The 113,316-nt window shown below is 63.3% G+C and carries 108 protein-coding genes, 2 other RNA genes and 3 pseudogenes (2 of these 113 cut by a window edge); 35 read left to right on the top strand and 78 right to left on the bottom strand.

Annotated features, from left to right (window positions below; all coding sequences use genetic code 11):
* Positions 1-545 carry the 5' portion of a pyridoxine 5'-phosphate synthase gene (locus tag X771_RS151670; protein ID WP_023668363.1) on the bottom strand. 196 nt of this gene lie to the left of the window's left edge, so only the first 545 of its 741 coding nucleotides appear in the window; the start codon lies at positions 543-545; its stop codon lies off the left edge, out of view.
* A 112-nt stretch (positions 546-657) separates the two neighbouring features.
* On the opposite strand from X771_RS151670, the gene X771_RS151675 reads away from it, so the two are divergent.
* Positions 658-1,077 carry an STAS/SEC14 domain-containing protein gene (locus X771_RS151675; RefSeq protein ID WP_023668362.1) on the top strand — a complete coding sequence of 140 codons (420 nt, stop codon included), beginning with the start codon at positions 658-660 and terminating at the stop codon, positions 1,075-1,077.
* A 19-nt stretch (positions 1,078-1,096) separates the two neighbouring features.
* Here the strand turns inward: X771_RS151675 and X771_RS151680 are convergent, their stop codons facing one another.
* Entirely contained in the window at positions 1,097-2,224 is a 1,128-nt protein-coding gene (locus X771_RS151680; RefSeq protein WP_023668361.1) for an ATP-dependent RecD-like DNA helicase, read from the bottom strand.
* 242 nt (positions 2,225-2,466) lie between these two features.
* Here X771_RS151680 and X771_RS151685 point away from each other — a divergent pair, with 242 nt between their 5' ends.
* On the top strand, positions 2,467-2,769 hold the full coding sequence (locus X771_RS151685; RefSeq protein WP_023668360.1) for a hypothetical protein: 303 nt from the start codon (positions 2,467-2,469) through the stop codon (positions 2,767-2,769).
* Between the two features lie 41 nt (positions 2,770-2,810).
* Here X771_RS151685 and X771_RS151690 read toward each other — a convergent pair whose 3' ends face one another.
* The 9 genes from X771_RS151690 to X771_RS1000000169190 all read right to left on the bottom strand — a co-directional run bounded on the left by X771_RS151690 (position 2,811) and on the right by X771_RS1000000169190 (position 12,867).
* Positions 2,811-3,185: a nitrile hydratase accessory protein gene (locus X771_RS151690; protein WP_023688080.1), complete on the bottom strand. Its 375-nt coding sequence runs from the start codon at positions 3,183-3,185 to the stop codon at positions 2,811-2,813.
* The gene (gene nthB / locus X771_RS151695; protein ID WP_023688079.1) at positions 3,172-3,831 is read right to left on the bottom strand and encodes a nitrile hydratase subunit beta; all 660 of its coding nucleotides are present in this window, start codon (positions 3,829-3,831) and stop codon (positions 3,172-3,174) included. The genes X771_RS151690 and nthB overlap by 14 nt, the downstream gene beginning before the upstream one ends.
* Positions 3,828-4,451: a nitrile hydratase subunit alpha gene (gene nthA, locus X771_RS151700; protein WP_023688078.1), complete on the bottom strand. Its 624-nt coding sequence runs from the start codon at positions 4,449-4,451 to the stop codon at positions 3,828-3,830. The genes nthB and nthA overlap by 4 nt, the downstream gene beginning before the upstream one ends.
* 64 nt (positions 4,452-4,515) lie before the next feature.
* On the bottom strand, positions 4,516-7,686 hold the full coding sequence (locus X771_RS151705) for an efflux RND transporter permease subunit (RefSeq protein WP_023688077.1): 3,171 nt from the start codon (positions 7,684-7,686) through the stop codon (positions 4,516-4,518).
* Positions 7,683-8,972, bottom strand: a complete 1,290-nt coding sequence (locus X771_RS151710) for an efflux RND transporter periplasmic adaptor subunit (protein ID WP_023688076.1) — start codon at positions 8,970-8,972, stop codon at positions 7,683-7,685. Before X771_RS151710 ends, X771_RS151705 begins: the two co-directional genes overlap by 4 nt.
* Positions 8,973-9,197: 225 nt before the next feature.
* Positions 9,198-9,794 carry a LysE family translocator gene (locus X771_RS151715; RefSeq protein WP_023688075.1) on the bottom strand — a complete coding sequence of 199 codons (597 nt, stop codon included), beginning with the start codon at positions 9,792-9,794 and terminating at the stop codon, positions 9,198-9,200.
* Between the two features lie 99 nt (positions 9,795-9,893).
* Positions 9,894-10,466, bottom strand: coding sequence for an acetolactate synthase small subunit (gene ilvN / locus X771_RS151720; protein ID WP_023668352.1), 573 nt, complete (start codon positions 10,464-10,466; stop codon positions 9,894-9,896).
* Positions 10,467-10,547: 81 nt separating this feature from the next.
* Complete coding sequence (locus X771_RS151725) at positions 10,548-12,344, bottom strand: acetolactate synthase 3 large subunit (RefSeq protein ID WP_023668351.1); 1,797 nt, start codon at positions 12,342-12,344, stop codon at positions 10,548-10,550.
* A gap of 331 nt (positions 12,345-12,675) precedes the next feature.
* Positions 12,676-12,867, bottom strand: a complete 192-nt coding sequence (locus X771_RS1000000169190) for a DUF1236 domain-containing protein (protein ID WP_023688074.1) — start codon at positions 12,865-12,867, stop codon at positions 12,676-12,678.
* 689 nt (positions 12,868-13,556) lie between these two features.
* On the opposite strand from X771_RS1000000169190, the gene X771_RS1000000169185 reads away from it, so the two are divergent.
* The 4 genes from X771_RS1000000169185 (at position 13,557) to X771_RS151740 (ending at position 16,805) form a co-directional block, all read left to right on the top strand.
* Positions 13,557-13,727 carry a hypothetical protein gene (locus tag X771_RS1000000169185; protein WP_023688072.1) on the top strand — a complete coding sequence of 57 codons (171 nt, stop codon included), beginning with the start codon at positions 13,557-13,559 and terminating at the stop codon, positions 13,725-13,727.
* 584 nt (positions 13,728-14,311) lie between these two features.
* Positions 14,312-14,605, top strand: coding sequence for a DUF1236 domain-containing protein (locus X771_RS151730; RefSeq protein WP_023668349.1), 294 nt, complete (start codon positions 14,312-14,314; stop codon positions 14,603-14,605).
* A gap of 164 nt (positions 14,606-14,769) precedes the next feature.
* Positions 14,770-16,161, top strand: coding sequence for a sensor histidine kinase (locus X771_RS151735; RefSeq protein ID WP_023668348.1), 1,392 nt, complete (start codon positions 14,770-14,772; stop codon positions 16,159-16,161).
* Positions 16,158-16,805, top strand: a complete 648-nt coding sequence (locus X771_RS151740) for a response regulator transcription factor (RefSeq protein ID WP_023668347.1) — start codon at positions 16,158-16,160, stop codon at positions 16,803-16,805. Before X771_RS151735 ends, X771_RS151740 begins: the two co-directional genes overlap by 4 nt.
* Before the next feature lie 49 nt (positions 16,806-16,854).
* Here the strand turns inward: X771_RS151740 and X771_RS151745 are convergent, their stop codons facing one another.
* The 3 genes from X771_RS151745 to X771_RS151755 all read right to left on the bottom strand — a co-directional run bounded on the left by X771_RS151745 (position 16,855) and on the right by X771_RS151755 (position 19,409).
* The gene (locus tag X771_RS151745; RefSeq protein WP_050485889.1) at positions 16,855-17,283 is read right to left on the bottom strand and encodes a hypothetical protein; all 429 of its coding nucleotides are present in this window, start codon (positions 17,281-17,283) and stop codon (positions 16,855-16,857) included.
* A 393-nt stretch (positions 17,284-17,676) separates the two neighbouring features.
* Positions 17,677-18,261, bottom strand: a complete 585-nt coding sequence (locus tag X771_RS151750) for an HD domain-containing protein (protein ID WP_023688071.1) — start codon at positions 18,259-18,261, stop codon at positions 17,677-17,679.
* The gene (locus X771_RS151755; RefSeq protein ID WP_023688070.1) at positions 18,258-19,409 is read right to left on the bottom strand and encodes a gamma-butyrobetaine dioxygenase; all 1,152 of its coding nucleotides are present in this window, start codon (positions 19,407-19,409) and stop codon (positions 18,258-18,260) included. The genes X771_RS151750 and X771_RS151755 overlap by 4 nt, the downstream gene beginning before the upstream one ends.
* 121 nt (positions 19,410-19,530) lie before the next feature.
* Here X771_RS151755 and X771_RS151760 point away from each other — a divergent pair, with 121 nt between their 5' ends.
* Positions 19,531-20,421, top strand: a complete 891-nt coding sequence (locus X771_RS151760; RefSeq protein WP_023682083.1) for a LysR family transcriptional regulator — start codon at positions 19,531-19,533, stop codon at positions 20,419-20,421.
* Between the two features lie 138 nt (positions 20,422-20,559).
* Positions 20,560-22,362 carry an NAD(P)/FAD-dependent oxidoreductase gene (locus X771_RS151765; protein ID WP_023688069.1) on the top strand — a complete coding sequence of 601 codons (1,803 nt, stop codon included), beginning with the start codon at positions 20,560-20,562 and terminating at the stop codon, positions 22,360-22,362.
* On the opposite strand, the pseudogene X771_RS01000000164980 reads toward X771_RS151765, so the two are convergent.
* The 3 genes and pseudogenes from X771_RS01000000164980 to X771_RS151775 form a co-directional block, all read right to left on the bottom strand.
* A pseudogene (locus tag X771_RS01000000164980) lies at positions 22,359-22,956 on the bottom strand (GNAT family N-acetyltransferase). The gene X771_RS151765 and the pseudogene X771_RS01000000164980 overlap by 4 nt on opposite strands.
* A 15-nt stretch (positions 22,957-22,971) precedes the next feature.
* On the bottom strand, positions 22,972-23,280 hold the full coding sequence (locus X771_RS151770) for a hypothetical protein (RefSeq protein WP_023682084.1): 309 nt from the start codon (positions 23,278-23,280) through the stop codon (positions 22,972-22,974).
* 4 nt (positions 23,281-23,284) lie between these two features.
* Entirely contained in the window at positions 23,285-23,851 is a 567-nt protein-coding gene (locus tag X771_RS151775; RefSeq protein WP_023688068.1) for an XRE family transcriptional regulator, read from the bottom strand.
* Positions 23,852-24,003: 152 nt separating this feature from the next.
* Between X771_RS151775 and X771_RS151780 the strand changes: the two genes are divergently transcribed.
* The gene (locus tag X771_RS151780) at positions 24,004-25,836 is read left to right on the top strand and encodes an ATP-binding protein (protein WP_023668338.1); all 1,833 of its coding nucleotides are present in this window, start codon (positions 24,004-24,006) and stop codon (positions 25,834-25,836) included.
* 288 nt (positions 25,837-26,124) lie between these two features.
* Here X771_RS151780 and X771_RS151785 read toward each other — a convergent pair whose 3' ends face one another.
* Positions 26,125-26,916, bottom strand: a complete 792-nt coding sequence (locus X771_RS151785; RefSeq protein WP_023668337.1) for a GGDEF domain-containing protein — start codon at positions 26,914-26,916, stop codon at positions 26,125-26,127.
* A gap of 130 nt (positions 26,917-27,046) precedes the next feature.
* Positions 27,047-28,030: a tRNA (adenosine(37)-N6)-dimethylallyltransferase MiaA gene (gene miaA, locus X771_RS151790; RefSeq protein WP_023668336.1), complete on the bottom strand. Its 984-nt coding sequence runs from the start codon at positions 28,028-28,030 to the stop codon at positions 27,047-27,049.
* Between miaA and serB the strand changes: the two genes are divergently transcribed.
* Positions 28,020-28,907: a phosphoserine phosphatase SerB gene (gene serB, locus X771_RS151795; protein WP_023668386.1), complete on the top strand. Its 888-nt coding sequence runs from the start codon at positions 28,020-28,022 to the stop codon at positions 28,905-28,907. The genes miaA and serB overlap by 11 nt on opposite strands.
* On the top strand, positions 28,904-29,476 hold the full coding sequence (locus X771_RS151800) for a GNAT family N-acetyltransferase (RefSeq protein WP_023668335.1): 573 nt from the start codon (positions 28,904-28,906) through the stop codon (positions 29,474-29,476). The genes serB and X771_RS151800 overlap by 4 nt, the downstream gene beginning before the upstream one ends.
* A 46-nt stretch (positions 29,477-29,522) precedes the next feature.
* On the opposite strand, the gene X771_RS151805 is transcribed toward X771_RS151800, so the two are convergent.
* The 6 genes from X771_RS151805 to X771_RS151830 form a co-directional block, all read right to left on the bottom strand.
* Positions 29,523-31,040, bottom strand: a complete 1,518-nt coding sequence (locus tag X771_RS151805; RefSeq protein ID WP_023668334.1) for a DegQ family serine endoprotease — start codon at positions 31,038-31,040, stop codon at positions 29,523-29,525.
* A 238-nt stretch (positions 31,041-31,278) separates the two neighbouring features.
* Positions 31,279-31,464, bottom strand: a complete 186-nt coding sequence (locus X771_RS151810; protein WP_023668333.1) for a DUF2065 family protein — start codon at positions 31,462-31,464, stop codon at positions 31,279-31,281.
* Positions 31,465-31,468: 4 nt separating this feature from the next.
* Positions 31,469-32,446, bottom strand: coding sequence for a protease modulator HflC (locus X771_RS151815; protein ID WP_023668332.1), 978 nt, complete (start codon positions 32,444-32,446; stop codon positions 31,469-31,471).
* The gene (hflK, locus tag X771_RS151820; RefSeq protein ID WP_023668331.1) at positions 32,446-33,555 is read right to left on the bottom strand and encodes an FtsH protease activity modulator HflK; all 1,110 of its coding nucleotides are present in this window, start codon (positions 33,553-33,555) and stop codon (positions 32,446-32,448) included. Before hflK ends, X771_RS151815 begins: the two co-directional genes overlap by 1 nt.
* Positions 33,556-33,699: 144 nt before the next feature.
* Positions 33,700-34,218, bottom strand: coding sequence for a dihydrofolate reductase (locus tag X771_RS151825; RefSeq protein ID WP_023667408.1), 519 nt, complete (start codon positions 34,216-34,218; stop codon positions 33,700-33,702).
* On the bottom strand, positions 34,218-35,234 hold the full coding sequence (locus tag X771_RS151830; RefSeq protein WP_023688067.1) for a DUF4424 domain-containing protein: 1,017 nt from the start codon (positions 35,232-35,234) through the stop codon (positions 34,218-34,220). Before X771_RS151830 ends, X771_RS151825 begins: the two co-directional genes overlap by 1 nt.
* 147 nt (positions 35,235-35,381) lie before the next feature.
* Here X771_RS151830 and cobF point away from each other — a divergent pair, with 147 nt between their 5' ends.
* On the top strand, positions 35,382-36,155 hold the full coding sequence (gene cobF, locus X771_RS151835) for a precorrin-6A synthase (deacetylating) (RefSeq protein WP_023682093.1): 774 nt from the start codon (positions 35,382-35,384) through the stop codon (positions 36,153-36,155).
* Positions 36,156-36,358: 203 nt separating this feature from the next.
* On the opposite strand, the gene X771_RS151840 is transcribed toward cobF, so the two are convergent.
* From X771_RS151840 to modA, 4 genes are all read right to left on the bottom strand, one after another.
* Positions 36,359-36,700: a winged helix-turn-helix domain-containing protein gene (locus tag X771_RS151840; RefSeq protein WP_023667411.1), complete on the bottom strand. Its 342-nt coding sequence runs from the start codon at positions 36,698-36,700 to the stop codon at positions 36,359-36,361.
* A 69-nt stretch (positions 36,701-36,769) separates the two neighbouring features.
* On the bottom strand, positions 36,770-37,882 hold the full coding sequence (gene modC / locus X771_RS151845; protein WP_023688066.1) for a molybdenum ABC transporter ATP-binding protein: 1,113 nt from the start codon (positions 37,880-37,882) through the stop codon (positions 36,770-36,772).
* The gene (modB, locus tag X771_RS151850; RefSeq protein ID WP_023682096.1) at positions 37,879-38,583 is read right to left on the bottom strand and encodes a molybdate ABC transporter permease subunit; all 705 of its coding nucleotides are present in this window, start codon (positions 38,581-38,583) and stop codon (positions 37,879-37,881) included. Before modB ends, modC begins: the two co-directional genes overlap by 4 nt.
* Positions 38,584-38,598: 15 nt before the next feature.
* Entirely contained in the window at positions 38,599-39,393 is a 795-nt protein-coding gene (gene modA, locus X771_RS151855; protein WP_156935988.1) for a molybdate ABC transporter substrate-binding protein, read from the bottom strand.
* Positions 39,394-39,552: 159 nt separating this feature from the next.
* On the opposite strand from modA, the pseudogene X771_RS0133940 reads away from it, so the two are divergent.
* Positions 39,553-39,750, top strand: a pseudogene (locus tag X771_RS0133940) (TOBE domain-containing protein).
* Positions 39,751-39,778: 28 nt separating this feature from the next.
* On the opposite strand, the gene X771_RS151860 reads toward X771_RS0133940, so the two are convergent.
* Positions 39,779-40,573, bottom strand: a complete 795-nt coding sequence (locus X771_RS151860; RefSeq protein WP_023688064.1) for a thymidylate synthase — start codon at positions 40,571-40,573, stop codon at positions 39,779-39,781.
* Between the two features lie 373 nt (positions 40,574-40,946).
* On the bottom strand, positions 40,947-41,258 hold the full coding sequence (locus X771_RS151865) for a DUF2853 family protein (protein WP_023668323.1): 312 nt from the start codon (positions 41,256-41,258) through the stop codon (positions 40,947-40,949).
* Positions 41,259-41,426: 168 nt separating this feature from the next.
* On the opposite strand from X771_RS151865, the gene ssrA reads away from it, so the two are divergent.
* Positions 41,427-41,785, top strand: a transfer-messenger RNA (tmRNA) gene (gene ssrA, locus X771_RS1000000166765).
* A gap of 212 nt (positions 41,786-41,997) precedes the next feature.
* On the opposite strand, the gene X771_RS151870 is transcribed toward ssrA, so the two are convergent.
* Positions 41,998-43,203 (bottom strand): multidrug effflux MFS transporter, encoded by a 1,206-nt coding sequence (locus X771_RS151870; RefSeq protein WP_023667417.1) that lies wholly within the window; start codon positions 43,201-43,203, stop codon positions 41,998-42,000.
* 188 nt (positions 43,204-43,391) lie between these two features.
* Here X771_RS151870 and X771_RS151875 point away from each other — a divergent pair, with 188 nt between their 5' ends.
* The 4 genes from X771_RS151875 (at position 43,392) to X771_RS151890 (ending at position 45,205) form a co-directional block, all read left to right on the top strand.
* On the top strand, positions 43,392-44,075 hold the full coding sequence (locus X771_RS151875; protein ID WP_023688063.1) for a TetR/AcrR family transcriptional regulator: 684 nt from the start codon (positions 43,392-43,394) through the stop codon (positions 44,073-44,075).
* A gap of 130 nt (positions 44,076-44,205) precedes the next feature.
* Complete coding sequence (locus tag X771_RS151880) at positions 44,206-44,751, top strand: SspB family protein (RefSeq protein WP_023688062.1); 546 nt, start codon at positions 44,206-44,208, stop codon at positions 44,749-44,751.
* A gap of 18 nt (positions 44,752-44,769) precedes the next feature.
* Positions 44,770-44,964, top strand: a complete 195-nt coding sequence (locus X771_RS151885) for a DUF4169 family protein (RefSeq protein WP_023688061.1) — start codon at positions 44,770-44,772, stop codon at positions 44,962-44,964.
* 13 nt (positions 44,965-44,977) lie between these two features.
* Positions 44,978-45,205, top strand: a complete 228-nt coding sequence (locus tag X771_RS151890) for a ribbon-helix-helix domain-containing protein (RefSeq protein WP_023688060.1) — start codon at positions 44,978-44,980, stop codon at positions 45,203-45,205.
* Here the strand turns inward: X771_RS151890 and X771_RS151895 are convergent.
* From X771_RS151895 to X771_RS151905, 4 genes and pseudogenes are all read right to left on the bottom strand, one after another.
* A pseudogene (locus X771_RS151895) lies at positions 45,202-45,837 on the bottom strand (CBS domain-containing protein); the annotation flags it as partial. The gene X771_RS151890 and the pseudogene X771_RS151895 overlap by 4 nt on opposite strands.
* Positions 45,838-45,998: 161 nt before the next feature.
* Positions 45,999-49,952, bottom strand: a complete 3,954-nt coding sequence (locus X771_RS151900; RefSeq protein WP_023688058.1) for an AsmA family protein — start codon at positions 49,950-49,952, stop codon at positions 45,999-46,001.
* A gap of 157 nt (positions 49,953-50,109) precedes the next feature.
* Entirely contained in the window at positions 50,110-50,589 is a 480-nt protein-coding gene (locus X771_RS16335; protein WP_023667425.1) for a hypothetical protein, read from the bottom strand.
* 20 nt (positions 50,590-50,609) lie between these two features.
* On the bottom strand, positions 50,610-52,019 hold the full coding sequence (locus X771_RS151905) for an FAD-linked oxidase C-terminal domain-containing protein (RefSeq protein ID WP_023667426.1): 1,410 nt from the start codon (positions 52,017-52,019) through the stop codon (positions 50,610-50,612).
* Between the two features lie 102 nt (positions 52,020-52,121).
* Here X771_RS151905 and X771_RS151910 point away from each other — a divergent pair, with 102 nt between their 5' ends.
* The 5 genes from X771_RS151910 (at position 52,122) to X771_RS151925 (ending at position 54,806) form a co-directional block, all read left to right on the top strand.
* Complete coding sequence (locus X771_RS151910) at positions 52,122-52,607, top strand: thioesterase family protein (RefSeq protein WP_023688057.1); 486 nt, start codon at positions 52,122-52,124, stop codon at positions 52,605-52,607.
* Between the two features lie 146 nt (positions 52,608-52,753).
* A complete protein-coding gene (locus X771_RS151915) occupies positions 52,754-52,951 on the top strand; it encodes a hypothetical protein (protein ID WP_013531006.1) in 198 nt (65 codons plus the stop codon).
* Positions 52,938-53,156 carry a hypothetical protein gene (locus X771_RS1000000168110; protein ID WP_155929625.1) on the top strand — a complete coding sequence of 73 codons (219 nt, stop codon included), beginning with the start codon at positions 52,938-52,940 and terminating at the stop codon, positions 53,154-53,156. Before X771_RS151915 ends, X771_RS1000000168110 begins: the two co-directional genes overlap by 14 nt.
* Before the next feature lie 55 nt (positions 53,157-53,211).
* A complete protein-coding gene (locus tag X771_RS151920; protein ID WP_023682107.1) occupies positions 53,212-54,360 on the top strand; it encodes a histidine kinase dimerization/phosphoacceptor domain -containing protein in 1,149 nt (382 codons plus the stop codon).
* A complete protein-coding gene (locus X771_RS151925) occupies positions 54,357-54,806 on the top strand; it encodes a response regulator (protein ID WP_023668313.1) in 450 nt (149 codons plus the stop codon). The genes X771_RS151920 and X771_RS151925 overlap by 4 nt, the downstream gene beginning before the upstream one ends.
* Before the next feature lie 3 nt (positions 54,807-54,809).
* Here X771_RS151925 and X771_RS151930 read toward each other — a convergent pair whose 3' ends face one another.
* On the bottom strand, positions 54,810-55,715 hold the full coding sequence (locus X771_RS151930) for a dienelactone hydrolase family protein (RefSeq protein ID WP_023682108.1): 906 nt from the start codon (positions 55,713-55,715) through the stop codon (positions 54,810-54,812).
* 135 nt (positions 55,716-55,850) lie between these two features.
* Between X771_RS151930 and X771_RS1000000168105 the strand changes: the two genes are divergently transcribed.
* Positions 55,851-56,351 (top strand): hypothetical protein, encoded by a 501-nt coding sequence (locus tag X771_RS1000000168105; RefSeq protein ID WP_155923825.1) that lies wholly within the window; start codon positions 55,851-55,853, stop codon positions 56,349-56,351.
* Between the two features lie 12 nt (positions 56,352-56,363).
* Here X771_RS1000000168105 and X771_RS151935 read toward each other — a convergent pair whose 3' ends face one another.
* Positions 56,364-58,676, bottom strand: a complete 2,313-nt coding sequence (locus tag X771_RS151935; protein ID WP_023682110.1) for a glucose/quinate/shikimate family membrane-bound PQQ-dependent dehydrogenase — start codon at positions 58,674-58,676, stop codon at positions 56,364-56,366.
* 284 nt (positions 58,677-58,960) lie between these two features.
* On the opposite strand from X771_RS151935, the gene X771_RS151940 reads away from it, so the two are divergent.
* Positions 58,961-61,693, top strand: a complete 2,733-nt coding sequence (locus X771_RS151940) for a UvrD-helicase domain-containing protein (RefSeq protein WP_023688055.1) — start codon at positions 58,961-58,963, stop codon at positions 61,691-61,693.
* A gap of 317 nt (positions 61,694-62,010) precedes the next feature.
* Here X771_RS151940 and X771_RS151945 read toward each other — a convergent pair whose 3' ends face one another.
* From X771_RS151945 to X771_RS151965, 5 genes are all read right to left on the bottom strand, one after another.
* Positions 62,011-63,051, bottom strand: a complete 1,041-nt coding sequence (locus tag X771_RS151945; RefSeq protein WP_023682111.1) for an ABC transporter permease — start codon at positions 63,049-63,051, stop codon at positions 62,011-62,013.
* Complete coding sequence (locus X771_RS151950; RefSeq protein WP_023688054.1) at positions 63,048-63,845, bottom strand: ATP-binding cassette domain-containing protein; 798 nt, start codon at positions 63,843-63,845, stop codon at positions 63,048-63,050. The genes X771_RS151945 and X771_RS151950 overlap by 4 nt, the downstream gene beginning before the upstream one ends.
* Before the next feature lie 85 nt (positions 63,846-63,930).
* Positions 63,931-64,944 carry a substrate-binding domain-containing protein gene (locus X771_RS151955; RefSeq protein WP_023682113.1) on the bottom strand — a complete coding sequence of 338 codons (1,014 nt, stop codon included), beginning with the start codon at positions 64,942-64,944 and terminating at the stop codon, positions 63,931-63,933.
* A 116-nt stretch (positions 64,945-65,060) separates the two neighbouring features.
* A complete protein-coding gene (locus X771_RS151960; RefSeq protein WP_023682114.1) occupies positions 65,061-65,966 on the bottom strand; it encodes a sugar phosphate isomerase/epimerase in 906 nt (301 codons plus the stop codon).
* Complete coding sequence (locus X771_RS151965) at positions 65,966-66,997, bottom strand: Gfo/Idh/MocA family oxidoreductase (RefSeq protein WP_023688053.1); 1,032 nt, start codon at positions 66,995-66,997, stop codon at positions 65,966-65,968. The genes X771_RS151960 and X771_RS151965 overlap by 1 nt, the downstream gene beginning before the upstream one ends.
* Positions 66,998-67,191: 194 nt before the next feature.
* On the opposite strand from X771_RS151965, the gene X771_RS151970 reads away from it, so the two are divergent.
* The gene (locus X771_RS151970; RefSeq protein WP_023688052.1) at positions 67,192-68,217 is read left to right on the top strand and encodes a LacI family DNA-binding transcriptional regulator; all 1,026 of its coding nucleotides are present in this window, start codon (positions 67,192-67,194) and stop codon (positions 68,215-68,217) included.
* 161 nt (positions 68,218-68,378) lie between these two features.
* Positions 68,379-69,854, top strand: a complete 1,476-nt coding sequence (locus tag X771_RS151975) for an esterase-like activity of phytase family protein (RefSeq protein WP_023688051.1) — start codon at positions 68,379-68,381, stop codon at positions 69,852-69,854.
* Between the two features lie 78 nt (positions 69,855-69,932).
* Here X771_RS151975 and X771_RS151980 read toward each other — a convergent pair whose 3' ends face one another.
* On the bottom strand, positions 69,933-70,721 hold the full coding sequence (locus X771_RS151980; RefSeq protein WP_023688050.1) for a L,D-transpeptidase: 789 nt from the start codon (positions 70,719-70,721) through the stop codon (positions 69,933-69,935).
* Between the two features lie 198 nt (positions 70,722-70,919).
* Between X771_RS151980 and X771_RS151985 the strand changes: the two genes are divergently transcribed.
* Positions 70,920-72,392 (top strand): MATE family efflux transporter, encoded by a 1,473-nt coding sequence (locus X771_RS151985; protein WP_023688049.1) that lies wholly within the window; start codon positions 70,920-70,922, stop codon positions 72,390-72,392.
* 3 nt (positions 72,393-72,395) lie between these two features.
* Here X771_RS151985 and X771_RS151990 read toward each other — a convergent pair whose 3' ends face one another.
* Positions 72,396-73,604 (bottom strand): MFS transporter, encoded by a 1,209-nt coding sequence (locus tag X771_RS151990; RefSeq protein WP_023688048.1) that lies wholly within the window; start codon positions 73,602-73,604, stop codon positions 72,396-72,398.
* Positions 73,605-73,757: 153 nt separating this feature from the next.
* Here X771_RS151990 and X771_RS151995 point away from each other — a divergent pair, with 153 nt between their 5' ends.
* On the top strand, positions 73,758-74,333 hold the full coding sequence (locus X771_RS151995) for a TMEM175 family protein (RefSeq protein WP_023682120.1): 576 nt from the start codon (positions 73,758-73,760) through the stop codon (positions 74,331-74,333).
* Between the two features lie 12 nt (positions 74,334-74,345).
* Here X771_RS151995 and X771_RS152000 read toward each other — a convergent pair whose 3' ends face one another.
* Complete coding sequence (locus X771_RS152000; protein WP_023668298.1) at positions 74,346-74,627, bottom strand: hypothetical protein; 282 nt, start codon at positions 74,625-74,627, stop codon at positions 74,346-74,348.
* 130 nt (positions 74,628-74,757) lie between these two features.
* Here X771_RS152000 and X771_RS152005 point away from each other — a divergent pair, with 130 nt between their 5' ends.
* The gene (locus X771_RS152005) at positions 74,758-75,624 is read left to right on the top strand and encodes an SDR family NAD(P)-dependent oxidoreductase (RefSeq protein ID WP_023688047.1); all 867 of its coding nucleotides are present in this window, start codon (positions 74,758-74,760) and stop codon (positions 75,622-75,624) included.
* A gap of 26 nt (positions 75,625-75,650) precedes the next feature.
* Here the strand turns inward: X771_RS152005 and X771_RS152010 are convergent, their stop codons facing one another.
* The 4 genes from X771_RS152010 to X771_RS152025 all read right to left on the bottom strand — a co-directional run bounded on the left by X771_RS152010 (position 75,651) and on the right by X771_RS152025 (position 77,713).
* Positions 75,651-76,082 carry a low affinity iron permease family protein gene (locus X771_RS152010; RefSeq protein WP_027050613.1) on the bottom strand — a complete coding sequence of 144 codons (432 nt, stop codon included), beginning with the start codon at positions 76,080-76,082 and terminating at the stop codon, positions 75,651-75,653.
* Positions 76,083-76,128: 46 nt separating this feature from the next.
* Positions 76,129-76,311, bottom strand: a complete 183-nt coding sequence (locus X771_RS152015) for a hypothetical protein (RefSeq protein ID WP_023688045.1) — start codon at positions 76,309-76,311, stop codon at positions 76,129-76,131.
* Between the two features lie 150 nt (positions 76,312-76,461).
* The gene (locus tag X771_RS152020) at positions 76,462-77,103 is read right to left on the bottom strand and encodes a DapH/DapD/GlmU-related protein (protein WP_023688044.1); all 642 of its coding nucleotides are present in this window, start codon (positions 77,101-77,103) and stop codon (positions 76,462-76,464) included.
* A gap of 91 nt (positions 77,104-77,194) precedes the next feature.
* Positions 77,195-77,713: a CreA family protein gene (locus tag X771_RS152025; protein ID WP_023753104.1), complete on the bottom strand. Its 519-nt coding sequence runs from the start codon at positions 77,711-77,713 to the stop codon at positions 77,195-77,197.
* Between the two features lie 181 nt (positions 77,714-77,894).
* Between X771_RS152025 and X771_RS152030 the strand changes: the two genes are divergently transcribed.
* From X771_RS152030 to X771_RS152040, 3 genes are all read left to right on the top strand, one after another.
* Positions 77,895-78,470 (top strand): SCO family protein, encoded by a 576-nt coding sequence (locus tag X771_RS152030; protein WP_023682124.1) that lies wholly within the window; start codon positions 77,895-77,897, stop codon positions 78,468-78,470.
* Between the two features lie 82 nt (positions 78,471-78,552).
* Positions 78,553-79,425, top strand: coding sequence for a 50S ribosomal protein L11 methyltransferase (locus X771_RS152035; RefSeq protein WP_023682125.1), 873 nt, complete (start codon positions 78,553-78,555; stop codon positions 79,423-79,425).
* Positions 79,426-79,529: 104 nt separating this feature from the next.
* The gene (locus X771_RS152040; protein ID WP_023688043.1) at positions 79,530-81,374 is read left to right on the top strand and encodes an aminopeptidase P family protein; all 1,845 of its coding nucleotides are present in this window, start codon (positions 79,530-79,532) and stop codon (positions 81,372-81,374) included.
* A gap of 155 nt (positions 81,375-81,529) precedes the next feature.
* Here X771_RS152040 and X771_RS152045 read toward each other — a convergent pair whose 3' ends face one another.
* Positions 81,530-81,826, bottom strand: coding sequence for an AzlD family protein (locus tag X771_RS152045; protein ID WP_023688042.1), 297 nt, complete (start codon positions 81,824-81,826; stop codon positions 81,530-81,532).
* On the bottom strand, positions 81,823-82,551 hold the full coding sequence (locus tag X771_RS152050; RefSeq protein WP_023688041.1) for an AzlC family ABC transporter permease: 729 nt from the start codon (positions 82,549-82,551) through the stop codon (positions 81,823-81,825). Before X771_RS152050 ends, X771_RS152045 begins: the two co-directional genes overlap by 4 nt.
* A gap of 115 nt (positions 82,552-82,666) precedes the next feature.
* On the opposite strand from X771_RS152050, the gene X771_RS152055 reads away from it, so the two are divergent.
* Positions 82,667-83,425 carry an SDR family oxidoreductase gene (locus tag X771_RS152055; RefSeq protein ID WP_023688040.1) on the top strand — a complete coding sequence of 253 codons (759 nt, stop codon included), beginning with the start codon at positions 82,667-82,669 and terminating at the stop codon, positions 83,423-83,425.
* A gap of 22 nt (positions 83,426-83,447) precedes the next feature.
* Here the strand turns inward: X771_RS152055 and X771_RS152060 are convergent, their stop codons facing one another.
* From X771_RS152060 to mraZ, 21 genes are all read right to left on the bottom strand, one after another.
* The gene (locus X771_RS152060; RefSeq protein WP_023688039.1) at positions 83,448-84,140 is read right to left on the bottom strand and encodes a TIGR02453 family protein; all 693 of its coding nucleotides are present in this window, start codon (positions 84,138-84,140) and stop codon (positions 83,448-83,450) included.
* Positions 84,140-86,275, bottom strand: a complete 2,136-nt coding sequence (ligA, locus tag X771_RS152065; RefSeq protein ID WP_023688038.1) for an NAD-dependent DNA ligase LigA — start codon at positions 86,273-86,275, stop codon at positions 84,140-84,142. Before ligA ends, X771_RS152060 begins: the two co-directional genes overlap by 1 nt.
* A 111-nt stretch (positions 86,276-86,386) precedes the next feature.
* Positions 86,387-88,060 (bottom strand): DNA repair protein RecN, encoded by a 1,674-nt coding sequence (recN, locus tag X771_RS152070; protein WP_023688037.1) that lies wholly within the window; start codon positions 88,058-88,060, stop codon positions 86,387-86,389.
* Between the two features lie 219 nt (positions 88,061-88,279).
* Positions 88,280-89,149, bottom strand: coding sequence for an outer membrane protein assembly factor BamD (locus tag X771_RS152075; protein WP_023668284.1), 870 nt, complete (start codon positions 89,147-89,149; stop codon positions 88,280-88,282).
* Between the two features lie 263 nt (positions 89,150-89,412).
* Positions 89,413-90,360, bottom strand: a complete 948-nt coding sequence (lpxC, locus tag X771_RS152080; protein ID WP_023688036.1) for a UDP-3-O-acyl-N-acetylglucosamine deacetylase — start codon at positions 90,358-90,360, stop codon at positions 89,413-89,415.
* A 270-nt stretch (positions 90,361-90,630) separates the two neighbouring features.
* Positions 90,631-92,364: a hypothetical protein gene (locus X771_RS152085; protein ID WP_023688035.1), complete on the bottom strand. Its 1,734-nt coding sequence runs from the start codon at positions 92,362-92,364 to the stop codon at positions 90,631-90,633.
* Between the two features lie 66 nt (positions 92,365-92,430).
* Positions 92,431-93,738 (bottom strand): cell division protein FtsA, encoded by a 1,308-nt coding sequence (gene ftsA, locus X771_RS152090; RefSeq protein WP_023688034.1) that lies wholly within the window; start codon positions 93,736-93,738, stop codon positions 92,431-92,433.
* Complete coding sequence (locus X771_RS152095; protein ID WP_023688033.1) at positions 93,735-94,676, bottom strand: cell division protein FtsQ/DivIB; 942 nt, start codon at positions 94,674-94,676, stop codon at positions 93,735-93,737. Before X771_RS152095 ends, ftsA begins: the two co-directional genes overlap by 4 nt.
* On the bottom strand, positions 94,664-95,590 hold the full coding sequence (locus tag X771_RS152100) for a D-alanine--D-alanine ligase (RefSeq protein WP_023668279.1): 927 nt from the start codon (positions 95,588-95,590) through the stop codon (positions 94,664-94,666). Before X771_RS152100 ends, X771_RS152095 begins: the two co-directional genes overlap by 13 nt.
* A gap of 302 nt (positions 95,591-95,892) precedes the next feature.
* Positions 95,893-96,858, bottom strand: a complete 966-nt coding sequence (gene murB, locus X771_RS152105; protein ID WP_031202641.1) for a UDP-N-acetylmuramate dehydrogenase — start codon at positions 96,856-96,858, stop codon at positions 95,893-95,895.
* The gene (gene murC / locus X771_RS152110) at positions 96,855-98,261 is read right to left on the bottom strand and encodes a UDP-N-acetylmuramate--L-alanine ligase (RefSeq protein WP_023668277.1); all 1,407 of its coding nucleotides are present in this window, start codon (positions 98,259-98,261) and stop codon (positions 96,855-96,857) included. Before murC ends, murB begins: the two co-directional genes overlap by 4 nt.
* Positions 98,261-99,385 (bottom strand): undecaprenyldiphospho-muramoylpentapeptide beta-N-acetylglucosaminyltransferase, encoded by a 1,125-nt coding sequence (gene murG / locus X771_RS152115; RefSeq protein ID WP_023688031.1) that lies wholly within the window; start codon positions 99,383-99,385, stop codon positions 98,261-98,263. Before murG ends, murC begins: the two co-directional genes overlap by 1 nt.
* Position 99,386: 1 nt before the next feature.
* A complete protein-coding gene (gene ftsW, locus X771_RS152120) occupies positions 99,387-100,538 on the bottom strand; it encodes a putative lipid II flippase FtsW (protein WP_023668275.1) in 1,152 nt (383 codons plus the stop codon).
* Positions 100,538-101,938 carry a UDP-N-acetylmuramoyl-L-alanine--D-glutamate ligase gene (gene murD, locus X771_RS152125; protein WP_023688030.1) on the bottom strand — a complete coding sequence of 467 codons (1,401 nt, stop codon included), beginning with the start codon at positions 101,936-101,938 and terminating at the stop codon, positions 100,538-100,540. The genes ftsW and murD overlap by 1 nt, the downstream gene beginning before the upstream one ends.
* 8 nt (positions 101,939-101,946) lie before the next feature.
* Positions 101,947-103,029, bottom strand: a complete 1,083-nt coding sequence (gene mraY, locus X771_RS152130) for a phospho-N-acetylmuramoyl-pentapeptide-transferase (RefSeq protein ID WP_023668273.1) — start codon at positions 103,027-103,029, stop codon at positions 101,947-101,949.
* Positions 103,030-103,047: 18 nt separating this feature from the next.
* Positions 103,048-104,481: a UDP-N-acetylmuramoylalanyl-D-glutamyl-2,6-diaminopimelate--D-alanyl-D-alanine ligase gene (locus X771_RS152135; protein WP_023688029.1), complete on the bottom strand. Its 1,434-nt coding sequence runs from the start codon at positions 104,479-104,481 to the stop codon at positions 103,048-103,050.
* Positions 104,478-105,932, bottom strand: a complete 1,455-nt coding sequence (locus X771_RS152140; protein ID WP_023688028.1) for a UDP-N-acetylmuramoyl-L-alanyl-D-glutamate--2,6-diaminopimelate ligase — start codon at positions 105,930-105,932, stop codon at positions 104,478-104,480. Before X771_RS152140 ends, X771_RS152135 begins: the two co-directional genes overlap by 4 nt.
* A gap of 54 nt (positions 105,933-105,986) precedes the next feature.
* Positions 105,987-107,711, bottom strand: a complete 1,725-nt coding sequence (locus tag X771_RS152145; RefSeq protein WP_023682141.1) for a penicillin-binding protein 2 — start codon at positions 107,709-107,711, stop codon at positions 105,987-105,989.
* 14 nt (positions 107,712-107,725) lie between these two features.
* Positions 107,726-108,118 (bottom strand): hypothetical protein, encoded by a 393-nt coding sequence (locus tag X771_RS152150; RefSeq protein WP_023682142.1) that lies wholly within the window; start codon positions 108,116-108,118, stop codon positions 107,726-107,728.
* 4 nt (positions 108,119-108,122) lie between these two features.
* Positions 108,123-109,139: a 16S rRNA (cytosine(1402)-N(4))-methyltransferase RsmH gene (gene rsmH, locus X771_RS152155; protein ID WP_023682143.1), complete on the bottom strand. Its 1,017-nt coding sequence runs from the start codon at positions 109,137-109,139 to the stop codon at positions 108,123-108,125.
* Entirely contained in the window at positions 109,136-109,609 is a 474-nt protein-coding gene (gene mraZ / locus X771_RS152160; RefSeq protein ID WP_023682144.1) for a division/cell wall cluster transcriptional repressor MraZ, read from the bottom strand. The genes rsmH and mraZ overlap by 4 nt, the downstream gene beginning before the upstream one ends.
* Positions 109,610-110,011: 402 nt before the next feature.
* Between mraZ and X771_RS152165 the strand changes: the two genes are divergently transcribed.
* Positions 110,012-111,127 carry a cystathionine gamma-lyase gene (locus X771_RS152165; protein ID WP_023688027.1) on the top strand — a complete coding sequence of 372 codons (1,116 nt, stop codon included), beginning with the start codon at positions 110,012-110,014 and terminating at the stop codon, positions 111,125-111,127.
* Between the two features lie 8 nt (positions 111,128-111,135).
* Here the strand turns inward: X771_RS152165 and X771_RS152170 are convergent, their stop codons facing one another.
* The 5 genes from X771_RS152170 to X771_RS152185 all read right to left on the bottom strand — a co-directional run.
* The gene (locus tag X771_RS152170; protein WP_023668265.1) at positions 111,136-111,429 is read right to left on the bottom strand and encodes a type II toxin-antitoxin system RelE/ParE family toxin; all 294 of its coding nucleotides are present in this window, start codon (positions 111,427-111,429) and stop codon (positions 111,136-111,138) included.
* Complete coding sequence (locus tag X771_RS152175) at positions 111,426-111,710, bottom strand: type II toxin-antitoxin system ParD family antitoxin (RefSeq protein ID WP_023688026.1); 285 nt, start codon at positions 111,708-111,710, stop codon at positions 111,426-111,428. Before X771_RS152175 ends, X771_RS152170 begins: the two co-directional genes overlap by 4 nt.
* A gap of 178 nt (positions 111,711-111,888) precedes the next feature.
* Positions 111,889-112,286: RNase P RNA component class A (gene rnpB / locus X771_RS1000000165900), an RNA gene on the bottom strand.
* 50 nt (positions 112,287-112,336) lie between these two features.
* The gene (locus X771_RS152180) at positions 112,337-113,041 is read right to left on the bottom strand and encodes a transglycosylase SLT domain-containing protein (protein WP_023682146.1); all 705 of its coding nucleotides are present in this window, start codon (positions 113,039-113,041) and stop codon (positions 112,337-112,339) included.
* A gap of 184 nt (positions 113,042-113,225) precedes the next feature.
* Positions 113,226-113,316, bottom strand: the 3' end of a protein-coding gene (locus X771_RS152185; protein ID WP_023682147.1) for an N-acetylmuramoyl-L-alanine amidase. It continues 677 nt past the right edge of the window; only the last 91 of its 768 coding nucleotides appear in the window; its start codon lies beyond the right edge, outside the window; the stop codon is at positions 113,226-113,228.

Genomic DNA, 113,316 nt, shown 5'->3' with positions numbered 1-113,316 from the left:
TTTCCCAATCTTTCCAGTTCCTTCCGCGCCTTGGCGGAATCGGAATGGTAGCTGCCGTAGGGCCCGGTATAGAGCTCGATGCGGTCGGCGCCGGTGTCGCGCGCGGCATTGACGCCGGTGGGATCCGGATCGGAAAACAGCGACACGCGGAAGCCCCCTTTTTTCAGACGCTTGACGATCGGGTTAAGGAACGCCGCCTCGGCGGCAAAGTTCCAGCCATGGTCTGATGTCGCCTGCGCCGGATCGTCGGGCACCAGCGTCACCTGCTCCGGCTGGTGCCTTTCCACAAGCGCCAGAAAATCCTCGGTCGGGTAGCCCTCGATGTTGAATTCCGCCTTGGGAAACTCGTCGTCGATAAGCGCCCGGATCTCGGGCAGGTCGGAATGCCTGGTGTGGCGCTCGTCGGGCCGCGGATGAACCGTCAGCCCGTGCGCGCCGGCCGCCAACGCCAGGCGGCCGAGCCCGGTGACGCTGGGCCACGGCAGGTTGCGGCGGTTGCGCAGCATGGCGATGGCGTTGAGATTGACCGAGAGTTTCGCGGGCATGGCGTGAGGTCCGGCTGTTTGTGCAGCGCATCTATACTGCCTTTGATGGGAACAGACAGGGGCTTTCGGGTGTTCCAGTGACGACATCTGCTCGCAAGGGGGAACCCAGCCAATGAATTTTCTCCAGTCCGTGCCCGCGATCCGCCGCCTCGAAACCGACCGTGAGGACCTTTTCGCCATCGACGTCGTCGGCCATGTCTCTGCCGCCGACGGCGAAAATCTGTTCGGATTGCTGGAGGCTGCCTACGCGCTGCACCCGAGGATCGACGTCTTGGTGCGGCTGGTCGATCATGAGGGCGTCGACTGGATCGATATGGACGACGAGACGCTGAAACAGGGCACGGTGCATGCGCTAGAGCATATCGCCCGGTGCGCGACGATCGGTGAGCCCGACTGGATAGCGGATGCGCGGAACTTCCTTCCGGCTTCGCCACCGATCGAGTTCAGGCATTTCAATGCCGAGGACGAAGCAGACGCCTGGGCATGGCTGGGCGCGACGCCACTCAGCCCTGCTGCGCCGGCTGCTACCTGACGCCGCTATCTAACGCCAGCTATCTAACAATCGTCAGCCGCTCTGCCGCCCGGGTTATGGCAGTATAGAGCCAGCGCTGGCGGGTTTCCTTGAACGCCCAGCTCTCGTCGAACAGCACGACATCGTTCCACTGCGAACCCTGCGCCTTGTGCACGGTCAGCGCGTAGCCATAGTCGAAATCGTCAAAGCGCTTCTTCTGCTGCCAGGGGATATCGGCGTCCGGATCCTCGAAAGCCGACTTGAGCAGCTTGATCTTGGCGACGCCGCGGTCGGGATCGTCCTCCTCGGGCGAGACCAGAAGGTTGATGCCCGGCTTCACCGTCTCGCGCGACGAGGTCATCACCTTCCACAGCGAACCGTTGAGCAGGCCCTTGGCGGGGTCGTTGCGCAGGCAGACCAGCTTGTCGCCGGCCTGCGGATAATCGGCATTGAAACCCTTCAGTTCGCGCAGGCGCTGATTGTAGCGGCGGCGTGTGCGGTTGGTGCCGACCAACACCTGGTCCGCCTTCAGCACCAGCTCCTGGGTGACGTCCTCCTTGCCGATGACCTGCGCGGTGCCGTAGTCGCCACGCATGAACTCGCGGCCCTCGCGCACGTCGAGCGCCAGCTGGATGATCGGATTGTCGCGCGCCTGGCGGTGGATTTCGGTCAAGAGCACATCCGGCTCATGCTCGGTGAAAAAGCCGCCGCCCGAGATCGGCGGTAGCTGCGCCGGATCGCCAAGCACCAGGATCGGCGTGCCAAAACTCAGAAGGTCGCGGCCAAGCTGCTCGTCGACCATCGAGCATTCGTCGATGACCACCAGCTTCGCCCGTGAAATAGGGCTTTGGCGATTGAGCGAGAAGGTCGGCGACATCGAGGTCTTGCCGGTCACCTCGTCCGACACCGATTCCTCGCCCTTCGGCCGGTAGATCAACGAATGGATGGTGCGGGCATTGACCGCGCCCTTGGAACGCAGCACCTGCGCCGCCTTGCCGGTGAAGGCGGCGAACTGCACCTGCCCGTCGACATGCTCGGCAAAATAGCGCGCCAGCGTGGTCTTGCCGGTGCCGGCATAGCCGAACAGCCGGAAGACCTGCGGCCGGCCCTCTTTCAGCCAGCGCGCCACCGCCTTCAACGCCTCATCCTGTTGGGGAGAGAATTCCATCGATTCGACAGACCGGATTCGCGAGAGAAAGACAAGCTTGGTGCCAACCACCGTTTAAAACGATGGGATTGCCTCACCTTCAACGGGACAAACTAGCAGGCGCAAATGCGAACGTAAAGTGAACATGCAAGCGGATAACGAACGATTTGAATTCAGGCATTTGAACCTAGATCGGGCAATGCCACTATCACGGACATGATCGAGATGCAGATCGGCGCAGACACCTATAAGCGAGGATATTGATGAGGTCGTTCGCAGACAGGCTGATCGGAAAGTCGATAAAGAAGATCGAAATCGGCGAACCTGGTTATGGCATCGTTGTCTCCTTGTCGGATGACGCAGGGTTCGCGATATATACCGAGGTCACGGCCTGTCTGAGTGACGAAAATGCCAGAACCATAGAACGTGTTACCATCAGCGACGAGCAAGTGATCCTCCACTTGGGTGACAACGACTTCGTCGCCATTTCCAAAAACCGTGGCCGCTTCGCCGTCGTTGAGGCGTTTGTCTATGGGGACGACGAAGGCATGGTCGTCGAAAATTAGTTGTATCGGCCGCCAGATTTCAAACACCAACCACAGGCGGACTATATGTTCGCGCCGCCGCCGCTACGTCTGGTCGGCCCGGGATCGTTCTCCAACAAAATCGGCTTGCCGTGCGGAGTTGCATGCGCGGCGCGTTCCCAGGCGGCGGCGAGCGTGTCGACATCGTTTTTGCCGGCGACGCCCTTGGCCGCCAGCAGCGTTTCCAGCGCCGCCAGCCAATGCTCGTAATAATCGTGGCCATCGCTTGCGGCGCCCGGCTTCTTCACTTGCGCCGACAGCGCATCGGCCCATTCGCTCCACGAAAACAGGCCCTTGTCATGCAGCGCCACCGTCATGGCGAAGGCTTCGGCCTGCCAGGGTTCGGCGAATACCGGTTCGTCCAGACCCGCCGGCAGTGCACCTTCAGGCCGGCTCAAGATAGCTCTCCCAGGCGTCGATGGAGACGGTCAGCGTCGGGTCGGCGCCCTCGCCCCAGATTTCCGAGCCATCGAAGACCAGGGTATAGACCCATTGCGGGTTTTCACCGTTGCCATGCGCGTTGCTGTCGGGGAACACAAAACCGTCACGCACGGCCTCGATAACTCCGTGCTTGCCGCGCGCATAACGCGGCAGCCTCGTGTGGGCGGTGGGATTGAAATTCCTTGTCTGCACCGGGTCGCCGGCCTTGAAGCGCGGCGCCGTCTCGACCGGCCGGTCGCAAGGTCCTCCCTTGGCCAGTACCGCCGGCACGTTTTCGGCCTTCAACACCCTTTTGGGCGTCGCCGCCGGATCGACCGCCCGACCCTCCGTCAGATCGCGCTCGCTGACGAAGCCATGGCGCTTCAGCAGCACCTCGAGCGCTTTGATCCAGATCTGGTAGTAGCTCGACGAATAATACACGGCCGGATGCAGCGATTCCCTGGCGTGTCGGCTCTCGTCGATGTTCCACGCGCCCATGGCGCCGGCAGTCAGCGTGACGCCGAGCGCCCGCCTCTCCCAATCCGCATGAAAATACGGTTCGTCCTTTTCGGGCGCGACCGGCCCGAAACCCATCTGCCCACCGAGATCCTGCGGCCCGTTCATGCCGGTACCTTCTTTGTCCCGGGTTCTTTGGCCACCGCCGTGCCGATCATGGCATCGCGGCTGACCAGTTCGGCGAGTTGGTCCTCGCTCCAGCCTTCGGTACCGTCAGGCCGCATCGGCACCACGAGATAGCGCAGTTCGGCGGTGGAATCCCAGACGCGGATCTTTTTCTCCGCCGGCAAGGTCAGCCCGAACTCCTCCAGCACGCCGCGCGGATCGATAACCGCCCGCGAGCGATAGGGCGGCGCCTTGTACCAGACCGGCGGCAGGCCGAGCACCGACCACGGATAGCAGGAGCACAGCGTGCAGACGACGAGGTTGTGCGTCTCGTCCGTGTTGAACACCGCCTGCATGTGCTCGCCCTGGCGGCCGGTGTAGCCCAGCGAGGTGATCGCCGCAGTCGCGTCGCGCTTCAGCCACTCGGCAAAGGCCGGATCGCTCCAGGCTTTCGCCACCACCCTGGCGCCGTTGCGCGGTCCGATCTTGGTCTCATAGGTGTCGACGATGACGTCGATTGCGGCCGGATCGATCAGGCCTTTTTCGGTGAGGATGGTCTCCAGCGCGCGCACGCGCGCCGCAAACGGGTCGAGCTCATTGTCGTGGTCATGATCATGGGACATGATCTCAGATTAGGATCGGCGGCCCATGGCCGCAAGCATGACAGCTTGGGCCACGGGCTATCCCCTATTCGGCGGCGGCCTTCTGGGGTTCGATGAGCCGGTCCTCGGGGCCGAACAGCGACGCCTGCTCGCCGCTCTCGACCGCATGCAGCGCCGGCTTGTTCTTCTTCGAAGAGAAGAAGCTCACCAGCCACCCGGAGAAATTCTCGAAATAGACATAGATGACAGGGGTGACGAACAGCGTCAGCGCCTGGGAAGCGAGCAGCCCGCCGACGACCGCGACACCGAGCGGCTGGCGCAGCTCAGCACTGGCGCCGGTGCCGAGCGCGATCGGGAACGTGCCCATCAGCGCCGCCAACGTCGTCATCATGATCGGCCTGAAACGCATCAGGCACGCCTTGTGTATGGACTCCTTGGCCGACATGCCTTCTCGTCGCAGCTCCAGCGCGACGTCGACCATCATGATGCCGTTCTTCTTGACGATGCCGATCAGCATCAGGATGCCGATCACCGCGATCACCGACAGGTCCATGCCGGCAAAGCGCAGCGCGACCACGGCGCCCAGCACCGCCGAAGGCAGGCCGGTCAGAATGGTCAGCGGATGGATGAAGCTCTCATAGAGGATGCCGAGTACGATATAGATGGTCAGAATGGCGCCGCCGATCAGCAGGCCCTGATTGGCCAGCGAGTCCTGGAAGGTCTTGGCGGTGCCGGCAAAGCTGGTCGAAATCGCCGGCGGCATGCCGATCTGCTCCTTCAGCGCGGCGATGCGGGCCGTGCTGTCGCCCAGCGCCACGCCTTGCGGCAGGTTGTAGGAGATGGTCACCGCGGGCAGCTGGCCGAGCTGGTTGACCGTCAGCGCGCCGGCGGTGCGGTCGACGCGGGCAAAGGCGCCGAGCGGCACCAGGCTGCCGCTTGCCGTCCTGACCTGGATGGCCAGCATGCGCTCGGGCGACCATTCGATGTTGGGATCGAGCTCCATGATGACTTCGTAGCTGTCGGCCGAGCCGAAGATCGTCGAGACCTGCTCCGTGCCGAAGCCGCCATAGAGACTGGAGCGCAGCGTGTCGGTGTCGATGCCGAGCGACGCCGCCTTGTCGCGATCGACCACCAGCGTCGCCTGCAATGAATTGTTCTGCAGATCGCTGGTGACGTCGGTGAAATTCGCATGATCGGCCGCCATCGCATCGTTGAGCTTTTGCGCCCATGTGTCGGTCAGGCCGGTATCGAGGCCCTGAACGACGAGCTGGTAGGCGCTGGCGGAAGAACGCGCGCCAAGTCGCAGGTTCTGCACCGGCTGCATATAGGCATCGATCCCCGGCACGACGGCCAGCTGCCGCCGCAGATCCGACAGCACCTTATCGATGTCGGGGCGCTGGCTCTTGTCCTTCAGCTGCACATAGAGCTGGCCCTGGTTCAGCGCATTGTTGCCGCCGCCGGCTGACCAGGCCACATGCGAGACATAGGGCGAACGCGAGAAGACACTTGCCGCCTGGTTCTGCAGCTTGACCATGGCGTCGTAGGAGATGTCCTGCCTGGCGATCGTCGTCACCGAGATCTGGCCGATATCCTCTTGCGGGAAAAAGCCTTTCGGCGAGACCTCGATCAGCCAGACCGACCCTGCCGCCGTGCCGACGAAGACGAGGAACACCAGAAAAGTGTGGCGCAGGCAGAAGGTCAAAAGCCGGTCATAGCCGCGGGTGACGATATCGTGCTTGTGGCCGGGGGCATGCTTGTCGCGATCGGCCTTGGTCACCGACAGCAAGCGCGAACACAGCATCGGCGTCAGTGTCAGCGACACGAACATCGAAGCCAGGATGGCGACCGTCACCACGACGGCGAATTCGTTGAAGATGCGGCCTATGACGCCGCCCATCAAAAGCACGGGGATGAACACCGCCACCAGCGAGATCGAGATCGAGATGATGGTGAAGCCGATNCAGACGTGTGCTCTTCCGATCTGCGAGGCATCGAAGGCCGAGAGACCGTCCTCCTCCATGTGGCGAAAGATGTTTTCCAGCATGACGATGGCGTCGTCGACGACGAGGCCGACTGCGAGCGTCAGGCCCATCAGCGAGATGTTGTCGATGGAAAAGCCGAACAGGAACATGGCGCCGAGCGTCGCGATCAGCGAGATCGGCACCGCCACGGCCGGAATGATGGTTGCGGTCACCCGGCGCAGGAAGACGAAGATCACCGTCACCACCAAAGCGATCGTCAGAAGCAGCGTGAACTGGACGTCGTCGACGGCCTGGCGGATCGAGGTCGAACGGTCGTTGAGCAGCTTGATGTCGGCGGCGGCCGGCATTTGGTCCTTGAACGACGGCAGCATCGCCTTGACCTTGTCGACGACGTCGACCGTGTTGGCGTCGGGCTGGCGCTGCACCGCCAGGATGATGGCGCGCGTGCCGTCGTACCAGCTTGCGGTCGTCGTGGTCTCGACCGAGTCGATGACGCGCGTCACCTCGCCCAGCCGCACCGGATGGCCGTTCTTGGTGGCGATGATGAGGTTGGAGAACCCGGCGGCATTGGTGAGCTGCGTGTTGGCCGTGATGGTCAGCTGCTGCTTGTCGTTCTGCAAGACCCCGAGCGGCGTGTTGGAATTGGCCGAGGCGATCGCCGTCTGCAGCTGGTCGATCGAAATGCCGCGCGCCGCCAGCGCCGTCGGGTCGATCTGCACGCGCACCGCATATTTCTGCTGGCCGAAGATCGACACCTGCGCCACGCCGTCGATGGTCGACAGCGAGGGCGAGATGACGTTTTCGGCGAAGGCGTCGAGGTCGGTGAGCGGAACCGTGTCGCTGACCAGCGACATCAGAAGGATCGGCGCGTCGGCCGGATTGACCTTGCGATAGCTCGGCGGCGACGTCATCTCCGGCGGCAACTGCCGCTGCGTGCGCGCGATCGCCGCCTGCACGTCGGCGGCCGCCGCGTCGATATCCCGGTTGAGCACGAACTGGATGGCAATGGACGTGCGTCCCAGCGAATTGCTGGTCGAGATCGAATCGATGCCGGCGATGGTGGCGAACTGCTTGATCAGCGGCGTCGCCACCGAAGTGGCCATGGTTTCGGGCGAAGCGCCGGCCAGGGTGGCCGAGACGTTGACGACCGGGAATTCGGCGCTCGGCAGCGCCGCCACCGGCAGGAACTTGTAGGCGAACAGCCCGCCCAGCACGAGGGCGAACGACATCAGCAGCGTGGCGACAGGCCTGCGTATGCAGAATTCGGAAATCATTGGGCAGCCGCCTTGCCGGCCTCGGCGACCTTGGGAGCAGCTTGATCACCGCCGGCCGCCTTGCCTTCGTGAATGGCGGCGCCGTCCTTCAGCCTGGTCTGGCCCTCGACCACCACCTTCTCGCCTGATTTGACGCCCTCGCTGATGGCGCTGTTTTCGCCTTCGGTCAGCGCCACCTGCACCGGTCGCATCTCGACCGTGTTGTCGGGCTTGACGACATAGACGAACGGTCCCTTTTGGCTGGGCTGCACGGCAACGGTCGGGATGGATGTCATCTGCGGCATGATGCCAGCGTCGAGCACGACATTCACATATTGGCCGGGCCACAGTGAAAGATCGGCGTTGGGAATGCTCGCCCGTGTCGCGATGGTGCCGGACGCGGTGTCGACGCTGGAATCGACGAAGTCGAGCGTGCCGTTGCCGATCGGCGTCGGATCGCCATCCTTGGTCAGCGTCACCGCGCCTTGCTGCGGGTTGGCCAGCGCCTTGTGCAGCAGCGCCAGGTTGCTCTCCGGCAGGTTGAAGTTGACTTGCAGCGGATCCATCTCGGTGATCGTCACCAGCGGCGTGGCCGTGCTCGAGTTGCCGTTGCTCAAGGTGACGAGGTCACCGACCGAAACGTTGACCGCGCCCAGCCGGCCGGCAATCGGCGCCTTGATGCTGGCAAAGCCGAGCTGGACATTGTCGGCGTCGATCGTCGCCTTGTCGGCATCGACCGTCGCCGCGGCAGCCTTTTGCGCCGCCACCGCCTGATCGTAAGTCTGCTGCGTGCCGGCCTGCTTGGCGACGAGATCCTTGGCGCGCTGAAGGTCGGAGCCCGAACTGGTTAGCAGCGCCTGGTCCTTGGCGAGCGTCGCCTGATCCTTGGCAAGCTGCGCCTTGAGCGCCCTGTCGTCGAGCGAGAACAGCAGGTCGCCGGCCTTCACCATCTGGCCGTCCTTGACGTCGATCGATACGATCTGGCTGGACACGCGGGCGTTGATGTTGACCACGGCCGGCGACGACACGAAGCCGATGGCGTAACGGCGGATCGGAAAATCGGCCGTTGTCGCGGTGGCCGAGACGATCGAGGCCGAACGGGCGGCATTGCCGCCGGCGCCGGATTTGCCCCCTGCCTTGTCGGCCGAAGCCTTGTCCGATCCAGCCGGCTTGTCCGCCGCTGCCGTCTGCCTGGCGCCCGGCAGCATCTGCTGCAGACTGCTCATCGCCGCCGGCGAAAAATAGACCCATGCCGCGGCGACACAGGCCGCTGCCACCACCACCGCCAGAACGACTTTACCGCGCATCGACTAAAAGCCCTATGATCCGACACGCCGAACCCGGTGGTCTCATTCTACGCAATCACGGCGCCTTGCCGCGATCTCGCCGAAGTAGATAGGACGCACATTTGTCGGAAAAGGGCCAAAACACGGCATTACGAAGATTTAATGTGCACTGCACAATGACTATGCAGCCGGCTCAGCAGTCGGAAAACCAGCCAGGATGCGGTTGAGATCTCAGGCGGGATGCGTCTATTTCAGCATCGGCCAGAGCGTCGCCGCCAAGAGCACGCCCATGGCGATGTTGAACCATTTCAGCCGCACCGGATCCGACAGGAACCCGCGCAGCGCTGTGCCGAAACCGGCCCACATCGAGACGCTCGGCAGGTTGACGACGGTGAAGGCGATCGCGATCAGCGCCACCGACAGGAACGGGTGGTCCGGATTGGAGTAGACGGCCATGGCGGTGATCGCCATCACCCAGGCTTTCGCATTGACCCACTGGAATGCGGCTGCCTCGATGAACCGCATCGGCCGTGCCTCCGTCTCACCCTTGCTGGACAGCGAGCGCGACATGGCGATCTTCCAGGCGAGATAGAGCAGATAGGCAGCGCCGGCGATCTTCAATCCGGTGTGCAAGGCCGGAAACGCCGTAAGCACCGCGCCCAGGCCAAAGCCGACAGCAAGCAACAGCACCAGGAAACCCATGCTGATGCCCAGCATATGCGGGATGGTTCTGACCAGGCCGAAATTCACGCCCGACGCCAAGAGCATGAGGTTGTTCGGCCCCGGCGTGATCGAGGTCACGAAGGCGTAGACCAAAAGGGCAAGGAAAGCGTCGAGGGTCATGACGGCTCACAAAGGTCAGCAATGCTGACTTAAATCGACAGAGCGCTGGACGCAACCTCATTCCATTGGTCCAAAGCGCCGCGCCGCGCGCATGAAGGCCTACATCCCCTGCGGGCCGCGGTTCATCGCCGCCACGCCGGTGCGGCAGATCTCGACCAGGCCGAGCGGCTTCATGATGGCGATGAACTGGTCGAGTTTCGAGCCCTTGCCGGTAATCTCGAAGATGAAGTGCTCGGTGTTGGCGTCGATGACCGAAGCGCGAAAAGCGTCCGCCAGACGCAGCGCCTCGACGCGGGCTTCGCCGGTGCCGGCGACCTTGACCAGCGCCAACTCGCGTTCCAGCGGCCGCTCCTGGCCGAACTCGTGCGAGCGCACGGTGAGATCGACGACGCGATGCACCGGTACGATGCGTTCGAGCTGGTGCTTGATCTGCTCCAGCACATGCGGCGTGCCGCGCGTCACGATGGTGATGCGCGACAGGTGCTTCTCGTGTTCGGTCTCGGAGACGGTGAGGCTCTCGATGTTATAACCGCGGCCGGAAAAGAGGCCGATGACCCGGGCAAGCACACCGGGCTCATTGTCGACCAGCACGGAGAGCGTGTGGTTCTCCGGCTTTTCCGTTTCCTTGGCGATGAAATAGGCGGAGCCGGTCGGTTGAAGCTGTGCGTTCATGACATGAATCTCGATTTCAGACTTTGAGCTAATTCTCTGTTTGCGCACGGCTTCTCGCGACAGCCCTGCCCCGGCTTGGACCTAGACCAGTTCCCTGCCCTTGGCGTCGATGGCGTTGGCCACGGCTTCGTCGGTCGCCTCGTCGGGCAGGAGCATTTCATTATGCGCCTTGCCCGACGGGATCATCGGGAAGCAGTTGGCGAGCGTCGCCACCCGGCAATCGAACAGCACCGGCTTCTTCACCGCGATCATCTCCTTGATCGCATCGTCCAGCTCGTCCGGCTTCTCGCAGCGAATGCCATGGCCGCCATATGCGTCGGCCAGCTTGACGAAGTCGGGCATCGCTTCGGTGTAGGAATGCGACAGACGGTTGCCGTGCAGCAGCTGCTGCCACTGGCGCACCATGCCCATATACTGGTTGTTGAGGATGAAGATCTTGATCGGCGCATTGTGCTGCACCGCCGCGCTCATCTCCTGCATCGTCATCTGCACCGAGGCATCGCCTGCGATGTCGATGACCAGCGCATCCGGGTGCGCGATCTGCACGCCGAGCGCAGCCGGCAGACCGTAGCCCATCGTGCCCAACCCGCCCGACGTCATCCAGCGGTTCGGCTTCTCGAAATGATAGTGCTGCGCCGCCCACATCTGGTGCTGGCCGACCTCGGTGGTGATGTAGGTGTCCATGTCCTTGGTCAGTTCGTAGAGCCGCTGGATGGCATATTGCGGCATGATCACATCGTGGTTCATCTTGAACGCGAGCGAGTCACGCGCGCGCCATTTGGCGATCTGCTCCCACCAGGGATGGAGCGCCTTCTTGTCGGCCTTGGCGCTCGCCCGCCACAGCCGCACCATGTCCTCCAGCACCCGGCCGACATCGCCGATGATGGGCACTTCCGTGTGCACGTTCTTGTTGATCGACGATGGATCGATGTCGATGTGGATCTTCTTCGAGTTGGGCGAGAAGGCGGTCAGCCGTCCGGTGATGCGGTCGTCGAAGCGCGCGCCGATGCAGATCATCACGTCGCAATCATGCATCGCCATATTGGCTTCATAAGTGCCGTGCATGCCCAGCATGCCCATCCAGTTCTTGCCCGATGCCGGATACGCGCCGAGGCCCATCAGCGTCGAGGTGATCGGGAAGCCGGTGAGGTCGACCAGTTCGCGCAGAAGATGGCTGGCCTCCGGACCGGAGTTGATGACGCCGCCGCCCGAATAGATGATCGGCTTCTTGGCGCTGGCCATCAGTTCGACGGCGGCCTTGATCTTTTCCAGGTCGCCCTGGACCTTCGGCTGGTAGCTGGTGCGCGGCGCCGCCTGCGGCGGCACATAGATGCCTTTGGCGAACTGCACATCCTTCGGAATGTCGACCACCACCGGGCCGGGGCGGCCGGTCGTCGCGACATGGAAGGCCTCATGGATGGTGGCGGCCAATTCGTTGACGTCCTTCACCAGCCAGTTGTGCTTGGTGCAGGGGCGCGTGATGCCGACCGTGTCGCACTCCTGGAACGCGTCGGAGCCGATCAGCGAAGTCGGCACCTGCCCGGTCAGGCAGACCAGCGGGATCGAATCCATCAGCGCATCCTGCAGCGGCGTCACCGCATTGGTGGCGCCCGGGCCGGAGGTCACCAGCATGACGCCGGCCTTGCCGGTCGAGCGGGCATAGCCTTCGGCCGCATGCCCTGCGCCTTGCTCGTGGCGGACGAGGATGTGCTCGACCTCGTCCTGCTGGAAGATTTCGTCATAGATCGGAAGCACCGCGCCGCCGGGATAGCCGAAGACATGCTTGACGCCATTGTCCTTCAGCGCCTGCACCACCATTTCGGCGCCAGTCATTTCCCTGTTTGGCATTTCGCGCCGTTCGTTCTGTCCGTTGCTCATCGGTCTGGTCCCGTACTTCTAGCCATGAGGCGATTGCTGGTCGTTTAGTCGTGTTTCGGGCAATAAAAAAGGCCCCCGATGGGAGCCTGTGTGTTGCGCATGGGAGGTTTTCGCCCGGCGGTTACACCGCCTTGCCCACGCGCTTTCCTACGAGAATGAGTGCCTTTTTCATCGTGGCGGACACTACGAGGGTGAAAGGCAAGGTGTCAACGGGAAAAACGCGCGATGCGAAAGACAAAGCAAGTGGCCCGCCGCCTCTGGTCGGCGGGCCACCGCGGCGCATACGATACCCCTCAATCGCACCGCGCCGGGAACAAGAGCCACTGCCGTGTCACGTCAGGATCAGCACGATCTTGTACGTATCCGGGTCGACGATGACGATGCGCCCGTCGGCCAGCACGAAGTACTCATAGGATTCGTAAGCCGGGACGATCTTGACAATGCGCGCCGGCAGACGGTGCAGGCGCACTTTGTGCCGCGGCACCTCGATGCCGACCGAAATGTCGAAGTCGACGTTCTTCACCGGCTCAACCCTGGTCTCGTGGATGATCTGCGTGACCTGCGTCTTCTGCTCGACTGTCACGTTGTTGATCGAGGCCGTATTGCCCTGGTCGGTCTGGACGTTTGTGTTGCCCTGAGCGTTCTGCTCGGTGGTGGTCCCAGCCTTGCCCTGGGCCTGCTGGTCCGTGCTGGTGCCGGTCTGGCCCTGAGCGTTCTGCTCGGTGCTGGTCCCGGCTTTGCCCTGAGCCTGCTTCTCGGTGCTGGTGCCGGTCTGGCCCTGAGCGTTCTGCTCGGTGCTGGTCCCGGCCTTGCCTTGGGCCTGTTCATCCGTCTTGAGCTTGGCCTTGCCCTGAGCCTGCTTCTCGGTGCTGGTGCCGGTCTGGCCCTGAGCATTCTGCTCGGTGCTGGTCCCGGCCTTGCCCTGGGCCTGTTCATCCGTCTTGAGCTTGGCCTTGCCCTGAGCCTGCTGATCGGTCGTGGCGCCGGCCTGACCCTNTGGGCCTGTTCATCCGTCTTGAGCTTGGCCTTGCCCTGAGCCTGCTGATCGGTCGTGGCGCCGGCCTGACCCTGAGCATTCTGCTCGGTACTGGTCCCGGCCTTGCCCTGTGCCTGTTCATCCGTCTTGAGCTTGGCTTTGCCCTGAGCCTGCTGATCGGTCGTGGCGCCAGCCTGGCCCTGTGCATTCTGATCGGTCTGTGACTTCATCTTGCCTTGCGCCTGTTCGCCGGCCTTGCCGCCCTTCTGGCAATCGGCCGCGCCAGCGGCGCAGTTGTCGCCGCCGCTCGGCTGCACAGCCTGGGTCTGGGCGATCGCGGCGCCGCACCCGACGCCAAGCGCAATCATGCTCGTGATCAACACATGTTTCATCTGCTTTCTCCTTAAAGAGTCGGTCCCTCAGCCTAGCCAACTCTGTCAAAAATACTTTGTTCCGCATTTTGCGAATAAAATCGGGCTTCTAAGAAGACCAATAAATGTAGGCAGTAGTTTTGCTAACAATCAGCTACAAATTGCATCAAAAAATTAATGCAACGCAAGATTTTTGCTTTTTTCTGAGCTTGTGATCCCATAGCGATGACACCAGCCTCACAAGCTTAGAAGTACTCCCGTCGTCATGACCAGGATGGCTACCCCGAAAACAGGCAAGAGCAACCATCGTGCCTGATGGACGCTGTTGTCCATTAACGCCTCNTAACGCCTCCCACAAGTGCTGATCTCAACGATGCCGAGAACCCTGTGTTCCGCCCTGAGGAGGCTCTAGGACCTCTACAGCCTGGCACCAGACTTTGGTCCCTCTCCCTATAGTCCATTGGCCCGATGACGCCCGGACCGAAGCCCCACGCGGGAACGCAGCCGCGAAAAGCCCGTTCGGCTTGCGGTGTGCATCAACCCTCACCAACAACCACCGTATCGGAATCGAGCTCGCGCAAGATGCATGAGCGTTGATGAAGGAGAGAATCATGACGACCATGTACCAGTCGACCGCAATTGCCGGATTCTTGCTGCTCGCGAGCGCGGGCGTAGTTGCCGCTCAAGACGTCATCATCGCGCCGGAGCAGGAAACGGTTGTGCGCGAATACGTGAAAAAGCAGCCCCTTGCGTCGGTGAAGATTCCAGGTGTCGAATTGAACGTGGGGACCGCCATTCCCGACACGGTGGAACTGCATGAAGTGCCGAGCGTCAAGTATCGCTACGTTGTGGTCGACGGGCGAACCGTGCTGGTCGACCCCGGCACGCGGAAGATCGTCAAGATCATACAGTAACGCTGATCCCACCGCCGTTCCCCGCGGGTGGCGGTGGGATCATGCCCTGAAATTGCGGTTTCCCCGGCAATTCAACCTAGCGCTTGCTCGCACCATCGACCGTTCTAGATGTAGGATGGCTTAGGCATTTTGGCACGGCCAAAGCTCGCGGGGTCGGTTGAGACGTGCGCTACATTGATAGTCTCTATCAAAACTGGAACAGGCTATCGTTGGCTTGGCAGTTCATCATAGTCGGAAGCATTGGGCTACTGTCGCTGATGCTGGTCGTCGGCCTATGGGTCACCTCCCAAATACGAGATGGAGTGATCCGCAACTCTGCAAGCACGACCGCGCTTTACGTCGACAGTGTCATCGCGCCAATCCTGCCCGATATGCGCAAAAGCCAGCAGCTCAGCGACACCGTTAAACGGGCACTCGATGAAACCCTGGACCAGGGTGCTCTCGGAAAAAAACTGGCGTCGTTCGTGCTTTGGCGGCGTGACGGCAAGGTGCTGTACGCCAAAGACGCGGCTCTTATCGGCCAGACCTTCGAGCCAAATGCGAACTTGCTGCATGCGTTCGGCGGAAACGTGGTGGCGCAATTCAATGATCTGGACGAAAATGAAAGGAAGGAACGGAAGAGCCCCACCGCCTCGCTGCTCGAGATCTACAATCCGGTTCGAGAGCCGTGGTCGGGCGATGTTGTGGCCGTTTCCGAGTTCTACGAGATAGCCGACGATCTTCAGGGCACTTTAAACTCGGCACTATGGTCGAGCTGGCTGCTCGTGGCTGGCGCGACTGCGGTCGCCTTGGCGATGCTCTCGGGAATCGTGCTTCGCGGCAGCAGCACTATCGAAACGCAGCGTTCAGCGCTTGAGACACAAGTGGCGGAGCTTCAGTTGCTTTTGGAGCAGAATTCCGCTTTGCGGGAGCGCGTCCAGCAGGCGTCGCGCCGCGCAACGGCAATCAACGAACGTTACTTGCGTCGCATCGGGTCTGATTTGCATGACGGTCCAGCTCAGCTCGTCGCACTGGCTGCGCTGCGCATGGACAGCCCTCTGCTGCTCGATCCCGCCGCATCCCCAAGCCACCGCAAGACCGAGATCGCCGATATCCATCATACGTTGGATGAGGCGATGCGGGAGATCCGCGCCATCTGCACCGGCCTCGTACTGCCACAGATCGAAGCTTCGACAGTCGCGGAGATATTGCGGCTTGCGGTTGCCGAACATGAACGCCGGACGGCCTCTTCCGTATCGCTTTCACTGCCATCTCGCCTGCCCGACCTGGGGACGTCCGAGAAAATAAGCATCTTTCGCTTCGCGCAGGAGGGGCTGAACAATGCCTGGCGACACGGTCTGGGCAAGGGGCAGGCTGTCAAGGCGCGAGTGACGCAGGGCAAGCTCCTCATTCAAGTGCTTGATCGCGGCCCTGGATTCCAGTCGGGATCGTGTGAAGGACTTGGACTCGCCGGTATGAGGGAACGTATCGAGAGTATCGGAGGTCACTTCGAGACCTTTTCGAGCCCCAGGGGGACCCGGCTGACGATAACGCTCAACATCGAGGACCAGAAATGACCGCTCCCATAAGGATTGCCATTGTTGATGATCATCCGCTGTTTCGCGAGGGTGTGGCTCGCAGCCTCGCCGAAATCGGCGGCTTCGAAGTCGTTGGTGCGGGCGAAACCGCGACGGATGCCGAACAGCTTGCGGCCTTGGCAAATCCCGACATATTGCTGCTCGACATCAGTTTGCCGGGAGGGGGTCTGGCGGCAGCGGAAAATATTCTTGCAACTCAGCCTGACTGCAAGATCGTCATGCTCACCGTCTCGGAGGCGAACGCCGATTTGGCGACGGCGCTCAGGCTGGGCGTACGCGGATATGTGCTGAAAGGGATTGGGGCGGCATCGCTGGCCGAGGTGCTGACTTATATAGCCGCAGGAAAAAAATATGTTTCGCCGACCCTGTCAGCGCAGCTTTTGAATGAACTGATACGGCCGGAAAAGCGCACCACCGATCTCGTTGCCAATCTCTCGGGACGCGAGCTTGGGATAATCTCCTTGGTAGGCGAAGGACTGAGCAATAAAGAAGTCGCCAAACGTCTCAACCTGCAGGAGAAAACGGTAAAACACCACATGACTCGGATATTTCAAAAGCTAAAGGTGCGAAACCGCACCGAAGCAGCCATTCTTATGCACGCGCCCAAAACGGGTCTTGTATAGGGAGATCGGGGCTTGTCTGAAGGTCGGATGCTGGTTGGCGAACCAGCAGTCACAGCCCTTTCAGACGAGCAATGTCGGAGGCCCTTACGGCGCGTTCGACAATTGTCCTTCCAAGCGGATCCTTCATAGTGAAGCGGCCGGCCTCGATGCTTTCGCTGAATCCATCGCGATGCACGACCTGGATTTTGGAGCCCTGTACCGTCACCGTGTCGCCAGCGGCATTGACTTGGCTACTCGGAGCTTGGCTACCGGGGGCGTTGTCGCCGGCACCATTTTTTCCCTTTCCGTTGGCGTTGCCATTCCCGGCGTTGCCGCCTGAGCCATTACCATTACCACTACCGTTACCACCACCGTTACCATTGCCATTGTTTCCGCTCTTGGCGCTGGCAGCGGCGAATTCGATCTTGTAGCCGTCGACATGGCTCAACCGCAGACCAAGCACCGGCATCGCCACCGCAACCGCCGCGAATACGCGCAAGCTAAAGTACGCCCGGCGACGCACGGATGAAAACAGGGGCTGCCTTTCTCCATTCATGCCACCATCACATCATGATGTGTCACGGTATTCAAGAATGAACAGCCCAAAATTGCGGCTCACAAACGCTGAGGAAACTCTCCTTTCGTGCTTGCAGCTCGATTCTCAGACCTTCGTCTGAGTCAAATATACACCGAAGTCTGACCTACTGATCTTGGGCCGCGCCGACGGATGTCGCAACAAAATCCGCGGTGACAAGGCTCGTCACCGGTAGGGATCGGCAGCGAGGCGCGAGCGCCTGCGGCACGCAGACGCTTGCGGCAGGTCTCCGGCATACGGTTTGCGCATGCTCGCCGTCGAAGCGGTAGCACATGCCGTTCCTTCCCCGGATTATGATCAGGCGCGATTGGCGAAGTCGCGGACAACCCGTTGCAGCAGCGGCATGTAGTCGCGAAATGCCCGGGTCTTCATGTTGGCGATCTTGCCGGCCTCGTCCCAGATGCGGACCCGCACCGCTTCCTCGTGGAACGGGTTCTTGCGGAACTCGGCCACCTCTTCGGCATTCATCGGCCCGCCTTGCAGCGACAGCGTGTGGACCGAGGCCTGCGACAGCCTGCCGAAATAGCTCGGGTCGGTGGCGCAAAGGTAGCGCTTGGCCGCGACATGCAGCCTGACGCATTCGACGATCACGGGTGGAAAGAACGGCGCCAGCACTTCGCCGCCGGCTTCGTCATGATGCTTGTCCTCGACATCGTCGGGCGAATAGGTGCCGAACTCGCTGGTGTAGTGGCCGATATCGTGCAGCAGTGCTGCCGCCACCAGCACATCGGGCGCGCCGTCCTTTTCGGCGAACCAGGCGCCCTGCAACATGTGCTCCGACATGGTGACGGGTTCGCCGAGATAGGATTCCGCCCCTCGGCGTTCGAAAATATCGGCGATGAATTCGACGATGTTGCCCGCGTTCAAATCCTGGCTGCTCATTCCGCTGCTTCCTTGAACTCGTGTTCGATCGCCGACAGCGTCGACAAAAGGCCATCCTTGTCGGCGTAGCAGCCCTGCAGCCAGCGCTTGCCGGTGCCGGAGAACGCCTTGCGGGCATGCATGACGCGGGTGTTGTCGACGATGAAGGCCTGGCCCGCCTCGAGCTTGAAGGTGACTTCGAAGGACGGATCCTCGATCAGTTCGGCAAACCGGCGATAGGCGGCGTAGTAGGCCTCCATCTCCGCGAACGGCACATCGACGGTCGGCGCCAGCGAGCGGTTGTTGAAGCGGATGGCGATGAGTTCGCCATCCGGCCCGAGCTCGATCATCGGCCGTTTGGCCTGCAATCGCACGCCCGACGACCCCGCATATTCGAAACGCGCCGGGTATGAACTCAACAGCCGGAAGCGTTCGGGGTTTTCTGCCTGCAGCGCGGCCGCCACGGCAAAACCATCGACGACGCTGGATTCGCCGCCCTCCACGGTGTTTTCGATGCAGGACAGGATCTGCAAGGTCGGCACCGGATCGCGATAGGGATTGTCGGTATGCGCCTGCAGGCCAAGATTGGTGTAGGCCAGATTGGTTGGATTGACCTCGGCGCGCACCTCGAACCATCGGCCGTAGTTGGTCTCCCTAATATAGCCGAACAGATCGGACACTTTGCACAGCGCCCCGGATTCGGGCGGCAAATCGTCCATCACCGCGAAGCCGTAGGTCTTCACCGCCGACAGCCATTGCCGCAAGACGGCGCGGTCGCGGCTGGCAGCGAGATAGCCGGCGCGCGGCACCGAATTCTGCATAGAGGCCCTGGTCCATCGCACGGTGCCCTCGCCTGTCCAGCCGGGCTGTCGGGCGGCATCGCGGTCATAGGCATTGGCGCTCAGCCATGCCGCAGGAAAGCGCACCGTCTTTCCCTCCGGTTCGAAACTGACTTCAAGCGCATCGCCCTTGATCGCGGCTGCGCCGATCCATGTCTGCGCGGGAATGTCGAGAATGGTGATCAGCCGCTGGCCGTTGCCGGCGCTGCGCGTCTTGTCGTCGAGCGCATTGTCGCGCAACCACACTGCGTGAAAGCGAGTGCGCGCGCCGTCCTTCCACCCGAGGTCGATCGATCTTCCTTCGTCGCCGATCTGCACCTGGGTAAGCATGGAGATCCGTTCCTGTCCGCTGCGCCCCGCAGCCAACTCCGCAGGGTTTCCGGTTGCATCGTGATGATGTCGGAGGCATAACTCAAATTATCATTTTGCGGCCAAAGGCCATAACCTGTTTATGCCTCAAACAACCCTGCCCTTGCCCCCGCTTGACTGGCTGCGGAGTTTCGAGGCCGCCGCGCGGCTGTCGAATTTCACCGCCGCCGCGGCCGAGCTTGGCCTGACCCAGGCTGCGGTCAGCCAGCACATCCGTTCTCTCGAAGAGCGGTTGAAGCAGCCGCTGTTCATCCGCCTGGCGCGCGGCGTCGAATTGACGCCGGAGGGTGCCGCCTACCTGCCGCATCTGCAATCGGCCTTCGCCGTGATCGCCAACAGCACGCGCGAGCTGTTTGAACCCAAGACCGTCCAGAGCGTGACGATCCGCTCGCCGATTTCCTTCGCCGTGCTGATGATCGCGCCGAAGCTGCCGCAAATGGCCAAGGACCTGCCCTTCGTCCAGCTGCAGATCGAGACCATCCACACACCGGCCGATTACGGCGAGCGCTTTGTGGGTCTCGACATCCGTTTCGGCATTGGCTCCGGCTCCTTTGCCGGACGGCAGGCCGACCGCCTCACCCGCGAAACCTTGACGCCGATGGCGTCGCCAAATGTCGCCAAGGCCAAGGATTGGACAGGATTGCCGAGACTTACAGTGGTCGGCGCGCGGGAAATGTGGGGCGAGTGGTTCGCCGTCGCCCGGATGAAGCCGGCGCTGGGGCCGACGCACAAATTCGACAGTTTCGTTACCGCGTTGGAGGCGGCGAAGCACGGCGCCGGCATGGTGCTGGGATCGCGACCGTTGGCCGACGCGGCACTGCGCGAAGGATCTCTCGTCACCCTGTCCGGCTTTACGCTGTCGAGCGGTGCCGGCCACTATCTGACCGCACCTTCGGGCGCGCATCTGAGCCCGGCCGAAGAAGCGGTCCGCCGCTGGTTCGCAACGGTCTTCGGCGTCCCGATTTCCCGATAAGCCCCTGAATACGCGGCAAACTATTGGACGACGTGACGCGGCGCATAATTTGTCGCGATACTGCGCCAGGCCGGACGTCAAGCTTCGGCAGGGTTCCGCTCGCTACAGGCGGCCAAGAAAAATCGCGGAGGAAATTCAATGCTCGACAAGGCCCCCAACAAGAAGCTTTCCGACCTGCTCGATCGCTTCGGCGCGGCACTCGCCGCCGGTGACATCGACAAGGCGGTCGCCTGCTTTCAGGAGGATTGTTTTTGGCGCGATCTCGTCAGCTTCACCTGGAACATCAAGACCATGGAAGGCCGTGACCAGGTGCGCGACATGCTGGTGAGCCAGCTGGCCAAAACCAACCCATCGAACTGGGCGATCGCCAGGGGCGAGGACGCCACTGAAAACGATGGCCTGCTCGACGGCTGGATCAGTTTCGAAACGTCTGTGGCGCGCGGCTTCGGCCACATCCGGCTGAAGGACGGCAAGATCTGGACGTTGCTCACCACCATGGTCGAGCTGAAGGGCCATGAGGAGCCGGCCGGTTTCGACCGCCCGCTCGGCGCCAAGCACGGCCATGGCAAGAACCGCCCGACCTGGAAGGAGGAGCGCGAGAAGGAGGCCGCCGAGCTCGGGTTCAAGACGCAGCCCTATACGCTCATCATTGGCGGCGGCCAGGGCGGCATCGCGCTCGGCGCGCGGCTGCGGCAGCTCGGCGTGCCGACCATCATCGTCGAGAAGAACGAACGGGCCGGCGACAGCTGGCGCAAGCGCTACAAATCGCTCTGCCTGCACGATCCGGTCTGGTACGACCATCTGCCCTATATCGACTTTCCCAGGAACTGGCCGGTCTTCGCGCCCAAGGACAAGATCGGCGACTGGCTGGAAATGTACGCCAAGGTAATGGAGCTGAACTACTGGTCGTCGACCGAGGCCATGAGCGCTGTCTATGACGACAGCAAGAAGGAATGGACGGTGGTGGTGCGCCGCGACGGCAAGGACATCACGCTGAAGCCGAAACAATTGGTGCTGGCCACGGGGCAATCCGGCAAGGCCAACATGCCGAACTTCAAGGGCATGGACACATTCAAGGGCGACCAGCATCACTCCTCGAAGCATCCGGGACCCGATGCCTATGTCGGCAGACAAGCTGTCGTCATCGGCTCGAACAACTCCGCCCACGACATTGCAGCAGCCCTTTGGGAGGCCGGCGCCGACGTCACCATGGTGCAGCGCTCGACCACGCACATCGTCAAGTCGGACACGCTGATGGAGATCGGCCTGGGCTCGCTCTATTCGGAAAAGGCGGTTGCGAGCGGCATGACCACAGCCAAGGCCGACCTCGTCTTCGCCTCCCTGCCCTACAAGATCCTGCACGAATTCCAGATTCCGGCCTATGCCGAGATGAAGAAGCGCGACGCCAACTTCTACAAGGGCCTGGAGAAGGCCGGCTTCATGCTCGACTGGGGCGACGACGGCTCCGGCCTTTTCATGAAATATCTGCGACGCGGCTCGGGCTATTACATCGATGTCGGCGCCTCCGACCTGATCATCGACGGGTCGATCAAGCTGAAAAGCGGTGTCGACGTGAAGGAGATCAAGGAGCATTCGGTCCAGCTCAGCGATGGATCGGAACTGCCGGCCGATCTCATCGTCTACGCCACCGGCTATGGTTCGATGAACGGCTGGGCGGCCGATTTGATCTCACCAGAGGTCGCAGACAAGGTCGGCAAATGCTGGGGCCTCGGCTCCAACACCACCAAGGACCCAGGCCCCTGGGAAGGCGAGCTCCGCAACATGTGGAAGCCGACGCAGCAGGAGGCGCTGTGGTTCCATGGCGGCAATTTGCACCAGTCGCGCCATTACTCCCAGTTCCTGGCGCTGCAGCTGAAGGCGCGCATGGAAGGCATCGCCACGCCGGTCTACGCGCTGCAAGAGGTTCACCACAAGGGTTAGGCAGCGCCGCCGATGCGCTTCCAGTAGATGAGCGTGCCGGTCAGCCCGCCATGCGGTTTCAGGGCAAAGTCCGGTATTTCGCCAGTGAGCGTGAAGCCGAGTTTTTCGTAAAGGCCGGAAGCGCCCTCCTCGGTTGCGGTGTCCAGCACCAGAAGCGTGCGGCCTTTCTCGACGGCGAGCGTTTCGGCCGCCCGCATCAGCCGGCTCGCTATGCCCTTGCCGCGGTGTTCGACGCGGGTCATGAGCTTGGCGATCTCGGCCCGATGCGGCTGATTGACCGGAAAGTCGAGCAGCAAGGTGACGGTGCCGACCAACGCGTCGCCATACCAAGCGCCCAGCACCGCTCTTTCGCCTCTCTCTGCTGCCANGCAAGGTGACGGTGCCGACCAACGCGTCGCCATACCAAGCGCCCAGCACCGCTCTTTCGCCTCTCTCTGCTGCCATCAACGAGTTGCTCCAGAAAGTTTCCGCTGCTTGCCTGGATAAGGGATGCATGAAGCTGACGGAGCCGCCGGCCGCGACCGTCTCGATCAGGAGGTCGGCCAGCCTGTCGCGTGTTTCCGCAGTCAGCGACCTGATTTCGATGGGACTCACCTGCACTTTCCCTTGCTAATCCAGACGCGCGACGCGGCGCCGCTTTCGTCTCGCCTTGATCGCGGCGATGCGATCGGTGTCTTTCGGCTGCAGATGCAGCCCGCGTTCGAGGATTTCGAGCGTGTATTCCTCATAGGTCAGGCCAAGCCGCTCGGCCTTTTCCATGCGCATGAGCATCACGTCACGGCTTGGCGCCTTCCACGCCTTGGCATGCGCTGCCTGCCAGGCCAGGAAGATGTAGGGATCGCCCTTGCCCCATGGTGGGCCCTTGTAATCATCGAGCGGCGGTCCGCCATTGTCGGAGCGCTTGGGACGTCTTGCCACGATTTCAGCCCCTGACCAGCGCGACCAGATAGTCGGCGGGCAGCTGCCCGACGGCATGGAACGTGCAGTCCGACGGCGCGCCGAGCGCCAGGCAGTCGCCGGGCTCGAGCCTGTGCACGACATCGCCCTCGGTGAACTCAAGTCGCCCGGAGATCAGCCACATCTGCTGCTTGATGAAGGCATAGGACGCCGCCGGGAAACTCACACTGGCGCCCGCCGGCAGTTGCACCCGGATCAATTCGAGCGGCATGTCGGAGACCGGCGACAGATGCCGCCGGACATAGCCCGTACCGGGGTCGCTCCAGACCGGTTGCTCACTCTCGCGCAGCAGGCCGCCACCTTGCTGCTCGGCGCGCGCAATCAGCGTCGACAGCGTCATGCCAAAGGCAGCGGCGATGCGCACCAGCAGCGCCGCCGTCGGACTGGTCATGCCGCGCTCGATAGTGCTGAGCATGGCTTTGGAGACGCCGGAGCGGTTCGCCAGGTCGGCCAACGACCAGGCCCGCAAGGCTCTTTCGGCGTGGATCCGTCTACCGATCGTAGCCGACATGTCATTCGCTATATCAGTCATTCGTCCAATATATCGAATATCTAGATTCGGAAAAGAGGCAGGCAGGTTGAATTTTCGCTGACCGGTTAACCCCTGCTACACCATCCCGCATCACGCCACCTTAACCCCGTCTGTGTAGGATCGAGGCTCCACGGGAATGGGGATCGGATCGTATGTTTGTCGAGCGCGAAGCCTCCGTCGGCGAACCGACCTCGCAGGAGCGCCGCCGCGCAGAGCAGAGCGACAAGCGCATTCTCGGCAACGTCGTGCAGTGCGACGGTGCGCGCGCCACCATCAGCGCCTATGCCGACGACATCGAAGGAGCGGTCACCGGCCTGTGGACCGTCGGCAAGATGATCTCCATCAATCTCGGGACATCGCGCACCGTTGGTCTGGTCTACGAAATCGGCAAATCGGATCGCGCCTGGAGCAATGAGGGACAAAATCCCATCGAGGTCAGCGTCGAGCTGATCGGCGAAGTGCGCGACGGCGCCGAACCGGGGGCCAAACCGGTGTTCGACCGCGGCATCACCACCTATCCTCATATCGGCGCCATAGCGCACCGCATCCGTACCCGTGATCTGCAGGCGGTCTACGATCTCGCCGGGCGTCATTCGATCACCATCGGTACGCTGTCGCAGGATGAGTCGATCGACGCCAACATCGCCATCGACGACACGCTGGCGCGCCATTTTGCCGTTGTCGGCACAACCGGCGTCGGCAAATCCACCGCCATCTCGCTGCTGCTGCGCAAATCGATCGCGGCCCGGCCCGATCTGCGAATCCTCATCCTCGATCCGCACAATGAATTCGCGGCGTCGCTGCCTGAGTTCTGCGTCCGGGTCGATTCCAAGACGCTTGACCTGCCGTTCTGGATGTTCAGGCTTGAAGAATTCGCCGAAGTGCTGTTTCGCGGCCGAGAGGTCGTGCCGGAAGAAGTCGATGTCCTGCGCGACCTGATCCCCGCCGCCAAGAACCTCTATCGCAATCCCAATTCAGGCTCTTACGTGCGCCGCGGCAGCGATGCGCTGACCGCCGACACGCCGGTGCCCTACCGCATGGTCGATCTCATCAAGCAGATCGACGAGCGCATGGGCCTCTTGGAAAGCAAGAACGACCGCCCGACGCTGAAATCGCTGAAGACGCGCATCGAGTCCGCCGCGTCCGACCCGCGCTATCGCTTCATGTTCAATTCGCGGCTGATCGAGGACACGATCCACGAGACGATCGGCAATATTTTCCGTGTGCCGCATCATGGCCGCCCGGTGACCTGCTTCGAGATGGCCGGCATGCCGTCCGAAGTGGTCAACTCCGTCTGTTCGGTGCTGGCTCGGCTCGCCTTCGACCTTGCGCTGTGGAGCGAGGGCCGGCTGAAGCTGTTGCTGCTGTGCGAGGAAGCACACCGCTATATGCCGGCCGATCCACGCCTTGGCTTCGCCCCGACAAGGCATGCACTGTCGCGCATCGCCAAGGAAGGCCGCAAATATGGCTGCTATCTCGGCGTCGTCACCCAGCGCCCGGGTGAACTCGATCCGACCATCCTGTCGCAATGCTCGACCTTCTTCGCCATGCGGCTGGCCAATGAGCAGGACCAGGCGATCATCCGCTCGGCGATCGCCGATTCCTCCGCCTCGACGCTGGCCTTTCTGTCCTCCATGGGCCAGCGCGAAGCCATCGCCTTCGGTGAAGGCGTGGCGACGACCATGCGGCTGAAGTTCGAAAAACTGGCGGAGAACCTGATCCCCGGCACCGCCAAGCGAGAGCAGGACGAGTTCTCGCAGGACGGCAACGACGTCGATCTCGCCGCCATCGTCGAGCGGCTGCGCAACGTCCCGAAACCGCAGCAGCAGATGGCCTTCGCCGAGGTCGTGGACTCCGGCCGCCAGGCCGGCGATCCCGATTACCGCAAGCCGGCCACCGCCCAGCGCGTCCAGCCCGACGACGATTTCGACCTGCGCTACGGCCTCAAGCCCACAACCTTCGGCATGCGCCCGCAGAACGATTGACCTTCAGCGTAGCGACTTTTTTGCCGGCCAATTGAGAAGCCGCCGGAGCGCCAGGGCTCGGCTTCGTTGGCCGCTTGGGTAAATCACGCCAGAAAATTCGTCAGGCTGAGTCGGTCGGTGTCGACTTCGAGAACCGGAGCGGAGCGGACATTGAGTCCGTGAGCACCGGCCTACGCCGGCCGTAGCCATAGCTGCCGCCACCACCTCATGAGTGCTTCGGCCGGCGAAGGCCGGAAGCGCAGAAGACGGCATCAAACGGCCAGCCTCACGAATTTAAATGCCGGGATTTCAGGCGCAGACGCGGTTGCGGCCTTGCCTCTTCGCCTCGTAGAGCTGGCGGTCGGCGCGGCGGTAGAATTCCTCGGCGGTTTCCTTCCGATCCCAGACGGCTAGTCCGACGCTGGTGGTGATCTTGAGGCGGACATTGCCCGACAGCACCGACATGTTGGCAATCGCTTTGCGGATGCGTTCGGCGAACTTCCCCAACAACTCCGCATCCATGTTGGGCGTGACGACGGCGAACTCCTCGCCCCCAAGCCGCGCCACCACATCGTGGTAGCGCGTCATGCCTTTGAGGCAATTGGCGACTGCCCTAAGCACCTCGTCGCCGACATCGTGGCCATGCGTGTCGTTGACCTGCTTGAAATGATCGAGGTCGAGGATCATCAGCCCGACGGGCTTTTCGATGCGGCGGAATTCCTCGAGATATTCCTTCAGCGCATCATCGAAGTAGCGCCGGTTCTGCATGCCGGTAAGGCCGTCGGTCAATGCCGCATGCTGCAGCGTTTCCGAGCGGGCGCTGAGCGAAACCGTCATGGCGCGCAGCTTGCCCTCTTCCGTGGCCTGCCTACGGATCAGCGGGTAGATGAAGAACACGCCGAAGAACAGCGCTGTCGCCAGCAGCACCCCGGTGACAAACAGCAGCGTGTTGAGATAGGCGATCCTCTCGACCCGGGAAGTCGTATCGTGACCGACCGCGATGAACTGCAATTGACCATAGGCATAAAGCGTCACCAGGCCTGCGGCCAGGATCACGAAAATAAAGACGAAAAATGCGGATTCCGCCTTGTGGAAACGCATCTGCTTCCCGTTGCAAAGTACCCGCCGGATCTATGGCATGCCGGCGCCTTACGGACGGTTAATCCAGACAACCGGAGCGGGAATGTTCATTCCTACTTCTGTTTCTTTAATTGTATTGGCAGCACGAAAATCAAATCGCGGTTTGCAAGCGGCCGCCGGGCTGCAATCTCAGCCATTCCGGTCCCAGCTGATGGCGAAACCACGTCGTTTGCCGTTTGGCATATTGCCGCGTCGCTGCCTTGCAGCGCTCGATGGCCTGAGGAAAGCTGATGTCACCCGCCATGGCAGCCGAAAGTTCGCGAACGCCGATCGCCTTCATCGCCGGCAGGCCGGGATCGAGGCCAAGCGCCGCAAGCCGTTTGACCTCATCGAGCGCGCCGAGATCGAGCATGCGGTCGAACCTTGTTTCGATCCGCTCGACAAGGGGGGCGCGGTCCGGCTCGATAACGAAGAACCGAGCGCTGTCGCGGTCGATCAGCGGCCGGCCGCGCGCTGCCTGCCATTCTAGGATGGAGCGGCCGGATGCGTCGAGCACCTCCAGCGCCCGCACGATGCGCTGGCCGTCGGTCGGCTTCAGCTGCATGGCGACCGCCGAATCTTCATGCATCAGGATGCGGTGCAGCTTGGCTGCGCCTTGCTCCTTTAACTCGTAGCGCCAGCGGTCGCGTACCTGCTGCGGAATGTCGGGCATTTCCGAAATGCCCTCGGCAAGTGCGCGAAAATAGAGCCCGGTGCCCCCGACGAAAATCACCGGACGTTCGAAGCCGGCGCCATCGGGTCGCCGTGCAAGCGTGCCGTCATCGATCAGCTTCATCACGTCGCGCAGCCAGGCGCCGGTGGAATAGGCGGTCGAGGGATGCACGTGGCCATAGAGAAAGTGCGGCGCGCGGGCGAGGTCGGCGGCGCTCGGCCGCGCCGTCAGCACATCGAGCACCGAATAGCCCTGCATGGAATCGGTGTTGACGATGACGCCGCCCTTGCGCTCGGCGAGATCGAGCGCCAGCGCCGACTTGCCGCTGGCGGTCGGCCCGGCTATCAGGATCGCGTTCTTCACGCGGCCCTCGCCCGCCTGCCCGCCCTCGCCTAGCTGCTTGGAAGTCTCGATGCCGCTCATTGCCACGCTTGTGTCTCACCCCGTCCGCCGCGCGATGTCGGCCTCGCTTGCGAATATGGCCTCACGGTCGGTCGGCGCAAGCGCTGTTCGCTGGCTGGGCGAAGGCGTCGCCTGCGATCTGGTGTTGCCCGAGGGGGCAGAAGCCGCTGAGGCAAGTGCGGCCTTGCGCACAGCACTTGGTTCAGAGCCGGTCGACGTGATCGTTCAGCAGGCCGAAAGCCGCCGCAAGACAATCCTGCTTGCCGATATGGATTCAACCATGATCGACCAGGAATGCATCGACGAACTCGCCGACGAGATCGGCGTCAAGGACCGCGTCGCCGCCATCACCGCACGCTCGATGAACGGCGAGATCGCCTTCGAGCCCGCCTTACGGGAACGCGTAGCGTTGCTGAAAGGCCTCGATACGGCCGTCGTCGGCCGCATCATCGCGAACCGCCTGACGCTGGCGTCGGGCGGCCGCGCCCTGGTGCGGACGATGCGCGCCAATGGCGCCTGGACGGCGCTTGTCTCCGGCGGCTTCGACGTCTTCACCAGCCGTGTCGCCGCCATGCTCGGCTTCCAGGAAAACCGTGCCAACCGCCTGATCGAGGAGAACGGGCGCTTTGCCGGCCTCGTCGCCGAGCCGATCCTCGGCCGCGCCGCCAAGGCCGATGCGCTGAGCGAGATCTCGGCCCGCCTCGGCCTGACGCCATTTGATGCGATTGCGGTCGGCGACGGCGCCAACGACCTCGACATGATCCGTCTGGCCGGCACCGGTGTCGCGCTCCACGCCAAGCCGGCCGTTGCTGGCGAAGCCAAGGTCCGCATCGACCATGGCGATCTCACCGCGCTGCTTTATCTCCAGGGCTACCGCCAGGAAGAGTTCGCCCAATGAAACCGATGCGCACCGAGCGCCTCATCCTGCGCAACTGGGAAGACCGCGATCGCGAACTCTTCCACCGCATCAATTCGGACGAGCGGGTGATGGAATTCTTTCCGTTCCGCCGCGACCGCGCCGAGACGGATGCCAAGATGGACGAGTTTCGGGGCTGGATCGCCGAGGACGGCTTTGGTTTTGCCGCCGCCGAGATCGCCGCGACTGGGGAATGCATCGGCTTCGTCGGTCTCTTAAAGACCGATCACGTGCCGTCCCTGCCTTCCGATACGATCGAGATCGGCTGGCGGTTGGCGCCCGAGTTCTGGGGCAAGGGCTACGTCACCGAGGCAGCCGAGGCATGGCTTTCTTATGGCTTCGAGACGCTTGACCGGGACGAGATCGTCTCCTTCGCCGTCGCGGCCAACCGCCGCTCGACGGCCGTCATGGAGCGTCTTGGCATGAGCCCTGACCCGGCTCGCGATTTCGACCACCCATCCATCCCTGACAGCCACCCGCACCTCAAGCGGCATGTCCTCTACACCCTGTCGCGCAAGGACTGGCAGGCAAGAAAAAGGGCGGCTAACTAGCCGCCCTTTTCATTTCGAAATCAGATCGTTGCAGGCCTGACCGGACTCAATCCATCCGGATCGTCACGAAGCGCAACTCGCCTGTCTTGGACGCCAGCATCAAGAGCGCATTCTTGCGGCCCTGCTCCTTCAGCGCGCCGATCCGGTCCATGACGTCTTTCGGGGTCGCGACCGATTCCTGGGCGATTTCGGTGATTACCTCGCCGGCCTGGATGCCGCGCTCGGCTGCGGCCGAATCCTTGGTGACGTCGGTGATGACGACGCCGGAGACATCGGCGGCGATGCCGAATTTTTTCCGTGTGTCGTCATTGAGCTCGCCGACGGTCATGCCGAGCACCGAGGCCGTGGAGACGGCGGGCGCCTTGTCGCCGCCCTTGTCCTCATCGGTAGTGCCGTCCTCACCGGCGGCAACCTTCTCGCCGTCCTCAAGCCGGCCGAGCGTCACCTTCACCGTCTGCTCGACGCCCTTGCGCACGATGATCACGTCGACCGCCTTGCCAACCGGGCTTTCCGCCACGACGCGCGGCAGATCGCGCATTTCATGGATGTCCTTGCCGTCGAACTTGATGATGACGTCGCCGGCGAGAATTGTGCCGTTGTCGACCGGTCCGCCCTTGATGACGCCGGCCACCAGCGCGCCCTTGGCGGTGGCCATGCCGAGGCTCTCGGCGATGTCGTCGGTCACCGGCTGGATGCGCACGCCGAGCCAGCCGCGACGGGTCTCGCCGAACTGGCGCAGCTGGTCGACGACGCCCGAGGCAAGCTGCGAGGGGATGGAGAAGCCGATGCCGATCGAGCCGCCCGACGGCGAGATTATCGCCGTGTTGATACCGATGACCTCGCCCAGGCTGTTGAACAGCGGCCCGCCGGAATTGCCGCGGTTGATGGCGGCGTCGGTCTGGATGAAGTCGTCATAGGGGCCGGAATTGATGTCGCGGTTGCGGGCCGAGACGATGCCGACCGTCACCGTGCCGCCAAGGCCGAACGGATTGCCGATCGCCATCACCCAGTCGCCGACGCGCATCTTGTTGGAATCGCCGAATTTCACCGCCGTCAGCTTGTGGCCCTTCGGGTCGACCTTGAGCACCGCCACGTCGGTCTTGGTGTCGGTGCCGACCAGCGTCGCCTTCAGCGTCACGCCGTCGGAGAAATTCACCTCGATGTCGTCTGCATCGGCGATGACGTGGTTGTTGGTGACGACAATGCCTTGCTCGGCGTCGACCACGAAGCCGGAGCCCAGCGACTGTACCTTTTGCGCGCCGCCATCCTTGTCGCCGCCACGGTTCTTGAAGAAGTCGTCGAAGAAATCCTGGAACGGCGAACCCTCGGGCAGCTGCGGCATCGGCACCGCGCCCGGACCTTCCGTGCCCTTCACGGTCTGCGAGGTCGAGATGTTGACCACCGCACCGAGCAGGCCTTCGGCGAGGTCGGCAACCGAAGCCGGTCCGTCCGCGGCCATCGTCGGCGTCACGAAAGCTGGAACGGCAAGCGCGCCGACCAGAAGTGCCGCAGCACCTGCGATGAACGTCCGCCGCGCCGCGCGCAGAAGGGTGTTGGATGTCATCGAAAGCCTCCCGGATTGCTGAAAAGAAAAGCGCTTCGGCAAAACGCCGCGTCGCGTCATGTTGGCAAGAAATACGGCACGTTTGCGGCTATGGCCACATCAGGAGGATAAATCCTCCGTTACACCTTAGAACGGTTCGCCGTTTCGCGGAAACGGCGAACCGTTCGATCCCTTTGCTTTTACGCAATTCCGGACGGAAAACCGCTCACACTTTCCTGGAATTGCAGATCAGCGGTCCTCAGCCACGCACCAACCAGACGATGCCGACGCCGATGGCGATCGCCACTAGCCCGACGATGCGCAGCGCAATTTCCGGCGTCGACAGCACTTCGCCGGCAAGACGTTTGGCAAGGCCGGGAAAGCCGCCATAGACCAGACCCTCGACGACGAGGACCAGGCCTATGGCCGCAAGGAAATCCTGCACCGCCCTACTGGGCGGGTGCAGGTTGTGCAGCCGGCGCGGCAGGTGCCGTCGCCGGCGCGGCAGGTGCCGTCGCCGGAGCCGCAGGTGTCGCCGGCTTCGCGTCCGTACCGTCCGGATTGCGGAAGAAGCGGAAGAACTCCGAGTTCGGCGAAAGCACCATCGTCGTCCCGGAGTTGTCCAGCGCCGTGCCATAGGCATTCATCGACCGGTAGAAGTCGAAGAACGCCGGATCGCGTTTGTAGGCGTCGGCAAAGGTCGCACTGCGCTGGGCTTCACCTTCACCACGCAGGATTTCCGATTCCTTGCGCGCCTCGGCGACGATTTCCACCACTTCGCGGTCGGCGCGGGCGGTGATGCGCTGCGCGGCCTCCTTGCCGCGCGCTCTCAGCCGTTCGGCCTCGGCCAAACGTTCGGCCTTCATGCGGTCGAAGGTCTGCTGCGAAACCTCAGCCGTCAGATCGGTTCGGCGGATGCGCACATCCTCGATCTGCAGGCCGAGCGAGGTGGCGTCGGGCCGAAGCTGATCGCGCACTTCGCGCATCATCACGGCCCGCTCTTCCGAAAGCGCCGCCTCGAAGTCGCGCAGACCGTAGACACGGCGCAGCGCCGCATCGAGACGCGTCCTCAGTCGTGCTTCGGCCAGTGTGATCTGACCGGACACGGCTGAGCGGAACACGCGCGGATCCGAGATGCGGTACGCGATGAAAGCGTCGACCTCGTAGAACTTGCCGCCCGAAACCTGGACGCGGATGTTGTCGAGATCGAAGCGCAGCACCCTGTTTTCGATCAATTGCACGCTGTCGGCGTCGAAGAAGGCGAAAGGCGCCTTGAAATAGATGCCGGGTTCATTCTTGACGTCGACAATCTCGCCGAACCGCAGCACGAGTGCCTGCTGGCGCGCATTGACCACGAAGACCGAGGAGTAGAGCAGGAACAGAAGCACGGCCGCGATGACCGCGATGATGGGAAGACGATTGGCCATCACTGGGCTCCTCCCGTGGTCGCAGGCGCCGGCGCCTTCGGCTGCAGTGCCGGCAGCGGCAGATAGGGAACGACCCCTTGCCCATTGCCCTGTTCGACGATCACCTTGTTGGAATCCTTCAGCACCTTCTCCATCGTTTCCAGATAAAGCCGCCGGCGCGTAACATCGGGCGCCTTGGCGTATTCGTCATAGACCGAGATGAAGCGCTGCGCCTCACCTTCGGCTTCCTGGACGACACGGTTCTTGTAGGCTGCCGCGTCCTCGCGGATCTGCGCCGCGGCGCCACGCGCCTGGCCAAGCTTCTGGTTGGAATACTGGTTGGCCTGCTCGACGAACTTGTCTTCGTCCTGCTCGGCGCGCTGCACTTCGTCGAACGCGTCGGCCACTTCACGCGGCGGCGCCGCGTCCTCGATCGAAACCGCGTTGACATTCAGGCCGGCCTTGTAGCCGTCCAGCGTCGTCTGGATGATTTCACGCACCGACGCGGCGATGCCCTGACGGTCGTCGCGGAAGATGTCCTGCGCCGGACGCCGGCCGACCGCTTCGCGCATGGCGCTCTCTGCGACCTGCTGCAGCATGCCTTCGGGATCGGAGACGTCGAACAGATAGGCCCGGGGATCGGAGACCTGATAGGCCACCGAAAACTGGACGTTGACGATGTTCTGGTCGCCGGTAAGCATCAGCCCCGACGAGTTGCCGCTCGTCGCGCCGCCACCACCGATATCGACGAGTTGTTCGGCGATGTTGGCCGTCTCGACGGTTTCGACCGGCCACCAATGGAAATGCAGACCCGGCTGCGACAGCTCCGCCTTCGGCTTGCCGAAGCGCAGCTCGACCGCAACCTCGTCCGGCTGCACGGTGTAGACCGCCTTGAACGCCCACAGCACGATCAGAGCCGCTGCGATCAGCGCAAAGACGGCCGGGCTTGCGCCGCCGCCACCGGGCAGCGCGCGCCGCAGCCGGTCCTGGCCGCGGCGGATGATGTCTTCGAGATCGGGAGGTGACCCCGGCGGGCCGCTAGGCCCCTTCGGTCCCTGCCCCCAGGGTCCCTGATTGTTGCCGCCGCCGCCCCATGGGCCGCCGCCGCCGCTCTTGTCGTTCCAGGGCATGAATGTCCTTTCGCTTGGGATTCCCTCAGCGCCGACGTTGCGGCGCAAAATCCAGTTGTTCTTCTATAGGGACGCAGCGATGCGCTTTCAACGCGATCCGCTGCCGAGCTGTCCGTTTTGGACGTTCGCGACCCTTTTATCGTCTCAATGCACGCCGCGGCGTCGCTCGTAAACCGAATAGCGCGTCGCATGGCTGTCCTTTTCACCGGCCGGAACGTCCTGAGCGCTGACAAGGCGCCACAAATCCGGATCGATGTCGGGAAAATGCGCGTCGCCATCGACCGCCGCCAGCACATGGGTGACGTGCAGCCGGTCTGCCAGCGGCAGCGCCTGCGCATAGATCTCGCCGCCGCCGATGATGCAGATTTCGTCGACGCCGGCCATGCAACGCCCGCGCACCGTGGCCAGCTGGATCGCTGCCTCCAGCGAGTGCGCCACCTCTATGCCCTCGGCGCGCCAGGCCTTGTCGCGGGTCACCACGATGTTCAATCGGCCCGGCAGCGGCCGGCCGATGCCTTCATAAGTCTTGCGGCCCATGATGACGGGCTTGCCCATCGTATCGGCCTTGAAGCGCTTGAGATCGGTGGACAGCCGCCACGGTAAGCCGCCGTCGCGCCCGATGACGCCGTTCTGCGCAATGGCGACATAGATCGCGACGTCCATCAGTTGGCTCCCCCGGCGCCGTCATCCGACGGCTCCAAAAGCAATATGTCGATGTTGTGCTCGGGATAGAGATCCTGCGCCGCCGTCTCGAAGGTCGTCGGCCCGACCTTCTTGACATTGTCGCCGCAAAACGAGATCAGCGCTTTCGGATTGCCCTTGTCGACGGTTAGCTTGAACTTGCCGATGCTGCCATTGGCCCAGTTGCCGCCGGTGGTCAGGATATAGGCTATGCGGTTCTCGTAAAAATGCGGATAACCGTCGGCCTTGGCGGCCTGCCGCACCGCATTCTCGAAGCTGTCGTCCATGCAGTAGCGGGTCTTGTAGGTTGTGTACTGGCTGCCCTCGGTGAACTTGCCGTCATAGAAGAAACTCACCGATGACGTGCCGCCGACGCTCGGTTTGTAGCGGTGCGAGACGTGGACATCCTTGTTGGCCGGAAATATCGCGCGCCACCAATAGGTCGAGCGCAACTGCCACCACGGCGTATAGACCTTGTTCGCCTCGGTACCGTCGCTGCCCGTATCCTCGATGATGAGGCCGCGGTTTTCCCAATCCTCGGCGACCGTTTTCGGCAGCTTCGCCAGGGCCGCCTTGGCCGCATCGCCGAACGGATTGAACGGCACGTTCTGCGCCTTCAGATCGGCGCCGATATCGATGCCGACAGCGAACACTTTCTGCTCGAGCTGCGGCTTTGCCGGCGCTCCGTCGATCGTCACCTCGAAGCCAAGGAAATTGTCGCTCTGGTTTTCCGGGATGGCCGGCATTTCCTCCGGATTGCCTTCGATGTCCGGCAGCGGAAAAGCGACGATGGCATTTACATCCTTGTTGGTGTTGTTGTGGAAGACGTAGTCGACCGTGATCTTTTCCGGCGAGATATAGAGGTCCTCGCTTTGCATCGACACCGCGTCGCTACGCGACAGGATCAGGCCACCTGTGCCGAGTTCGGCGGTCGTATCATTGGCCAGCGCGGGCACGGCTAAAAGCGCCAGCGCTACGGACAGAACATATTGCAACATCGAAGCCCCTCGCCAAGAATGCCGCGACCCTAGCCGTTTCAATGTGGCGTTTCAAAGCCTTCCGTCTCCCAGCAGGACGCCACAGTGTCTGGACACGCCAATCGGCGGTCTGGACTAACAGGTTTCGATCGGGCAGGAGTTCGCGTCATGCGCAAGCTTCTCGTCATCGGCATCGGCGCCGGCAATCCCGACCATATGACCGTGCAGGCCATATCAGGCCTAAACCGGGCGGACGTCCTGTTTATCCCCGACAAGGGGGCGAAGAAGAACGACCTTGCCGAATTGCGCCGCCATATCTGCGACCGTTTCGTCAGCAATCCGAAATCGCGCCGCGTCGAGTTCGACGTGCCGGTGCGCGCCGAGCCGGCGCCTTCCTATCGCTCGACCGTCGATGACTGGCACGAGGCCATCGCCCAGATTTATGAGAGCCTGGTCCGCGACGACCTTGCCGAGGACGGCTGCGGCGCCTTCCTGATCTGGGGCGACCCCTCGCTCTATGACAGCGCGCTGCGCATCCTCGCGCGCGTACGACTGAGGGGCAATGTCGCATTCGAACTGGAGGTCATTCCCGGCATCACCGCCGTCCAGGCGCTAGCCGCCGGCCACAAGATGGCGCTGAACCGCATCGGCGACCCCGTGCTGATCACCACCGGCCGCCGCCTCGCCGAACAAGGCATGCCGCACAATGCCGGCAGCGCCGTGGTCATGCTCGACGGCAAATGCGCCTTCAACACGCTGGCAGACAAGGATCTGATCATCCATTGGGGCGCATATCTCGGCACACCGGACGAGATCATCGTTTCCGGTCGCCTGGGTGATGTCGGCGAGGAGATTGAGAGGACGAGAGAAGAAGCCCGGAAAAGAAAGGGCTGGATCATGGACACCTATCTGCTGCGTAAAGCAGGAGAGCCCGAGGAATAGCGCGCTCAAAGGTCGAGTTCCTTCGCGCCCCCCTCTGTCCTGCCGGACATCTCCCCCTCTAGTGGGGAGATTGGCCGTCACGGAGGATTTCGCCAATCGCCTAACAGATTAGCGCCCGTCTACGGGCTAGCTGATCTCCCCCCTTGCGGGGGAGATGTCCGGCAGGACAGAGGGGGGGTGTGACGGATCGCAAGCTTCAACCCTCACCCAGCATCGATCTCCGCCTGCAAGGCGTCCATATGCGTGGCCGCCGCTGCCGCCGCAGCGCGCTCGATAGCGCGAAAACGGCTGACAACTGCAAGGCCAACTGAGGTCAGCTGTGCGCCGCCGCCCTTTTTGCCGCCGGTCTGCGCCGCGACCAGTGGCTTGCCGAACACACGGTTCATATCTTCCACCAGATCCCAGGCGTGCTTGTAGGACATCTCCATGCCGCGTGCCGCAGCCGAGATCGAGCCGAAAGTGGCGATCTGCTCCAGCAATTCGATCTTGCCCGGACCTATGCGCCCGTCCGGATCGAGATTTATCCGCAGGCTCAGCGACGGCATCTCTTGTCCTCCACAGTCACACTAGCCCCTCTCGACCCATAGCGCTATTCCAAAACGATATAGCGGCTATCAGCCATCCGCTTCGGCCGGCAGCCCGGCGCCGGTGTTGGCACGGTCGAAACTGACCGTCTTGATCACCGCGAACACCTTGCCGCCGAGTTGAAGGTTCAGTACCTGCCTGGATTGTTCGGTGATGCGGGCAAGCACGGTTGCGTCATTGCAGTCGATGCCGATCTCGACCGTCGGCCCCTCGCCTGGGCTGATTGCGACGATGGTGCCCGGCAGGATGTTGAGCGCACTGAGACCTTTCGGCAGTTCGGTGGCGATCATCACGTCCCGGGCGCGGATGCGGATGCGTACAGGCGCGCCGACCGAGACCGCCAGAAGCGGCACCCGGATTTCGCCCGCCGCCGAGCCGAGCACGGTCATCCCGAAGATCTCATCATGGCGCAGCACCTTGGTGTCGAGCACCGCGCCGCCCTCGGCGCGTTCCTCCGCCGGGAGCAATTCGAGCCGTTGCATGATCGCGCCGGTCGGACCGGAGGCTGCGACCTTGCCTTGCGCCATCACCACCACGTCGCTGGCCAGCCGCGCCACTTCGGCGACGGAATGGCTGACATAGACGATCGGGATCTTCGTCTCGTCGCGCAGCCGCTCGATATAGGGCAGGATCTCGGCTTTTCTCGCATCGTCGAGCGAGGCCAGCGGCTCGTCCATCAACAGCAGTTTCGGGCTGGCAAGCAGCGCCCGGCCGATCGCCACGCGCTGCTTTTCGCCGCCCGAGAGCTTTGCCGGTCGCCGGTCGAGCAGAGGACCGATGCCGAGCAGTTCGACGACCGCGTCGATATCCGCATAGCGCTCCGCCGGTGGCGTGAACCAGCGGCCATAGCGCAGATTGCCGGCCACGCTCATATGCGGAAACAGCCGCGCGTCCTGGAACACCATGCCGATCCGGCGCTTGTGCTTCGGCACGAAAATGCCGGCATCGGTGTCGACCAGCACACAGCCGTCGACCGCGATACGGCCCTTGGTCGGCCGGATCAGGCCGGCGATCACGTTGATCAGCGTCGTCTTGCCGGAGCCCGATGGCCCGAACAGCGCCGTCAGCCGCCCGGCGCTTTCGAAACGCGCGTCGACGGCGAAACCGCCGAGCCGATGGCTGATGTCCACCAGCACGCTCATTCGATGTCCATCCGCCGGCCGACGCGCCGCGCCAGCACTTCCGAGGCGACCAATGCGGCCATCGAGATGACGATGGAGATCAGCGTCAGCCTGAGTGCCCCGTCATCGCCGCCAGGCACCTGCGTGAAGGTGTAGATCGCCGAAGGCAGCGTCTGCGTCTCGTTGGGAATGTTGGAGACGAAGGTGATTGTGGCGCCGAACTCGCCCATCGCCTTGGCGAAGGACAGGATCGAGCCGGCGATCAGCCCGGGCAGGATCAGCGGCAGCGTGATGGTGGCGAAGACCCAGAGCGGGTTGGCGCCGAGCGTTCCCGCCGCTGCCTCCATTTTGCGGTCGACCGCCTCGATCGACAGCCGGATCGCCCGCACCATCAGCGGAAAGCCCATGATGCCGCAGGCCAGTGCGGCGCCGGTCCATCGAAATGAAAAGACGATGCCGAAATGCTCGGCGAGAAAAGCGCCGGCCGGCCCGCGCCGGCCGAAGGTAAGCAGCAAGAGATAACCTGTCACCACCGGCGGCAGGATCAACGGCAGGTGAACCACGCCGTTGAGCAGCGTCTTGCCCCAGAATTTTCCGCGGGCCAGCAAAAGCGCCATCAGGATGCCCGGTGGCAGGCTGAACAGCATCGCCACCGTCGCCACCTTGATCGACAGCCGGACCGCATTCCATTCGTCGGGAGTGAGGTCCAGCAGCCAGTTCATGCGTCAGCCGCTACCTTAATTGCTCGGCGTGAGCACGGTGAAACCCTGATCCCTAAACAGCTCCACCGCCTTGGCGGACTGCAGGCACTTCAGGAAAGCCGGGGTATCCTTGTCCTTCGAATCGGTGGTCTGGGCAACCGGATAGATGATCGGCGGGTGCGAATCCTTCGGGAAGGTGCCGACCACCTTGACTCCCTTGTCGGCATGCGCGTCGGTGGCATAGACGATGCCGAGCGCGGCCTCGCCCGTTGAAACCAGCTTCAGCGCGGCGCGCACATTCTCGGCCTGCGCCACCTTGCCTTCGACCGACGACCAGACGCCGAGCGATTCAAGTGCCGCCTTGCCATACTTGCCGGCCGGCACCGCCTTGACGTCGCCCATGGCGAGCTTGCCGTCGCTGATCAGCTTGGCGAGGTCGAAGCCTTTCTCGATCCTGGTTTCGACCTTGGAATCCTTCGGGGCCACCAGCACGATCTGGTTGCCGAGCAGTTTCACCTCGGTGTCCGGCTTGGTCAGTTTCTTGTCGGAGAGATATTTCATCCAGTCGAGGTCGGCCGAGATGAACACATCGGCGGGCGCCCCGCTTTCGATCTGCTTGGCCAGCGCCGAGCTCGCGGCGTAGGAGACGGTCGCCGCTTCACCGACATCGGCTTCGCAGGCCTTGGTGACGGCGTCGAGCCCGTCCTTGAGGCTGGCTGCGGCAAACACGATCACCTTGTCTCCCGCGTGAGCCGCCGGCATCACGGCCATCAGAGCTACGGCAAAGCCGCCAATCGCGATCGCCCTCAAACCAAAACCTTTGTGCCCCAACATGAAAACTCTCCCTGGGTTTGAAATCTGCTGGCTCGACTCCTGCCGACCGATATATCTGCATGAATATAACAAGGGAAGGCCGCCTCCTGCGAAAGCGTATGTTCGGCATCGATTGTTCTGGTTTGGACGTGCACCGAAACCCGGAAAGGAACTCCGATGAAGATCAGCGCCCGCAACATCCTCAAGGGAACGATCGTCCAGATCGTCAAAGCACCTCGCCTGTCCGCGGTGATGTCGCCGGCTCCGTCGTCACGCTTCGATCACCAACGAGGCCGTTGCCGATCTCAAGCTCGAAAAAGGCAAGCAGCCTATGCCATGATCAAGGCAACCGACGTCATGGTCGACATCGATTGAGGGTCGGAATTGATTGACGGTGGACGGATCAGACCGCGATCGGCGCCTTGATCGACGCGTCGGCAAAATAGTTTTCCAGCCGGAAATCCTCGAAGCGGAAGGCGAACAGGTCCTTCACCTCCGGATTGATCCACAGCGTCGGCAGCGCCTTGGGTGTGCGCCGCAATTGCTCGCGCGCCTGCTCGAAATGGTTGGAATAGAGATGCGCATCGCCCAGCGTATGGACGAACTCGCCGGGCTTCAGCCCGGTCACCTGCGCCACCATCAAGGTCAGCAGCGCGTAGGAAGCGATGTTGAAGGGTACCCCGAGAAAAATGTCGGCCGAGCGCTGGTAGAGCTGGCAGGACAGCTTGCCGTCCGAGACGTAGAACTGGAACAGGCAGTGGCACGGTGGCAGCGCCATCGCCTCCACTTCGGCCGGGTTCCACGCCGAAACGATCAGCCGGCGTGAATTCGGATTCCGGCGTATCTCCTTCAGAACATTGGCAATCTGGTCGATCGACCCGCCATGGCCATCCGGCCAGGAGCGCCACTGCTTGCCATAGACCGGGCCGAGATCGCCATTCTCGTCGGCCCATTCGTCCCAGATCGAAACGCCATGATCTCTAAGGTATTTGATGTTGGTGTCGCCGGCCAGGAACCACAGGAGTTCATGGATGATCGACTTCAGATGCAGCTTCTTGGTGGTGGTGACGGGAAAGCCGCGCGACAGGTCGAAGCGCATCTGGTACCCGAATACCCCACGCGTGCCGGTGCCCGTGCGGTCGCCACGATCGGCGCCATTGTCCAGCACATGCTGCAAAAGGTCGAGATACTGGCGCATCGGCTTCGCCTCGATTCGGGATTGCCGGCATCATAACCGACTGGCCGCGGGCCGAACACAGCAAAACCGCGCAAAGCCCTTGCGCACAACCACACTTTTCCGAAGTTAGTGCCGCCCCTCATGCCCTGCCGGGCATTTCTCCCCGTATAGTGACGGGGAGAAAGGGCTGGTTTTGACGCCGTCGCTTTTTCCTGCGACGCTGGCGACTAGCGAAATCGCCAATGGCTGCGTCCTTCTCCCCGTTCACGGCCGTTCACGGGGAGAAGATGGCGGCAGCCAGATGAGGGGCAGCGCTGACGCCCAGTGAACTGGAATTCAAACCCGACGCGACGGACCCCTCTCGCGCCAGTCTTCGCAAACTGGCGTACGATCGTTAGAGCGAGCCGAGCTTGCCCAGATCCTTGGCGACCAGATAGTAGAAAGTCACGCGGCTCTTGGAGCTGTCGGCGGCCAACGCCTTGCAGGTCTTCTCGATCGCCGAGTCGGCTTTCGCCCCGTCGGTCACGCCAAGCTTCTTGGCAACCCAGTTGGTCTTGACGCGCTCCAATTCCTTGGGATCGGTGCAGGATACCAGCGAGGAATCGCGGTTGCGCAGCGCAATGCCCAGATGCTTCACAATCTTGGCAACCACATCTGCATTTGCGGCGGCGTCGTATTTCTTCACGTCTGCGAGATAATCGGCCATCAAATTTCCCCATGTCGGCGCCACGGGATCCGATCGATGAGGGCTGTGGCGCGCTGCCGCAACTTGTGCGCTCGGTCGATACTCCTCACCGTCGCAAAGCTTCGGTTGAGACCGCGCGCGAGTCAACCCTCGGCGCCGCAGTTTGGTGCGGCCAAGAAGTGTCATTGCGGCCTTTCATTTTGTGCGCCCGCCCCCTATATTCGTTTTGTCGGCTTGACCGACTATGGCGATAAATGGGCGATGTAATAAGCCGTTCGGACCCGGGGGCGGTACCCGGCGCCTCCACCAAGAACCGCTCTGTGATCAGAGCGGCTGTTGCTGGGGGCGAAATAGGATCGACGAAGGTGTAAAGATCGTACTTTTGCCCGGCATGGTACCACCGTCATCGGGCTAAACCTGTAGTTGCAAATGACAACTATGCGGAAGCACGTCTCGCCGCGTAAGCGGTGCGATAGCTTCAAATCAAGCCCTAGAGGTTCGCACTTCTAGGCGGGGTTCGGAGGTACCTGGCAACAGAAACCTCCACTTCTCCCCTCCTCGATATCGTACGCTCAATGCCGGCTGCCGCTGGCCGGATTTCGCATGACGATGGGCCGCGAAGCCTACACCAAATTGAGCCATGAGCTGGTGCAATTTGCCGCTGGCGTCGGTCGAAGGCCGTGGTTCTGGCCGGGGCCGGATTACCCCAGACGTGAAAAAGGCCGGGATGACCCGGCCTTTCCGGTCGATTGCGGTCAGCTTACTCGGCCGGCGCTTCAACGGCTTCGCGCGAGCGGCCGAGCGTCAGTTTGGCCAGCGTGAACGAGATTACGGCGCAGAGCGTGATGCCGGCCACCATGGGCAGCGGCGTGCCGTCGAAGAAGATGCCGGCGACGCCCATCGCCAGCGCACCGATGGCGAAGTGCAGCGTGCCCATCAGCGCCGAGGCCGTGCCGGCGATCTCGCCATGCTCTTCCATGGCCAGCACCGACGTCGTCGGGATGACCAGGCCGAGGAAGCCGTAGCCGACGAACAGCAGTGCCGCCATCACATCGAGCCGGTCGACGCCGGTCGCCATGACTGCGAACAGCACCACCATCGTCGTGGCATAGCCGGTCACCGCCACCCAGACGACGCGCTTCAGCCCGAAGCGCTCCGACAGCAGTCCCGTCAGCTGCGACATGCCGATGAAGGCGACCGCATTGATCGAGAAGAACACGCTGTAGACGGAAGGCGACAGCCCGTAATGGTCGATCAGGATGAAGGACGAACTCGAGAGGTAGACGAAGAAGCTGGCGATGCCGAAGCCGGCGATCGCCACCAGGCCGAGGAAATTGCGGTCACCCATGAGGAAGCGATAGCCGGCGAGTGCGGTTCCGAACGAGGAACCGACGCGTTCTTCCGCCGGCCGCGTCTCCTTCAGCGAGGTCGCCAGCAGAATGGTGGCCAGCAGGGCCGCGCCCGTCACCGTCCAGAACACGGCGCGCCAGCCAAAATTCTCGATGATCTGGCTGCCGGTCAGCGGCGCCAGGATCGGCGACACCGAAAACACCAGCATCAGCAGCGACATCAGCTTGGCGGCTTCGGTGCCGGTGTGCAGGTCGCGCACGATGGCGCGCGGCACCGCCATGCCGGCGCTGGCGCCCAGCCCCTGCAGGAAGCGGAAGGCGATCAGCCATTCGATGGTTGGGCTCATGGCCGAACCAATGCCGCCGACCATGAACAGCGCGAGGCCGCCGTAAAGCGGCAGCTTGCGGCCGACCATGTCGGAGATCGGTCCGACGACGATCTGGCCGAAGCCCATCGACAGGAAGAAGATCAAAAGGCTCATCTGAACGGCGGCGGTGCCGGCATGCAGATCTTCGCCGATCGAAGGCAACGCCGGCAGATACATGTCGATGGCGAAGGGGCCGATAGCGGACAACAGGCCGAGCACGACCGCGATGCGGAGGAATTTGGGACTCATGATAAAGGCTTCTTTCAAGTCTGGTTGGCGCCGCCAACGCGACGACTAACCCTAGGACGTTCCATCCCGTTGAAATCCGACGGCTCAGAGCGAGATTATTCGTCTCTACGGAGCGAATTCCCCATTTATTGTGTCCACAAATTTAGACAGCCTTGTCTAATTCGTCAATCACCTCTATATAGATTTCTATGAAGCTTGCCGTTTCTCCTGACATTTTCCCGCCACGCGGCCACGAGGCCAAGCGTATGTCGATCATCGATGCGGCGGCTTCGGTCTTCTGCCGGGAAGGCTTTGCCGGCGCCAATATCGACCTGATCGCGGTGGAGGCCGGCGTGTCGCGCCAGACCATCTACAATCACCACCGCGACAAGGAAAAGCTCTTCATGGCTGTGGTGCGCGATCTGACGGAGCGCTGCAATGCCGGCATCTTCGCCACCTTCGCCTCTTTCCCAGACCAGCCGAAGGATCTGGAAGCCGACCTGATCGGCTTTGCCGTGCGCATGAATCAGAACTGCATCTGCAACCGCGACGGACGCTTCCTGCGCAAGCTGATCCAGACCGAAGGCGAGCGCTATCCCGAGCTCTTCGCCGAATGGCGCGACCAGGGGCCGGGCCGGACCTGGCCGGCACTTGCCGCCCGTTTTGCCCGCCTCGCCCATGCCGGCCATCTCGCGGTCGACGATCCGGATGTCGCCGCACGCCAGTTTCTGGCGCTAGCCAACGCCGAACTGCAGACCACCTTCATGCTAGGCGGCATGCCGTCGGAAGACGAAGTGCTGCAATCCGCGACCCACGGCGTGCGCACATTCCTGCGCGCCTTCGGCAAGCGCAGATCAGCGGCAGCGATGGAAAAACAGCTGGCCAGCGCCTGAACGCCAAAGCAGGCGATCAAATCGTCCGTTACGGGCTTCGCTTCGGCGCATCAGCGATCTATATCCGGTTTACGCCGCGCTCAAGCTTGATTACAGCTATGCGGACGATTCAACGGAACCCGACCAGCACATGGCCGACGACCACATCCGCTACGACATTCTGGCCCAGGAGGCATTGCGCGGCGTCATGCGCAAGGTCCTGGCCGAAGTCGCGCGCACCGGCCTTCCCGGCAATCATCATTTCTTCATCACATTCCTGACCGGCGCGCCGGGCGTGCGGGTGTCCTCCAGGCTGCGCGAGCGCTATCCCGAACAGATGACCATCGTCATCCAGTTCCAGTATTGGGACCTCAAGGTGACCGATACCGGCTTCGAGGTCGGGCTGTCCTTCTCCGACGTGCCGGAGAAGCTGGAAATTCCGTTCTCGGCCGTACGCGGCTTCTACGACCCATCGGTCAATTTCGAACTCGAATTCGACGTCAAGACCGACGTCCCGGCGGAAGACGATGCAGCCGCCCAGCCGGCTGCCGAGCCTTTGGCTATCGTCTCCGAGAAAAAGCCGAAGGCCGAGAAGAGGGCAGCTGCCACTGAGGTCGAGAAAAAGCCCGCCGTGGCCGATGCCGCCGCCGGCAAGGGCGCCGACGTCGTGTCGCTCGACGCCTTCCGCAAGAAGTAGCGGGACGGTCGGCGCGACATGGGCGAAATCGTCAACCTTCGCCAGGTCCGCAAGCAGAAGGCGCGCACCGAAAACGAAAAGCTCGCCGGCGAGAACCGCGCTCTGCACGGCCGTTCCAAAGCCGAAAGAACTCGTGACCGTCTGACATCGGACAAGGCCGAAAAATTCGTCGCCGGCCACCGCCGCGAACGCCCGGAAGACCAGGGCGATTGATGGACGGCCTGCGGTGAGCCCGGTCGAAAAACGCTCGGTGACCATCCGCGGCCATCGCACCAGCTATTCCCTCGAAAAACCCTTTTATGACGATCTCGTCGCCATCGCCGCCGCGCGCAAGCTGACGCTTGCTGCCCTGGTCGCCGAAATCGACGAGACAAGGCCGCGCGATGCCAATCTGTCCTCGGCCCTCAGGCTCCACGTGCTGGACTGGGCCAAGCGCGACGCCAGAACTTCTTAGGCCTTTATGACCGCATCCTGTTTCTTGCTGCGGGTGCCAAATCCCAGCAGCGTCGAGCGATCGCGTTCCTCGGCAGCCTTCTTCGACCGGACGCGCATCAGATCCTTCCAGCCGACATAGCCGACCAGCCGCGCATCCTCGCGCGCGACAACCGGCAGATGCGAGACATTGGCCATCAGCAGCTTGTCGGAAAGACCCTCGAGATACTCGTCCGGATAGGCAAGCGTGAGCTTGCCGCCGTCAAGCAATTCGCCAAGCGTCGTGGTGCGGTGCTTGCCCGCGCGCCTCCAGCGCAGGATCGCCGGCGGATCGATGACGCCAAGCACCTGGCCGTCTTCGCTGCCGACGGGAAAGCTCGGATGCCGCGTCTGGGGCGCGGTCAGGAAGGCGGCTGCGCCATGTAGCGTCATCGTCGCCGGCACGCTCTCCACCTGCGCGGTCATGACCTCGCGCACCCTGGTCAGCGCGAACGGATCGACACCATATTCGCGAACCAGATGATGCCCTCGCCTGGCAATCTTTTCCGTCAGGATCGACCGCTTCATCAACAGCACGGTGACCGCGTGAGCGGCCGCGCAAGCGGCGATCAACGGCACCAGCACATGGGTGTTGCCGGTGAGTTCGACCGCAAAGCTTGACCGAACACGCCGAAGACCGTCTTGCCGAATTGTCCGCCGCGCATCTCGATNTCTCGATGAGCTCAAGCGCATCGAACCGATGCTGGAACGCCTGCTGACCCGTCACAAGCAATAGTCCGCAAGTCGCGGACCGGTGCCGTCGGCGATGCGGGTGCCTAATTGCCCAGCGACTTCAGCAAATTATCGACCGAGAACGGATTTGTCCTGGGCTTCGGCGGCGCCGGGGCCGAACCGTCATTGACGCCGGGAAGTGAGCGGTCGACCTTCGGCGCCTGCTCCTGAGCCTTGCGCTCGGCCTCCAGCCTGGCTTTTTCCTGCGAAGCGATCCGAGCCTGTTCGGCCTTCTTCCGTTCGTCCTCGGCCTTGGCGGCGTCTTCGGCAGCCTGCTCTTCGGCCTGGGCTTTCGCGTCCGCATCTGCCTTGGCCTTTGCGTCAGCCTCTGCCTGCGCTTTCGCATCGGCATTGGCCTTTGCTTCGGCATCCGCCTTGGCCTTCGCATCCGCTTCGGCCTGTGCCTTCGCATCGGCCTGTGCCTTCGCCTTGGCGTCGGCCTCGGCTTTGAGCCGTGCCGCTTCCTCCTGCTTGCGCAATTCCTCGGCCGCGTTGTCGCGCTCGGTCTGCAGGGCGGCGTAGTAGCGCACCTCGCGCCGCAGCCGCTGCTTCTCGAGCAGTGCGGCCTGCATCGCCTCGACCCGCTGCTGCTCCTTTTCCAGCGCGCGCTGGGTCAAAAATTGCGCCAGCGGCTCGCTGTCGAACTGCTTCTTCAGCGCCCCGAACGGCCCATCGACGCTGAAATTGACCGTCGGATCGGAGCCGATCAGCGCCTCGTCGCCAGGCTTGTAGGTGACAGCGCCCTTGGTGGCGACGGTGCCGGTGTTGAGGTCGGCCGTGATGTCGGCAGACAGCGTCGCCGCCTGGTTTTCGAATTTGATCGGTGGTGCCCGCAACGTGCCGCCGGCGACCGTGAAGGCGATGTCGGCATCGCCGGCAGCAAAGCTGCCGTCGCCAGCGATCTCAGGTGCAAAGCCCGCGGTCTTTGCTGTGTCGATGTCGCGCCCGATCGCATCAGCCTTGGCAATCAACGCGCCGAAGGCATCGGGATTGACGCCGGCAATGGTGAGGCCTTTCAGCGCCGCCGTGCCCGAGCCGGAGAGTGCGGCAATCATCGCGTCGACCGATTTGCCGCTGGTCGACAGCCCTGTCGAGAAGTCGCCGTTGCCACTCAGGCCGGCAGCCGGCAGCACGGTCGCCAGGTCAGCGCCGGCAAGCCTCATCTGGCCGGAGAACAGCCCCGTGCCGTCTGTGTTCTTCAACTCGAACAATCCGGTGAGCGCGCCGCCGAGCAGTTTTGCCTTCAGGTCCGAAACGCGGATGCCTTCCTGGTCCAGTTTCAACGACAGCGACGCGTCATAGGCTGTCGCCAGCGGTCCGGCGGCAAGCGTCGCCGTCGTCAGATCGAGATCGGCGCTGAACGGCAGGCTGGAGTTCTGGCTGAATGGCGCCGTCGGCCAGTTCGCGTTGCTGCTGAGGAACGACTGGTCACCGAACAGCGCAACCGCAATCGGGTCGAGGTCCAGTTCGTCGAGCGCCAGCGCACCGGCAAAATGCGGCAGCCCCTGCTTCGCATCGATGTTGACGTCGCCCGAAATCTCCGACTCGTTGATGGATCCGCTGAGGCCGCTCAACACCAGCAGGCCATTGCCGAAATCGGCATCCGCGCTGAGCGAGGTCGAGGTGCCCGTTCCCATGCCCGGCAGGCCGGCGCCGGTCGTCATCAGCCAGGGCTCGATGTCGGAGGCGTCGAGGCCGATCTTGCCCTTGGCGGTGGCGCCTTGCGGCGTCTGAGCAACGGTGCCGTCGAACGTCGCCTTGAAGTCATCGGCGGCGAAATTGAAGCTCGTCGCCAGGCCGCCGCCAAACGTGCCTTTCGCCGAAATATCGGTGCTTGCCTGGCCGAGCATGCCGAGCGGCAGCGCCGGCAGGCCGTAGAGCGCCAGCAGCGCCGTGGCGTCGGGGTTTTTGGCGTTGAAGGTCAGCGTCACCGGCGCGTCGAGCAACTGGCCGACGGCCCCCTTGCCCGACAGCGACGCCGAAAAGGCCGAACCACCGGCCTTGCCTTGTCCGCTCACCGCCAGCCCGGTCGTGCCGTCGCCATTGTCGGCGGCGCTCGCCACCAGATCGACGCGCGCGTCCTGGAACAGTTCAGGATAGGCGGCCGTGCGGCCAGCCAGTCCCTTCAGCATCAGATTGTCGGGATAGTGTTGCGCGGCAATGTCGATCAGCGGCTTCAGATCGACGGCGACCACCGAGGCATCGAGCTTGCCGGTCGGGCTTGCCGGAAAATCCTTGATCCGGCCGGTGGCGCTGATCGAGGCGCCGGCAAGGCCGCCAATCGACAGCCGGTCGATTTCGAGCAGCCCGTCGCGGAGCCGGAGCGCGGTATCGACCGTGTCGGCGGTGAGCCCGCCGGCATTGACCGGCCCTGCCTTGATCTGAAAATCGAGGTCGCGGTCGGAAAAGCGGTTGGCGCCCTTGTCGCTGACGAAGATCGAGGCGAAGGCCGTCAGCCCGTCGACATCGAGTTCGCCGCCCTCGAGCCGCATCAGCACCGAGGACTTGGCGTCGTCGGGCTGGTTGGAATCGATGCGGCCGGTGAACTTCGACTTGCCGAGGATCAGTTCGAGATCGCTGAACGCCTGGCGCTTCTCCGACAGGTCCACCTTGGCCTTGAAGCCGGCGGCCGGCAGCCGGCGGATCGCCTCGTCGACATCTTTGGACAACCAGGCAGCAAAGCCGGAAGGCTGCGCCACCGCCAGCAGCATGGAGCCGCTGAAACCGAAATGATCTTCGACGCTGAGCATGCCGCTGGCTTCCAGCGTCGTGCGCCCGGGCAAGGTCGCGGCCAGCGATTTCACCGACCAGCCGCCCTCGACCGGCTCGGCCGAGAGATGCACGTCGCGCACCGTGGTGTCGCCAGCCACCACCGCCGGCAGCTTGACCTCGACAGTGCCGGGGATACTCGGCTTCGGCAGTTCGAGCAGCGCCTGCTCGATCCCGGCAATGCGCTGGTCCAGCGTCAGGCCGGCGCCCTTCTCAGCGCCCACCGCCTCGTCCAGTTGCACCTGCGCGCCATTGGCCTCGATGGCGAAGTTCGGCCTAAGGCCGAGATCGACCGAAGCCTTGCCGTCGGCTGTGTAGGGATTGTCGAGCGGCCCGGTCTCGAAGCGGAATTCGTCGACGCCGAGCTTCTGGTGATCAAGCGAGAACTTGCCGTTCAGCCGGAAGCCCGGATCGGGCTTGCCGGCGCTGACCTTGCCCGTATTGATCTCGACAACCTCACCATCGCTGCCGCGCAGCGTAGCCGAATTCTTGTCGTTGCCGGAAATCTTGAACTGGCCGGAATAGACGGCAGCCCCATTGACGATGCCTGCATTGCCGTCGGTTTCGATGACCAGTGGATAGGCATCGGGATCAACCTTGAGCCTCAGCCGCATCTGGCCGCTGCCTTCGGCCTTGCCGGTCGAAGCCGCAACCGTCGAACGCAGTCCGTCGAGCAGCAACGTTCCGTCCATGCGCCACGGCCCGGCCAGCGACTTGGCAGAGATGGTCGAATTGATCTCGGAAATCAGATGGCTGCGCCCGCCTGCGGCATGGCGGAGCGCAATTTCTCCCTCCGTCACCGTGAGCTTCTCGATCGAGATCTGGTTGAGATCGAAGGGCGAGGACGGCCGTATCGCCCAGTCGACCGTGCCGTTATCGGCGATGTCGATCGTCGCCTTCGGATGCACCAGCCGCATGTCGAAAATCAGCACTTCGCCGCGCAGGAACGGCGCCAGTTCCGCGTCCATCGAAAAGGTCTCGACGGTCATTGCCGGCTGGCCGCCGGGGCCGCCGGCGACCGTGACGTTTGAGAAGGTCACCGAGGGGAACGGCAACAGCCGCGCCGTGGCGTCGCCTTGCACCGTCACCTTGCGGCCGAGAATGGCGCTCGCCTCGCGCTCGAATTGGGCGCGGTACCCGGTCCAATCGACAAAATACGGCACCACCAGCGCCGCAACCAGCACCAGCACAAACAAGCCACCGAAGATCACGAACAGGCGTGCGAGCATCAGCTCCGAACGGGTTGATTGAAAGTCAGCCGCACTCTACCCGCATCAGCGTGTCGATAAAGAGGCAATTCATCCAGAGTTGCTTGATCTCTGATGTATCTGGAAGAGCAGAGATTTTTGGACGCCTTTGACCGCGGTCCGGCCTGTGCGCAAGAGACTATCCTGCCATAGCCCGTCGGCGATATTCGTTCAGCAGCACCACCATCTCCTCAGGCGACAATGTCCAGCCCTGCGGTAATGCGGCTTCGGCGCCGAGGCTTTTGGTCACGCTGCCCATGACGGAGCTTTTCTTGACCCCCGGTGCGAAATTGTACCCGATCATATCGCCTATCCTGCGCCGGCGATGGACGACGAAGAAGCTTTCGATATTCTTCCAGGGGACCAGGTTGGGCGATCGAACAAGGCCTCCGCCGAGACTGAAACCTTGTCCGTTCAGCACCAGAATCTGCGGCCGCACAAGCTGCCAGGCAAACACCAACGCGACCAGCCCGAAAAAGGCCACGCACCACCAAAGGCCGGCAGTGTCGCCGTCCTCGGAGACATAAATCAGGAAAGCGCAGGCCAGGACAAAGAAGAGGCTGGCCGACAGCAGTAACAGTGTCTTGCCAAGCGATGCCCTTATAATCAGGGTATCCATTGCCGCTCCTCACATTTCGGCTATGCAGGTAATATCTTGCCCGGGTTCATGATGTCTTGCGGGTCGAGCGCTTTTTTTATGGAGCGCATGATGTCGACACCATGGCCGAGCTCATGGCGCAGGAAGCCGATCTTGCCCTGGCCGATGCCGTGTTCGCCGGTGCAGGTGCCGTCCATGGCGATCGCCCGCATGTTCAGCCGCGAGACGAATTTCTCCGCCAGCGCGATCTCTTTGGGGTCGTTGACATCCATCAGCACCAGCACATGGAAATTGCCGTCGCCGGCATGGCCGACGATCGGCGCAACCAGGCCCATCTCGGCAATGTCGGCCTCGGTTTCGGCAACGCATTCGGCCAGCCGCGAGATCGGCACGCAGACATCGGTCGAAAGGCCCTTGGCGCCCGGCCGTAGCGTCAGTGACGCCCAATAAGCATCGTGCCTGGCTTTCCAGAGTTTCGTGCGCTCCTCGGCGACGCTGGTCCAAAGGAATGGCCCGCCGCCATTGTCTTCAGCAATGGCACCGAAGGTCTCGGCCTGTTCGGCGACGCCGGCATCGCTGCCGTGGAACTCGACGAACAGGCACGGGCTCTCGGGATAATCGAGCTTCGAGTAATTCTTCATCGCCCGCATCTGCAGTCCATTGACCAGTTCGATCCGCGCCACCGGAATGCCCATCTGGATGGTCGCGATGACCGCGTTGCAGGCCGCCTCGAGGTTTGGAAACGGGCAGACGCCGCCGGAGATCGCCTGCGGAATGCCTTGCAGCTTCAAGGTCAGCGAGGTGATGATGCCGAGCGTGCCTTCCGAGCCGACCAGAAGCCGCGTCAGATCGTAGCCGGCCGAACTCTTTTTCGCCCGCTTGCCGGTCGTCACCGTCTCGCCATCGGCCATGACGGCCGTCAGCGACAGCACGTTTTCACGCATCGTGCCGTAGCGCACCGCATTGGTGCCGGAGGCCCGCGTTGCCGCCATGCCGCCGAGCGAAGCATTGGCGCCGGGATCGATGGGGAAGAACAGGCCGGTATCGCGCAGGTGCCGATTCAAATCCTCGCGCGTTACGCCAGGCTCGACCGTGCAGTCGAGATCCTCGGGGTTGACCGACAGGATGCGGTTCATGCGCGAGGTGTCGACCGAGATGCCGCCACCCGGCGCGTTGGTGTGGCCCTCCAGCGAGGAACCGACGCCGAAGGCGATGACCGGCACGCGGTGCGCGGCGCAGGCACGTACGATCTCCTGCACCTCTTCTGTCGTCTCCGGGAACGCGACACCGTCAGGCGCCTGCGTCGGAATATAGGTGGTGGTATGCGCATGCTGCGAGCGGATCGCCGCGCCTGTCTGGAAGCGTTCGCCGAGCTGCTGCTTGAGAATGCCGAGCACGGCGGCGATGCCTTCCTCGTTGCGTTCGACCGGATTGAGGTCGCTCAGAGCCATGAATTCCTCCGCGAATGGACCAGCGTCCACGCTTGTTATGCGATTATGGATGCGTAGTCTCGACTGCCGCGCTCTGTCCAGCACCAGAACAAGGAAGTTTCCATGCCCATCCCTGCCCCCTTCGTTTCCAAACCGATGGACATCGAGAAGGACTGGATCGACTACAACGGCCATCTCAACATGGCCTATTACAACGTGTTGTTCGACCGCTGCTCGGATGAGGCGTTCGAGGCGATGGGCATGGGGCTGGACTATGTCGAAGAGCGGCGCCTGACCATCTACACGGCCGAAGTCCATGTTTGCTATGTCCAGGAACTGCACCTCGAACACAAGGTCGTCGTATCCTTCCAGCTGATCGATCACGACGACAAGCGGCTGCGGGCCTACCAGGAAATCCGCCATGTCGATGGCTGGCTCGCCGCCACCTCCGAAACCCTGTCGCTGCATGTCGACATGTCCGGGCCGAAAGTCGCGCCCTTCCCCGCCGATGTGCAGGCCAAGGTGAAAGCCATGCGCGCCGCCCATTCTGCACTGCCGATGCCCGAGCGCGCCGGCCGTTCGATCGGTATTCGCCGCAGGACCGCTTGAAGCGCTGCCGCGCCCGCGTTAACCTTACCAAGGTTTTAACGTGAACAAGCCATTTGGGCCATTGAACGACTCAGCTGACCGTTTGAGAACGGTGCCATGCGAGTTGTGACGCGGGCGGCGGGCAACAGGCGGTTCGAGGAACGTGCATGAAAACCGACATCAAGGTCGAGGTGGACAGGCTGGCTGCCGATCCGCGCATCACCGACTATGATTTCTGGCGCTCGTTGAAGAACGTCAACAACGAGATCTTCCACATCGCCAACAACAACGAGCCTATCCCCTTCGACATGATCCGCTGGCGCGCCATCCTGAAGCAGGCGCGCATGAAGCGTGGCCACGCCTGATGTTTCCGCTGTTCTGAGAAAGCCGCCACCGGCGAGCGCCGCCACGGACCATTGCGACCTGATCATTTCCAAAGGTCTGCGCCAGCCCCGCTTTCAGCGAATCGGCTGCATCCGACAACCTTCAAAAACCGTTCATTTCGACAGTTTGCGCAACCGGCGATTCGGTTTCGCAAACGGCTGCCTGCGACAAGAAGATCAAGATTGAACCAATTCCACGTCTAAGCCGTTGTGACCCCTGAAAAACGGCTTGGAGTGAAAGCATGGACTGGAAAAGGACCAGGGAACCGGCCGACGCATGGCACATGACGGACAATCTGCATGCCGAGCACGGCAAGGGCGATCCGTTCGCGGCCGCCATCCGCGCCACCCGCATGTCGATGGTCATCACCGATCCCCGTCAGGCGGACAATCCGATCGTCTTTGCCAATGACGCGTTCCTGCGCCTGACCGGCTACGAGCGCGACGAGGTCATGGGCAAGAACTGCCGCTTCCTGCAGGGGCCAGAGACAGACAAGGCAGCTGTGGCTAGCGTGCGCGACGCGATAGCAGCGGGAACCGATATCGCCATCGATCTGTTGAACTACCGCAAGGACGGCTCGACATTCTGGAATGCGCTCTACATCAGCCCGGTTTCCAACGACAAAGGCGAACTCCTGTTCTTCTTTGCCTCACAGCTCGATGTCTCCGATCGCAAGCGCTCGGAGGATCGCATCACCGCCGACAAGAACCGTTTTGAAAAGGCTGTCAAGGAACGCACGCGCGAGCTTGAGGCCGCCCTTGAGGCGCAGACCACGCTGCTGCACGAGGTCGACCATCGGGTGAAAAACAACCTGCAGATGATCTCCTCGCTGATCATCATGCAAAGCCGGGCAATCAAGGATGAAGCGACAAAGCGATCGCTGGCCACCATGCTGGAGCGCATCGAGGCGCTGAGCACGGTGCATCGCCGTCTCTACCAGTCAAAGGATGTCAGCCGCTTCGATGTCTCGGATTTCGCCAGGGATCTGGTCACCGACCTGCTGACCGCATCCGGACGCGCCGAGATCAAGCCGACGCTGGACCTCGAACCCATCGTCATTCCGGCCGAAAAAGCCACGCCTGTTGCCTTGATGGTCAATGAGCTTGTCACCAACGCGCTGAAGCACGCCTTCAAGGCAAAGCCGGACGGCACCACCGCGGGGCGCATCGGCATCAAGATGAGCCAGCCCGACGGCCACTTCAACATCGAGGTTTCCGATGACGGCGTCGGCATGGCCGAGGCCAGTGGCGATGCTTCCTTCGGCATGCGGCTGATCAAGTCGCTTGCCCGGCAGTTGCATGCCGACATCGAATGGCGCGACGCCGGCCCGGGCACAAAGGTCGTCATCTCGATGCCGAACGAACCGCAGCAGAAAGGGAAGCTGTCATGAACGAACCGCTCAAGGTCCTGATCGTCGAGGACGAGGCGTTGCTGGCGATGGAACTGGAAAGCCTCGTCGAGGAAGCCGGCCACAGCGTTGTGGGTTGGGCGACATCCTTGGCCGAAGCAAGAGGTATGATTGATACCGCCGATGCCGATATTGCCTTTGTCGATATCCACCTCGCCGACGGACCAACCGGGGTCGAGGTTGCCGAGCATATCCGCGAGGGTAACCGTTCCATGGTGGTGTTCATGACCGCCAATCCAAAACGCATCCCCGACCATTTCGCCGGCGCGATCGGCGTCATCGCCAAGCCCTACACGATGAACGGACTGGTGTCGGCGTTGCGCTATCTGCAGGAGGGCGTGCGGCGCCCGCCCCCGGTCTCGGTGCTGCCGGCCGGTTTTACGCTGTCGCCGGCCTATGAAAGCGTATGGGCGTCGTCGGCGGCCTGAAGCCTACGCCAGCTTCTCCTTGAGGAAAGCGATCGTCCGTCCCCAGGCGAGATCGGCTGCCTTCTTGTCGTAGCGCGCGGCCGAGGTGTCGTTGTTGAAGGCATGGTTGACGCCGTCATAGACATAGAGCGTGTATTCGACATGGGCGGCGTCGAGCGCTTTCTTGTAGGCATCGATGCCGGCGTCGATGCGCTCGTCGAGCCCGGCATAGTGCAGCAACAGCGCCGCCTTGATCTTCGCCACATCCTCGGCCTTCGGCTGCATGCCGTAATAGGCGACGCCGACGGCGAGATCGGGCGCGTTGACCGCCAGATTGTTGACCGTGCCGCCGCCCCAGCAGAAGCCGACAGCACCGACCTTGCCGTTGCCGTCCTTCTCGCCCTTGAGATAGGCGATGGTCGCCAGGCCATCGGCGGTGACCTGGCTGGCGTCGAGCTTGGTGAACATGTCGCGCGCCTTGTCTTCGTCAGCGGGCGTGCCGCCGAGCGGCGACAGGAAATCCGGCGCCAGCGCCACGAACCCTTCCAGCGCAACGCGCCGCGCAACATCCTTGATATGCGGGTTGAGCCCCCTGTTCTCATGCACCACGATGACGGTGCCGAGCTTGCCGGACTGGTCCGCCGGCCTGACCAGATAGCCCTTCATCTCACCGCTGCTGCCGGAATAGGTGATATCTTCAGCCTTCACGCGCGGATCGTTGTCGGCGACGATTGCCGCCTGCGCCGAATTCGCCGCAAGCAGCGGCGCGATCGCGGCCGCCGCCGCGCCCGATCCGGCAAGCCTGGTCAGCTGTTCCATGAAGCGGCGGCGGTCGAGCGTCAGATGCGTGTATTCGTCATAGGCATCGATCATCGCCTGGGTGATGGCAGGTTTGGCAGGTTTGACGGCTTCGGCGGTGGGTTTCGTCATGGCGTGCTCCTCGTTAGGAGATGATCTCACGGTCACTCCGGGATGACCTCATGGTCACTCCGGGATGACCTCGCGGTCACTCCGGGATGACTCGCGGATCAAGATAGGGTGCAAGCTCGCACGGTCCAGTCTCGGATGGGTGACGCTTGCGCCATCGAACGATGCGGCCGCCCCGCCGAACGCGCCCATCACATTTTGGTCATTTCAGAGAATGTCGATGGTGCCGCCACAATATGGAAGGAAGCTGATGATGGTCTCGCTCGTAGCGGCGAGCCCGACGAGAAGGAACAACGCCATGACCTTGTCTACTCCGATCCTTGCAAGCGCGCTCGTGCTTGCTGTTGCTGCCTTGCTGGCAATGCGCTCCGCTGCTGCCGCAGCCGCCGCTCGGATGGTGAAGGTCCGCGTCGACCGGCGTCGGCCGGCACCACGCTGATCCAGCAGGCCGAAACAGGGCCGCAGCTAACCAATGAAGTACTGGGCTCCGTGCCCAGCCTCAAAGGCCATCTCTTACGCAAGCTGACCAAGGCTGCTGCTGCCCTCATCGCCCTGCCGGGCACTTCTCCCCGTATAGATGCCGGCAGGCAGATGAGGGGCGGCGCGACAGAATATCTGCCGGGCCGATCACTTACCTAAGTCACATCGCTGCTACTTCGGCAGCGTATAGGCCATCACATAGTCGCCGGGCTTGGTGCCGACCGAGCCATGGCCGCCGGCGACGATGACCACGAACTGGCGGCCGTCGGCGACGGTGTAGGTCATCGGCGTCGACTGCCCACCGGCCGGCAGCCTGGCCTGCCAAAGCTGCTTGCCCGATGTCAGGTCATAGGCGCGCAGATAGTCGTCGACCGCCGCGCCCAGGAAGACGACGCCGCCGGCGGTGATCATCGGCCCGCCAATGCCGGGAACACCGACCTTCAGCGGCAAGGGCAACGGCGTCATGTCGTAGACGGTGCCGTTGCGGTGCTTGTAGGCGATCTTGCCGGTTCTGAGGTCCGCTCCCGCCACATAGCCCCATGGCGGCGCCTGGCAGGGCACGCCGAGCGGCGACAGGAACGGCCCCATCACCACCGCATAGGGTGCGCCCTCATTGCGGTTCAGCCCCTGCTCGCTGCCGCGCCCCTCATCCGGCGGCGGCACCTGGTCGCGCGGAATGAGCTGCGATTTGAACGCCAGATAGGTCGGCATGCCGAACATCACCTGCCGCACCGGATCGACGGCGACGCCGCCCCAGTTGAATGTGCCGAAATTACCGGGATAGACCAGCGACCCCTGCACCGATGGCGGGGTGTAGCGGCCCTCGTAGCGCAGGCCCTGGAATTCGATCCGGCAGGCCAGCTGGTCGAACATGGTGATGCCCCACATGTCGGCGCCGGTCAGCGGCCTCGGATTGAAGGAGAGATCCGAGACCGGCTGCGTCGGCGACGTGTGATCGCCCTCGACAGCGCCGCCCGGCGCCGGCACTTCCTTGATCGGGATGATCGGCTCGCCGCTGCGCCGGTCGAGCACGTAGAGGTCGCCCTGCTTGGTCGGTCCAACCAGGCCCGGAACGACGCCGGCAGCGGTGGTGATGTCGACCAGGGTCGGCTGTGCCGGCACATCCATGTCCCAGAGGTCGTGATGCACGGTCTGCCGCACCCAGCGCACTTGTCCGGTGGCCAGATCGAGCGCGGTGATCGAGGAGGAAAACTTCTCGACATTGGCGCTGCGGCCCATCCCGAGCTGGTCCGGCGTCTGGTTGCCGAGCGGCACATAGAGCAGGCCGAGCTTCTCGTCGGCGCTTGCCGTCGACCACATGTTGGGCGAGTTGTGGGTGTAGGTCTGGCCTGCCGCCAGCGGCGTTGTCTGGTCCGGATTGCCGGAATCCCAGTTCCACACCAGGGCGCCGGTGTCGACGTCGAAGGCCCGGATGACGCCGGACGGCTCTTGCGTCGAATAATTGTCGTTGACCGCGCCGCCGATGATGATCTTGCCGCCCGCAATCAGCGGCGCCGAGGTCGAGTAATAATAGCCCGACTTCGGATACGGCATGTTGGTCAACAAATTGAGCGTGCCGGCTTCGGCGAAGGACGGGCAGACCTGGCCGTTGGCGGCGTCGAGCGCGATCAGCCGCGCATCCGAGGTCGGCAGATAGACGCGCGTCGCGCAAGGCTGGCCGGCGGCGATCTTGGCATCGGCATAATAGGACACGCCGCGGCAGGTCTGGTGCTGGCGGTCCTTGTCGAGCTTGATCTTGGGATCGAAACGCCATTTCTCCTTGCCGGTGGCGGCATCGATGGCGATGGCGAAATTGTGCGGCGTGCAGATATAGAGCGCATCGCCCACCTTCAGCGGCGTCACCTGGTAGGTGGTTTCGCCGACATCGTCCGGCCCTTTCACGTCGCCGGTCTGGTAGATCCAGGCCGGCTGCAATTTGGCGACATTGTCGGGCGTGATCTGGTCGAGCGGCGAATAGCGCTGGCCAAATTGCGTACGGCCGTAGAAATGCCATTCGCCCGGAGGCACATTGCCGCCGAGATCGGCAGTCGGCGTCACCTTGTCGGCGCTGAGGTCGCCGGCGATGTCCTTGGGATCGGCCGTCATCGAATAACCGGCGACGGCGAGCGATGCGAGCACGGCCAGAATGAGCGGCGCGCGCGCGTCGGGGCCGATCAGGCCCCGCCTTGCCCAAGGCGTCAGCAGCCACAGCGCCAGAAGCACGATGATGCCGCCGCGCGGTCCGAGTTCCCACCAGTCGAAGCCGATTTCCCACACCGCCCAGGCCAGCGTGCCGAGCACGATCGCCGCGTAGAGCCAGAGCGCCGTCGATTTGCGCCGGAAGAGCAGCCATGCGGCGATGAGGAAGGCGAGACCGGTGACGACATAGTACCAGCTGCCGCCCAGCATCGCGAGCCAGACGCCGCCGCCGCCAAGTGCGAGGCCGATGAGGAACAGGATGAGGGAGGTGATGACGACAGCCAAGACGATACTCCTTCGACTGATGCGCTTTGCAGCGCCTCACGGGCAGCCGCCCCTGCCCTGTCGCCAGCTTTCTCCCCCAGGCCGCGTGTGTCAAGCTGGCCCTGCCAGCATAAGGCGAGAGCAAACGCTCGACTTCATTCCGCTCCCACGCTGCAGCACCTCCACGACATTGTCGGGCGTCGGGACGATGAAATTCGCACTGCGCCCCAGAATCTCACTTTCAAACCAGAACAAAACGTAGACACTTCTGGTCTTTCGCTCCCGAATCACTACATTCGGGGGAGATGTCCGGCTTTGCGGAAGACATGCCCTTTTTTGACGAACCCAATGCGCGGCCCGCAGCCCCGTCGGGCATAGCTGCGCGCGCCATGGCGGCCCGCAGCGGCCCCAACAGCGCGCCCGATTATCTCAACGGCCTCAACCCCGAGCAGCGGCTGGCGGTGGAAACCACCGAAGGCCCGGTCCTGGTGCTGGCCGGCGCCGGCACCGGCAAGACCCGCGTGCTGACCACCCGCATCGCCCATATCCTGGCCACCGGCAGGGCTTTCCCCTCGCAGATCCTGGCGGTGACCTTCACCAACAAGGCCGCGCGCGAGATGAAGCAGCGCATCGGCCATCTCGTCGGCGAAGCCGTCGAGGGCATGCCGTGGCTCGGCACCTTCCACTCCATCGGCGTCAAGCTCTTGCGCCGCCACGCTGAGCTGGCCGGGCTCAAATCCGATTTCACCATCCTCGACACCGACGATGTCGTACGGCTGATCAAGCAGCTGATCCAGGCCGAAGGCCTCGACGACAAGCGCTGGCCGGCCAAGCAGTTCGCGCAGATGATCGACGGCTGGAAGAACAAGGGCCAAGGCCCCGCCGACATTGCCGAGGGCGACGCGCGCAGCTTCGCCAACGGCAAGGGCCGGGAACTCTACAAGGCCTATCAGGAGCGGCTGAAGACGCTGAACGCCTGCGACTTCGGCGATCTGCTCTGCCACCCGATCCGCATCTTCCGCGCCAATCCGGACGTGCTGAAGGACTACCACAAGCGCTTCAAATACATCCTCGTCGACGAGTACCAGGACACCAACACCGCGCAATACATGTGGCTGCGGCTGCTGGCGCAAAGACCTACCTCCCCCTCGATGGGGGAGGTCGCGCCGCGTAGCGGCGCGAGTGGGGGTGGCAGCGCCGGCGCCAGTCACCCCTCCCCGCCGCTTCGCGGCGACCCTCCCCATCCAGGGGAGGGTAAAGCGCGCTCGGCCAAAGGCCGCATGCCCGACCGGGCGTCCGAGCCGTTGCGAGGGCCCGCGCCGGCAGGCGCGGAACAGCCCGTGAGCGTGAATATTTGCTGCGTCGGCGACGACGACCAATCGATCTATGGCTGGCGTGGCGCCGAGGTCGACAACATCCTGCGCTTCGACAAGGATTTTCCCGGCGCCACCATCATCCGTCTGGAGCGCAATTATCGCTCGACCGCGCACATCCTCGGCACTGCCTCGCACCTCATCGCCCACAATGAGGGCCGCTTCGGCAAGACGCTGTTCACCGAGAAGGTCGCCGAGGACGACGAGAAGGTGCATGTTCACGCCGCTTGGGATTCCGAGGAGGAAGCCCGCGCCGTCGGCGAAACCATCGAGACCTACCAGCGTGCCAAGCACAAGCTGAACGACATGGCCATCCTGGTCCGCGCCTCCTTCCAGATGCGCGAATTCGAAGACCGCTTCGTCACGCTCGGCCTCAATTACCGCGTCATCGGCGGCCCGCGTTTTTATGAGCGCATGGAAATCCGCGATGCGCTGGCCTTCTTCCGCGTCGTCGCGCAGGGCGCCGACGACCTCGCCTTCGAGCGCATCGTCAATGTCCCCAAGCGCGGCCTGGGTGAAGCCACCATCCGCCAGATCCACGACACGGCGCGGAGCTTGCGCATCCCGATGCTGGAGGCAGCCGCCAAGCTTGCGGAAAGCGACGAGCTGAAGCCGAAACCGCGCGCGGCCTTGCGCGAAGTGGCGGCCAATTTCGAGCGCTGGCAGAAGGCGCTTGAAACCACGCCGCACACCGAACTCGCCGAGACCATTCTGGAGGAGAGCGGCTACACCGACATGTGGAAGAACGACCGTTCGGTCGAGGCGCCGGGCCGGCTGGAAAACCTGAAAGAGCTGATCCGCTCGATGGAGGAGTACGAATCGCTGCGCTCCTTCCTCGAACATGTCGCCCTGGTCATGGACGCCGAGCAGAATGCCGAGTTGGATGCCGTCAACATCATGACCCTGCATTCGGCCAAGGGCCTCGAATTCGAGACGGTTTTCCTGCCCGGCTGGGAGGAAGGCCTGTTTCCGCACCAGCGCGCGCTGGACGAAGGCGGCCGCTCCGGCCTGGAGGAAGAGCGCCGTCTCGCCTATGTCGGCCTGACCCGGGCCAAGAAGAACCTGCATCTGTGGTTCGTCTCCAACCGCCGCATCCACGGCCTGTGGCAGTCGACCATCCCGTCGCGCTTTCTGGACGAACTGCCGGAAGCCCATGTCGAGGTCGCCGAAAGCGGCAACTCCTATGGCGGCTACGGCAATTCCTATGGCGGCGGTTCGTTCGCGTCGGGCCGTGGCGGCCAGGGCGCAGGGCGGCAGAACCCCTACGGCGCCTCGCGCTTCGACAATGTCGGCGCGGAAAAATCCGGCGCCTTCTCCAACACCTATGCGACGCCCGGCTGGCAGCGCGCGCAGGCCAACCGCACCGAGGCCACCGACCGCAACTGGGGCTCGCGCTCCGGCCACCAGGTCGAGCGCATCGGCTATGGCGAGACCGACAGCGGCTACGGCGCCGGCCGCACCTCGGTCAAAGGCCGCACCATCGATGGCGAACTGGTCGCCAAATCCGTCGCCGACACGCCGTCGCCCTTCAGCGTCGGCGACCGCGTCTTCCACCAGAAATTCGGCAACGGCAACATCTCCAACATCGAAGGCAACAAGCTGACCATCGACTTCGACAAGGCCGGCCAGAAACGCGTGCTGGACGGGTTTGTGGCGGCGGTGTGAGCGCCCGCTTGTCCTGTTGTCCTACAAGCGACCACATTGTTGTAGTCTGGCGGAGCCCTCCCCGCATCGTCATCCACGGGCGGAGCAAGGAGCGTAGCGACGCAGCGTAGACCCGAGGATCCATCCCGCGTCTTCAACGCGTTGCCACGGTGCGGAATCCTGCGCAGCTGCACGCCAAGGTCGCGGAATGGATTCCAGGGTCTACGCGACGGAGCTTCGCTCCTGCTCCGCCCTAGAATGACGAAGCGACGGCGTCTGCCCAGTCGTCGGGGCATGCGGTCCGCAACATGAGCGTCCCCGTCAATTTAGCCCGCCCCTCACCTGTACCGCGCCTGGTTCCACTTGTGCCCCAGCAGCGACAGGATGATGATCAGCCCGTTGAAGAACTGGACGTAGAAGCCGCTCAGGCCCGCCGCCACGACGCCGGTCTGGATGAACGACACGGTGACCGCGCCGATCGCTCCACCGGCAACCGTACCGATGCCGCCCCAGGTCGGCGTGCCGCCGACGAACACCGAAGCCAGCACCGGCAAGAGATAGCCGTCGCCCGCGGTCGGCCACCAGGTGAAGTTGATCATCACCGAAAACGTGCCGGCGATCGCGGCCCCGATGCCGGTGAAGATGAACACTTTCACCCGCACACGCTTGACGTCGATGCCCATTTGCTGGGCGCTGTCGGGGTTGTCGCCGACGACCCTCACCTGCGCGCCGAAGCGGTGCCGGTTGTAGAGCATTGCCGAAAAAATGACGAAGGCGAGTGCCCATAAGACCTGTACCGGAAAACCCCACACCTGACCGGAGAAGATGGTGTACGCCCAGCTGTCGCTGAGACCGGTCAATGCCGTCGATCTGCCCTCGTTGATGATCTGGATCAGTCCCCGCAGCAGGAAATTCATGCCGAGGGTGGCGATCAGCGACGACAGCCCGCCATAAACGACCAGGGATCCGACGAGAAAGCCGAGCAGCGTGCCGGTGAGAATCGCCGCTGCGATGCCGAGAAACGGATCGTAGCCGGCCTGCACCACCAGCGCGAACACCCAGGAGGCAAAGCCCATGGTTGCGGGAAACGACAGGTCGATCTCGCCGCAGGTGACGACGAAGACCAGCGGCACCACCACGAACAGGGCAACCGGCAGCGTGGTCAGCACGGATCTGTAGAGATACCAGGTGGTGAACACGGTCGGGTTGGCGATCAGGAACGCCGCCATCATGATGATGAACACGGCGAGCGTGCCGAGCGCTGCGCGGTTGTCGATGACGAAACCGCGCAGCCAATGGTCGGACGGGTGCTTCCACTCAGGCCGGGCCGCCTTGCCGCCGAGCGGGCTCTGCAGATCGGGTTCCATGGTCTTGCTCATCGTGCTGCCCTCTCCGCGTCGCCGGCCTCGTGCAGCCCCGGCAATCCTCCGGGATGCGCAACGTCTTCCATGAAATTGATCAGCTCTTCGGCCGACTTGACCTCGGTGCGATCGGCGGTCAGCGCCACCTTGCCGCGGTCAATCACCACGAAGCGGTCGGCGATGTCGAAGACATGGTGGATGTTGTGGCCGATGAACAGGATCGAACGGCCGCTCGCCCGCACCTGGCGCACGAAATGGAAGACCTTGGCGGTCTCGGTCAGCGACAGCGCCGTCGTCGGCTCGTCGAGGATGATCAGCTCGGCCTGCTTGTAGATGGCGCGCGCGATCGCCACGCCCTGGCGTTCGCCGCCGGAGAGCTGGCCGACGATCGAATGCGGCGTGAACACCTTCGAGGTAAAGCCGATCTCGCGCATCAGCCGGCTCGCCTCCTCTATCTCTTTATTGACCTTCAGAAAGCCCATGAAGCCGGTGAGTTCGCGGCCCATGAAGATGTTGCGCACGATGGTCTGCTGCACGGCCAGCGCCCGGTCCTGGAACACCGTCTCGATGCCGGCGTCGCGCGAGCGTGCCGCACTCCAGCCGGTCACCGGCTTGCCGCGCACCAGGATCTCGCCGCTGGTCGGCTTGACGACGCCCGACAGGATCTTGATCAGCGTCGATTTGCCGGCGCCATTGTCGCCGATCAAGCCAACCACCTCGCCGCGGGCGACCGAGAGATTGACCCCGCCCAGCGCATAGACCTGGCCGTAGGATTTGCTGATGTCGCGCAGTTCGATGATGCGTTCGGCCATGGCGATCCTCGCTCCTGTGGTATCATCCGGCCTGGTGCCGGCGGTCCTGCCGGCCGGGCTTGCGCCCAGCCGGCAGTTTGGGAGGTCAGCGCAGCGCCTGCTTGGCGAGCTCGGCGACGATCTCGTAATTCTGCGGCGTGACGAAGCCGGCGCCAGTGTCGACATTCATCGGCGCCAGGCCCAGCACCACCTGCTGGCAAAGGCTGAGGATCGGCAGATAGCCTTGCAGAAACGGCTGCTGATCGGCCGTCAGCTGCACCCAGCCGCCCTTGAACGCCTCGACGATCTGCGGGCTGGTGTCGAAGCCGAAATTGAAGATGTCGCCCGGCTTGCGCCCCGCCGCCTGCATGTAGGTGGCGACGTTGCCCAGCATCTGGCCGCCGGGATAGCCGACCGCCTTGACGTCGGGATTGTTGAGCAGGGCCGCGGTGATCACCGGTATCGCCAGATTGGGGTCGGACGCCCATTCGCCGCTCGGCGGCGACGACAGCTGGATGACCTCGACGCCGGCTTCCTTGAGTGCTGCCACCGTGCCGCGCTCGCGCGCGCCGCGGGCCTCGTTCTCGAACGGGCCGATCATGATCGCCTTGTCGCCGGACTTGAGATTGCCGAGCTTGAACGCTTCGACGCCGAGCGCGCGGCCCTGCTGCTCCTGCTGGGCGCCGACATAGCCGCCGCCGAACGCAGCCACCACCGTCGGCACCGGCACGTTCTGGTACATCATCTTGATGCCGTCCTTGTGCGCCTGTTCGGCCAGCGGCATGATCGCGGCGTCGCCGGGATGGCCCATCATGGCAATGCCGTTGGGCTTCACGGCGACGGCCTCGCGCAATTGCTGAACCATCTTCTCGACGTCCCACTGCGAGAAGATGTAGTCGACCTTGGGTCCGAGATCGGACGCCGCCTGCTTGGCGCCATTGTAGACGATGGTGCCGAAAGCGTCGCCCTCGGCGCCGCCGACGAAAAAGCGGATGTGGACATCCTTGCACCACTGGGCGTCGAGCGCCTGCGCCGGCAGAGTGGAGATGGCAGCGCACAGCGCCGTGGCGGCGGCCACGACGGTCGAGCGCAGAAGTGTCGTTCTCATTGCGATGCTCATGCACGTTCCTCCCTTTTGTCCTCGGTGAGCCGAGGGGTTTCGTCGTTCGCCTGTCGGCAGTGCTTGTCGGCAGTGCTTGGCAATCTGTCAGGCCGGCTCCTCCCACCGGCTCTCGGTCACGCCGGGTTCGGCAGGTAGGTCGCTCCTCCCCGGCATTGCTTGAGGTATTCCAGCCCGCGCACCTGGCCTGTGATTTCGAGGTCGCCGCGATAGACCGGGTCGTGCCAGCCCTCGATGTCGATGGCGCCCTTGTAACCGGCCAGCCGCAATTCGCTGATCACCCGCGTCCAGTCGCTGTCGCCAAACCCGGGCGTGCGCATCTGCACGAAGGGCAGCTTGCCGAACACGCCGTGCTCGCGGATCACATCCCAGCGCACCGTCGCGTCCTTGCCGTGGACATGGAAAATGCGCGGCGCCCATTTGCGGATCTGCGGCATCGGGTCGATGAGGTAGACAAGCTGGTGGCAGGGCTCCCATTCGAGGCCGAGATTGTCGTCGGGCAATTCGTTGAACATCAACTCCCAGGCATCGGGATTGTGGGCGATGTTCCAGTCGCCGGCCGCCCAGTTGCCGTCCATGGCGCAATTTTCGAAGGCAATGCGCACGCCCTTGTCGGCGGCGCGCTTGGCCAGTGGTCCCCAGACCTCACGGAAGCGCGGCAGGCTGTCGGTCAGCTTCTTGCCGCGAAGGCGGCCGGTGAAGCCGCTGACCGTCGAGGCGCCGAACAGATGCGCGTTGTCGATGACGGTTTCCCAGGCCGCGAGCACGCCGCGATCGACCTCGCCATCCTCCAGCGGATTGCCGAACACGCCGATCGACGACACGGCGACATCGGCATCGCCGATCGCCTCGCGAATCTCACCGGCGAGCCGCCGCAAATCCTTGCCGCCCAGCGTCTGCCAGAAGAAGGGCTGGATGCTCTCGAAACCGAGCGGCAGAATCTCTTTGATGTAGGCGGCGGGGTCTTCGAGATTGGCCCGCACCATGGTGCCGATCCGGATGTCGAGAAGCGGGTTTGGCATCATGATGCTTCCTGTGTGATTGCGACGCGCCGTCCGGTCTCGGCGCTTTCGATGGCGCCGAAAACCATGGCCAGGCTTTTGATGTTGTCGCTGCCACGGGTTTCCGGCTCGCTGCCGGTCTCGATGGCGTGGATGAAATCCTTGATGACGCCGAGATGACCGCCGATGCGGTCGGCGGAATCGAGCGGCGGTACTGTGATGGGCTGGGTCAGGTCGAAAAGGCCGTCGCGGACCGACAACACAACTTCGGCCTTCAGCCCGTCCTCGCCGTCCCAGACCAGGCTGCCGTGCTCGGCGACGATGCGCCATGTGCTCTCCCAACTGGTGCGGAAGCCCGCCGCGCACCAAGAGCCTGCATAGGTGAACCGCTTGCCGCCACCGAGATCGAAGATAGCGCTGGCCGAGGAACCCTGCCGGTACCAGGAATTGGCCGGCTCCCATTCCTGGCAAAAAACACCGGCGGGATCGCCTGCGACCATGTAGCGGGCGGCATCGAATGTGTGGATCGCCATGTCGAGCAAGAGCACATGCGCCATCTCCTCGCGAAAGCCGCCGAAATGCGGCGCGACGAAGAAGTCGGCATGGATGCTGGTTGGCTTGCCGATGGCGCCGGAGTCGAGAAAGCGCCTGATGCGCCGGACATTGGCGACGTAGCGGCGGTTCTGCACGACCGCATGGATACGCCCCGCGTTACGTGCCGCATCGACGATGGCGCGGGCATTTTCCGGAGTATCGGCCAGCGGCTTTTCCGTCAGCAGATGGCAATTATGGGCAAAGGCGGCAAAGGCGACATCACGCCGGGCGGCTGGAACCACGACATCGAACACCGCGTCGGGCCTGGTCTGGTCGAGCACCGCGTCGAGGCTGGTGCCGATTACCGCGCCGTCGAGCCCGTATTCGTGCGCCCTCGCCTTCGCCCGTTCGGCGTCGAGATCGACAAGGCCGACAATGGCCAGCCCGTCGATCTGCCTCGCGGCATCGAGCCAGGCCTTGCTCATCGCACCACAGCCGACGAGGACGGCATTCATCATCCGGCATTCCTCCCGTCCGGTCCCTCCAGACCGAATGTCACGGCATTTCCGGCATCACCGTAAACGTTTCTCCGTAAACGTTTACGAGAACACACCCGATGGCGTAGAATGTCAATCGGCTGTCAGCGAAAATCATCCCGAAGCCTTGGCCTGGGCGGCAGCCGGTGCTAGCCAAGACAGGGGGAGAACTGTCCTTGGCGTCCAGTATCCATGACCTAGCGCGTCACCTGAACATTTCGATCGGCACCGTGTCGCGGGCGTTGAACGGCCGCGCCGACGTCAATGCCGACACCCGCCAGCGCGTGCTCGCCGCCGCCAAGCAATTGAACTATTCGCCCAACCAGTCCGGCCGCAGCCTGCGGCAAGGCACCACCCATTCGATCGCCTTCATGCTGCAGCCGCATCCGGGCGACCAGCAATATGGCGAACCGTTCTTCATCCCGTTCCTGATCGGTCTGCAGGGCCGGCTGGCCGAGGATGACCTGGATCTGATGGTCGTCATGGGCGAGCCCGGCCAATATCAGCAGGAGAGGCTGCGCCGCGTGGTTGAGACGCGCCGGGCCGACGCGGTCGTGTTGGCCAATACACGGCGGGAAGACGATCGGATCGACTATCTCAGCAAGGCCGGCTTTCCCTTCGCCACGCTTGGCCGAAGTCAATCCGGCGACGACACCTATCCTTCGCTCGATATAGATTTCGAGAGGGCGGGTGATGAAGCCGTCGACCGGCTGGTCGCGCGCGGCCACCGCCGCATTGCCGCCATCCGCCCTTCGCTTGATCTCAACTTCGGCTACCTGTTCCTCGACGGCTACCGCAAGGCGCTGGAGCGGCATGGCATCGAAGTCGACCCCGGCCTGATCGCCGACGGCTTCATCAACGAGGCCGGAGGCTACCAGGTGACGCCGCGCGTGATGCTCTCCAAGGACCGGCCCACAGCCATCATCTTCAACAATGACGCAATGGCGCTCGGCGGCTGCAAGGCACTGGCCGAGATGGGCATCAGGCCCGGCCACGACATCGCGGTGATCGTCATCGTCGACACGCCGCTCTGCCGCTACTTTTCACCGGCGCTGACCGCCTTCCGTCCGTCGCTGGAGCCGATGGGCCGGCGGCTGGCCGAAATGCTGCTGGCCTCGCTTCCCGCCTTTGCCGGCCCGGAAGGTCCGCGCATCATCCGCGAAGTCTGGCCGCTGGAGCTGATCGCGCGCGACAGCGATTGATAGTGCGTCTCTCCCTTCTCCCACAAGGGAGAAGGAAGAGGCCCGCTCTGTCACGCAAGTATCATGTTCGCGTCCTAGACCGCTTTGCGAGAGGGCGACATCGTCGATGCGATGCGGTGGCCCCTTTGCGCCGCTCAAGGCTTGTCACAAAGAGGATCTCCATGAAAATCTCGCACCGAACCGTGTCGCTCGGCGCCGCGCTGGCGCTGTTTACCGCCCTGACCCCTGCCCTTGCCGACAGCACAGCCACCGTTGGTGGCTTCGTCAACAAGGGCCTGGTCGGCGTCGGCCGCATCCCGGCCGATCAGAAGGACAAGTTCGGCGAGACCTTCGGCTCCGGCTCCGGCATGTCGATCGACGCCGCAAGCTGGACCCGTGGCGCGGACGGCTACAAGGGCTCGCTCTGGTTGCTGCCCGACCGCGGCTACAATGTCGTCGGCACCACCGACTACCGGCCGCGCCTCAACACTATTCGCATCGAGTTCACGCCGGCCGCACTAGGCGCCACGCCCACCTCCGGCCAGGAACAGACAGGCGTCAAGGCGACGCTTGCCGATTCCCTGCTCCTCACCGACGACAAGGGCGCTGACGCCACCGGCCTCGATCCGCTCAACGGCGTGCGCGCGGCCAATGGCGACCTGCCGATCCTGCCCGAGGCCAATGGCAAGCTGGCGCTCGACAATGAGGCGATCGCGCGGCTGCCCGACGGCACCATGTTCATCTCTGACGAATACGGCCCCAACATCTACCGCTTCTCGGCCGACGGCCATCTGTTGTCGGCAACGCAGCCGCCCGCCGCTTTGGTGCCGATGCGCAAGGGCGCGCCGAACTTCGCCTCCGACAATCCGGGCCCCGGTGCAGCCGAACCCGATCCGAAGGATCCCGAAACCGGCCGCCAGAACAATCAAGGCCTCGAAGGCATGGCGCTGACGCCGGACGGCAAGTCGCTGATCACTGTGCTGCAGTCGGCGCCCCGCCAGGATGGCGGCGATTCGCCCGCGACGCGCCAGAACACCCGCGCGCTGGTCTACGACGCCTCCGACCCGGCCCATCTCAAGCTGGTGCATGAATATGCCGTGCCGCTGCCGGTGTTCAAGGACGCCAAGGACAAGACCAAGGTCGCCGCGCAGAGCGAAATCGTGGCGCTGTCCGACAAGACCTTCCTGATGCTGGCGCGCGACAGCGGAAACGGCCAGGGGGTGAAGGGCGATACTTCGCTGCTGCGCCAGATTTTCGTCGTCGACGTCTCTGGCGCCACCGACATTGCCGGCGGCGCCTTCGATGCCGCCGACAAGCCGCTGGCGCCCAAGGGCGTGCTCGACCCCTCGGTGACGCCGGCCAAGCTGACGCCGTTCATCGACATCAACGACAACAAGGAACTCGGCCGTTTCGGCCTGCATGACGGCAAGCCGAACGACAAGAACAATCTCTCGGAGAAGTGGGAAGCAATGTCTGTGGTCAGCCTGCTCGATCCGGCGCTGCCCGACGACTATTTCCTGTTCGTCGGCAACGATAACGATTTTCTCACCCAAGACGGTTTTCAGGTCGGCGCGCCCTACAAGGCCGACGACGGCGCCGATGTCGACACCATGTTCCTGGTCTATCAGGTCACGCTTCCGGGCCTCGCCAACAAGTAGCCGTATACGGAAAGGCGGACGCGCCCGGCGCGTCCGCCTCTAACCGTCTGTCGGCGATCAGCGATGCCGTGAAGGCACCTATTTCAAAATCTCCGCATCCCTTGGCACGCCGGCATCGATCGGCTCGGCGGTCCGGCTCGACACAGCCATGATCTTGCCCGCGGCCGACAGGTTCGGGCGCACATAGACCTGGGCTACGCCGTTGACCCGGCTGTAGAGGTCGATGATGTCCTGGTTCATGAAGCGCACGCAGCCCGACGACGCGTTCTTGCCGATGGAATCCCATTCCGGCGTGCCGTGCAGCCGGTACATCGTGTCCTTGCCGTCGCGGAACAGATAGAGCGCGCGCGCACCGAGCGGGCTCTGCGGTCCGGGCGGCATGCCGTCCTTGTATTTCGCCAGTTCCGGCCGGCGCTGGATCATTTCGGGCGGCGGCGTCCACACCGGCCATTTCTTGCGCGCCTGGATCACGGCGCTGCCGGTCCAGCCAAACCCGGCCTTGCCGAGGCTGACGCCATAGCGCATTGCCTTGCCGCCGTCGCGCACCAGATAGAGAAAATGCTCGGATGTATCGACGACGATCGTGCCGGGTTTTTCGCCGGTCGGATCGTCCACGATCTGGCGCACGAACTTCGGATCGAGCTTGGCCACGGGGATTGCCGGCAATGAAAAGCCCTCATCGACGCGCGCCGAATACATGATGGCGGCATCGCCCAGAGCCGGTTCAGGCGCCGGGGCGGGCGTTGGCGGCACCACGACATCGGTCGTGGTGCAGGCTGAAAGCGCCATGGAAGCGGCACCCAAAGCGGATATTCCAAGAAACGCGCGCCGGTTCAGGCGCTCGGAAAAAAGCGGATTGTCGGACATGATCCCCCCAGCCTATTCATCATATCCAACAGGATATGCGACCCCACGCGGCGACGACCCATATCCCATTCCGGATGTTTTGAGAACTGATTAGCGTGAAGCCGCCAGGTGGCATGTTCCAATGCCGCATCGACCTTGTCCGTCAAATCGGCGATCATTGCCGGGCGGACTTTGAGATGAACCTTCGCCGAACAGCCCATGGACGAAAAAATACCCCCGCGCCGGCGCACCGGCGATCTCACCAGCGGCCCAATCCCTCGCACGCTGCTGTTGTTCGCGCTTCCGGTGCTCGGTTCCAATGTGCTGCAGTCGCTCAACGGTTCGATCAACGCCGTCTGGGTCGGCCGCTTCCTCGGTGAATCGGCGCTGACGGCGACCTCAAACGCCAATCTGGTGCTGTTCCTGATTCTTGGCACCGTGTTCGGCATCGGCATGGCCGCCACCATCCTGGTGGCGCAATCGGTCGGCGCCCGCGACCTGCCCGAGGCGCGGCGCATCGTCGGCACCAGCGCCAGCTTCTTCTTCCTCGTCTCGGCTATCTTCGCCGTCTGCGGCTGGATCTGGGTCGACGCCATCCTCAACACACTGGGCACCCCGCCCGATGCGCTGCCGCTGGCGCGCTCCTATCTGCGTATCATCTTCGTCGCCGTGCCGATGATGAATCTTCTGTCCTTCGTCATGACGGTGCTGCGCGGTGCGGGTGATTCGCGCACGCCATTCTTCTTCATGGCGCTCGCCGTCGTGCTCGACATCATCCTCAATCCGCTGCTCATTCGCGGCATCGGCCCCTTCCCCGAGCTCGGCATCGCCGGCTCCGCCACCTCGACGCTGATCGGCCAGACAGTGAGCGTGATCGCCATCCTCGTCGTGCTTTATGCCAGAAAGCATCCGCTGCGGCTCGCCGGCGCCAACCTCGCTCTGCTGCGGCCGGATCCGGCGCTGCTCAGGATCGTCGTCTTCAAGGGCGTGCCGATGGGCCTGCAGATGATCGTCATTTCGGCGGCGGCGCTGACCGTCATGGGCATCGTCAACTCCTACGGCTCGCAGGTCGCCGCCGCCTACGGCATCGCGGCGCAGCTGTGGACCTATATCCAGATGCCTGCACTGGCGATCGGAGCCGCAGTCTCGTCGATGGCGGCCCAGAATGTCGGCGCCGGGCGCTGGGACCGCATCGGTCGCATCGCGGCGTCCGGCGTCGGCTTCAACCTGGTGCTCACCGGCGCCCTGGTGGCGCTGCTGTTCCTCTTCGACAGGCCGGTGCTCGGCCTGTTCCTTAGCCGCGACAGCACCGCAATCGACATTGCAGCCCACATCAACAAGGTGGCGTCCTGGTCGTTCATCCTGTTCGGCGTCACCATCGTGCTGTTCGCCACCGTGCGCGCCACCGGTGCCGTGATGCCGCCGCTGATCATTCTGGTGATTTCCGTGCTGGTCGTGCGTACCGGCTTTGCCTACTTCTTCAGGAGCTACATCGGCGAGGAAGCGCTGTGGTGGAGTTTTCCGGCGGGATCGATCACCTCGCTGGTGCTGGCCGCCGCCTATTATCGCTTCGGCCGCTGGCGCACCATGCACATGATCGAGGACCGGCCGGCCGCCGGCGAGCCGCCCGACACCGGCCTCGGCATCCCGCGCGGACGGGCAAACATGGCGCCCGAGACGCCAAACGGGTGAGGCTCAGCGCGCGTATTTGACGCCGAACCCCAGCGCTACGACAGAGAACAGCGTGATCATGCCGGCGAAGGCCAGGCTTGCCGTCGTCGGAGTGGCCCAACTCGACAGCAGCCCAATGCCGATCACCGGCAGCGCATTGCCGCAGAAGCAGCAGATGAAGAACGCCGACACCAATTCGGCGCGACGCTCGGCAGGTGCGATCTGGTTCACCACCTGCAGGCCGCCGCGATAGCCGAGCGCCGCCGCCACGCCGCACACAGCGGTGGCGGCAACCATCAGGGACATCGACGCGAAAAACTGAGCCGCAACCATCAGCCCTACGGCCGGGATCATCAGCGCCAGCGCGGCCAGCATGCCGGCGCGGCTGGACAGTCGGGTCGTGGCCAGAATGGTCGCGGCCGCAACGATCGACAGTTCAAAGAACAGCGCGCCGGCCTCGGCATGGTTGGCCACATGCAGTTGCTGCGCCAGGATGCTCGGCGCCAGGGCTGCATAGAAGCCGACCAGCGCCATGGCGCCGAAACCGGTGACCGCCGGCGCCACGAAGGCAGCGCGGATATCGCTCGGCACCGATAGCCGTGGCCGCAACGAAACGTCGGTCAGCCTGCCCGGCCGGGACACGGTTTCGCGGGTACGCCAGATCAGCAGCGTCACCACCACCAGCAAGGCAAGATAGACCGCAAACGTTAGTCTCAACGGCCAGGGCGCATATTCGGCGAGCAGGCCCGATGCCAGCGCGCCGAGGCCAAGGCCAACGAAGTTGGTGCTGGTGGCGATGATTGCCGCGCGCGATTTGTCCTTACCTTCGATCAATTCGGCAAGCCAGGCCGTGCCGGTTCCCGCGCCGACGCCGATGCCAAGGCCGCTCAATATGCGGGCGACATCGAGCCATGCAACATTCTCGGCCAGCAGGAACACCACCGCGCTGACCACCGCTATGGCCATCGACGCCAGCGCCGCTGGACGGCGGCCAATGCCGTCGGACAAGCGCCCGAACATCAGCAATGCGCCGAGATTGCCGACGACATAGACAGCGTAGACCAGCGTCAGCGTGATCTGCGAGAAACCGAAGGCCTGCTTGTAGATGACGTAAAGCGGCGTCAGCACCGTGCTGCCGGCGAACAGAGCGGCGATCATGGCGGCAACCGCGGCCATCGCGGGCCGGCCATCGAGTCCATTGTCGCGCGTTATGGTCTCGGCATAGCTGGTCATGGCAACCTCCGGCCAATCGCCCAACGCCCAATTGCGCCCCAACGTCCATGTAAGGATGGCCGTTCCACGCGCCGAACTTCATCCTGACAACCTTGTCAGGATGGTCTTGCCCGAAATCCTCGCTTAACGTCTTTCCATCGAGAGGGAGAATCCATGGGAAAAGGCAGAGTCGAGGCATTCACCGATGGCGTCGTCGCCATCATCATCACCATCATGGTGCTGGAGCTGAAAGTGCCGCATGGCGAGGATTTTTCAGCGCTTCTGCCGCTGTGGCCGATCTTTTTCAGCTATGTCTTGTCGTTCATCAATGTCGGTATCTACTGGAACAATCTGCACAACATGTTCCACACCGTCCAAAGGGTCGACGGCCGCGTGCTGTGGGCCAACCTCAACCTTCTGTTCTGGTTGTCGCTGATGCCGGCAACGACGGCCTTCATGGGCGAGAACCATTTCGCGCCGGTCCCCGTCGCCGTCTATGGCATCGACCTGGTGCTGTGCGCGGTCGCCTACACCTTTCTCGCCACCAAGCTGCACCATTTGCACGGCAACGACACCGCCTTCGCCAAGGCGCTGGGCAATGACCGCAAGGGCAAGATCTCGGTGGCCCTCTACGCCGCCGCCGTCCCGCTTGCCTTCGTCAACCAATGGATCGGCGTTGCGATCTTCGTGCTGGTGGCCGCCGTCTGGTTCGTGCCGGACACGCGTTTTTCGCGGGTGCTGGAAAAGTAGCGTAGGACGACTCTACTTGCGCATCGCCTTCAGCTTTTCGGCAACCGACGCCGCAAGGTCGGCATAGCGCTCCTCCAGCCGCTCGGCCGCCTTGATGATCGAAAAATCATGGCCGAATTTTTCCAGCGCCATGCGCAATTTCTCGACGAACTCGGCCTGTTTTTCGAGTGCCGAAAACAAGGTCTTCACCTGCGCTTCGCTTATGTCCGGATTGGCAAGCATCTGCGGCACCTCGCGGCCCATCTGGTCGCCGGTGGCGGTCTGCTCCTTCAGGATCGCAACCCAGTCGGTCAATAGGCAGTCTCCTGTTCAGCCGCAGCATGCACGGCCGCCGTTGATGCGGTCAACCCGAACACGCGGGACGGCCTTGCACGATGCGCGTCCCGCGCTAAGTTCGGCGCACCCGAACCCTAGGAAAAAGATCATGACCTCCGACGCCGAAATCCAGTCCGCTTTGCCCGCCCTCAGCCGAGGCAACGTCGCCGTCATCACCGGGGGCGCCAGCGGCATCGGGCTTGCCGCTGCCAAAAGGCTGGCGGCTATGGGCATGAGACTGGTGCTGGCCGACATTGGCGGCGCGCGCCTCGATGCGGCCCGCCAGGCAGTCGCCGCGATCACCGGCGAGAATGCCGTGCTTGCCGTCGCCACCGACGTGTCGAAGGCCGACGAACTCGGCCGGCTGGCGGAAAAGACGCATGCCGCTTTCGGCGCCGTATCGCTGCTGATGAACAATGCCGGCGTCGGCAACAATCCGGGAAAACCGTGGGAGAACGGCGACGCCTGGAAGCGGCTGATCGACATCAATTTCTGGGGCGTCGTACATGGCGTCGAGGCCTTTGCGCCGGCCATGCTGGCCTCCGGAGAGCCGGGCCTGATCATCAACACCGGCTCCAAGCAAGGCATCACCACGCCACCCGGCAATCTCGCCTACAACGTATCCAAATCGGCATTGAAGACGTTCACCGAAGGCCTGGCGCACGCATTGCGCAACGAGCCGGGCGCGAAGGTCGCGGCGCATCTTCTCATTCCCGGCTTCACCTTCACCGGCCTCACCGAAGGAGCGGTCGAAAAACCGGCTGGCGCCTGGACCGGCGAGCAGGTGGTCGACTTCATGCTGGCTTCGCTGGCGCGTGGGGACTTCTACATCCTGTGCCCCGACAATGAGGTGATGCGGCCGACCGATGAAAAGCGCATGGCCTGGGCGATCGGCGACATCATCGAGAACCGGCCTGCTCTCTCGCGCTGGCACCCCGACCATAAGGACGCTTTCGCGGCCTTTATGGGAAACTGATCGTCGAACTCAGGCAAAGCCGAGAGTCAGGCGGCCGCGCGTTTTTTCGCGGTGCGCTTTTGCGCGACGGCCTTCTTGGCCGCGAGTTCGGCGAGCTCGTGGTCATGGCGTTTTGCCGCCCGCTCGCATTTGTCTCTGATCTCCTCGACCTCGGATTCGGTCAGGTGCTCGATGCCGATGAAATGATTGTGGCCCTCGCTGACGCGGATCAGTTCGTCGAGCTTGGCCTGAACCGCGGCGCCGTCGCGGTTCTGGGTGTTCTGGATCAGGAACACCATCAGAAAGGTGATGATCGTCGTTCCCGTGTTGATGACGAGCTGCCACGTATCGGAAAAGCCGAAGAATGGCCCGCTTACCGCCCAGACGATAACGATGGCGCAGCAGGCGATGAAAGTCGGCGGCAGGCCCGCCAAGTGCGAAACGGTGTTGGCGATTCTGGTAAACAGCTTTTCGATCATTCACATCCTCGACGGCTCAAGCGCGATAAACTGACCAAGGCCGCATTCATCGCTCCAACAATAAACAACCGGCAGCCGCTTCCGGTTCCCTGTCGCAGATGGCATCCTTGATGCAATTGAATGCACGCCAAAGGCGCAGCGCCGTGAAAAGCCGCCTTATCGGTTTGTTGCCATAGTCGCCATGCAGGCCAAAACCTGTTCGTTCCGCTTCACGCGGATTTGTCTCCAAGCCCCTTCCGCTGCGCCACCCCCGCATGGCGGAAGGGGTTCGTTGCGTTGCCGCAGACCGGCGGAACTCTTCCCGACACGTGCCGTTCAGAATTTTGGCGCCAGGATTTCGGCCAGCCAGTCGATGAAACCGCGCACGCGCGGCGAGCTCTCAGGAATGCTCTTGCTCCCAGCGATCGAGGAAATCCTCAATCGGCAAGGCCTGCATGTCGGGAACCGCTTTGGCGAGTTTCTCCGGCGGCCAGTCCCACCAGGCGAGGCTTTCGATCCGCGCCGCGATCTCGGAGGGAAAGCGCATGCGCAACGGCTTCGCCGGTACGCCGGCGACGATTGTGTAGGCCGGTACATTCCGCGTCACCACCGAATTGGCGCCGACGATCGCGCCATTCCCGATGCTGATGCCGGGCATGATGACGGCGCCATGGCCGATCCAGACATCGTTGCCGATGCCGACCGCCTTGGCCTGCCGCCGCGCGCGGAACGCCGCGTCGACGCCCAGCCAGCGGAAATACTCGTTCGGCCGGTAGCTGAGCTTGTGCTGCGTGATCCGCTCGATCGGATGCTCCAAGGCATTGATGCGGCTGTTGGCGGCGATCGAGCAGAATTTTCCGATCGTCGTGTAGATCGCCTCGGCGTGGCGCTCGAAATAGGAGAAATCGCCGACATTGACCTCGCGCAGCACCACCCGTTCGCCGATCGAGGCATAGCGGCCAAGCTTGCACGCTTTCAGCTCCGCGGTCGGATGGATGCGCGGCTCCGGATCTTTCAGGACGAGGTTTTCGGTACGGTCCATCTGGCGGATTTACCCCCGCGCAATTGCGGAAGCAATTGTCGCGTCGCCGTCGGGCCCGCAGGCGGGTCGATCTTGCGTCGGCTCCGACCGGCTATTTCGGCTTGCCGCCGGTCCACACCACGTTCTGGCCGAACAGCGGCACGGTCGTCACCGACATTTTCGCCGAGCCGTCCTGCACCTGGCGCGAATGCGAGAGATAGATCAGCGTCTCGTTCTTCTTGTCGTAGATGCGGTTCACCACCTGCTTCTTCCAGATCAGGCTGATGCCTTGCTTGAACACCTCTTCGCCGCCCTCGCTCATGTCGATGTCGCCGATGGTGATCGGCCCGGTCTGGCGGCAGGAGATCGAGGAATCAGACGGATCCTCGAACCAGTTGCCCTTGTGCAGCCGGTCGATGACGCTGCGGTCGAAATAGGAGACATGGCAGGTCACGCCGTCGATCTTGGGGTCCTTGATCGCCTCGACGATGATGTCGTTGCCGACCCAATCGACGCCGACCTTGCCGACCTCCTCTGCCGCGGCGGCACCGGCGCCAAGGGCAATGCATGCGGCCAGCGCGCCGCCGATCAGTTTCTGCCCAATCCGTCTCTGCCCAGTCCGTCTTTGCAAGGGAGCCTCCTCAGGTTCGGTTTGCCGCTCTCAGGTGGGATAAGGGCCAGCTGTTTGCAAGGTAGCGTCCAGCCCGGTTGCGGCAACGCGGCATCTTTGCCTTGCTCCCTGCGACCGGCTAAGACTGCTCGCCAACAGGAGCGCCGATCCGGCGCTCGATTTCTGCGACGGACACTTCCTGATGATGCGTTCAATTCTGGTCGGCATTCTGGTTCTGATGGCGGCGGGCATCGGCTGGCTCACCTTTGACTTCTATCGCGGCCATTATGGTGGCGAGCCGTATGGTGCGCCATTCACGCTGGTCGACCAGAAAGGCGCGCCAATCACCGAAGCCGCCTTCAGGGGAAAACCCAGCATCGTCTTCTTCGGCTTCACCCATTGCCCGGAAGTCTGCCCGACCACTTTGTTCGAAATGGCCGGCTGGCTGAAGGCGCTGGGCGACGACGGCAAGAACCTCAACGCCTACTTCGTTACCGTCGATCCAGAGCGCGACACGCCGCCGGTGATGAACACTTACGTCAGCAATTTCTCCGACCGCATCGTCGGCATATCGGGCGATCCCGACAAGGTGCACGCCATGGCGAAGTCCTTCAACATCTACTGGAAGAAGGTCGACACCGGCGACGGCGATTACACGATGGACCACACCGCCTCCGCGCTGCTGCTCAACGCCAAGGGCGAGTTTTCGGGCACCATAGCCTATGGCGAAAGCGCCGATACCGCGATCGCCAAGCTGAAGCGGCTGGCGGCAGGCTAGGCATGATCCCGAAATGTGGAATCCGGTTTTCTCGGACAGAAAAGTGTTGTCCAGAGATCATGCTCAAGCAAGAGAACAGCTGATGGGTCAGACCAGGCTCCACTTCATCGCTGGGAAGATCGAGGCCGACCGCATCTTTGCCGCGCTCGAGCCAGCTTTCGAGGATGAAGGCCTGCCGATCGCCGTGCTCGAAGTCGATGAAGACCGCGACATCTACGAGGTTTCGCTCTACACCGACGGCAATGTCGACGCGGTTGAGGCGCGGCTAAGGGACAGCCTTGCCGGACTGTCCCTGTCGAAGCCGATCGAGCGCGAGGTTCTGCCCGACATCGACTGGGTGGCGCGCTCGCTGGAGGGACTGAAACCGGTGCGCGCCGGACGTTTCTTCGTCCATGGCGCGCATGACCGCCGGAAGCGCCACAGCGGCGAACTCGCCATCGAGATCGAGGCCGGCCTTGCCTTCGGCACCGGCCATCACGGGACCACTGCCGGCTGCCTCGAAATGCTGGAACGGGTCGTGCGCCGCGAACGTCCCAGGAATGCCCTCGACCTCGGCACCGGCAGCGCGGTGCTGGCGATCGCCGTCGCCAAACTGGCGCATATTCCGGTGCTGGCGACCGACATCGATCCGATCGCCGTCAGGGTCGCCGCCGCCAACGCCCGCCTCAACCACGTCAAGGCACTGGTCGAAACGGTGACGGCGCCCGGCTTCCACCACCCGATCTTCGGCAAGCGCGCGCCTTTCGACCTCATCGTCGCCAACATATTGGCGCGGCCGCTGATGCGGCTGGCGCCTGAGATGGCGAGGCACATCAGCCTCGGCGGCTCGATCGTGCTGTCCGGCATCCTCGAGCGCCAGTGCAATGCGGTGATCTCGGCCTATGTCGGCCAGAATTTCCGCCATGTCAGGACCTTGCACCGCGAAGGCTGGGTGACGATCCACCTCAAGCACTGAGACGCAACGCGCTTTGGACAATCCGAGCCTGTTGCGATTGGCGAAAATCGATTCCGGTTTTCCGGGTCATGCGCTACGGTCGCGCCCGATACAGGAGGCATACCATGTTCCAGACCTTCGATTCCGCAGGCGACCCCAGCGTCGGCAAGCCGCGCGTGACGTTGCTACGGCGATGGCTGGCGGATAATGGCCTCGACGGTTTCCTTGTGCCGCGCGCGGACGAGCACCAGGGCGAGTATGTCGCCGATCGCTCGGCGCGGCTGAAATGGTTGACCGGCTTCAGCGGCTCGGCCGGCGTAGCACTTGTGCAGCGTGACCGCGCCTTCATGTTCGTCGATGGCCGCTATACCTTGCAAGTGCGCCACGAAGTCGATCTCGACATTTTTGCAAACGAGAGCCTGGTCGACAACCCGCCGGCCTCCTGGATCAAGGACAATCTCGGCAAGGGCGCCAGGCTTGGCTTCGACCCCTGGCTGCACACGATCGCTGAGGTCAAGGCGCTGAAAACCTCGGCCGAGCAATCCGGCGCGACGCTGGTGCCGCTCGACAGGAACCCGATCGACATCATCTGGAAGGATCAGCCGGCGCCGCCCGTGGCGCCAGTCGAAATCCACCCGATCGGCTTTGCCGGGGAACTCGCCAAGGACAAGCTGGCGCGGCTGGCGGCGGTAATCGGCAAGGAGGGCGCGTCACACGCCGTGCTCACCGACCCCTCCTCGATCGCCTGGGCCTTCAACATCCGTGGCGGCGACGTGCCGCACACCCCGCTGGCGCTCGGCTTTGCGATCCTTGCAGCAGATGGCAAGCACCAGCTGTTCATGGACCAGCGCAAGTTTTCGCGCACGGTTGCCGCCTATCTCACCCAACTCGCCGATCTGTACGAGCCCGGCGAATTCGAGGCGGCGGTCGCAGCCCTTGCCAAGGGCGGCGCCAAGATCGCGCTCGATCCGGTACTGGCGGCGGAAAAGCTGAGAATGCTGGTCGAGGACAATGGCGGCACATTTGTTTCAGCAGCCGATCCCGCCCGCATTCCGCGCGCCACCAAGAACCAGGCGGAAATCGCCGGCAGCCGCGCCGCGCACCGCCGAGACGGGGCGGCGGTGGCGAAACTGCTGTGCTGGCTGGAACGGCAGAAGCCGGGCACGCTCGACGAAATAACCGTTGTCACCAAGCTGGAGGAGGTGCGCCGGCAGACCGGCGAGGAAACGCAGATGCCGCTGCGCGACGTCTCCTTCGACACCATTTCCGGCAGCGGCCCGAACGGCGCCATCATGCACTACCGCGTCTCGCGCGCCACCAACCGCGAGCTGGCAAACGGCGAGCTGTTCCTGCTCGATTCCGGTGCCCAGTATCAGGATGGCACCACCGACATCACCCGCACCGTGCCGATCGGCCAGCCGACCGAGGAGATGCGCGAGCGCTTCACGCTGGTGTTGAAGGGCATGATCGGCATTTCCACGCTGCGCTTTCCCGCCGGCACGCGCGGCTCGGAGATCGACGCGGTGGCGCGCATGGCGCTGTGGAAGCATGGCTGCGACTTTGCCCACGGCACCGGCCACGGCGTCGGCTCCTATCTGGCCGTGCATGAAGGGCCGCAGCGCATCGCCCGCACCGGCACCGAAAAGCTGATGGCCGGCATGATGCTGTCCAACGAGCCCGGCTATTACAAGGAAGGCTCCTACGGCATCCGCATCGAGAACCTGATCCTGGTGACACCGGCTGAACAGGTGGAGGGCGGCGACATCGCCATGCACGGTTTCGAGACGCTGACGCTGGCGCCGATCGATATCAGGCTGATCCGCACCGACCTGTTGACGCGCGAGGAGTTGCACTGGCTGGATATTTACCATGCCTGGGTGCTGGCCGAGATCGGCCCGATGCTCGACGGCGAGACGCTGGCCTGGCTGGAGAAGGCGACGGCACCACTGCCGCATGATGCCAAGATCTGAAATGAGCTTCTTTCTCCCCGTCACTATACGGGGAGGTGAGGAGCGGTCCGCGAAGCGGACGAAAAGCCAATTGCTTGGCTTTTCGAGTGACGAACGCCCGGCAGGGCAATGAGCGGCGGCGCCGACAGTTCGAAACTGTTCCGCGCGCAGGCGCCCTATGCCACAAACTGCCGGGCGAGGATCAGCACCACCGCCCCGGCCAGAAACATCGCCATCAGGCCGCCGCGCAGCGAGACCACAGCGGCGACGACCAGTGCCGCCCATTCCGCCGGTCCGGCGCTGAGTGCGGCGGGCGCCACCAGCGTCGTCAGCACCGCCGCCGGCACTGCGTTCAAGCCGGCCTCGACGCGTGGATGGATGTGGTCGAAACGCGAGATCACCAGATGGCCGCCGACGCGGGTGAGATAGGTGGCGAGCGCGCCGGCAATGATGATCCACAAAGTCGCGCTCATCGTTTTGCCTCCACGCCGCTATGGTGCGGCGGCAGGATGACGGCCAGAAGCACGCCGGCAGCGGCGCCGACGGAGACGTGCCAGGGCGATCCCACAGTTTGGTAGGCAATGATCGACGCGGCGGCGCTGGCGATCACCACCGGCAGCCAGAGCGGCCGCTTGCGAAAGCCCATGACCAGCCCGAGGAAATAGATCGGCAGCAGGAAATCGATGCCGAGCGCATGCGTGTCGGGGATCAGCTTGCCGAAAACCGCGCCCAGCGCGCTTTCGATCCCCCAGAACACATACACCGGCAGGCCAAGGCCCATATACCAGGCAAAGCCAACGGTCTCGCCGGCTTCGGCCTTGCGCTCCGCCACCGCGAACTGCGGATCGGTGAGCACGAAATAGCCCAGCGCTTGGCTGATAACCGGCCAGTGCGCGATTCGCCGGCCGATGCTGGCGGAGTAAAGCACGTGACGGAAGTTTACCGCGAAGATCGACAGCACGATCAGCCATGGCGCGACATGCTGGCCGAACAATTCGATGCCGACCATCTGGCTGGCGCCGCCGAAGATCAGCGCGCTCATCAAGAAAGCTTCGAGAACGGAAAAGCCGTTGTCGACGGCGATGGCGCCGAACAGCAGCCCAAATGGCGCCGCGGCGACAACCACCGGCATCGACAGCCGCACGCCGTCCCAGAAGTCGCTGGCCACGGAATTTTCGCTTAAGGTCTCTGCCGACATGTCACATTCCCATCTCGCGCTGCTATGTAGGAGCCGGCGTTTGAAAAGTCAGACGAATTCGCTTGAGCCAACAAATCAGCGAAACTGATGTTGTAAAAACAGGTAAGGGGTTCGGATGATCGCTTATGATTTCACCGGCAGGCACGCAGTCGTCACCGGCGCCGGTGGCGGCATGGGCGAGGCGATCTCGCTGGCGCTGCTCGAGGCCGGCGCCTCGGTCACCGCCATCGACGTCAAGCCGCGTCCGGCGTCGCTTGCCGCCTATGACGACCGGCTCACCTTTGCCCAGGGCGACCTTACCGACGCCGCCTTTGTCGAGCAGACCATCAATGCCGCGGGCCGCAAGCGCGGCGGCATCGATTATCTCGCCAATGTCGCAGGCGTGCTCTGGTTCGGTCGCGACAAATCGGCCCTCGAGATGGACCTCGATGTCTGGGACCAGGTCTTCAACATCAATCTGAAATCCTTCGTCCACACCGCGCGGGCGGTGGTTCCCCATATGCGGGCCGGCGGACGCGGCGGCGCCATGGTGCACTTCTCCACCATCCAGTGGTATCGCGGCGATCCGACCCCGCAGGATGCCTACCAGGCATCGAAGGCCGGCGTCTGTGCGCTGTCGAAGTCGCTCGCCATGCAGTTGGCGGGCGATGGCATCCGCTCCAATTCGATCTGCCCGGGCATGGCGTTGACGCCGCTGCAGGCGCGCTGGGACACCGAGGAGAAACGCGCGGCCGTTGCCAATTATGCGCCGCTCGGCCGCATCGGCACGCCGCAGGACATGGCCAATGCCGCGCTATTCCTGCTTTCCGATGCGGCAAGCTACATCACCGGCATCGAACTGGCAGTCGACGGTGGTCTTTTGATGCGGATGTAGCCGTGCAGTGCGCCGGGCTGATTTAGCTCCGCGGTGCCGTGCCCTGGATCGCCCTGCCCCAGTCAAGCAGCGGCTTGGCGCGCAAGGCGAAATCGACAAGCTCGTCGACCAGCGTCGGCGCGTGAATTCCAGCCGGATCGATCATGTGCTGGACATAGAAGTGCCGGTTGCGGATGGCGTCGACAAGATCGGGTTCGTTGACCTGCTCGAAGCCACGCGGCGTGCGCTTCATGCGGCCCTCGGTTTCAAGTTCGAAGCCGTTTTTCTTCAGCGTTGAGAGCAGTTTTCGGAACTCGGCCGGCCGGGCGACGATCGCCTTGCGCATCGCCAGCAGCAGGGACGGCTCCGGATTCCACCAGGCGACATCGGCAAAGCAGCGGTCGATCCCGACATAGACGAAGAACACGCCCTGCTCCATCTTCGTGCCATCCGGCGACAGCATGGCCGACAAATGCTGGTTGTAGGGCCGCTTGTCCTTGGCGAAGCGCACGTCGCGGTTGATGCGAAACAGTGACTTCTTGCGGTCTCCGCGCAAGCCCAGACCCGCCGCCGCGAAGCGCTCGGTCAGCGTCTCGACCAGATCGCAGAACGGCTCATGCAACTCGCTGTCGTAAAGCGCGCGGTTTTCCTGGAACCATTCGCGGCTCTGGTGGAAGTCGAGCGCCTTGAGGAACGGTAGGGCCTTTTGCCCGAACCCTTTGAACGAACCGGCCATCACGCCTTGCCGACCCGTTGCAGCCAGGTGTCCTCGTCGATGACTTCGACGCCGAGTTCGCTGGCCTGCTTCAGTTTGGAGCCTGCGCCCGGCCCGGCCACCAGCAGATCGGTCTTCGCCGACACCGAACCCGCCACCTTGGCGCCGAGCCGTTCGGCCATCGCCTTGGCTTCGGAGCGTGTCATCTTTTCCAGCGTGCCGGTGAAGACGATGGTCTTGCCGGCAACCTCGCTGTCGGCCGACACGGTGACGACATACGGCTTCGGCTTGACCTGTTCGAGCAGTCTGTCGAGCACGTCGTCATTGCGTTCATTGCCGAAGAAATCGCGCAACGCATCGATCACCGTGTCGCCAATGCCGTTGATGGAGGGGAAGACGCTGTGCGGATCCTCAGCCGCCGCCGTTTCCTTGCCGACGCGGATCAGCTGCTCGATGGTCGAAAACGTCCGGGCAAGCACGGCCGCCGTCGTTTCGCCGATATGGCGGATGCCGAGTGCGAAGATGAAGCGGTCGAGCTCCGGCTCGCGGCGCGAATCGATGGCCGCGAACAGCTTGTCGAGGCCTTCATAATTGCGGTCCTCGACACCGCGCACATTCTTGCGCGCCTTGCCCGATGCCGCCTCGCGCTGCCTGGCCTGCTCCTCGCGCCGCTCGGCCAGCGCCCTGGTGACGGCCGGGCGGCGATCCCTGAGGGTGAAGATATCGGCGGCGGTCTTGACCAGTCCCGAATTGAAGAACAGGTCGATATTCTCGGCGCCCAGCCCCTCGATGTCGAGCGCGCCGCGCGACACGAAATGACGCAGCCGCTCCACGGCCTGCGCGGCGCAGATCAGCTCGCCGGTGCAGCGCCGGCGCGAATCCTCCTTGCCGGTCTTCTCGTTGATTTCGCGCGTCGCCGGCGAGCCGCAGACCGGACAAATGTGCGGGAATTCGTAAGGCACCGCATCAGCCGGCCGCTTGTCGACGACGACGCTGACGATCTGCGGAATGACATCGCCCGCCCGTTGTATGACAACCGTGTCACCGATGCGGACATCGATGCCGTCGCGAATTGGCAAGCCGTTGCTGTCAAAACCCTTGATGTAGTCCTCATTGTGCAGCGTGACGTTTTCGACCACCACGCCGCCAACCGTGACCGGCGCCAGCCGCGCCACCGGCGCCAGCGTACCGGTACGACCGACCTGGATGTCGATCTTCTGCACCGTCGTCATCGCCTGTTCGGCCGGGAATTTGTGCGCAACGGCCCAGCGCGGCTCACCGGTGACAAAGCCCCAGCGACGCTGCAATTCCAGCTGGTCGACCTTGTAGACGACACCGTCGATGTCGTAGCCGAGCGACGAACGCAGCTCCTCGATCTTGTGGTAGTGCGCGATCAGCTCCTCGACCGACTTCGCCCGCACCATCAATGGGCTGACCTTGAACCCCCATTCGGCGAATTTCTGCACCGAATCATATTGGGTCGGCGCCGGATCCGCTGTCGTGTAGCCCCAGGCATAAGCAAAAAATTTAAGATTGCGGCTGGCGGTGACGGACGCATCCTTCTGTCGCAAGGAGCCCGCTGCCGTATTAGATCGGAAGAGCACACGTCTGNTCTCGATGGTCTCGGGCCAGCCCGATCCTTTCAGCTTGGCGGGGATGTCGGCGATGGTCCTGAGATTGGCGGTGATGTCCTCGCCGACAGCGCCGTCGCCGCGCGTAGCACCCTGCACGAACACGCCGCGTTCATAGCGCAGCGACGCCGACAGTCCGTCGACCTTCGGCTCGGCCGTAAACGCGATGTCGAGATCCTTGTCGCGGTCGAAGAAGCGCCGGCCACGCTCGATGAAATCGGTGACGTCCTCGTCTGTGTAGGCCTTGGCGAGGCTGAGCATCGGCACCGCATGGCGCACCTTGGCAAAGCCTTCCGCCGGCGCGGCGCCGACCCGCAGCGAGGGCGAATCCTCGCGTACCAGACCGGGAAACCGCTCCTCGATGGCAAGGTTGCGCCGCCGCAGCGCGTCATATTCCGCGTCCGTAATCGTCGGCGCGTCCTCGGCATGATAGCGCCTGTCATGACCGGCGATCTCCTCGGCCAGCCGCTGGAGCTCATCCGCGGCTTCGCTTTCGCTCAACGATTCGACTGGCTTTTCAGACATGCAGCGGTCCCTGGACAGTGGCGCGACACCATAAATCAGGATTTCGGAAAAAGCATTCCTGAACAGCGGGATGGAGCCATATCCTGACTCAGTCCGAAAGCCGTGCGACGACTACGCTGCAGCAATATTCTCGCGTAGCAGCCGTTCGGCGGCTGCGCGCGCCTCTTCGGTGATGGTGGCGCCGGCCAGCATGCGCGCGATCTCTTCCTGGCGCGCCGCCCGGTCCATTTCGGCGATGCCGGTGGCGACCTTGTCCGAGCCGCCGGATTTGGAGATCAGGAAATGCGTCGCAGCACGTGCCGCCACTTGCGGAGCATGCGTGACCGACAGCACCTGCACGCGCTTCGACAGCCTGGCCAGCCTTTGGCCGATCGCATCGGCCACGGCGCCGCCGACGCCGGTGTCGATCTCGTCGAAGACCAATGTCGGCGCCGAGCCACGGTCGGCCAGCGCCACCTTGAGCGCCAGCAGGAAGCGCGACAGCTCGCCGCCGGAGGCGACCTTCATCATCGGGCCGGGCCTGGTGCCGGGATTGGTGCGCACCCAGAACTCGACCTGGTCGATGCCTTCTTCCATGCGGTTCTCGCCATCGCTGGCCAGTTCGACGATGAACTCAGCCCGTTCCAGTTTCAGCGCCGGCAATTCGGCCATCACAGCCTTGGTCAGGCCGACCGCGGCCGCATGGCGAAGCGAGGACAGCTGGGCTGCGGAAATATCGTAGGCTTCGCGCGCCGCTGAGGCCTGCTTTTCCAGGAGATACAGGCGCCCCTCGCCGGCATCAAGATCGGCGAGATCGGCGGACATGGTGTCGCGCAGTTGCGCCAGATCGTCGACGGCCACACTGTGCTTACGTGAGGCCGCACGCAGCGAAAACAGCCGCTCCTCCGCCTTCTCCAGCCGCTGCGGGTCGTATTCGGTGGCGCGCAATGCCGCCTCGACGCCCGATTGCGCGGCATCCAGCGACAGCATCGCCTCGTCCAGCGACTTCACCACATCCTCGAGCAGGCCCGGCGCTTCGCTGGCCTTGCGCTGCAGGCGCCTGAGCAAACTGGCCAGTTGCGGCAGTGGCGAGGACGGGCCTGACAGCACATCCTGTGCGTCGTGTATTTCCGAGGCGATCTTTTCCGCCCGCATCATCGTTGCACGCAACTCCGCCAGTTGCGTCTCTTCGCCGGGCTGCGGATCGAGCTTTGCCAGTTCCGCCACCGAGGCCCTGAGGTAATCGGCCTCACGCGCCGCTGCCTCGACCTTGGCGCGGTGCCTGACGAACTCCTGCTCGGCGCCACGCCAGTAGCGCCACGCCTCGCCGGTCGCGCGGGCAGCGCCCAGATGGCCGCCAAAACTGTCCAGCAATTCGCGATGCGCGCCGGGGTCGACCAGAGCCCGCTCGTCATGCTGGCCGTGAATCTCGACCAGCGCATGGCCGATGTCGCGCATCAGCGTGACGCTGGACGGCTGGTCGTTGACGAAGACGCGGGTGCGGCCATCCGCGGTCTGCAGCCGGCGCAGGATGATGTCGCCGTCATCCTCGATGGCGTTTTCGGCCAGCAGCGCGCGCACCGGGTGGTTGCGCGGCACATCGAAGACGGCAATGACCTGGCCTTGAGCCGCGCCGTGGCGCACCAGCGAGGCGTCGCCGCGCGCGCCAAGCGCCAGCGACAGCGCGTCGAGCAGGATGGACTTGCCGGCGCCGGTTTCACCGGTCAGCACGGAAAGGCCGGGCTGGAAGTCGATATCCAGCTTCTCGATCAGGACGATATCGCGGATCGACAGTCTGGAAAGCATCAGAACCTGGACCTCAAGCAATTCCAGGAAAAGTGCGTAGCGGTTTTCCGTCCGGAATTGCGTACAACAAAAAGTTAGGACGGTTCAGCGCCTCAATTAAACCACTGAACCGCTGGTGAAACGGCTTGCGACCGATGGAGTCGCAGCGCCGCACTATCTTTTTGTTTGAGCGTCGGATCAATCCGAAAAGCGCGTTCCGCCTCAGTCGATGCTCGGGCGTCAGGCGCCGGTGATCAGCTTGCCGGCCTTGGATATCCACGATCCGGCATTCTCGCGCGGCTCAAGCCCGTTGCTCTGCAACAGCTTGTAGGTATCCTTGTACCATTGGCTGTCGGGATAATTGGTGCCGAGCACCGCAGCGGCGGTTTGCGCTTCCGAGGTCAAGCCCATCGCGTAGTAGCTTTCGGCCAGACGCGCCAGCGCCTCTTCGACATGGCGGGTGTTGGAATAGTTCTCGACCACGTTGCGGAAGCGCTTGACGGCAGCAATGTATTCGCGCCGCTCGAGATAATAGCGGCCGATCTGCATCTCTTTGCCGGCCAGCTGGTCGTTGGCGAAACGGATCTTTTCCTTGGCGTCGTCGACATATTCCGACGTCGGCCAGCGCGTCACCAGATCCTGCATCGTCTGCACGGTCTGGCGTGCTTCCTTCTGATCCTGGGTGACGTCCTTGATCTGCTTGTAGTAGCTCAGCCCGATAATATACTGGGCGTAAGCCGCGTCGTCGGTCGACGGATAGAGCGTGAGATAGCGCTTGGCCGAGCCGATCGCTTCGTCATAACGGCCGGCGCGATAGTCGGCGAAGGCGCCCATCACCATCGATTTGCGGGCGAATTCCGAATAGGGGTGCTGGCGGTCGACGGCGTCGAACTTCTTGCTCGCCTCATCCAGGCGGCCGGCATTGAGATTGGCAAGGCCTTGATTGTAAAGGACGTCGGCCGGTTCGGTCTGGTCGACATAGGTCGACAGGTCGACGTCTTTCTCGGACGACATGCAGGCCGAGAGGAAGAGCGATGGCACAACCACCGAAAGCGCCAGGAAAACAGCCCGATACGGCGCTTTCGATTGACCAACTCGCTTGAAGAACATGATTGGATTGCGCCCTTTCGGCGTTAGTTCAATGCCTTTCGCATGGCGTTCCCTCAAAACTGATCCCCACTTTTGAGCGACATGCGCCTAACAGACGGCAGCAGCCATAAACCATAACTGCCTTGCCCAGCAACGCTATGTCTAGCCAATCGCACATTTTTGTGGCGGCTTGGTGTTGCCCCGAATGCTACGCACTTTCACTGGCCGGTGATGCTTTCGTGCAACACCGGCCAGCGTTCAGAAAGCCAGAAAATCGTTAAGAATCAGATCACCCAGGGCGCAAAGACAGGGCCGGTGACGGCGCTCATCTCGGCGGTGCGGCCGCGCTCGCGGCGCGTGGTCTCGACGACCTCGAAGGCCGAACGGTCGGACAGAAGCCGCCGCAAAGCAGCCGCATTCATCCGGTGACCGCCGCGATAGGAGCGGAAGCAACCGATGAAACGGGCGCCGGCCAGCGCCAGATCGCCCATCGCGTCCATCGTCTTGTGGCGAGCGAACTCATTGGGGTAGCGCAGGCCGCCCATGTTGATCACCCGGTTGTCGTCGCCGATCACCAGCGAGTTCTCCAGCGAGGAGCCCAGCGCATAGCCGGCCGCCCACAGCCGCTCGACATCCTTCATGAAGCCGAAGGTGCGGGCGCGCGCGATATCCTGGCGAAAGATGTCGGGGTTGATGTCGGAGGCGAATAGCTGGCGGCCGATCGCCGGGCTTTCGAAATCGATCTCGACCTCGAAGCGCGTGCCGCTATAGGGCCTGAACTCGGCCCAGGACGCGCCATTCTCGATGCGGACGGGCTTGACCACCCTGATGTAGCGGCGCTTGACCGCCAGCGTATCGATGCCGGCTTGGTCGATGGCTTCCACGAACGCCACCGCACTGCCATCGAGGATCGGAACCTCATGACCGTCGATCTCGATGACGATGTTGTCGATGCCGAGCCCGAAAAGCGTCGCCATCAGATGTTCGACGGTGGCGATATGCTCGCCTGCCGGATCGCCGAGCATGGTGCAGAGATCGGTCGCGCCGACTTCAGCAACCAGCGCGCGGAACTCGCGGCTCTCGCTTCCGTTCGAAAGGTGGAAGAGCACGCCGGTGTCGGCGTCCGCAGGGAGGAAATTGACGGTGACCGGTTTGCCGCTGTGAACGCCGGTACCGGTCAGCGTTGCACGCGATTTCAGTGTCGTCTGATAGTCTTGCAAGACAAACCCCATAGCCCAAACGCCTAAGTCCGCTTTAACCCAAAAGGCGCGGCTCTTTTTTATCGGCAGGCAGGGCCACTTCCCCGAATCCCAGCACACCGAAAGTGCTGCGGCAAAGATAATGGTCTGTCAGGGAGACTCCAAATCACGGTTTCTTACTCTGTGTAACCGCGACAGACCTTGAGCGTCACATCGTAACGCCTTGTTATTAAACCACTTTAAACGTAACAGGCAGACAATCTCTCGTCTGCCTGTTAACAAGTGTTACATACCGTTAACGGCTCAGTTGGCCTGGCGGCGCAGGAAAGCCGGTATCTCCAGCTGGTCGTCTTCCTGGGTCGACCTGGTCTGCGGCGTCAACCGGCCCTGATCGTCGAGCTGGCCGCGGCGCGGCGCGTAAAGCTGCGGATCCTGGCTGGCAAGGCGGCGCATTTCCGGCGCCGCCTGGCGCAGTTTCGGTTCGCGCGGCTGTGCCGGCTGCAACCGGGCCGGCTCTTCTTCGCGGCGCGTCAGCCCGTTGGTCAGCCGCTTGAGCAGCCCCATCGGCCCGCTGTTTTCATGGTCGGCCGGACGGCCCTTGGCTTCCACCTCGGCCCGCACCACAGGCGGAAAATCCTCCACCCGCGGCATGCGCTGCGGTGCGGCAGCCACCGGCTGCGGCATTTCCCGCATCGGCGCCGGTTGCATCACCTGCTGCACGACAGGCTGCGGCTGGGCAGGCGGGGCCTGGAAGATCTTGCTCTGCGGGCGGAAATCTTCCGCCTGGGCCATCGGCGTCGGACGAGCCATTGCCGCCGCATTGGCCTCGGCAAGTTGGATCGCCTCGGCCACCGGATCGGCCGCGCGCTGCTCATAGGTCTGCTGCTGGACCGGTGCCGGACGGCCTTCCGCCCCCGGAGCCGCTGGGCGGCTGACCGGCTTCTGCTGCGGCGGCACGGCCCGGATCGAGATCGGCGCCGCGGCAATTTCAGCTGCCGATTTGTCGATGCCGGTGGCGACCACCGAGACGCGGATGACGCCTTCGAGTTCCTCGTCGAAGGTGGCGCCGAGGATGATGTTGGCGTCCTGATCGACTTCCTCGCGGATGCGGGTCGCGGCCTCGTCGACTTCGAACAGGGTTAGGTCGCGGCCGCCGGTGATCGAGATCAGCAGGCCCTTGGCGCCCCTCATCGAGGTCTCGTCGAGCAACGGATTGGCGATCGCCGCCTCGGCGGCGGCCATCGCGCGGCCCTCGCCCGAAGCTTCGCCGGTGCCCATCATCGCCTTGCCCATTTCGCGCATCACCGAACGCACGTCGGCGAAGTCGAGATTGATCAGACCTTCCTTGACCATCAGGTCGGTGATGCAGGCAACACCGGAGTAGAGCACCTGGTCGGCCATGGCGAAGGCGTCGGCAAAGGTGGTCTNCAGGTCGGTGATGCAGGCAACACCGGAGTAGAGCACCTGGTCGGCCATGGCGAAGGCGTCGGCAAAGGTGGTCTTGTCATTGGCCAGCCGGAACAGGTTCTGGTTGGGGATGACGATCAGGGTATCGACACATTTCTGCAGCTCCTCGATGCCGAGATCCGCCGTCTTCATGCGGCGCTGGCCTTCGAAATGGAACGGCTTGGTGACGACGCCGACGGTGAGGATACCCCGTTCGCGCGCCGCGCGGGCAACCACGGGAGCCGCACCGGTTCCGGTGCCGCCACCCATACCGGCGGTGACGAAGCACATATGGGTGTTGGAGAGATGATCGATGATCTCATCGATGCACTCTTCCGCCGCCGCACGGCCCACTTCAGGCTGCGAGCCGGCGCCGAGCCCCTCGGTTACATGCGCGCCGAGCTGGATCAGCCGCTCGGCCTTCGACATGGTCAGCGCCTGTGCATCGGTGTTGGCCACGACGAACTCGACACCGCGCAAGCCCGCGGTGATCATGTTGTTGACGGCATTGCCGCCGCCGCCGCCGACACCGAATACGGTGATCCGCGGCTTGAGCTCGGTGATGTCCGGCTTTTGCAGATTGATCGTCATTGTCTCCGTCCTTTGCCTTTCCCGCCGCTTCGCCGCCGCGGCCGCCTATGGGGCTGTCCCCGTCAATTAGAAACTGTCTCTCAACCACTGACTCATGCGATGCAGTTTTCCGCCCGTCCCGGTCATCCTGAGACCGGAAATTCCTTTCGCCGGATGGCTCTCGAAGCTCGCCATCTGCGGATAGATCAGCAGCCCGACCGCCGTCGAGAAAGCCGGCCCCTTGGCAGCTTCCGGCAGGCCCGCCACGCCGAGCGGGCGTCCGATGCGCACATTGCGTCCCAGAATGCGGCGCGCCGCCTCGGGGAGACCCGCAAGCTGGCTGGCGCCGCCGGTCAGCACGACGCGTTTTCCCACGGCATTGCCGTAGCCCGACTTGTTCAGCCGGTCGCGCAACAGTTCCAGCGTCTCGTCGATGCGGGCGCGGATGACGCGCGTCATCACCGAGCGCGGGATCTGCAGCGGCATCTCGCCGTCTTCGCCGATCGGCTGGATCGAGACCAGGTCGCGATCGTCGGCACTGCCGGGCAGCGCCGAACCATGCATCACCTTCAGCCGCTCCGCGGCGTCGAGCGAGGTCGACAGGCCCTTGGCCATATCGAGCGTCACATGATTGCCGCCGATGGCAATGGCATCGGCGTGGACGAATTTGCCTTCCGAAAACACCGAGATGGTCGTCGTGCCGCCGCCCATGTCGATGCAGGCCGCACCCATTTCCAGTTCGTCGTCGACCAGGGCCGCAAGCCCGCTGGCATAGGGCGTCGCCACCATGCGCTCGACCGAAAGATGCGAGCGGTTGATGCAGAGCTCCAGATTGCGCAGCGGCGCGGCATCGCCCGTCAGCACATGCATATCGACGCCGAGTTGGTCGCCGACCATGCCGCGCGGATCGCGCACGCCGCGCTCGGCGTCCAGCGAAAAGCCGACGGGCAGCGAATGGATCACGTCGCGTTCGGCCTTGAGCGCCTGCTTGGCGCCGGCGGCAAGCACGCGCTTGATGTCGGCTTCGTCGGCCTGATGGCCACCGAGATTGATGGTGGCCGAATAGGTTTCGCTCTTCAGCCGGCCGGCCGTCATGTTGACGATCAGCGAATCCACGGTCAGTCCCGCCATGCGTTCGGCTGCGTCGACGGACAGGCGAATGGCGTGCTCCGCGCGGTCGAGATCGACGACCACGCCCGACTTCACGCCTTGCGATTTCTGGTGGCCGATGCCGATCACCTGGATGCGGTGCGAGCGGCCGCGCAACAGCTTGCCGTCCTCGCGCGGCTTCAGTTTCGCCACCACGCAGCAAACCTTGCTCGAGCCGACATCCAGCACGGTGAGCGTGCCGGAACGCCGCGAAGAGGCATCGCTGTTGCCGCCAAGCCAGCTCATATCTTCGTCCCCGACTTGCGCTTCAGATTTTGCGGCTTTTCATTGAGCGCGGCCTGGCGCTGCGTCGCCGCTTCCGGCGTCAGCTGCACCACCAGGCGATCGGAGATGCGCATGTCGACGGCGGCGATGTCCCGCGTCAGAAGCCCGTTGTCGTGGTCCATCCGAACCAGATCGGCGATCGCCTGATCCTCGCCATCCTCGGGCAGCTTGATCGTGATGCCGTTTTCCAGCTTAAGGTCCCAGCGCCGTTCGCCGATGCGGATATAGCCTTTGACCCGAGCCGCGAGCTCGGGAAATTTGTTGATCTTGGCCACGAAGTCGGGGGCCTTGGCCGGCGCGCCGGTGCCGATGATCAGCGGCAGCAGCGCCTGCTTGCCGCCGGAGAACGGCGCGATCACCGCGCCGGAGCGTTCGATGACCGAAAGCTCCGCGCCCTGCTGCCAGAGCGCGAAGGGCTCGCGCTCCTCGACACGCACTTCCAGCGTATGTGGATAGACCTTGCGCACCGCCGCCACTTCGACCCAGGGCAAGGTATCAATACGTTCACGCGCGGCCTCGGCATCGAAGCCGATCAGTGACGTCCAGCCGTCGAGCTCGAGCCGGTCCAGTATGTCGATCTCCGAAGTCTGGCGGTTGCCGACCACCTTGATCTGGTCGACGGCAAAGCCGGTCCGGGCGGTGATGCTCTGGACGATGTCGTCGGCATGACCGCCGAGAATGGCGCCATAGAGGCTGCTTGATGCAATGAGCGAAGCCGACAGGATGGCCGCGGAAAAGCGCGGCGCGACGAAGTCGCCGCCGCCCAGGCGCGCCAGCACGCGCACCGGCCGGCGCAGCACGCGCGGCAGCACGAAATGGTCGAACGACAACGGCATGCCGAACAGCGCCGGCCCGGCGCCGCCCCTGCCCTTGTCCTGTCCCCATTTCAACGCAGACACGAAGCGTCCTCCACCATCCAACTCAACAATTCGCCAAACGAGTGCCCGGCCTGGGCGGCGATTTCAGGCACCAAAGACGTCGGCGTCATGCCCGGCTGAGTGTTGATCTCGAGCCAGACAATCTCGCCGTTTTCGGAGTGACGGTCGTCATAGCGGAAGTCCGATCGGGAAACGCCCCGGCAGCCGATAGCCAGATGTGCCTTGAGCGCCAGTGTCTGTATTTTTTGGTAAATATTTGATGAAATTTTAGCAGGGATTTCGTGTTTTGATCCGCCGGCGACGTATTTTGAATCATAGTCGTAGAAGGAATGGCCGGTCGGAATGATCTCGCAGACGCCGAGCGCCACGTCGCCCATGACGGCGCAGGTCAGCTCGCGCCCATGGATGTAGCGCTCGACCATGACGGTCTCGCCATATTTCCATTCGGACGAGCCGATGACCTGCGGCGGATGCGACTGCCCTTCATGCACGATGACGACGCCGAAGCTTGAGCCTTCATTGACCGGCTTGACCACGTAGGGCGGCTTCATCGGATGCTTGTTCTGGATGGCAAAGCGGCTGGCAACCTTCGATTCCGCCACCGCGATGCCGGCAGCCTTGGCGACCTTCTTGGCTTGCTCCTTGTTCATGGCGAGCGCCGAGGCGAGCACGCCCGAATGGGTGTAGGGAATGGCCAGATATTCGAGGATGCCCTGGATGGTGCCGTCTTCACCGAACGGGCCGTGCAGTGCGTTGAAGACGACATCGGGCTTGAGTTCGGTGAGCACGGCGCCGACATCGCGCGCAACATCGACGCGGGTAACCTGGTAGCCTTCATTCTCAAGCGCATCCGCACACGCCTTTCCCGAAGACAGAGACACGGGCCGCTCGGACGAGAATCCGCCCAGGAGGACAGCCACATGCTTGTTCTTCATATCCCGTCATCCCTCTCACGGCGGGCCCGCAACCACGCATTCAGCGACCAGATTGAGTCCGAGTCTCCCGGCAGGTTGCCCCCCAGACGGAAAACGCGGTCGACGCGTCGAACGACTCAAATCAGGAAACGCTTTAAGGCAGAGAATCAGAGAGTTGATTCGCTGGCAAGTGCTTATGATTCCGACAGATTCACTTTCCGCGAAAACGGCCGGAAAAAGCGTGTTGTGAGTCTTTGGAGCAACGGTGGCGCTGTTGTTTCAGACCGTTTGAAGTTCAAGCATCACATGAACTTCAGCTTGCGCTAAAGAAGCTGTCCGAGGAATTCCTGCACGGCATGGCCGGGGCGGAAATTGCCGAGCCGCTTGATTTCCCACTGCAGGCGGATGCCTGAATTTTCAAGCACGCGGGCGCGCACCGTCTCGCCGAGATATTCGAGATCGTATCCGGTCGCTGTTCCGGTGTTGATCATGAAGTTGCAGTGCATCGGCGACATCTGCGCGCCGCCGATCATCAGCCCGCGGCAGCCGGCCTTGTCGATTTCCTTCCAGGCCGAGGTGCCTTCCGGATTCTTGAAGGTCGAGCCGCCGGTCTTCTCGCGGATGGGCTGCACCGTCTCGCGATGCGTCTGGACGGCGTCCATGGCCGCCTTGATCGCCGCCTGGTCTTCCAAAACGCCCTCGAAAATGGCGGAGGTGAAGATCAGCCCGGCAGGTGCGGCCGAGTGACGATAGGCATAGCCCATTTCTTCATTGCTGAGCGTGTGGAGATTGCCCTTGCGATCGAGTGCGCGCACTTCCACGACGCGCTCGCGCGTCTCGACGCCATTGGCGCCTGCATTCATCCGCAGCGCCCCGCCGATGGCGCCGGGAATGCCGTGATAGAAATGAAAGCCGCCAATGCCGGCCTCATAAGCGACGGCCGCGACGCGCTTGTCGGGCGTCGCAGCACCGGCCTTGATGATGGTCGGCGAAACCACCTCGGCCTCGCCAAAGCCCTTTGCCGAAAGCCGGATGACGAAACCCGGAATGCCGCCGTCGCGCACCAGGAGGTTGGAGCCGATACCGACGATGGTGAGCGGGATGTCCTCCGGCACGGCGCGCAGGAAGGCAGCCAGATCCTCCTCGTCGGCCGGCTGGAACAGGGCGTCCGCCAGACCGCCGGCGCGGAACCAGGTGATCTTGTCCATCTCGGCATTGGGCGTGATGCGGCCGCGCAGGCCGGCAAGCCGGTCGCCAAGTTTGTCGAGCAGGTCCTGGCCGCGCATCATGAGACGGTACCGCCGAGTTCCCCAGGCAGCGCATAGGCCCATTGGGTGATGTTGCCGGCGCCCAGGAAGATGACGAAGTCGCCCGGTTTCGCCAACGCGCGAATGACGGGCGAAATCGCGGCAGGGGTTTCGACGTAGCGCGCATCGCGATGGCCGCCGGAGCGGATGCGCGACACCAGCGCCTCCGAGGTCACGCCGTCGATCGGCTCCTCGCCCGCCGCATAGACCGGCGCCACCATCACCGTGTCGGCATCGTTGAAACAGACCGAAAACTCGTCGAACAGATCGTGCAGCCGGGTGAAGCGGTGCGGCTGCGCAATGGCGATGACGCGGCCCTTGGTGGCGCTGCGCGCCGCTTTCAACACCGCCGTGATCTCGACCGGGTGGTGGCCGTAATCGTCGAAGATGTCGACGCCGTTCCACGAGCCGGTGTGGGTGAAGCGCCGCTTGACGCCGGCAAAGGACGACAGCCCCTTCTTGATCGCTTCGGCCGACAGGCCGAGTTCATGCGCGACCGCAATTGCGGCGGTGGCGTTGGAGACGTTGTGGCGGCCGGGCATCGGCAGCCGCAGATCCGATATCGTCGTCTGGCCGCCGGTCTTGCGGTCGCGGATCACCACGTCGAATGCCGAGACGGCACCGGCCATGCGGTGGTTGGTGAAACGCACATCGGCCTGCGCGTTCTCGCCATAGGTGATGACGCGGCGGTCCTCGATGCGGCTGACCAGCGCCTGTACTTCCGGATGGTCGGTGCACATCACGCCAAAACCGTAGAACGGCACGTTCTCGACGAATTGCCGGAAGGCCTCGCGCACCTTGTCGAAACTGCCATAATGGTCCAGATGCTCGGGATCGATGTTGGTGACGACGGCGATCTCGGCCGGCAGCTTGAGGAAGGTGCCGTCGCTTTCGTCGGCTTCGACCACCATCCACTCGCCATCGCCCATACGGGCATTGGTGCCATAGGCATTGATGATGCCGCCATTGATCACCGTCGGGTCGAGCCCGCCGGCATCGAGCAGCGTCGCCACCATCGACGTGGTTGTGGTCTTGCCATGCGTGCCACCGATCGCGACCGCCTGGCGGAAGCGCATCAGTTCGGCCAGCATCTCGGCCCGGCGGACAATTGGGAGCAACTTCTCCCGCGCGGCCTTCAGCTCGGGATTGGATTTCTTGATCGCGGTGGAGACGACCACCACTTCGGCCGCGCCGATATTCTCGGCCTTGTGGCCGACAAAGCATTCGATGCCCTTGTCGCGCAGCCGCTGGACATTGGCGCTGTCGGCCTGGTCCGAACCCTGCACCTTGTAGCCGAGATTGTGCAGAACCTCGGCGATGCCGCTCATGCCGATCCCGCCAATGCCGATGAAATGCACAAGGCCGATGGTCTGCGGCATCTTCATCAATGCGTCCCTTTCCTGAAATCCGAAACGGTTTTTCTGGACGCAATAGCCTCTGTGAGATCAGCGAGCAACCGTGCCGCGTTCGGCCGGCCAGCCGACTTCGCTCCGGCAGCCATGGCCGTCAGCCGCTCGGGAGTGTCCATCAGCCCGCCAATGAGAGCCGCGATGCGCTCCGGCGACAGTGACGATTGCGGATGCACCTCGCCGCCGCCCGCCGCGGCAAGGGCGGCTGCGTTCGCCGCCTGATCGTGATCCAGCGCATAGGGATAAGGCACCAGCAGCGCCGGCCGGCCGATGACGGCGATCTCCGAAACCGTCGAGGCGCCGGAGCGCGAGATCACCAGATGCGCCGCGCCCATGCGCTGTGCCATATCGGTGAAGAAGGGCGAGACCTCGACATGGACGCCGAGTGCCGCATAGCCAGCCTTCACCCGCGCCACGTCGTCGGCGCGGGCCTGCTGGGTGATCACCAGCCGCTTGCGCTGCGCCTCCGGCAGAAGTGCGATCGCCGCCGGCATGGCATCGGAAAAGAACTGCGCGCCCTGGCTGCCGCCGAACACCAGGAGCCTGAACGGATCCGCCCCTTGGGATGCCTTATAGGGCGTCTTTGCCGCCTCCAGGATTGGCGGCCTGACCGGATTGCCGGTCGTCACCGTCTTGGCGCCTGTGGCGCTTTCATCTTGCGGCAGGAAGCCGCCGGCAATGGCATCGACGCGCCCGGACAGCGCCCGGTTGGCGCGGCCCATCACCGCGTTCTGCTCATGGATCAGCGTCGGCAGCTTGCGCCGCGTCGCGGCATAGAGCGGTGGCAAGGTCGGATAACCGCCAAAGCCGACGACCGCATCAGGCTTGATCCTGGCGATGACGGCGGAGGCCTGGCGCACGCCGCGCCAGATCTTCCAGAACGCGCCAAGCAGCGCGACAGGGTTTTTCGAGCCCATCGTCGCCGACTGGATCGGATGGATGGCGGCGGCCGGGAAATGGCCGGCAAAGCGCTCGGCGCGGTCGTCCGTCGCCAGATGCACGCTCCAGCCGCGCTCGATCAGCTCATGCGCCAGCGCCTCGGCCGGAAACAAATGTCCGCCTGTTCCGCCCGCCGCGAGAAGGATGACACCCCGCGCCATATCACTCCGCCGGCAGGGCGCGCTGCGACAGGGCAAAGCCCATCTGCTTGCGCTTTTCCGGTCGCTTGCGGGTCAGCGCCAGCACCATGCCCATCGAGATGGCAATGGCGATCTGCGAGGAGCCGCCATAGGAGATGAAAGGCAGCGTCATGCCCTTGGCCGGCATCAGTTGCAGGTTGACGCACATGTTGATGACCGACTGCAGGCCGAACACGGTGACGAGACCGCCGACGGCGTAGCGGGTGAAATCATCATGTTCCTTCAGCGCCGTGCTGAGGCCGCGCAGCACGATGAAGGCGAAGATCGACATGATGAAGAAGCACATGATCAGCCCGAACTCTTCGCCGGCGACCGAAAAGACGAAGTCGGCATGCGCGTCGGGAATGACCCGCTTGACCGTGCCCTCGCCCGGCCCGACGCCGAACCAGTGGCCGTTGATCAGCGCCTCGCGGCCCATGTCGACCTGGAACGTGTCGCCTTCGCCGGTCAGGAATTTGTCGATGCGGGCGGCGACGTGCGGGAACACCGTATAAGCGGCAAACAGGCCGCCGGCGCCGGTGGCGCCAAGCGCGATGATCCATAGCCAGGGCAGGCCGGCCATGAAGAACATGACGCCCCAGGTGCCGGTCACCAGCATGGTCTGGCCGAGATCGGGCTGCGCCACCAGAAGCGAGATGACCAGGATCAGCAGCAGCATGGCAAACAAATTGCCCGGAATGTCGGGCTGGCGCTTGTGTTCGGCGAACAGCCAGGCGCAGACGATGACGAAGGCGGGTTTCAGAAATTCCGACGGCTGGATCGACATGCCGACAAACGACACCCAGCGCCGCGCGCCTTTCACCTCGACGCCGATATAGAGCACGGCGACCATCAGCACCAGCATGATCCCCAGGATGATCAGCGCCATGCGCCGGATCTGCCGCGATTCCAGGAAGGACACTGCCAGCATCACGCCGAGCGCCGGCACGGTGAAGATGATCTGCCTGGTGGCAAAGTGGAAACTGTCGAGGCCGATGCGTTCGGCCACCGCCGGGCTTGCCGCAAAGGACAAGACGATGCCAAGCCCCATCAGCGACAGGAACGCCGCCAGGAACCAGCGATCGATCGTCCACCACCAGGTTGCAACCGGGCTTTTGTCGAGACGGCTTTGCATTATCGTGCCCCTCCGATGGGTTTCACGCCCTCGATAGCATTCGCAGCTTGCCTGAAGGCTTCGCCGCGAACTTCGAAATTCTTGAACTGGTCGAAACTGGCGCAGGCCGGCGACAGCAGTACCACCACCTCGCCGTTGTCATCCTTGGCCGAGTCTTTCGCGGCATGGTCGACCGCGGCGGCCAGGGTGCCCGAGATTTCATAGGGCACGGCTTCGCCGAGCGTCGCCGAGAATGCGGGCGCCGCCTCGCCGATCAGATAGGCCTTGGCGACGCGCGGGAAGAAACCGCGCAGCGGCTCGATGCCGCCTTCCTTGGGCAGTCCGCCGGCGATCCAGTAAATGCGCGAAAAACTCGACAGCGCCGGTGCCGCCGCATCGGCATTGGTCGCCTTGGAATCGTTGACGAACAGCACATGATCCTTGCGGCCGACCTGCTCCATGCGATGCGCGAGGCCGGGGAAGCTTTCCAGTCCCGCCTGGATTTCGCCCAGGCTCAAGCCGACCTTGAGGCAAGCTGCGACGGCGGCAAGCGCGTTCTGCGCATTGTGCTGGCCGCGCAACGAACCGATGCCTTCGAGGAAGGCGACGCGGCTGTAGCGGCCATGCACGGCTTCCATCAGATCAGAGCCGTCGGCGAAATAGCCGTCGGTCAGCGGCAGCCGCTTGGAGATGCGGATCACCTCCCGGCCCGCCCTCTCCAGCCGGTCAGCGATCTGCGCGCACCAGGAATCGTCAACGCCGACGATCGCCGTCTCGCTGCCGGCAACCAGCCGCTCCTTGATCGAAGCGTAATGCTGCATGGTGCCGTGGCGGTCGAGATGGTCGGGCGTCAGGTTGAGCAGGATGCCGGCCGTCGGGTTGATCGAGGGCGCGAGATCGATCTGGTAGGACGAACACTCGACGACATAGTCCCGGTCAGCCTGCGGTGGATCGAGCGTCATGATGGCCCGGCCGATATTGCCGCCCATCTGCGTGTCGCGCCCTGCCGATTTGAGGATATGCGCGGTCAGCGCCGTGGTCGTCGACTTGCCGTTGGTGCCGGTGATAGCGATGAACGGCGCATCAGGCGCGCGCGCAATCCGCTCGCGGCAGAACAATTCGATATCGCCGATCACCTCGACGCCGGAGCCACGCGCCAACTCCACCGTCCAGTGCGGCTTGGGATGCGTCAGCGGCACGCCGGGTGAGAGCACGAAGGCCGAGAATTTCGACCAGTCGGCGCCGCGCAGATCGGCGGTCGCAATGCCTTGGTCAGCAGCCTTGGCGACGCTATCGGGATTGTCGTCCCAGGCGAGCACGTCGGCGCCGCCCTCGATCAGCGCGCGCGCCGTGGCGGTCCCCGAGCCACCGAGCCCGAAGAGCGAAACGCGTTTGCCCGAAAAGGATGCGGCGGGGATCAAGCGGGTTCCTATCTCAGCTTGAGGGTCGACAGGCCGACCAGCGCCAGGATGACGGCGATGATCCAGAAGCGGATCACCACCTGGCTTTCGGTCCAGCCGAGCTTTTCGAAATGATGATGGATAGGCGCCATCAGGAAGACGCGCTTGCCGGTCATCTTGAAGTAGCCGACCTGGATGATGACCGACAGGATTTCCACGACGAACAATCCGCCGACGATGACCAGCACGATTTCGTGCTTGGTGGCGACCGCGACCGTACCGATCAGGCCACCCATGGCCAGCGAACCGGTGTCGCCCATGAAGATCGCCGCCGGCGGGGCGTTGAACCAGAGGAAGCCGAGGCCGGCGCCGATGACGGCGCCAAGCACGACAGCCAGCTCGCCAGTGCCGGGCACGAAATGGATCTGCAGATATTCGGCGAACACCGCATTGCCGGAGAGGTAGGCGATGACGCCGAAGGATGCCGCCGCAATCATGATCGGCACGATCGCCAGCCCGTCGAGGCCATCGGTCAAATTCACCGCATTGCCGGCGCCGACGATGACGAAGCAGGAGAACGGCACGAAGAACCAGCCGAGATTGATGATGAATTCCTTGGCGAAGGGGAAGGTCAGCGACGACGAGAACGGCGCCTGGCCATTATGCATGATCGCCCAGGCGGCGATGCCGGCGATGACGAATTCCAACGCCAGCCGCGCCTTGCCGGAAAAGCCGAGATGCGACTGCTTGGTTACCTTGAGATAGTCGTCGTAAAAGCCGATCGAACCGAAGCCCAGCGTCACCAAGAGCACCACCCAGACATAGATCGAGGAGAGGTTCGCCCATAGAAGCGACGAGCCGACGATGCCGCACAGGATCATCAGCCCGCCCATGGTCGGCGTGCCGGCCTTCTTGAAATGCGTCTGCGGGCCATCGGCACGGATCGGCTGGCCCTTGCCTTGCCGCAGCCTCAGCGAATTGATGATGGTCGGCCCGAAGATGAAGACGATCAACGCCGAGGTGATCAGCGCACCGCCGGTGCGGAAGGTAATGTAGCGGAAGACATTGAAGACCGAGACCTTGTCCGCAAAATCGACGAGCAATGTAAACATGCGATTCCGTCCCCCGGACTAGTTCTGTTTCGTGCCTGCGGCTTCCGCCGGATATTTGCCGAGCAAGGCCTCGACCAGCTTTGAAAAGCCGATGCCTTTCGACGATTTGATCATCACAACGTCGCCGGCCTTCAGCGTCGACAACAACAGCGGCTTCAATTCCTCGGCGCCGGCGCGGTATTCCGTTTTGATCTCGTCGGGCAGGATGTCTGCCAGCGCCTGCATTTCCGGGCCGCCGAGAAAGACCGTGTGCGTGCCGGTCCCGACGATCAATTCGGCCAGGGCTGCATGCAGCTTGGCCGAATGGTCGCCGAGCTCGAGCATGTCGCCGAGCACGGCGATGCGCCGGCCCTCGCCCGTGACAGGCGTCGCGTTGAGCAGCGCCATGGCAGCAGCCATCGAGGCCGGATTGGCGTTGTAGCTCTCGTCGATCAGTGTGATCGGTCCCTTGGGATGGCGCAGCACATGGCGCTTGCCACGGCCACGCTCCGCAGAGAGATCGGCCAGCGCTTCCGCCACCTTTGCGATGTCAGCTTCAACGAGATGCGCCGCGCCAAGAACGGCGAGCACATTCTGCACCATGTGGCGGCCAGGCGCGCCGATCCGGGCAACGACATCCTGACCGCCGATCCTGGCGGTAATATCGGAATGACCGGCATGCAGCTCGCATTTGGTCAGCTTGTAGGTCGACCGTGCATTCTCGCCGAAGCCAAAGACATGTTCGACGCCGGCGGCCCGCGCCATCTTGTCGAGCAGCTTCCAGCGCGCATCGTCGCGGTTGAGCAAGGCCGCACCGCCGGGCTCGATGCCTTCAAAAATCTCGGCCTTGGCCTTGGCGATCTCGTCGAGATTTCTAAAGAAGCCGAGATGCGCGGCGGCGATCATCGTGACGATGGCCACATGTGGCCGGACCATCTTGACCAACGGCCGGATCTCGCCGGGATGGTTCATGCCGATCTCGAACACCGCATAGTCGCAATCGCCGGGCATGCGCGCCAGCGTCAGCGGCACGCCCCAATGATTGTTGAAGGACTGCGCCGAAGCATGCACCGTGCCGACGGCCGACAGCACATGACGCAGCGCCTCCTTGGTGGTGGTCTTGCCGGCCGATCCGGTCACCGCGATGATTTTTGCGCTGGAACGGGCGCGGGCGGCAACACCGAGTTTCTCCAGTGCTGCCAGCACATCCTGCACGACGATCATCGGCGCCGTCAGCCGCCCAAGCGACGGCAATTTGCCCTCGGCGACGACCAGAACGCCGGCGCCGGCCTTGATCGCCGCGGTCGCGAAGTCATGGCCGTCCATCGCCTCGCCCTTGATGGCGAAGAAGGCGTCGCCCGGCTGCAGGCTGCGGCTGTCGATCGAGATCCCCGAAATTCCCTCCGGCATCGGCCCGAGCGGCCGACCGCCCATGGCGTCGACCAGCGCGTCGGAAGTCCAGAGCACGCTCATGCGGCCCGCTCCCGCAGCGCCGACCGGACTTCTTCGTGGTCGGAGAACGGAAAAGTCTCGGCGCCGATAGTCTGGCCCTCTTCATGGCCCTTGCCGGCAACGATCAGCGTATCGCCCGCTTTGAGCATGGCGACCGCTTCGTGGATCGCCTTGCGGCGGTCGCCGATTTCAATCGCGCGGGGCGCGGCTGCCAGGATCGCGGCACGGATCGTTTCCGGCACTTCCGAGCGCGGATTGTCGTCGGTGACGATGACGACGTCGGCCAGCCGCGTGGCGATTTCGCCCATGATCGGCCGCTTGCCCCGGTCGCGGTCGCCGCCGCAGCCGAACACGACGATGACGCGACCGGTGGTGAACGGGCGCACGGCGGCCAGCACATTTTCCAGCGCATCCGGCTTGTGGGCATAGTCGACATAGACGGGCGCGCCATTGGCGGTGGCGCCGACAAGGTCGAGCCGTCCCGGTGCCCCCTGAAGTTTCTCCAATGCCATCAAAGCTTTGGCGACCGGCGTTCCAGTGGAAATGGCCAGCCCGGCCGAAACCAGGGCATTGGCGATCTGGAAGTCACCTGCGAGCGGCAGGTCGATCTCGTAGAGCACGCCGTCGGCTTCGACCTCGGCGCGCTGGCGGTGGCGCTCGTGCTCGACCCGCTTCAGGCGCAGGAAATCGCCATGGCGGCCGACAGTCAGCACCTTGAGCCCCGCGGCCTGCGCAGCCTGAATGGTCGGCGCCGACCACGGATCGTCGGCAAAGATGACCGCCGGCGCGCCTTTCGGCAGCAGCGTGTCGAACAGGCGCAATTTGGCGCGATGGTAGTCCTCGACCGTCGGATGATAGTCCATATGGTCGCGGCCGAGATTGGTGAAACCGCCCGCGGCGAGCTTGACGCCATCGAGACGGCGCTGGTCGAGACCATGGCTGGAAGCCTCCATCGAGGCGTGTGTGACGCCGGCCTCCGCCAATTCCTTGAGCAACTGGTGCAAAGCCACTGGATCGGGTGTGGTCAACGAACCGTAATCGTTGCGGCCCGGCGCCACCACGCCGGTGGTGCCGATGGACGCGGCGGCAAAGCCGGCCTGCTCCCAGATTTGCCTGGTGAAGGCGGCGACCGAGGTCTTGCCTGCGGTGCCGGTAACCGCGACCATGGTCTCCGGCTGGCTGCCGAAGAAACGTGCCGCGCTCAGCGCCAGCGCCAGGCGTGGGTCGTCGACGCTGAGCACCGGGACGGACAGGCCGGAAACGGCGCTGGCCTTGCCCACGACAACCGCCGCTGCGCCGCGCTTTGCCGCATCGGCGGCATAGGCCGAACCATCCGCCTTGCTGCCGGCGAGCGCGAAAAAGACCACGCCGGTCTTGACCGTGCGGGAATCCGACGAAATCCCGGTTACCTCCACATCGCGGGAAGATGTTCCCTCGACAGGCAGGATACCGGCTAAATCTCTCAGGTGCATCGAACCCCGTTTATCTCAACAAAATGGCGCGCAGTTGCCGGCGCGCCCTAAGAATCACTGATAGGAAACCAGCGTTGCGCCATTTTCATGGCTGAAATCTGGCTTCACGCCAAGCATGGCGGCTGCCCGCCTGATGATGTTTCCGGCCATGACACCCGCATTGTTGGCGGCAACGTCGGTCATTCCTGGCTTTTCCGGGTGCGGAGCGTCAGCGATCGTAAACACCAGATACTGCGGATCGTCCATCGGGAAGGCGGCGACGAAGGTGTTGAAATTCAGTTCCTTCGAGTAGCGGCCATTGATGACCTTCTCGGCGGTTCCGGTCTTGCCGCCAACGCGGTAGCCGGGCGCTCTGGCGTTTCTGGCCGAGCCTTTCTCGGCATTGAGCGTGTAGAGGTAGCGCATGCCCTCCACAGTCTTTTCGCTGACCACTCTCTTGGCCACCGCCATGGCATCCTGCTCGCTGCGGACCAGGAAAGTCGGCGGGATCAGGTAGCCCTGCATCAGCGCCGCGCAGCCAACGGCCGCCTGCAGCGGCGTCGTCGACACGCCATGGCCGAAGGCGATGGTGAAGGAGTTGACCTGTTTCCAGACCTTCGGTTCGGTCGGGCGCGCGACCTCAGGCAGTTCGGTCTGCATCCTGTCCAGAAGGCCAAGGCGATGCAGGAATTCGCGGTGCCCCTCGATGCCGACCATTTCGGCCTCACGCGCCGATCCGATGTTGGAGGAGTAAAGGAACACCTCCGGCAATGACAGCACGCGGTTCTTGCCGTGGAAATCGTGGATCGCCTGATGGCCGACCCGGATTGGGTGCGAGGCGTCGAAACGGCTGTTCATGTTCGCCTTGCCGGAATCGAGCGCCATGGCCGAGGTGAAGCTCTTGAAGGTCGAGCCCATCTCGTAGAGGCCGGCCGACATGCGGTTCAGCCGATCCTTGTCCTGCGCATTGAAGGGATTGTTCGGATCGAAATCCGGCACCGAGGCCATCGCCACCACTTCGCCGGTCTTGATGTTGAGCACGACGGCGCCGGCGCCCATGGCGCGATAGCGCTCGAGGCCGGCGGCAATCTCGTCGCGCACCACATGCTGGACGCGCAGGTCGATCGACAGCTGAACCGGCTTCAGATCCTTGGCGATCGCAAGGCCTGAGGCCTGCAGGTCGCTTAAGCCCTGCTCGTCAATGTATTTCTCCATGCCGGAGATGCCCTGATTGTCGATGTTGGTGAGGCCGACAATGTAGGACGAGGTCACGCCGGCCGGATAGAAGCGGCGCTTTTCGGTGCGAAAGCCGATTCCGGGAATGCCGAGCTGCATGATGTCGGCCTGCTGCTTGGGCGTCAGCTGCCGCTGCAGCCAGACGAAGCCGGCGCCGCTCTTCAGCTTGTGATAGGTCTGCTCGGGGTCGATATCTGGCAGAATGGTCGACAGCTTTTCGATCGCCTCGTCGGCATCGACGATGCGGCGCGGCTCGGCAAACAGCGATGCCGTCTTGATGTCGGTCGCCAGCACCTCGCCGTTGCGGTCGACGATGTCGGGACGCGACGCCGTCACCCGGCTTTGCGGCCCATTCGACATGTCGGGGGACTGGAAACCGAGATAGACCAGCCGCCCGGCGATGGTCGAATAGATGCCGAAGAACACCGCCATCGTCATCACGATGCGGGTCTTGGCCTTGCCGCCGGTCGCCTTGCGCGCGCCTTCGACCACGATGGAGCCGTCCTCGCCGGTCCGTGCGCGGCGCTTCAGCAATTTGCCGACCGACGGAAGTTTGGCGCGCATTGGAAATCCAGCGATCATTGGACGATGGCTCCGGTGACCACGGGATCCTTATCGGCTGGTCCTTTGCCGGAATTGTCGGCCATGCCGCCAAGCCGTTGCGACGACAGGTCCTCGATGTTGAGCGGTTTTGCCGGCAGGTCGTCGAGCCCGACGATCTGCCGCGCATTGACCGGCTCGAGTGCGAGCTGCGATTTGTAGATTTCAGCCAGCTTCTGCAGGCGCGACGGCTGGGTCAGCAGGCTCCAGTCGGCCTTGAGCAGGTCGATCGTGTCCTCCTCATAGCGGATCTGCGCCTCGATCTTCTGCACCGAAGCCAGCTGTTCCTCGGCCTCGCGCTTGGCCTTGTAGGTCAGGGCCGCGGCCGAGACCATGACGGCGATCAGGACTATGTCGCTGGTTCGAAACACGTATTCACCTCTCTCGCGGCGCCTGGATGCCGGGAAGCTTTGGAAGGCCGAAAATGGTGAGATCACCGGCGCGCGCCGGCGCCTCGGTGCGGATGGCGGTACGCAGCCTGGCCGAGCGCGCCCGCGGATTGGCAGCGACCTCGGCATCGCCTGCCGTCACGCCGCCACCAGCCTTGCGGAAGGTCGCGGTGCGCGCGTGCGCCTCGGGCAAATGACGTGAGCCGGTGGCGACGTCGGCGCGGTCGGCGATGAAGCGCTTGACGATGCGGTCTTCCAGCGAATGGAACGTCACCACCGCAAGCCGCCCGCCGGGCTTCAATACCCGCTCGGACGCCATTAGGGCTTTGGCCAATTCGCCCAGCTCGTCATTGACGAAAATGCGCAGCGCCTGGAAGACGCGGGTGGCCGGATGAATCTTGTCCTTCGGCGCGCGGCCGATATGCGTTTCGATCGCGTCGGCGAGATCGAGCGTGCGCTCGAACGGACGTTTTTCGCGGCGTGACTCGATCATGCGGGCAATGCGGCCGGCATTCCGCTCTTCGCCGAGGAAGCCGAAGATGCGGGCAAGGTCGCCTATCTTGAACGAATTGACGACGTCGGCAGCACTCAAGCCCGCCTGCGCCATGCGCATGTCGAGCGGCCCGTCGGTGCGGAACGAAAAGCCGCGCTCGGGCTGGTCGACCTGCATGGAGGAAATGCCGATGTCGAGGACAACGCCGTCGGCGCTTTCGACCTGCTCGTCCAGCGTCGAAAATGGCGCCTGCACCAGCCTTAGCCTGCCGCCGGATTGCTGTTCCAGGCCGCGCCCGGCGGCAATCGCATCGGGATCGCGATCGATCGCCACCACCGAGGCGCCGCTCGCCAGGATCGCCTTGGTGTAGCCGCCGGCGCCAAACGTGCCGTCGACGATCACATCGCCGGCTTTGGGTGAGAGCGCCTCCAGCACTTCGGCGAGGAGGACCGCAATGTGGCGGACCGGTCCGCCAACGGCGCTGAGATCATCGCCGTGATCCGCCATCATTCCGGCCGCTCCCCAGCCTTGGCCTCGTGAGCCTTCGTCCCCTGCCGAAGCTGCAAAAGCCGAGCGCGCGCCTGCGCCCCATAGGCGGCCAGCCGTCCAGGCTCCCAAACTTGAAAGAAATTGCCACGGCCGACAAAGGCCACTTCGCTCGTGATGCCCGTATGCTCGCGGATGAAATCGCTCATCGTGATGCGGCCATCCTGATCGAGCTTCAGGAACGTCCCGTCGCCATGGCAGAAGAACGACATATCGTCCGCCGTCTGCAAAAAAGGGTCTTCCAGCGCGATGCGCTGCTCGTAGCGGTCGAGCAGATCGAGCCCGCCGACATCCATCGCAGGCACATCCAGGCCGCGCAGCGCGTAGAGCTCCGAATAGCCGCGTTTCTGCACGACAGCGCGGAAATGCGCCGGAACGGAGACCCGCCCCTTCGCATCGATCCTGTTCACCGCGCTTGACAGAAACCGGTCCATGACACGCTGCAGCCGCTTCCGCCGCCGCACCCCTCTCCATGTTTTCGTCCGCGCCGAAGCGCGTCCCCTGCCGAAAATCCGCTTCGATCCCAGCGGCAAAACCCCGCAAACGCACAGCCGCCGCGGCTGCCCGATTGGCGTACGCTTTACCCTGACGCGGAACGAAGGCTTTGGTATCGAAATGGGATATCATGGGGCACTATGGGCGTCAACGGGAACAGGCTTCACAAACGCGCGCGCCACAACCGGTGAGAGCAGCTCTGACAACACTCCCGTCTTTATCTCCCATTAAGCCTAACGAACCGTTTAGAGCGGGCTGGCCCAAGCGGAAGCGGCTTGCCGCGCATCACTGCCGCGAATAGCGTCGTCAGTCTTTTCGCTGAGCAACAAGGTCAGAAATCCATGTCCGAAACAGCCAGGTCCCGCGCGGCCTCCCTTGCCCATCTGCGTCGCGACGGACTTGCCAAAGGCGACCCCATCCCATTGCCGCTGACCATGGCCGCTATTTTCCACAACCCGGGCGACGGCGCCGGCTACAGTCAGTACGGCCGTTACAGCAACGCCACCTGGGATGCAGTCGAGCACATGCTGGCGCATCTCGAAGACGCGCCATGCGTCGGCTTCCCCTCAGGAATGGCGGCAATCTCGGCGGTGTTTTTCGGCCTGTTGAAATCCGGCGACCGCGTGCTTTTGCCTTCTGACGGCTACCATGCCACACGCGCGCTGGCCGAACGTTTCCTCAAGCCCTTCGGCGTCGCCTATGATCTGCGGCCGACAGCTACATTCCTCGACGGCGGCTTCGACGGCTACCGCCTTGTCTACGTTGAAACCCCGTCAAATCCGCGATTGGACATTTGCGACATCACAGCGGTCGCCCAGGCCGCGCACCAAGCGGGCGCGATCGTCGTCGTCGACAACACCACGATGACGCCGTTCGGCCAGCGCCCGCTCGATCTCGGCGCCGACATCGTCGTTGCTGCCGACACCAAGGCGGCCAACGGGCATTCCGACGTGCTGTTCGGCCATGTCGCCAGCCGCAATCCAGACATCATCGCGGACGTCACCGGCTGGCGCGAGACCGCGGGCGGCATTCCCGGCCCGTTCGAGGCTTGGCTGGTGCATCGCGGCCTGGAGACGCTGGAGGTACGCTTCGACCGCATGTGTTCTTCTGCCGAGGTGATCGCGAAGCGCCTGAAAAACCATCGCGCCGTTAGCGGCTTGCGCTACCCCGGGCTGGAGGGCGACCCGTCGCACAACCTCGCCCGGGCGCAGATGGAGCGCTTCGGCTTCCTCATGTCCTTCGAACTCCTCTCCCAGGAAAAGGCCGAGGATTTCATCAACAACTGCACGCTGATGCAGGCGGCAACGTCGTTCGGGGGTGTCCACACCTCCGCCGAGCGGCGGGCCAAGCGAGGAGATTCGGTTCCGCCCGGCTTCGTGCGCCTGTCGGTGGGCTGCGAGCCGGTGGAAGAACTCTGGCAGGCGATCGAGGCATCGCTGGACAACATCGGCATCTGAGCTGGCGGTTAGGTCACCAGGTCGTCGGCGCCAATATCGCGCCTGCCGTGCAAAACGCGGACGATCTCGATCGCGTCTTCGCCCATGCGATACAGAGTGACATATTCGCCGACGATCAGATGACGAATGCCGGGCGCGATATCATCGCGCGGCGCACCTGAGAACGGGTGCAAGGTGAGCAGTGTCCAGCGCCTCTCCAAAGCGTCCACAAGGCGCATGGCTCCCTTTGGGCTATGTTCCGCAATGTAGTCACCGATGCCTTCGACATCTGATATCGCCTGAGGAAGCAGCCGATATTTCACTCTTCCGAGCCTGCAGCTTCCGACATCCTCTGATATTTGGCTCGCAGCCGGTCCATGAAGGGCTGGCCGTCCACCGCCGGTCCGCTGTCGATCCCCTCCTGAACCAGCCTGCGCAATTCCTCGACCGTGTAGCCGAGAAGATCGCGGCGGTCTTTCCATTGCCGCAGCGCATCACGGATGACTTCGCTGGCCGAGGCATATTCGCCGGCGGCCACGACATCGTCGACCGCCGCCGCCAGTTCCGGCGAAAGCGTGATGCTGCGTTTGTCGACGTGACCCATGATGCGCTCCTGATCAAACCATGACAATCATGGTACGATTAAATCGTACCAGCTTCAAATGCGTTTGTCTCGACCCCAGCATGCGTACTTGATTCAATCGCTCAAGCACCTGAATCGCCAGCTGCGCCCGAAGGCGCAGACTGCTGATCCAAAGGATTAATCGCGATATGGGGGAGAAATTGCCAGCTGGCCTGTAAGCCGGGTTTTGTATGGCCCTCGCCCCTTTCGGGGCGAGAACGTGGCGGCCATTCATCTTGGGCGCATGTTGCCATGCGCCTCACGCAACCTACCCGGACGGTGAGCCGGAAACAGCCCTCGAAGGTTTCCCCTCGCACCGTCCCTATTCGGTTTTGCTCCCGGTGGGGTTTACCGTGCCGCTCCTGTTGCCAGTCGCGCGGTGGGCTCTTACCCCACCCTTTCACCCTTGCCCCGATAAATCGTGGCGGTTTGCTTTCTGTGGCACTTTCCCTGGGGTCGCCCCCGCCGGCCATTAACCGGCACCGTGTTTCCATGGAGCCCGGACTTTCCTCACCCGCAGCCTTTCGGCTTTGCGGGTGCGGCCGCCCGGCCAGCTGGCAGAGCGTATAAAGGGGTTCACGTTCCAAAACGCAAATGAAAAAGCAGACTTATGCCGGCGATCCCAATGCCGCCAACTGCACCTTGACCTTGCCGCAATAGGCCGCCGACACCGGGTTCATCCGCGTCGCGGCATGGCCGGCATTGTATTTCAGGATCGTGCCGCAGGTGGTGCCGCCGCCGAGATTGCGCGCCATGGCAAGGTACTTCATGCCGTATTTGATGTTGGTGTCGGGATCGAACAGACCCTTGGCGGAGCCGCTGTAACCCATCATCCGCGCCGTTGCCGGCTTGATCTGCATCAGGCCGATTTCACCCGCGCCGCCGACGATGTTCGGCCGGTAGTTGCTCTCGATCTTGATGACCGCCTGGGCCAGCGACACCGGCACGCCTTCGGCCGCGGCATAGCGGGCAATGATTGCCGAATACTGGCCGCCAAGCGCGGCTGCCGCAGTCGACTCCGCAGCGGTGCTTGGGCGGATCGATGCGGTCGTCGTCAGGTCGACGCTCTTCCTGTTGCGCTTAAAATGCCTCTTGGCCGTGGCTTTTCTGGCCTTCACCACGGCTGCTTTGCGCACTTTCGCGGTGGTTGCCCTTTTTGCTTTCGGGTTTGCCTTCGTCATGGTGGCCTTGGCGGGTGCGGCGATGAAGCCCTGGTCTGCCCTCTGGCTCAGTGGTGCGGCATCGGCCGTGCTGAAGGCAAAAGTCATTACTCCGGCAGCAATAGCTGCCGTTACAACGGTCAATTTCTGCATGTGGTCCTGTTCTGTTTGGCCGCGCGAAGATCTTCACGCAGCAACGCCTAATCAATATCGGAGCATCCGGGGGGCTGGAGGTCCGATAACTTGCACGAACTGCCTTTGAGGGCGGAATTTGTGTCGAACAAGGCGAGGCAATTCACTTTCAGTGACAGGCTGTAACTTGAATATCAGGAAAAGATTATTTAGACGCAACTGACCTAAGGGAAGTCAGCAGGCTTTGCAGCGTGCTAGACGTAGAGCCGTCGGCGACGCCATCCACCAGGCGTGGT

The sequence above is a fragment of the Mesorhizobium sp. LSJC269B00 genome (assembly GCF_000502815.1).
GTDB lineage: Bacteria > Pseudomonadota > Alphaproteobacteria > Rhizobiales > Rhizobiaceae > Mesorhizobium.
The sequence above is the reverse complement of the archived record's forward strand: the minus strand, read 5'-3'. Positions and strand labels throughout refer to the sequence as shown.

What these genes read in the sequence shown, in the direction of transcription:
- X771_RS151675 (WP_023668362.1), top strand. Translation starts at nt 658, where the DNA reads ATGAATTTTCTCCAGTCCGTGCCCGCGATCCGCCGCCTCGAAACCGAC.
- X771_RS151680 (WP_023668361.1), bottom strand. Translation starts at nt 2,224, where the DNA reads ATGGAATTCTCTCCCCAACAGGATGAGGCGTTGAAGGCGGTGGCGCGC.
- X771_RS151685 (WP_023668360.1), top strand. Translation starts at nt 2,467, where the DNA reads ATGAGGTCGTTCGCAGACAGGCTGATCGGAAAGTCGATAAAGAAGATC.
- nthB (WP_023688079.1), bottom strand. Translation starts at nt 3,831, where the DNA reads ATGAACGGGCCGCAGGATCTCGGTGGGCAGATGGGTTTCGGGCCGGTC.
- nthA (WP_023688078.1), bottom strand. Translation starts at nt 4,451, where the DNA reads ATGTCCCATGATCATGACCACGACAATGAGCTCGACCCGTTTGCGGCG.
- X771_RS151710 (WP_023688076.1), bottom strand. Translation starts at nt 8,972, where the DNA reads ATGCGCGGTAAAGTCGTTCTGGCGGTGGTGGTGGCAGCGGCCTGTGTC.
- X771_RS151715 (WP_023688075.1), bottom strand. Translation starts at nt 9,794, where the DNA reads ATGACCCTCGACGCTTTCCTTGCCCTTTTGGTCTACGCCTTCGTGACC.
- ilvN (WP_023668352.1), bottom strand. Translation starts at nt 10,466, where the DNA reads ATGAACGCACAGCTTCAACCGACCGGCTCCGCCTATTTCATCGCCAAG.
- X771_RS151725 (WP_023668351.1), bottom strand. Translation starts at nt 12,344, where the DNA reads ATGAGCAACGGACAGAACGAACGGCGCGAAATGCCAAACAGGGAAATG.
- X771_RS151730 (WP_023668349.1), top strand. Translation starts at nt 14,312, where the DNA reads ATGTACCAGTCGACCGCAATTGCCGGATTCTTGCTGCTCGCGAGCGCG.
- X771_RS151740 (WP_023668347.1), top strand. Translation starts at nt 16,158, where the DNA reads ATGACCGCTCCCATAAGGATTGCCATTGTTGATGATCATCCGCTGTTT.
- X771_RS151750 (WP_023688071.1), bottom strand. Translation starts at nt 18,261, where the DNA reads ATGAGCAGCCAGGATTTGAACGCGGGCAACATCGTCGAATTCATCGCC.
- X771_RS151755 (WP_023688070.1), bottom strand. Translation starts at nt 19,409, where the DNA reads ATGCTTACCCAGGTGCAGATCGGCGACGAAGGAAGATCGATCGACCTC.
- X771_RS151760 (WP_023682083.1), top strand. Translation starts at nt 19,531, where the DNA reads ATGCCTCAAACAACCCTGCCCTTGCCCCCGCTTGACTGGCTGCGGAGT.
- X771_RS151765 (WP_023688069.1), top strand. Translation starts at nt 20,560, where the DNA reads ATGCTCGACAAGGCCCCCAACAAGAAGCTTTCCGACCTGCTCGATCGC.
- X771_RS151775 (WP_023688068.1), bottom strand. Translation starts at nt 23,851, where the DNA reads ATGACTGATATAGCGAATGACATGTCGGCTACGATCGGTAGACGGATC.
- X771_RS151780 (WP_023668338.1), top strand. Translation starts at nt 24,004, where the DNA reads ATGTTTGTCGAGCGCGAAGCCTCCGTCGGCGAACCGACCTCGCAGGAG.
- X771_RS151785 (WP_023668337.1), bottom strand. Translation starts at nt 26,916, where the DNA reads ATGCGTTTCCACAAGGCGGAATCCGCATTTTTCGTCTTTATTTTCGTG.
- serB (WP_023668386.1), top strand. Translation starts at nt 28,020, where the DNA reads ATGCCGCTCATTGCCACGCTTGTGTCTCACCCCGTCCGCCGCGCGATG.
- miaA (WP_023668336.1), bottom strand. Translation starts at nt 28,030, where the DNA reads ATGAGCGGCATCGAGACTTCCAAGCAGCTAGGCGAGGGCGGGCAGGCG.
- X771_RS151800 (WP_023668335.1), top strand. Translation starts at nt 28,904, where the DNA reads ATGAAACCGATGCGCACCGAGCGCCTCATCCTGCGCAACTGGGAAGAC.
- X771_RS151805 (WP_023668334.1), bottom strand. Translation starts at nt 31,040, where the DNA reads ATGACATCCAACACCCTTCTGCGCGCGGCGCGGCGGACGTTCATCGCA.
- X771_RS151815 (WP_023668332.1), bottom strand. Translation starts at nt 32,446, where the DNA reads ATGGCCAATCGTCTTCCCATCATCGCGGTCATCGCGGCCGTGCTTCTG.
- hflK (WP_023668331.1), bottom strand. Translation starts at nt 33,555, where the DNA reads ATGCCCTGGAACGACAAGAGCGGCGGCGGCGGCCCATGGGGCGGCGGC.
- X771_RS151825 (WP_023667408.1), bottom strand. Translation starts at nt 34,218, where the DNA reads ATGGACGTCGCGATCTATGTCGCCATTGCGCAGAACGGCGTCATCGGG.
- X771_RS151830 (WP_023688067.1), bottom strand. Translation starts at nt 35,234, where the DNA reads ATGTTGCAATATGTTCTGTCCGTAGCGCTGGCGCTTTTAGCCGTGCCC.
- cobF (WP_023682093.1), top strand. Translation starts at nt 35,382, where the DNA reads ATGCGCAAGCTTCTCGTCATCGGCATCGGCGCCGGCAATCCCGACCAT.
- X771_RS151840 (WP_023667411.1), bottom strand. Translation starts at nt 36,700, where the DNA reads ATGCCGTCGCTGAGCCTGCGGATAAATCTCGATCCGGACGGGCGCATA.
- modC (WP_023688066.1), bottom strand. Translation starts at nt 37,882, where the DNA reads ATGAGCGTGCTGGTGGACATCAGCCATCGGCTCGGCGGTTTCGCCGTC.
- modB (WP_023682096.1), bottom strand. Translation starts at nt 38,583, where the DNA reads ATGAACTGGCTGCTGGACCTCACTCCCGACGAATGGAATGCGGTCCGG.
- X771_RS151860 (WP_023688064.1), bottom strand. Translation starts at nt 40,573, where the DNA reads ATGCGCCAGTATCTCGACCTTTTGCAGCATGTGCTGGACAATGGCGCC.
- X771_RS151865 (WP_023668323.1), bottom strand. Translation starts at nt 41,258, where the DNA reads ATGGCCGATTATCTCGCAGACGTGAAGAAATACGACGCCGCCGCAAAT.
- X771_RS151870 (WP_023667417.1), bottom strand. Translation starts at nt 43,203, where the DNA reads ATGAGTCCCAAATTCCTCCGCATCGCGGTCGTGCTCGGCCTGTTGTCC.
- X771_RS151875 (WP_023688063.1), top strand. Translation starts at nt 43,392, where the DNA reads ATGAAGCTTGCCGTTTCTCCTGACATTTTCCCGCCACGCGGCCACGAG.
- X771_RS151880 (WP_023688062.1), top strand. Translation starts at nt 44,206, where the DNA reads ATGGCCGACGACCACATCCGCTACGACATTCTGGCCCAGGAGGCATTG.
- X771_RS151885 (WP_023688061.1), top strand. Translation starts at nt 44,770, where the DNA reads ATGGGCGAAATCGTCAACCTTCGCCAGGTCCGCAAGCAGAAGGCGCGC.
- X771_RS151900 (WP_023688058.1), bottom strand. Translation starts at nt 49,952, where the DNA reads ATGCTCGCACGCCTGTTCGTGATCTTCGGTGGCTTGTTTGTGCTGGTG.
- X771_RS16335 (WP_023667425.1), bottom strand. Translation starts at nt 50,589, where the DNA reads ATGGATACCCTGATTATAAGGGCATCGCTTGGCAAGACACTGTTACTG.
- X771_RS151905 (WP_023667426.1), bottom strand. Translation starts at nt 52,019, where the DNA reads ATGGCTCTGAGCGACCTCAATCCGGTCGAACGCAACGAGGAAGGCATC.
- X771_RS151910 (WP_023688057.1), top strand. Translation starts at nt 52,122, where the DNA reads ATGCCCATCCCTGCCCCCTTCGTTTCCAAACCGATGGACATCGAGAAG.
- X771_RS151915 (WP_013531006.1), top strand. Translation starts at nt 52,754, where the DNA reads ATGAAAACCGACATCAAGGTCGAGGTGGACAGGCTGGCTGCCGATCCG.
- X771_RS151920 (WP_023682107.1), top strand. Translation starts at nt 53,212, where the DNA reads ATGGACTGGAAAAGGACCAGGGAACCGGCCGACGCATGGCACATGACG.
- X771_RS151925 (WP_023668313.1), top strand. Translation starts at nt 54,357, where the DNA reads ATGAACGAACCGCTCAAGGTCCTGATCGTCGAGGACGAGGCGTTGCTG.
- X771_RS151930 (WP_023682108.1), bottom strand. Translation starts at nt 55,715, where the DNA reads ATGACGAAACCCACCGCCGAAGCCGTCAAACCTGCCAAACCTGCCATC.
- X771_RS1000000168105 (WP_155923825.1), top strand. Translation starts at nt 55,851, where the DNA reads ATGGGTGACGCTTGCGCCATCGAACGATGCGGCCGCCCCGCCGAACGC.
- X771_RS151940 (WP_023688055.1), top strand. Translation starts at nt 58,961, where the DNA reads ATGTCCGGCTTTGCGGAAGACATGCCCTTTTTTGACGAACCCAATGCG.
- X771_RS151945 (WP_023682111.1), bottom strand. Translation starts at nt 63,051, where the DNA reads ATGAGCAAGACCATGGAACCCGATCTGCAGAGCCCGCTCGGCGGCAAG.
- X771_RS151950 (WP_023688054.1), bottom strand. Translation starts at nt 63,845, where the DNA reads ATGGCCGAACGCATCATCGAACTGCGCGACATCAGCAAATCCTACGGC.
- X771_RS151955 (WP_023682113.1), bottom strand. Translation starts at nt 64,944, where the DNA reads ATGAGCATCGCAATGAGAACGACACTTCTGCGCTCGACCGTCGTGGCC.
- X771_RS151960 (WP_023682114.1), bottom strand. Translation starts at nt 65,966, where the DNA reads ATGCCAAACCCGCTTCTCGACATCCGGATCGGCACCATGGTGCGGGCC.
- X771_RS151965 (WP_023688053.1), bottom strand. Translation starts at nt 66,997, where the DNA reads ATGATGAATGCCGTCCTCGTCGGCTGTGGTGCGATGAGCAAGGCCTGG.
- X771_RS151975 (WP_023688051.1), top strand. Translation starts at nt 68,379, where the DNA reads ATGAAAATCTCGCACCGAACCGTGTCGCTCGGCGCCGCGCTGGCGCTG.
- X771_RS151980 (WP_023688050.1), bottom strand. Translation starts at nt 70,721, where the DNA reads ATGTCCGACAATCCGCTTTTTTCCGAGCGCCTGAACCGGCGCGCGTTT.
- X771_RS151985 (WP_023688049.1), top strand. Translation starts at nt 70,920, where the DNA reads ATGGACGAAAAAATACCCCCGCGCCGGCGCACCGGCGATCTCACCAGC.
- X771_RS151990 (WP_023688048.1), bottom strand. Translation starts at nt 73,604, where the DNA reads ATGACCAGCTATGCCGAGACCATAACGCGCGACAATGGACTCGATGGC.
- X771_RS151995 (WP_023682120.1), top strand. Translation starts at nt 73,758, where the DNA reads ATGGGAAAAGGCAGAGTCGAGGCATTCACCGATGGCGTCGTCGCCATC.
- X771_RS152005 (WP_023688047.1), top strand. Translation starts at nt 74,758, where the DNA reads ATGACCTCCGACGCCGAAATCCAGTCCGCTTTGCCCGCCCTCAGCCGA.
- X771_RS152010 (WP_027050613.1), bottom strand. Translation starts at nt 76,082, where the DNA reads ATGATCGAAAAGCTGTTTACCAGAATCGCCAACACCGTTTCGCACTTG.
- X771_RS152020 (WP_023688044.1), bottom strand. Translation starts at nt 77,103, where the DNA reads ATGGACCGTACCGAAAACCTCGTCCTGAAAGATCCGGAGCCGCGCATC.
- X771_RS152030 (WP_023682124.1), top strand. Translation starts at nt 77,895, where the DNA reads ATGATGCGTTCAATTCTGGTCGGCATTCTGGTTCTGATGGCGGCGGGC.
- X771_RS152035 (WP_023682125.1), top strand. Translation starts at nt 78,553, where the DNA reads ATGGGTCAGACCAGGCTCCACTTCATCGCTGGGAAGATCGAGGCCGAC.
- X771_RS152040 (WP_023688043.1), top strand. Translation starts at nt 79,530, where the DNA reads ATGTTCCAGACCTTCGATTCCGCAGGCGACCCCAGCGTCGGCAAGCCG.
- X771_RS152045 (WP_023688042.1), bottom strand. Translation starts at nt 81,826, where the DNA reads ATGAGCGCGACTTTGTGGATCATCATTGCCGGCGCGCTCGCCACCTAT.
- X771_RS152050 (WP_023688041.1), bottom strand. Translation starts at nt 82,551, where the DNA reads ATGTCGGCAGAGACCTTAAGCGAAAATTCCGTGGCCAGCGACTTCTGG.
- X771_RS152055 (WP_023688040.1), top strand. Translation starts at nt 82,667, where the DNA reads ATGATCGCTTATGATTTCACCGGCAGGCACGCAGTCGTCACCGGCGCC.
- X771_RS152060 (WP_023688039.1), bottom strand. Translation starts at nt 84,140, where the DNA reads ATGGCCGGTTCGTTCAAAGGGTTCGGGCAAAAGGCCCTACCGTTCCTC.
- recN (WP_023688037.1), bottom strand. Translation starts at nt 88,060, where the DNA reads ATGCTTTCCAGACTGTCGATCCGCGATATCGTCCTGATCGAGAAGCTG.
- X771_RS152075 (WP_023668284.1), bottom strand. Translation starts at nt 89,149, where the DNA reads ATGTTCTTCAAGCGAGTTGGTCAATCGAAAGCGCCGTATCGGGCTGTT.
- lpxC (WP_023688036.1), bottom strand. Translation starts at nt 90,360, where the DNA reads ATGGGGTTTGTCTTGCAAGACTATCAGACGACACTGAAATCGCGTGCA.
- ftsA (WP_023688034.1), bottom strand. Translation starts at nt 93,738, where the DNA reads ATGAGCTGGCTTGGCGGCAACAGCGATGCCTCTTCGCGGCGTTCCGGC.
- X771_RS152100 (WP_023668279.1), bottom strand. Translation starts at nt 95,590, where the DNA reads ATGAAGAACAAGCATGTGGCTGTCCTCCTGGGCGGATTCTCGTCCGAG.
- murB (WP_031202641.1), bottom strand. Translation starts at nt 96,858, where the DNA reads ATGATGCGCGGCCAGGACCTGCTCGACAAACTTGGCGACCGGCTTGCC.
- murC (WP_023668277.1), bottom strand. Translation starts at nt 98,261, where the DNA reads ATGAAGATGCCGCAGACCATCGGCCTTGTGCATTTCATCGGCATTGGC.
- murG (WP_023688031.1), bottom strand. Translation starts at nt 99,385, where the DNA reads ATGGCGCGGGGTGTCATCCTTCTCGCGGCGGGCGGAACAGGCGGACAT.
- ftsW (WP_023668275.1), bottom strand. Translation starts at nt 100,538, where the DNA reads ATGCAAAGCCGTCTCGACAAAAGCCCGGTTGCAACCTGGTGGTGGACG.
- mraY (WP_023668273.1), bottom strand. Translation starts at nt 103,029, where the DNA reads ATGTTTACATTGCTCGTCGATTTTGCGGACAAGGTCTCGGTCTTCAAT.
- X771_RS152135 (WP_023688029.1), bottom strand. Translation starts at nt 104,481, where the DNA reads ATGAGCGTGCTCTGGACTTCCGACGCGCTGGTCGACGCCATGGGCGGT.
- X771_RS152140 (WP_023688028.1), bottom strand. Translation starts at nt 105,932, where the DNA reads ATGCACCTGAGAGATTTAGCCGGTATCCTGCCTGTCGAGGGAACATCT.
- X771_RS152145 (WP_023682141.1), bottom strand. Translation starts at nt 107,711, where the DNA reads ATGCGCGCCAAACTTCCGTCGGTCGGCAAATTGCTGAAGCGCCGCGCA.
- rsmH (WP_023682143.1), bottom strand. Translation starts at nt 109,139, where the DNA reads ATGATGGCGGATCACGGCGATGATCTCAGCGCCGTTGGCGGACCGGTC.
- mraZ (WP_023682144.1), bottom strand. Translation starts at nt 109,609, where the DNA reads ATGGACCGGTTTCTGTCAAGCGCGGTGAACAGGATCGATGCGAAGGGG.
- X771_RS152165 (WP_023688027.1), top strand. Translation starts at nt 110,012, where the DNA reads ATGTCCGAAACAGCCAGGTCCCGCGCGGCCTCCCTTGCCCATCTGCGT.
- X771_RS152175 (WP_023688026.1), bottom strand. Translation starts at nt 111,710, where the DNA reads ATGGGTCACGTCGACAAACGCAGCATCACGCTTTCGCCGGAACTGGCG.
- X771_RS152180 (WP_023682146.1), bottom strand. Translation starts at nt 113,041, where the DNA reads ATGCAGAAATTGACCGTTGTAACGGCAGCTATTGCTGCCGGAGTAATG.